We start from the raw sequence: 115,343 nt of genomic DNA, 5'->3' as shown, positions 1-115,343 counted from the left end.
GCAAAACCACACGCACCATGGCCAGTCCTGTCACCATACGCCGGATCATTTCGGCATCCGCCGCCAGTTGCCGCACCGCGCGGTAGCTCTCTTGCGTGGCTCGGTCCGCCTCACGCCGGTACCGATCCCGCAACTCGGCAATCACCGCCACCTCACTGGTCTCGCCGTCGCGCGCACACCCCTTCTCTTCCACACTGAAGAACTGGAACATTTCCGCCATAAGATCGGCCACGACAATCAGAAACACAGACCGCGCCTCGTCAGTCACATCCCAAGTGCCGCGATCCTCGCGCAGCGTGTAGACCACGCGCGGATGACTGCGGATTTCGCGCATCATCAACTCGTAGTTCTTGGCAATCTCATTGATCGGCCCACTGTCCGACCGCAGCTTGCAGGCTTGGATCTTCATATTCGTGGTGATCAACTCAGCCTCTTTGAGATTGAGGCAAAGCGCCCGCAGTTCCGTGTCGATCTGCCGTTTGACGTCCAGAAGATGCCCGGAGGCCAGCAAATCAGCGGCACAGACCGCGTGCTTTTGCGCCTCCCGCGCACCATGCTCGGCCCGTAACGCGTCAATCTGGAACGCCCCGTAATTGGCAAACCCCGCCGCAACGATCTCGGCCTCGATAGACAGCGCGCTCTGCTCGGGCGTCAACCGCTCCAGCCGCTCCCGCTCCAACGCGCGCGCATAGACCTCTTTTACAGTGGCAAAGAGCGGGCTTGTCGGCTTCAAGCGCACCGACAAATAGCCCCCCGCAACAGGGGACACCACGGCGAAGACCCAATAGAACCGGCCATCCTTGGCCCGGTTCTTGACATAGGCCCCGACAGAATGCCCACGCTTCAACCCGTCCCACATCAACCAGAACACACCCTTGGGCATGTCCGGATGCCGAATCACCTTGTGCGGGGCATGGGTCAACTGCGCCGCGCTATATCCTGCGACCCGAAGGAAGACAGGATTGAACGCCTGAATCACCCCGCGCGTATCGGTGCGCGAAAAAAATAATTCATCAATCCCAAAGGGAACGTCTTGATCAATCACAATTGCATCGGCCCGTGGGCCGGAATTGGGGACGCTTGCGTGCATTTCCACCTCGTGCAGCATCGTTTCATGGACCAAAAGCTCAGCGAAAACAGCCTGCGCTCTCGTATCAACGGCCATGCTCCTTACAACGTTAGGGTCACCTCGGCGCGCGCGGAACTCCACGCGCATCGCCACGGCCCAGTCGTCCCAAGTGACATGCTTCGACACTGCATTTATCGCGCCAACTCTGCGCGCGGCCCGTGGGACCGCGCGCAGCTATCAGATATCAGACGGTCTCAAGCGCCGGGTAGTCAATATACCCCGTAGCCCCGCCACCATAATAGGTCGCCTGATCACCGTCATTGAGCGGCGCATCCTGCTCCAACCGCTCGGCCAGATCGGGATTGGCGATATAGGGCCGGCCAAAGGCCACGAGATCGACCTTGCCCCCCCCGACGCGGGTCAGCGCCAGATCGCGATCATAGCCATTGTTGGCCATGTAGACGCCGGTCCACTTGGCGCGCAGCGCGTCAAACGCCCCCTCGCGCGCCCCGCCGGTGCTGCCCTCGATCAGGTGCAGATAGGCCAGACCGCGCCGATTGAGTTGCTCCACCACCCAGCCAAAGCTGGTATCGGGATCGCTGTCCGTCGCATCGTTGAACCCCGACCACGGCGACAGGCGAATGCCGATCCGCCCCGGTGCCCAGACCGTTTCCAGCCCGTCCAACACCTGGAACAGCAACCGCGCGCGGTTTCCGACCGATCCGCCATAGGCATCCTCGCGCGTATTCGGCCCATCCTTCAGGAACTGATCCAGCAAATAGCCATTGGCAGCGTGCAATTCGATCCCATCAAACCCAGCCTCCTTGGCCGCTTTGGCCGCGTGGACATAATCCGCAGTGACGCGCGACATCTCATCAGCACGCAGCGCGCGCGGCGTCGATGTGTCCTCGAACCCGGCGGTCGTAAAGGTCTGCGTCTTGGCCGCGACTGCCACGGGGGCAACCGGAGCCTGCCCATCCGGCTGCAAGGACGTGTGGCTGATCCGCCCCACATGCCAAAGCTGAATGACGATCTTGCCGCCCTTGGCATGCACCGCATCCGTCACCTTCTTCCACGCCGCCACCTGTTCGGGGCTGTGGATTCCCGGCGTGCCGACATAGCCTTTGCCCTCAGGGCTGATCTGCGCGGCCTCGGTGATGATCAACCCGGCCCCGGCGCGCTGCGCATAGTATTTGACGTGCAGATCACCAACCTCGCCTGTGTCATTATTCGCGCGGTTGCGCGTGAGTGGCGCCATGACGACGCGATTGGCCAGATCGAGATCACCGGCCTTGGTGGCGGAAAAGAGTTTGTGGCTCATGGGATATGCTCCTTGTGCATATGGATTGCGCTTGAGCTTAACCTATGCTCGCACAACCCACGCACAAGGCCGCCGCCTGCACCCTATCCCACAGCCGCCCCCGCACCACCGCACAGTCGCGGACCATTGACAGATCCACGCTCAGAGCGGCTCAATATCGCCCTCGGCCCGCCCCGCATGAAAATCCACCTCCCAGGCGGCAAACCGCGCTTGCGAAATCGCCGCGCGCATCCCGCCCATGATCTCTTGGAAATAATGCAGGTTATGCCAGGTCAGCAGCATGGAGCTGATGATTTCCTGCGACCGGAAGACGTGATGCAGATAGGCGCGGGAATAATTCCGACAGGCCGGACAGGTGCAAGCCTCATCCAGCGGGCGCGGATCGTCCTGATGCCGCGCGTTCTTGATATTGACCACGCCATGCCGGGTAAACACCTGCCCCGTGCGCCCCGAGCGACTGGGCAGCACGCAATCCATCATGTCGATGCCGCGCTTGACCGCACCCACGATATCGTCGGGCTTGCCCACCCCCATCAGGTAGCGCGGGCGATCCTCGGGCAAGAACCCTGTGGCGTAATCCAAAACGCCAAACATCGCCTCCTGCCCTTCCCCCACGGCCAGACCGCCCACGGCATAGCCGTCAAACCCGATCTCCCTCAGCGCCTCGGCGCTCTCTTCGCGCAATTCGGGCGTCACCCCACCCTGCATGATCCCAAAGAGCGCATGACCGGGCCGGTCGCCAAACGCGTCCTTGGACCGCGCCGCCCACCGCATGCTCAGCCGCATGCTCTCGGCCACGGCCTTGTCACTCGCGGGCAAGGCGGGGCACTCGTCAAAACACATCACGATGTCCGACCCAAGCAGCCGCTGGATTTCCATCGACCGCTCCGGCGTCAGCTCATGCTTGGACCCGTCGATATGGCTCTTGAAGGTCACACCCTGCTCCGTCAGCTTGCGCAACCCGGCAAGGCTCATCACCTGAAACCCGCCCGAATCCGTCAAAATCGGCCGTTCCCAGTTCATGAACCGGTGCAGACCGCCCAGCCGGTCAATCCGCTCGGCCCCCGGTCGCAGCATCAGATGATAGGTATTGCCCAAGAGGATATCCGCCCCCGTGGCGCGCACGCTTTCGGGCATCATCGCCTTGACGGTCGCCGCTGTGCCCACCGGCATGAAGGCGGGCGTGCGGATCTCGCCACGCGGCGTTGAAATCACACCCGCCCGAGCCGCCCCATCCTGTGCCAGTTTCTCGAACCCGAACCGCATGCCCTTGCTTCCCATCGCTTTAGCCCTTTTGCCCCCCTTTAAAGCGGTTTACCCTGCCTTGTAAAATGCCGTCTTGGCCGCCCCATTACCGCCCCAGTGTGAGACTTCCCATGACCGAAGACATGATCCTGACCCTGATTTCCGCAAATATCGTCTGGCTCCTGATCACAGTCCTCGTGATCATCGTTATCTTTCGCGGCGTCAAGATCGTGCCCCAGTCCGAGCAGTATGTCGTCGAACGCTTCGGCAAGCTGCACAAGGTACTTGGCCCCGGCATCAACCTGATCGTGCCCTTTCTCGATGTGGTCCGGCACAAGATTTCAATTCTTGAACGCCAGTTGCCCAACGCGAGCCAGGATGCCATCACCCGGGACAACGTGCTCCTGCAGGTCGAAACCTCGGTGTTCTACCGCATCCTTTATCCCGAAAAGACCGTCTACCGCATCCGCGAGGTGGACGGTGCCATCGCCACCACCGTGGCCGGCATCGTGCGCGCCGAAATCGGCAAGATGGACCTCGACGAGGTGCAATCCAACCGCACGCAACTGATCACCACGATCAAATCCCTTGTTGAAAACGCCGTCGATGACTGGGGCATCGAAGTGACCCGTGCCGAAATTCTCGACGTCAATCTCGATCAGGCCACCCGCGCCGCCATGCTGCAACAGCTCAACGCCGAACGTGCCCGCCGCGCACAGGTGACAGAGGCCGAAGGCCACAAGCGCGCCGTCGAACTTCAGGCCGACGCCGAGCTTTACGCCGCCGAACAGGCTGCCAAGGCCCGCCGGATCGAGGCCGACGCCGAGGCCTATGCCACCGGCGTCGTTGCCGCCGCCATCGCTGCCAACGGCTTGGAGGCCGCGCAGTATCAGGTTGCGCTGAAACAGGTCGAGGCGCTGAACGCCCTTGGCAACAGCCCCTCCTCCAACACCATCCTCGTGCCGGCCCATGCGCTTGAGGCTTTTGGCAATGCCTTCAACATGCTCAAAGGGCGCGGCTGATGGCGGGCGTGGCGATTTGGGGTCTCTGGTGGGTGTGGCTGGCCGCCGCCCTCTGCCTTGCCATCCTTGAAGTGCTCGTGCCCGGCTTCATTTTTCTCGGCTTCGCCATCGGGGCCGCCGTGACCGCGCTTCTGGTCCTCCTACCACTCCAGGTGGGGCTAACCGCTCTGCTCGCGGTTTTTGCGGGTCTGTCGCTGGTCGCTTGGGTGATCCTGCGCAAGCTCTTCAAACCCACTGACGATCAGACCCGCGTGATCCACGACGACATCAACAAGTAGACCGGCACCAAGCCAGATAGCTACTCCGGCACGTGGCATTCCGCCCGTGTGCTTGAGATTCAGGTTGAATAATGCTGTCATAGTCCCCCCATACCGTCCGACACGACACCCACCGACCCACCGCGCCCAAGACAAGGAGCCCGCCTCGATGACCGACGACCACCCCAAAATGCCCCAGCCCCTGCAATTCGGCTGGGAGGAATGGGTGGCTCTGCCCGATCTCGGCGTGCCTGCGATCAAGGCCAAAGTGGATACCGGTGCGCGCACCTCTGCCCTGCATGCCTTTGACATCGAAACCTTCGGTCCCTCGGCCCGCCCCAAGGTCCGCTTTACCGTCCACCCGATCCCCGGTCGCGACGATCTCATCATCCCCTGCTCTGCCCCGATCATCGACCGTCGCGATGTCACCTCGTCCAATGGCGAGCGCGAATTGCGCTATGTCATCGCCTCCAAACTTTCGGTGAATGGCGACAGCTGGCCGATTGAGATCACCCTGACCAATCGCTCTACCATGGCCAGCCGCATGCTCTTGGGCCGTCAGGCGCTCAAGGATCACATCTCGATCGTCGCCACCGACCGCTTTCTGCAACCCGAACTCAGCTATGACGTCTACCACACCTCGAAAATGCGCACGGCACAGCCCAAGCGTGCGCTGCGTATCGCCGTGCTCAGCCGCGAGGATAATTATTCCACGCGTCGCATTGTCGAAGAAGGCGAGGCGCGCGGCCACACCGTCGAGGTGATCGACACCACCCGCTGTTACATGGCGATCAACGCCCTCGCCCCCGAGGTACATTACGACGGCAAACGCCTGCCCCGCTATGACGCGGTGATCCCGCGCATCGGCGCATCCGTCACCGCCTACGGTGCCGCCGTGATCCGCCAGTTCGAAACCATAGGCACATTCTGCGTCAACACCTCTGCCGGCATCATCGCCAGCCGTGACAAGCTCTATGCCCACCAACTGATGGCACGCGCGCAGGTCGGCATGCCCAACACCGCCTTCGCCGCCTCGCCCAAGGACACCGCCAACCTGATGGGCCTCGTTGGCACAGCACCGTTGATCGTGAAACTGCTCGAATCGACCCAAGGCAAAGGCGTGGTTCTGGCCGAAACCAAAAAGGCCGCCGAATCGGTGATCGACGCCTTTCGCGGTCTCAAGGCCAATTTCCTCGTGCAGGATTTCGTCAAGGAAGCCGCAGGTGAGGATATCCGTTGCCTTGTGATCGGCGGCAAGGTCGTGGCGTCCATGAAACGTACCGGTGCCGAGGGCGACTTTCGCTCAAACCTGCACCGGGGCGGCACAGCCAAAACCATCCGCATCACCAAGGATGAACGCGACACCGCCATTCGCGCGGCCCGTGTCTTTGATCTCAACATGGCCGGTGTGGACCTGCTGCGGTCCGACAATGGCCCCAAGGTGCTCGAGGTCAATTCCTCCCCCGGCTTTGAGGGCATCGAAGGGTCGACCGGCAAGAACATCACCGGCGCGCTCTACGAGATGATCGAAACCCGCGTCCGCCCGGTTCCAGTCCGACGGCGCAAATCCAACACCTCCAGCGACTGAGCAGATATTCACCGCATGACCCTACGGTATACCCGCACATCCCGATGCCCGGCCCCCCGCTCCCCTCTGGACGCGGGCCATTATAAATCCTATATGTTTGGTCAGGATAACCGGCAGGAAACGAGATGATGAACAGTTCAGAGCCGTTTGAGGGGGCCCCCCTGATCGCCCCCTCAAGCACCGATCACCCGCTCTACGATCAGATCGTCGAGGCGTGCCGAACGGTCTATGACCCCGAGATTCCGGTTAACATCTACGACCTCGGACTGATCTATACCATTGATATTGATACCGAAAACACGGTATCTATCACCATGACCCTGACCGCTCCCGGATGTCCCGTCGCCGGCGAGATGCCCGGTTGGGTGGCCGAGGCGATTGAACCCCTGGCCGGGATCAAGCAGGTCGATGTCGCCCTCGTCTGGGAGCCGCCATGGGGCATGGACATGATGAGCGACGAAGCCAAGCTCGAACTTGGTTTCATGTAACCAAATCAACCGATTGAAAGGCAAACTTCATGTTTGGCATTCCCGGAAAACAAGCCGTCACCATGACACCCGCTGCCGCGGAACAGATCATGCGCCTGATGCAACGCGACGCCCATCAGGGGCTGCGGATTGGTATCAAGAAAGGTGGTTGCGCGGGCATGGAATACACGATGGAGTATGTCAAGAACATCGACCCCCATGATGAAGTGGTCGAACAGGAGGGCGCGCGTGTGATGATTGCGCCCATGGCCCAGATGTTCCTCTTCGGCACCGAGATTGATTACAAGACTTCCTTGCTCGAATCCGGCTTTGTCTTCAACAACCCCAACGTGACCGAGGCCTGCGGGTGTGGTGAGTCGATCAAGTTTGCGGACACGTGAGCTTTGCCTCACTAGAACCTCATATTACTGGATAATACACGCATGAGACGCAAGCTTGCCGCTGGCAATTGGAAGATGAACGGGACCAACGCCAGCCTGACAGAGCTTCAAACTCTCATCACCGCTCATCCCGCCCCACAGATCGACATCCTGATCTGCCCCCCCGCGACCTTGATTGTGCAGGCTGCCGGCCTCTCTGCCGACAGCCCCCTCCAGATTGGCGCGCAGGACTGCCATAGCGCCGCCTCGGGTGCCCATACCGGAGATCTCTCTGCCCCAATGCTCGCCGATGCAGGGGCCACCGCCGTCCTATTGGGGCATTCTGAGCGTCGTCAGGATCACAACGAATCCAATGGCTTGGTTGCCGCTAAAGTGTCGGCCGCGCATGCCGCCCGCCTCATCGCCATCTTGTGTCTTGGTGAATCCTTGGCTCAACGCGAGGCAGCGCAAACCCTTGATGTGATCGCGGATCAACTCCGCCAGTCGCTGCCCGACAGCGCCACCACCGCCAACACCGTCATCGCCTATGAGCCGATTTGGGCCATCGGAACCGGCCTCACGCCCAGCACCGCTCAGATCGCCGAAGTGCACGCCTTCCTGCGCGCGCACCTTGGCGACCGTTTCGGCCGCGATGCCGCCATGGGATTTCGCCTGCTCTATGGCGGATCGGTCAAACCCGGCAATGCGGCCGACATCTTTGCCATTCCCAATGTCGACGGTGCGCTCGTCGGCGGCGCAAGCCTGACCGCCCACGACTTCTCGCCAATCATCACAGCGCTTGAGAACGCCGCGTAACCCTTTCACTTATATCACTAAATGTCGGCCATGCGCTCCACAAAAAATAGACGGTTGCCGTCCCACAACGCCACGCTCAGAGCGGCAGCATCGTCGTCGACTTGATCTCTTCCATGGACAGGAGCGCGGTGACGTTATGCACCTTCACCTCTGAAATCAGGGCCTGATAGAACACGTCATAGGCCCGCGCATTGGCCACCCGCACCTTGAGGATATAGTCGATATCCCCTGCCAACCGATGCGCCTCTTGCACCTCGGGTCGCTCCTTGAGTGCCTTCAGAAACGCCGCCTGCCAGCCTGCATCATGCTCTGATGTGCGGATCAGCACGAAGAAGCAGGCCTCAAACCCAAGCGCTTCGGGATCGAGCAGATAGGTCTGCTGTCGGATCACCCCCGCCTCACGCATCTTTCGAATCCGGTTCCACACGGGCGTCTTGGAACTTCCCACATTCTTGGCGATGTCGTCCAGCGACTGCCCTCCATCCTCCTGCAACTGAATGAGGATCTTCCGATCCAGATCATCAAGGCGAACAGCCATTCTCATTTCTTCCTTATGTCGAAACATTCCATCCAACTTTGATACAGAATGGAACGCATGTCCTTATTGACGCCAGCATATGGCGCTCAGGTGGGAATATTTCCTATATTACAGGTGAAGTCAAACCGATCTCGGGACCCGTCAGATGAAACATTTTCCGATCTTTCTCGCCGTAGAAGGCCGCCGCATCGTGCTGTCGGGTGGCGGCGAGGCGGCGTTGGCCAAACTGCGCCTCCTGCTCAAGACCGAGGCGCATCTGACCGTTCTCACGCCAAATCCTGCTCCCGAGATCGAGCAATGGGCATCCGAGGGGCGTCTGCACCTGATCCGGCGCGCCATGCAGCCCGGCGATACCCTCTGCACCGTTCTGTTTTACGCCGCAGATGAGGATGCCGTCGAGGATGCCCGCACCTCCGCCCTCGCCCGCGCAGATGGTGCCTTGGTGAATATCGTTGATAATCTGATGGATAGCCAGTTCATCACCCCCGCCATTGTCGACCGCGATCCGGTCACGATCGCCATTGGGACCGAAGGCGCGGCGCCGGTGCTCGCCCGCGCGATAAAATCCGATCTCGAGGCGCGCCTGCCCGCCACCCTCGGCCCCCTCGCGCGGTTGGGCAAGGCCTTCCGCAAGGCCGCCGATGTGCTGCCCATGGGCCGCCGCCGCCGCGAGTTCTGGGCCGATTACTATTTCAACGCAGGCCCCCGCGCGATGGATCAGGGTGGTGAGGATCACGTCAAGATCGCACTTCAAGCCATTCTTGAAAAACACAAAAATGAGCAAGAGCGCGAAGGACATGTAGCCTTTGTCGGTGCCGGTCCCGGTGATCCGGAACTCTTGACCCTCAAGGCCCGCAAGGCGCTCGACACCGCCGATGTGGTGATCCACGACCGGCTCGTGACGCCCGAAATTCTCGAACTCGCCCGCCGCGAGGCGATCCTGATCGACGCCGGGAAAGAAGGCTTCGGCGCGTCCATGTCGCAAGAGGCCATCAACGCCCTTATCGTAGAACATGCCGCCACCGGCGCGCAGGTCGTGCGCCTCAAGGGGGGCGATCCCACGGTCTTTGGCCGCTTGGACGAAGAAATCGAGGCTGTGACCGCCGCCGGTATATCGTGGCATGTGGTCCCCGGCATCACCGCTGCATCCGCCTCGGTCGCCAGCATCGGTCAGAGCCTCACACAACGTGGCCGCAACGCCTCGGTGCGCTTTCTCACCGGCCATGACATGAAGGGCTTTGCCGATCACGACTGGCACGCGCTGGCCCGTCCGGGCGAAGTGGCGGCGATCTACATGGGCAAGAAATCCGCCCGCTTCATCCAAGGTCGCCTGATCATGCACGGGGCTGACCGCGCCACACCCGTGACCGTGATCGAAAACGCCAGCCGCCCCGATCAACGCATCCTGGCCACGACGCTGGACCGCCTGCCCGCCGATCTGGCCCAGGCCGCGATCACCGGCCCGGCACTCACCTTCCTCGGTCTCGCGCCCCGCGCGGCAGAGGCCCAGATTGACCAATCGAAACAGGAGCTTGCCTGATATGGCCCGCGAATTTACCCCCAAGGTCGTCACTGCCAATGCCCTGATCGAGGGCGATGTTGTCTATCTCACTGCCGCCGACACGTGGGCGCGCGATCTGGCTGAGGCCGAGGTGCTGACCGACGAGGCCGATGCCGATTATCGCCTCCTGCAGGCACAGGCCCGCGTGGGCGAAATCGTCGGGGCCTATCTGGCCGAGGTCAATCCCGGCCAGAACGGGCCTGAGCCCACCCATTTCCGCGAGGATTTTCGCCGCAAGGGCCCTTCGAACCTTTTCCACGGCAAACAAGCTGATGGCCTGAACCACGCCTGACCCACGCGACACGCGCAGGAGACTAAAATGTATCAATACAACGACTTCGACGCCGCCTTTATCGCGGAACGCAACCGCCAGTTCCGCGCGCAGGTCGAGCGCCGCATCGCGGGCAACCTGACCGAAGACGAATTCAGGCCCCTTCGCCTGATGAACGGGCTCTATCTGCAACTGCACGCCTATATGCTGCGCGTGGCGATCCCCTACGGCTCGCTTGATCCCGCAAAGCTGCGCCAACTGGCCTATCTGGCCGAGCGGTGGGACAAGGGCTATGGCCATTTCACCACCCGCACCAATATCCAATACAACTGGCCGCAGCTGCGCGACGTGCCCGACATGCTCGATGCGCTGGCGGAGGTGGGGATGCACGCCATCCAGACCTCCGGCAACACAATCCGCAACGTGACCTCGGACCATTTCGCAGGCGCTGCGGCGGATGAGATCGAAGACCCGCGCCCGGTGGCCGAACTGGTCCGGCAATGGTCCACGGATCACCCCGAATTCCAGTTCCTGCCGCGTAAATTCAAGATCGCCGTCATCGCCTCGGACAGCGATCGCGCGGTGATGAAGAGCCATGACATCGGCCTCAAGATCGTCGAGCGCGACGGCGTGCGCGGCTTTGAGGTCTGGGTTGGCGGCGGCATGGGCCGCACGCCGATGGTGGCCAAACTGCTGCGCGATTTCCTGCCGCGCGCAGATCTGCTGCCCTATCTCGAATCCGTGCTCGCAACGTATAATCGGATCGGACGGCGCGACAACAAATACAAGGCGCGCATCAAGATCACCGTTCATGAGAACGGCCTCGATGAAATCCGCGCATTGGTCGAGGATGAATTCCCCCGCCGCCGCGCGGCCTTTACCGGCGTCGATCAGGACTGGCTCGCCCGCATCAATGCGGCCTTCATCACGCCCAAGCTCTCCGAGCGTAACGCGGCGCCCTATTATGCCGCCCGCGATGCCGATCCGGTGTTCCGCGCCTGGGCCGATACCAATGTCACGCCCCATAAACACGCCGACCACGGCATCGTCACCATCAGCCTCAAGGCGCATGGGGCCACACCGGGCGACGCCTCCGCCGATCAGATGCGCCTCGTGGCCGATCTGGCAGAGCGCTATGGCCGTAACGATATTCGCGCCACCCACGCGCAGAACCTCGTGCTGCCGCATGTGGCCTTGGCTGATATCCCGGCGGTGCATTCCGCTCTGAAAACGATGGGCCTTGCTACCGGCAACATTGGCCTCGCCTCGGATATCATCGCCTGCCCCGGCATGGATTACTGTGCGCTGGCCACCGCCCGCTCGATCCCCGTGGCCCAAGGTATCGCCACCCGTCTCGAAGAGCTCAAGATCGAGCATGAGGTCGGCCATCTTCAGATCAAGATTTCGGGCTGCATCAACGCCTGTGGGCATCACCATGTCGGTCATATCGGCATCCTTGGCCTCGACCGCGCCGGGGTGGAAAACTACCAGGTCACCCTTGGTGGCGATCCGTCCGAGACCACAGCCATCGGCACCCGCACCGGGCCGGGCTTTGCCTATGACGAGATTGTGCCGGCGGTAGAGCGTCTGATCTTCGCCTATCTCGACCTGCGCGAAGGGCCAGAGGAGACCTTCCTTGAGTCCTATAATCGCCTCGGGCTGGCCCCGTTCAAATCCGCACTCTACGACCAAGAGGCCCGCGCCCATGCCGCAGAGTGACCTGAACGCACGGGTTCACGCGCTCAATGACCGATACCGCCATCACTCGGCGGTGTCGGTACTTGAACATGCGTTGCGCGATCCACTGGCGGGCAAGCTGGCGCTTGTCTCGAGCTTTGGCGCGGAATCCGTGGTGCTCTTGCACATGGTCTCTGTCACCCGCCGCGACACGCCGGTGATCTTCATCGACACCCAAATGCTCTTTGCCGAAACGCTGGTCTACCAACAGGAACTGGCAGAACGGCTCAACCTGAGCGACCTGCGGATCATCCGCGCGGATACGGGCGATCTCAGGGCCCAAGACCCGGACGCCACCCTGCATCAGCGCGATACTGATGCCTGCTGCGCCCTGCGGAAATCCGCGCCGCTGCAACGCGCGCTCACGGGCTTTGACGGCTGGATCACGGGGCGCAAACGCTATCAGGCGGGCACACGCGCCGCGCTCGATTTCTTCGAGGTCGAGGACGATACTGGCCGTATCAAGGTCAATCCGTTGGCGCATTGGACGCCCGAGGATATCCGCACCTATATGGACGAAAACCGCCTGCCCCGGCATCCGCTGGTGGCGCGTGGCTATCCGTCCATCGGCTGCATGCCCTGCACCACGCCCGTCAAACCGGGCGAAGACCCCCGATCGGGCCGCTGGCGCGATCAGGACAAAACCGAATGTGGCATCCATTTTGTCAACGGCAAGATGGTGCGAAGAGGAGTTTCCGCATGACCGTAATCGTCACCGACCGGGGCTTTGGCCCCGACGATTGGACCGCCCCCATCACCCCCTTGGCCGAGGCGGGCCCCGAGGCGACAGCCCTTGATCTGCCCAATGACACCAACCCCGCCACGCTGGCCGGGCGGCTCGACGCACTTGAGATGATCCGCGTCGATTTCCCCACTGCCGCTGATGGGCGCGGCTTTTCCATCGCACGGCAATTGCGCCTGATGGGCTTTACGGGACGGCTGCGCGCGCGCGGCCATGTCATCGCTGATCAATATGCGATGGCCCGGCGTTCGGGCTTTGATGAGGTGGAAATCTCTGACGCCCTCGCCACCCGTCAGCCCGAGGCGGATTGGCTCTTTCGGGCCGATTGGCAGGCGCATGATTATCAGGCGCGACTGCGCGGCTGATTATTACCTTCACCTGACCTGAATCAAAGATTAGAAGAGGATGTCGGTTTAACCAACCGGCAGATGACCCCATGAACGAGATGACCGCCGTGACCCAAGCGACCGCGAAAGCACCAAAAACCCTTGCGATTCCAGATGCGCAGATCGTGACGCAGGTCACGCATTGGACCGACCGGCTGTTTTCGTTCCGCGTGACCCGGCCTGCAAGCCTGCGCTTTCGCTCCGGTGAATTCGTGATGATCGGCCTCATGCAGGCCGACGAGAAAACCGGCAAGGAAAAACCGCTCCTGCGCGCCTATTCCATCGCCTCACCCTCTTGGGATGACGAGTTGGAATTCTACTCGATCAAGGTTCAGGACGGCCCGCTCACCAGCCGCCTGCAACATATCAAACCCGGCGACGAAATCATCCTGCGTCCCAAACCCGTGGGCACGCTGGTGCATGACGCGCTCTTGCCCGGCAAGCGGATCTGGTTCTTTGCCACCGGCACCGGCTTTGCGCCGTTCGCCTCGCTCCTGCGCGATCCGCAGACCTATAGCGATTATGACGAGGTGATCATCACCCACACCTGCCGCGAAGTGGGCGAATTGCAATATGGTGCCGAGTTGATCGAGAGCATCCGCAAAGACGAGATGCTGGCCGAACTCATCGGCGAAGGCTTTGCCGACAAGCTGCGCTATTACCCGACGACCACCCGCGAGCAGAGCCCCAAGATGGGCCGCATCACCGATCTCATGCGATCGGGCGAGGTCTTTGCCGATCTTGGCGTGGCCCCCCTCAGCCCCGAAACCGACCGCGCCATGGTCTGCGGCAATCTCGCCTTCAACCTTGAAATCAAGGACATGCTCGAAGGTTACGGCCTGCGCGAAGGGGCCAATTCCGACCCCAAAGAATATGTCGTTGAAAAGGCGTTTTTGGACTGAGACATCTGAACATCTGAATTAAGTAAACCCGCGCAAAGCCAAAGCATTGCGCGGGTTTCTTCATGTCAAGATATGGCTCAGTATCCAAGCGCCGCGCGGGCCGCTTCAAGCGCCGCCTGCAGCAACTCGGGATTGTCCTGCGCCACTCGGACGCCTTCGACCAGCATCGTCTTTTGCAACGCCCCAAGATCGGACTCTTCAATCATGGTCTCGACTTCGCTCATGTCGAACCCCTCAACCGTCAATGCCTCGGGCGCCGCTTCAGTTGTCGTTGCCGGTTGATCCGCCGTTGCGGCCACAGCATCCGTCGCGGTCTCTGTAGCCGTGTCCGTCGCCGCCGCTGCCGCATCCTGCGCAGCGTCCGCTGCCTCTGTCGCGGTCTCTGTAGCCGTGTCCGTCGCCGCCGCTGCCGCATCCTGTGCAGCGTCCGCCGCCTCCTCCGTCGCGGTCTCAGTGGCCGTGTCCGTCGCCTCTGTCGCCGTATCCGTGGCTGCGTCAACAGCCCCTGTCACGGTGTCGCTGACGGCCTTAGCCGCCTCGGTTGCGGTCTCGGTAACTGCTGCTGCGGCATCGCTCGCCGTCTCGGCAGCGGCCTCAGCGGCCTCACCAACCGCTGCTGCGGCATCTTCCAATGCCGCCGGCGCCTCGACCTCTTGCGTGCTCTCGCTCACGCTGTCCACGACCTCTGTCACCGAATTGCCGCTGAACAGCAAATATCCGCCACCCAGAACAACGGCCGCGACCAAAATCCAAATCAGGTTTTTCATAACCGTCTCTCCTAAACTGTCGGACACGCACGCTCACCGCACGGCCCATCGTGTGAACTTCCCTTCAAATGTAGGTCTATAGCAAAAGGCGCAAGGGGAAATTGACCAGCTTTCGGCTCAGATTGACCGATTTGCAGCTTGAAAGCCCGCGTTCCCGCGTTTACCTTGCAGCGTCGAATTCACCCTTACCCACAAACGATCGAAGGAACAAAGCCATAGCCCGCAGACCCCACAACGCGCCTCCCACGCGCGAAACCGGCCCCCGTATCAATGACCGCATTCGCTGTGATGAAATTCGCCTGATCGGCGCAGATGGCGAAAACGTCGGGGTTGTGACCCCGCAGCGTGCGCTCGAAATGGCCGAAGAGGCGGGGCTTGATCTGGTCGAAATCTCACCGAGCGCCACACCGCCGGTCTGCAAGATCATGGATTTCGGCAAGTATAAATACGAACAGCAGAAACGCGAAGCCGAAGCGCGCAAAAAGCAGAAGGTTATCGAGGTCAAGGAAATCAAATTCCGCCCCGGCACCGACACGCATGACTATGAGGTCAAGATGCGCAGCGTCGTGAAATTCCTGCAAGGCGGCGACAAGGTCAAGATCACCCTGCGTTTCCGTGGCCGAGAGATGGCGCATCAGGATCTGGGCCGCCAGCTTCTTGAACGCATCGCCGAGGACATCAAAGAAGTCGGTCGGATCGAGAATATGCCCAAGATGGAAGGGCGTCAGATGATCATGGTGATCGGACCGGGCCCCAAATAACCTGCGCCTAACACCACGGACACCAGGAAACCCCGGATCAATGGTCCGGGGTTTCGTCTTTCGCTTGCACCCCCGGCCCAGTCGCGTAGGATATGGCGCCTGCCCCAGACCGGAGCCGTTCATGCCCCTTTACGAATACAAGGTCCTGCCCGCCCCCACACGAGGTCGCAAGGCCCCCGGCGTCAAGACCCCCGAGGCGCGCTTTGCCTTGGGTGTCGAGGATCTGCTCAATGACATGGCCCGCGCAGGGTGGGAGTATCTACGCACCGACATCCTGCCCAGCGAAGAACGTCAGGGGCTCACATCAACCCATACTGTCTATCGCTCGGTCTCGGTCTTTCGCCGCGAGGTGCTGCTGCCCGAGGGTTCACCCCCGCCCGCGCAACTCCGCGCGACCATGCCGACCGAGGATCAGGACGCTGATCTCGCCGAGACCTCTTAACCCGACGTCACAGTCAGAGGATCAACCACCCCAAGGACAACGGCCAGTTTCAAGGACCGATCCTGCCCGCCTGACCCGGAATATTTTTCCGCCCGCCCCTTCAATTTGCCGCGTTTTGGCATACACTCTCGTCTCCGACTCGCAAAGGTTTGCCCCATGTCCAAATCAGATCCCTTCGGTTTCGATATGTCCGTGTCCTCGGCCAAGAAGAAAAATCCGCGTGGTCGGCGCGGGATGTCCGGTGCATCCGAAACCTCGACCCGGCTCTGCGACCATGACGGTTGCCAAGAAGCGGGCAAATACCGCGCGCCCAAAGCCCCGGATGTGCTCGACGACTACTTCTGGTTCTGCCAGCAACATGTGCGCGAGTATAACCTAAAGTGGAATTTCTTTGACGGCACCACCGAGGCCGAACTCAATGCGCAAATGTCCAAGGACAAGGTGTGGGAGCGTGAAACCCGCCGCATCACCGATCCCGAGGCCCGCGCCTGGGCCCGCTTGGGCATCGAAGACCCGCACCAGGTGCTTGGCGTCAATGCCACTCAGAACCCCGGCAAGAAAAAGGGTGGCACGCGGAAATTGCCCCCGACCGAGCGTCGCGCTATCGAAATCCTCGAGGCCGAAGATACCTGGACCAAGGCGGAACTGCGCAAGGCCTACAAATCGCTGATCAAGGTGCTGCATCCCGACATCAACGGCGGCGACCGCAGCCAGGAAGAGCAACTGCAACAGGTCGTTTGGGCCTGGGAGCAGATAAAGGAAAGCCGCAACTTCAAATAACGGCTGCCTCTGTGACCAGATCACAGACCACGCGACTGAAGGCAGGGCATAATCACCGCATGATCACGGGCTATTCCGCCCATTCATGTCAAAGGTGTTCCCATGCTCAAGAAAAACGTCGGCTCCATCGACCGCGCCCTGCGCATCGTTCTCGGCCTCGGCCTGTTGATTGCCTTCTTTCTCAACCGCGACAGTGCCTATAGCTGGCTCTACCTAATCGGTTTCATCCCGCTGGTGACAGGCTTGATGTCCAGTTGCCCGCTCTATTCGCTCCTTGGCCTATCGACCTGCCCGCTCAAGAAGTAGCGGCGGCGTTTCGCGCATCTGTCACGTCCGCCCTTGGCATCGGGCGTGACAAGGGCCATGCTTTACGCTCAGACGAAAGGACAGGCCATGAAACAATCTCTGATCCTGTTGATCTTGGGTATCACCTTGGGCGGTGCTCCCGCCTTTGCGGATCACGGCCATTGCCCGCCGGGCCTTGCCAAGAAACACAATGGCTGCCAGCCCCCGGGTCAGGCGAAAAAGCAAGGCTACTACCGCATTGGGGACCGGATCGGAGAGGATTATATCATCCTGCGCAATCCCGGTCGCCACGGTCTTGACCCGAACCAGACCTATTACCGCGTCGGCGATCAGATTTACCGCGTCAACCGCGAAACCCGCGAGGTTCTGGACCTCATCGGAGCGGCAGCTGCGGTGCTGAACTAAAACTTCAGAAAAAAGAGCTACGCCATGTCACCATGTGAGGCACTGCGTAGGCTTAGTCCTGCCACCCCTCGCGCAGCATTCGTGAATATTCAACGCCACTCAGCCCGGTGACTGGACGGCGAGGAACGGCAGCGCGTTCTTTCAGAACGTCCAGCGGCTCGGTGCCTGCACCAGGCAAGACACCCAAGTCATACAAATAGCCCGGCAGACGGCCCGATAGAATGATACGTGGATCAAACACCACCTGATCTGACACCCGCCGCACAAGCCGGTAGGGCATCGTTGTGCAATTGGTCCAAAGCGTGTGATACCAACGCGGCTCTTGCGCCAGAGCGTTGCCATAATCCAGAAACGCCAGAAACAACGCGCTCCGCTGCTCTGCCGGCATCTCGATAGGATAGAGTGAAACTGTCTCGCCCCGCGCATCCGTTCGCAAATGCACGATGTCACGCTCGTCAGCGGCAATCAGCACCAGTTCATACTTCTTAAAGAACCCACCGAGCGCCGAAAACTCCTCGCCCACCTCTTTGCGAATCTCTCCAGAAAACACGATGTGCCGCCCGTCAGCAAAACCGAAACTGACCAGCGTATGGGCAATCTCCGGACTATCCCAAATCGACATGATCATATCCACTGACTGGATTGCCGTAGGATCAAGGTCTAGATCGTACCAGCCTTCAACCGCCTCAGTCGGACTCGACCACCGAAAACTTCGGATGTTGCGGACACGGACCAGATCACTGACGCCCTGTTCAGACGTGACACCGCGCGCGACCTCCGCCATCCAGTCGCGATCCTGACGCGGCTCGATCGTCACCCACCACAGCCCCCAAACCGCCAGCACAGAAATGCACAGCCCCCAGACCCGGCCCCACTCCCCGCGCGCCATGAACCGAGCCGTCACAAGACAGCAGAGCGCCAAGGCGAAATACAGCAAATAGACAAGCGGGGCGGCGATCTGAAAATGCAGACTCAGGCCAATCCAGAGTACGAGGAACAAAAGGAACACGAGACGTACGATCCGCCCGCACAACCGTACGATCCGCCCCACCACCCTACTCCGCTGCAACTCGGCGCGCGGCGAGAATCTCCTTGAGATAATGCCCGGTGTGACTGCGCGGTTCGTCTGCCACCTGTTCCGGCGTCCCAACGGCCACAATCTCACCCCCGCCATCGCCTCCTTCGGGGCCAATGTCGATGACATGATCGGCGGTCTTGATCACGTCGAGATTATGCTCGATCACCACGACAGAATTGCCCTGATCGACCAATTCATGCAATACTTCCAAGAGCTTCTTCACATCCTCAAAGTGCAATCCCGTGGTCGGCTCATCCAGAATATAGAGTGTGCGCCCCGTGGAGCGCTTGGCCAATTCCTTCGACAGTTTGACCCGCTGCGCCTCACCGCCCGACAGAGTCGTCGCTTGCTGGCCGACCTTGATATAGCCAAGGCCAACCCGCATCAGCGCATCCATCTTCTCGCGGATCGATGGGACCGCCTTGAAAAACTCCTGAGCCTCTTCAACCGTCATATCAAGAACGTCGGCTATGCTCTTGCCTTTAAAGCGAATTTCCAACGTTTCACGGTTATAGCGCGCGCCTTTGCATGTCTCACATTCCACATAGACATCCGGCAGGAAATGCATCTCGATCTTGATGAGACCGTCCCCTTGGCAGGCCTCACATCGGCCCCCTTTGACGTTAAAGCTGAACCGCCCGGGCTTGTACCCGCGTGCCTTGGCCTCGGGCAGCCCGGCAAACCAATCCCGGATTGGCGTAAAGGCCCCCGTGTAAGTGGCTGGATTCGAACGAGGAGTCCGCCCGATGGGCCGTTGGTCGATGTCGATCACCTTGTCGAGATGCTCCAACCCCTTGATCGTCTCGCAGGGCGCAGGCGTCTGCCGCGCGCCGTTCAGACGCATCGAGGCGGTTTTGAACAGGGTCTCAATGGTCAGAGTGGATTTCCCCCCACCTGAAACCCCTGAAACACAAACGAATTTTCCAAGCGGAAACTCTGCCGTCATCTCTTTGAGGTTGTTTCCGGTCGCCTTGACCACCGTCAGTTTCTTCTTGTTGCCCTTGCGCCGCACCTCGGGCACCGCGATTTCACGCGTCCCCGACAGATATTGCCCAGTGATCGAAGCGGGATCATTGGCCACGGCTTCAGGTGTGCCATGGCTGACCACCCGCCCGCCATGCACGCCCGCACCGGGACCAATGTCAAAGACGTAATCAGCCGTGCGAATGGCCTCTTCGTCATGCTCAACCACGATCACCGTATTGCCCTGATCGCGCAGATTGCGCAGCGTTTGCAAAAGCCGCCCATTGTCCCGCTGATGCAACCCGATAGACGGCTCATCGAGCACATAGAGTACGCCCGTCAGGCCGCTGCCGATCTGGCTGGCGAGTCTGATGCGTTGACTCTCGCCGCCCGACAGCGTGCCCGCATTGCGGCTAAGTGTCAGGTAATCAAGGCCAACATTGTTGAGAAACCCAAGCCGCTCGCGGATTTCCTTGAGGATGGCACGGGCGATTTCATTCTTCTGCTTGCCCAGATGATCCGGCACAGTCCCACACCAGTCCAGCGCCTCACGGATCGACATTTGCACCACTTGCCCCACATGAAGGCCCGCAATACGCACCGCCAACGCCTCGGCCCGTAGGCGATATCCACCGCAGGCACCGCAGGGGCGGTTGTTCTGATAGCGCTCGAATTCCTCACGCACCCAGTTCGAATCCGTCTCGCGATAGCGCCGCTCCATATTGGGAATGACGCCCTCGAACACCCGGCTCACCTGATAGACGCGCCCACCCTCATCATACCGGAACGGGATTTCATCCTCGCCAGAGCCATGCAAAAAAACTTGCTTCACATGTGCAGGCAGGTCTTTCCACAAGCTATTCTTGTCGAACTCGTAATGCTTGGCGATCGAGTTGATGGTCTGCGTGAAATACGGGCTTTTGCCCTTGCGCCACGGCGCAATCGCGCCATCCGCCAATTTCAGCGCCTCATCAGGGACAACCAGCCGTTCGTCAAAGAACAGCTCAGCCCCGAGCCCGTCACAGTCGGGACACGCGCCAAAAGGTGCATTGAAGGAAAACAGGCGCGGCTCGATCTCTGGAATGGTGAACCCACTGACCGGACAGGCAAATTTCTCACTGAAGGTGATCCGTTCCGGTTCACCGTCCTTGGGTGCGGTTTCCAGCACGGCAATCCCGTCGGCCAGATCGAGCGCGGTGCGGAAACTGTCCGCCAGCCGCGTCTCCAACCCCTCTTTCACGACGAGGCGGTCCACCACGACATCGATGTCATGGCGGAATTTCTTGTCGAGCGTGGGCGGTTCGTCCAACTCGTAGAATTCGCCATTCACCTTTACCCGCTGAAAGCCAGATTTCCGGAGCTCCAGAAACTCCTTGCGGTACTCGCCCTTGCGGTCACGCACGATCGGGGCGAGCAGATAGGCGCGTGTGCCCTCCTCCATCGTCATCACCCGGTCCACCATATCCTGCACCTGCTGCGCCTCGATCGGCAGGCCGGTGGCGGGCGAATAGGGTGTGCCGACGCGCGCAAAGAGCAGCCGCATATAGTCGTAAATCTCGGTCACGGTGCCAACGGTCGAGCGCGGATTCTTCGAGGTCGTCTTTTGCTCAATGGAAATTGCAGGGGATAGCCCGCTGATGTGATCCACATCCGGCTTTTCCATCATGTCAAGAAATTGCCGCGCATAGGCGCTGAGGCTCTCGACATAGCGCCGCTGACCCTCGGCATAGATCGTGTCAAACGCAAGCGACGACTTGCCCGACCCCGAAAGCCCGGTGATCACAACCAACTGATCGCGTGGAATGTCCACGTCGATGTTCTTGAGGTTGTGCTCGCGTGCGCCGCGCACCTCGATATACTTCAGATCGGCCATTCTGACCCCCGGGATTTGTGTCCCTCACACATAGGCGAGACGCGCGCAGCTTCCAAGCCAATTTTGCGAACAGAGCGCGAACATGTAATAATCCACTGAACCAGCCCGCCGCGTGGCCTTGGCCACCAATAGGTCCGCTTACAAGTGCGGCACATCTTGTGCGGAAAATTTAATTTGACCTGCGCGGGTTGCGTGCCCAGCTATGTGAAGAGTGAGAAAGGAGCCACCCATGACCATGACACGCCGCTTTATCACAGTCGCCCTGCCTGCCCTTTTGATGGCGTGGCCCGCAGATGCCCATCATGGATGGCGCTGGACCGATGATGGTAGGTTCGAATTGACCGGCGTAATCACCGAGGCGCGGCTTGGCAATCCGCATGGGGTATTGACCATCGACGCCGAAGGCGAAATCTGGAAGGCGGAGGTTGGTCAGCCTTGGCGCAATGAACGCGCAGGTCTAAGCGACGCGATGGTCGCGCCCGGCACCGAGGTCAAGATCATCGGCAAACGCGCAGCCGATCCGAACGAGCTTTTGGTCAAGGCAGAGGCCGTCGGGATTGCGGGAAAACTCTATGAACTTTATCCTGAACGCCTCTGATGGAGTGGGCCGCCGCGCTTGAGGCACAGCCATTTGCCCAGGCCTTGCGCGCGTCGCGTTGGACCTACCCATTGGTGAATACAGGCCACATCCTAGGCCTTGCGATGCTGATTGGCGCGATCATTCCAATGAATCTGAGGCTCTTGCGGGGCGATGTGCGCGCAGTGCAGCTTTTGCGAAGCTATGCGATTATCGGCCTCTCCATTGCGGCGGTTTGCGGGGGTCTGCTGTTTTCTGTGCAAGCGACGGAATACGTAGCGAACAGCTGGTTTCGCGCAAAGATAGCGCTTTTGGCGCTCGCTCTGCTGAACGCGGCTCTGCATTTGCAGATCACCGATCGACCCCGGCCACGGCAACGTAGAGGGGCCGTTGTTTCGCTTGGGCTATGGACCGCAGTCTTGCTCTGCGGTCGCATGATAGCCTATTCCTGAGACGCTCCGGTCATAGCGCCGCGCCGCTCCGTGACGGCCACGCCACGTCGTCCTGCGAGATCCGTAAAATACTGCCACGCCACGCGACCCGAGCGCGCACCGCGCGTCGCTTGCCATTCAATCGCCTCAGCGCGCAACGTTTCATCGTCAATCTCGACGCCGTAGGCATCGCAATACCCCCGGATCATCGCAAGGTATTGGTCCTGATCACACGGATGGAAACCCAGCCAGAGACCAAACCGATCCGAAAGCGATACCTTCTCCTCGACCGCCTCAGATGGGCTGATCGAAGACGACCGCTCATTCTCGATCATGTCACGCGGCATCAGGTGGCGACGGTTCGAGGTGGCATAGAACACAACATTGTCGGGACGTCCCTCAATACCTCCATCGAGAACCGCTTTCAGCGACTTATAATGCTGATCATCATGGCTAAAGCTGAGGTCGTCACAGAACAGCAGGAACCGCGCCTTGCTGCCCCGAAGCAGATTGAGCAACCGGCTGACCGAAGGCAGATCCTCGCGCTGCAATTCCACGATCTTGAGCGGTAGGCCCTCTGCCCGCACGGCGGCATGCACCGCTTTGACGAGGCTCGACTTTCCCATGCCCCGCGCGCCCCAGAGCAGCGCATTGTTCGCAGGCAAACCGCGGGCGAATTGCAACGTGTTCTGCAAGAGCGTATCGCGAGACCGGTCCACCCCGACCAATAGACCCATATCAACCCGACTGACCTGCGCGACAGGTTCTAGCCGGTCCGGTGCAACATGCCAGACAAAGGCATCCGCCACCTCAAAATCAGGAGCCGTAAGCGGCGCCGGGGCTACCCGCTCGAGCGCGGCGGCGATGCGGTCCAACGGGTCAATAGTCATTCAGCTTTTGCCTTTGTCCTCGGACGCGTCGGTCAGCGGGTCATCGACATCGGCATCCGCCTCGTCTTCGTTGTCAAACCACAGCCCTTCGGCCCGCAACTCCGCCTCGCGCTTCTTCTCCACCCACGAAACAAGCTGGATGGAGATTTCGTAGAGGCCATAGACCACGACGAAGAGGATCAATTGCGTCATCACATCAGGCGGCGTCACAAGCGCCGCAAGGATCAGGATACCGACCACCGCATACTTACGCACCGATTTCAGCCCGCCAGAACTGACCAGCCCCGCCTTGCCCATGAGCGTGAGCAACACCGGCAATTGAAAGCACAGGCCAAAGGCGATGATGAATTTCAGCGTGATATCTAGGCTCTCATTGACCTTGCCAAAGAAGGTGATGCGAATGCCCTCACTCGTGTCCGGCGCGGTCGCGACGGCACCCGGCAGATTCTCTGAACTGACCAGTCCAGTCATCAGATCGGCGATGATCGAGGGCACATCGGCAAATCCCAGAAAAAACGCCATCGCCAGCGGCGTCACCACGAAATGCGCAAAGGATGCCCCCAACAGGAACATCAGTGGCGACGCGATCATGAACGGTAAAAACGCGTTCTTTTCCTGCCGGTAGAGACCGGGCGCAACAAAGCGCCACATCTGAAAGCCGATCACAGGAAAGGCCAGAGCAAAGCCGAACACCATCGAGATACGGAACAGAGTAAAGAGGTATTCCTGCGGGCTTGTATATTGCATCGTCGGGGACGGATCGCCCAACTCACGCAGGCTGGCCTCGATCGGTTCGAGCAGGATCTGCAAGATCGGCTCAGCCACGATAAAGGCCAGCACGATCCCGATGATAAAGGCGATGACCGACCGGATCAGCCGCGTGCGTAACTCGGCCAAATGCTCGATCAGGGGCGCGCTGCTGTCGTCGATCTCGTCGCGCGGGCTCATGCCTGATCCTCTGCCTTGGTCTTTTTCTTCGGCTTCGGCTTCGGCTTGGGTTTCACGCCAGCAGGAGCTGCGGCAGGCGCAACTTCGGCCTTGGCGGCATTACGCGTCTCGGCCATTTCGGCGGTCTTCTCGCGCGCTTTTTCGGCCGCGGCCTTTTGCTCTTGAGTGAGCGGCGGCTTGGCCGCGTCTTTGAGATCGCGGCTGACGCTGTCGGTCGTCTTGCGCACCTCGTCCATCGCTGTCTTCATTGGGTTCGACGCCGACTTGAAGGTCTTTTGAATGTCGCTCATCCCGGATTGTTCGGCGGCATCATTCATAGCGCGACTGAATTCGCGCGCCATACCCTTGGCCTTGCCGACAAACTTTCCGACTGCCAGAAACATTCCGGGCAAGTCCTTGGGCCCCACCACGATCAAGGCCACGATGCCGATGAGCAATAGCTCCGTCCAGCCTAGATCGAACATTTAGGGGTCAGACCTTGTCTTTGTTTTCGGCCGGGGTCACGTCACGCGCGCCTTCGGCGGACTCCTTGTTGGAGTCATCCAATTCTTTGGTGCCCTCGGAGACACCCTTTTTGAAAGAGGTGATACCTTTGCCCACCTCACCCATCAGCGACGAGATCTTGCCGCGCCCAAACAGCACGAGCACGACGACCGCGATCAGAAGAAGCCCCGGAAGGCCAATATTGTTCAGCATTTCAATCTCTCCCTTTCTCGGGGGGTCGGTTGGTGCGCCCCCGGGAATTTCATTTGCATTATCTAGTCGCTCACATCGCCAGTTGGAAGCAGCAAAGCAGCACGGCTCCCCGGATTTCGCCGCATTTTTTCCGACTATACCCTAAGCAGGACGACCATGCCGGGTCAATCACCCCCCTGAGCCTCGGCGCGGCTCTTACCGCTGACATTCATCGCCAGAGTGGCGGCCATGAATTCATCAAGATCCCCATCGAGCACCCCTTTGGTATCCGAAGTCTCGACCCCCGTCCGCAGATCCTTGACCATCTGATAGGGCTGCAACACGTAAGACCGGATCTGGTTGCCCCAGCCTGCGTCCCCCTTGGCGTCATGCGCTTCGTTGATGGCGGCGTTTCGACGGTCCAGTTCCTGCTGATAAAGCCGCGATTTCAAGGCTTTCATCGCGATGTCACGGTTCTGATGCTGTGATTTCTGCGAGGAGGTGACCACGATCCCAGTTGGAATATGCGTGATCCTCACCGCCGAGTCGGTGGTATTCACGTGCTGCCCACCCGCACCGGAACTGCGGTAGGTGTCAATACGGATGTCCGACGGGTTCACTTCGATTTCGATATTGTCGTCCACAACCGGATAGACCCAGACCGAGCTGAACGACGTGTGCCGCTTGGCGGCAGAGTCAAACGGCGAAATGCGGACCAAGCGATGCACGCCCGATTCGGATTTCAGCCAGCCATAGGCATTGTGGCCGCTGATTTTGTAGGCAGCAGATTTGATCCCCGCCTCCTCGCCCGCCGATTCCGACTGCAATTCGACGGTGTAGCCGCGCTTTTCGGCCCAGCGGACATACATGCGCGCCAACATGGACGCCCAATCACAGCTTTCGGTGCCGCCCGCACCTGCATTAATCTCAAGGAAGGTGTCATTGGAATCTGCTTCGCCGTCCAACAGCGCTTCCAGTTCCTTGGCGGAGGCCACTTTGGCCAGAGCCTTGATCGCGGCCTCCGCCTCAGACACGACTTCCGTATCATTCTCCATTTCGCCCAACTCGATCAGGCCAAGATTGTCGTCCAGCTCTTGCTTGAGACTGTCATGGGTGTCGAGCGCATCCACCAGTGCCTGACGCTCGCGCATCAACGACTGCGCGCGGGCGGGATCATCCCAAAGCGTAGGATCTTCGACGCGGGCATTGAATTCCTCAAGGCGGTGCCGGGCGGTCTCCCACCCCAGCCGCTGGCGCAACAGCTCCAACGACTTTTCGATCTCGGCGACGAGGTTCTGGGTTTCTGCGCGCATCGGGGTGTCCTTGTCTGGTCAGGTGCGGGTGATAGCGCAGCGCGCCGGGCCGGGCAAGAGAGCCCTAGTACAAGCCACCCGAACTCATCGAGCCAAAGCTGGCTTTGCCCCCGACCTGTGCCTTTTCTCCGGTCGAGGTGGTCACCTCTTGCACGCGCTCACGCTCGCCGGCACTGAACAGCTCCAGATCGTTGCCCATGGCAAAGCCGCCATCAAACGCCAAGCCAAATACCGGCTCCTCCCCATCACGGAAATACTCGGCCACCACGTTTTCACCTTCGGCATCATCCGACAGGCGCGCCCCGGTGAAGCGGTCGATCTTGATGAAGTGGCCACCCGGAGGGACATCAAACGGCCCGCCCCCGTATTTCTTGACAGCCTCGGTCATGAACTCCTGAAATACAGGGCCGCAGAGCGACGACCCATAGGCTGATTTTCCCAAGCCGCGCGGCTGATCATGACCGATGTAACACCCTGCGGCAATGTTGCTGGTAAAGCCCACAAACCACACATCACGTGCATCGTTGGTTGTCCCGGTTTTGCCCGCGACAGGCACCGGCAGATTGATCGCCCCCGAGGCCGTGCCACGGTCCACAACACCTTTGAGCATCGAGGTGAGCTGATAGGCTGTGACGGCATTCATCACGCGCTCACGGTCTGAAACGATGCGCGGGCCACGGTTTTCCGGAATACCGGGATCGTCGCAATTCACGCACTCGCGTTCATCATGTCGGTAGATCGTCTTGCCGTAACGGTCCTGCACCCGGTCCACCAATGTCGGACGCACGCGCTCGCCGCCATTGGCGAACATCGCATAGGCGGCGACCATGTTATAAAGCGTGGTCTCTTCCGAGCCGAGCGAATTGGCCAGAAACTGGCCCATGTTGTCATAGACGCCGAACCGTTCCGCATAATCGGCGATCACATCCATGCCCACCTCCTGCGCGAGACGGATGGTCATCAGGTTCCGTGATTGCTCGATTCCGGTGCGCAGAGGGGTGGGGCCATAGAACTTGTTCGATGAATTGCGCGGCCGCCACAGACCTTGCGGCGTGTTGATCTCGATCGGAGCATCAATCACGATCGTTGCCGGGGAATACCCGCTGTCGAGCGCCGCAGCATAGACGAACGGCTTAAAGCTTGATCCCGGCTGGCGCAGCGCCTGTGTGGCGCGATTAAAGACCGAGGCCTGATAGGAAAAACCGCCCTGCATGGCAATTACCCGGCCGGTGTTCACGTCCATCGCCACAAAGCCGCCCTGCACCTCGGGCACCTGCCGCAGGGACCAGTTGACAAAGGCCCCGTCTTGCCCGGTCACGCGGCGCACATGCACCACGTCCCCAACCTCGAAGGTGGAATTGAAATCACCGGCCAACCATTTGATATCGCTGCGCGGAACCTCTTGGATACCCTCGACCCCTTCGACGCCAACACGCATGACTTGCTCGCCGGTTTCAAGCACGACAGCGGGATACCAAGGACCATCCAGATCAATGTCCCGCGCGACACTCACCTTCCCAAGCGCTTCACGCCAATTTGCTTCTGTACCAAGCACCTCCTGCGGAAGCGTTTGGCCAGTCCCCCGCCAACGCCCTTGTCCCCGGTCGTAGAGTTCAAGCTGACGCCGCAACGCATGCGCGGCCTGCACCTGCATTTCGGGGTCGATTGTGGCGCGGACAGACAGACCACCGGTGAAAAATTCGCCTTCGCCAAAGTTCTCACTCAACTGGCGGCGAATTTCATCCGTGAAATAGTCACGCGGCGGAAGTTCCGCACTGAACGGTTCAAAGTCACCGTTCTGCACACTGCGCAACGGGGTTGCGCGCTCTTCGTTATACGCGGCCTCGGTCAGATACCCGTTTTCCCACATTTCCTTGAGCACGAAGTTACGGCGCTCCAACAACCGTTCCTTTTCGCGCACCGGATGGTAATCACTCGGCGCTTTCGGCATCGAGGCGATCGTCGCGGCCTCATGTGGGGCCAGTTCCCTCAGGGTCTTGTTGAAATAGGTCTGGGCGGCGGCGGCCACCCCGTAGCTGTTCTGACCCAGAAAAATCTCGTTGAGATAAAGTTCTAGAATTTTATCTTTGCTCAGCGTCTCTTCGATCCGCGTGGCAAGGATGATTTCCTTGATCTTGCGTTCCATCTGACGATCACCCGAGAGCAGGAAATTCTTCATCACCTGCTGCGTGATGGTCGAGGCGCCGCGCACGTTCCGCCCCCGCGATTTCACGGCATCCACCACCGCCGAGGCAATGCCGACGGCATCATAGCCACCATGCGTGTAGAAATTCTTGTCCTCGGCGCTGATAAAGGCCTGCTTCACCAGATCGGGAATATCCCCCGCGGGCGTAAAAAGGCGGCGCTCACGCGCGAATTCATCAATGATACGCCCTTCGCCCGAATAGATACGGCTGATGGTCGGAGGCGTGTAATTGGCCAGCGACTCGTGGCTCGGCAAATCCTTGCCATAAATATGCAACACGGCACCAATGCTGAGGCCAACAACCACCACAATCAGGGTGATCAGGCTAAAGACAGTGCCCAAAAGGCTTAGAATCGGACGTAACACCACGGCCCCCGCATGCTTGGTGTGCCCGATATAGGCATCGAAGGCGTCCGGGTCAAAAGGGAAAGGGCGCAGGTCAACGCCACGTCCCACCAGGCAAAGCGTTCACGGTGGATCATTGCCGTACCAACCCGGCACGCGCTGCATCGGCATCGCGCCATGCCGTAAGTGCCGCGCGCAGGGCCGTCGCAATCCGCGCTCGTCCCTCCGCATTCCGCAGCCGAGCCAAATCTCGGGGACTGGAGAGAAAGCCAAGCTCGATCAGCGCAGAGGGAATATCAGGTGCCTTGAGTACCGAAAACCCGGCGTGACGCAGAGGACGCGAGAGCAGCGGCAGCTCATGTGCGGCAAAGCTCTCGATCAAGGCCGTGGCCAACTGTTCCGTCCGCGGGCGCGTCTCGATTCGGGCAAGATCCATAAGAACATCAGCTACGATATCATCCTTGCCGCTCAGATCGACGCCCGCCAACATATCGGCGCGGTTGTGCCGCTCTGCCAAGGCTGCGCTGGCCTCGTCCGAGGCACTCTCGGACAGGGTATAGACTGAAAGACCCCGCGCCTGCGCTCCTGTGAGGGCATCGGCATGCAGGGACAAAAACACATCTGCCCCTGCCCAATGGGCCAATGCGACACGCCGCTCGAGGCTGACAAATTCATCACTGTCCCGCGTGAGGATCACATCGAAACCGCCCGCGCGCAGCAACTCCTCGCGCAGCTCTTGGGCGAATTGCAGCATCAACGTCTTTTCGGCCAATTCTCCCTCCTGCGCACCGGGATCAATACCCCCGTGCCCCGGATCAAGCACCACCATCAACGGACCCTCGCCCGGCACCCGACCCGGTGCCGCAGCAAGCCCGCTCTGCGGATCGGGCATATCCCAACCGGGCAGGTCGGGCGTGCCAGCCGTTGCAGCAAATCGCGGCGCATCCGCAGCCCCCAGGCTAACGCGCAAGTCGGCGGCACCGCTTGCGCTGTCGATGTCTAGCCCGGCGCGTGCGAGCGGATAGGGAGCATCGAGATCTGCCACCATGCGTGACCATCCCGGCCTAATCTGTCCAAGACGTAGCCCTTTGACACGCTCGCTGCGGATCAGATCGGCAGCCCCGACCCCTTGCCAATCGACCTCCTTGAAGTCGAGCACAAGGCGGGCGGGATCGGACAACGTATAGACCCGGTAGGGCACACCTTGGCTCAGGCGCAGGTGGACATCGATGCCCTGCCCCGTATCGGTGATCGCACTGGCGGCAACATCCAGCCGCGCAACACCACTGAACGTCGCGTCTTGCGCCCGCGCGCCTGTCATTCCGGCAAAGGCCAGAGCCATCGCCAGCACTATTCCAAGGGTCCTGCTCATTCACCGTTTCCCGGTCTGTTCTATGGCTCAAGATACACGACGGCGCTCAGACGCAACAGCCCCATTCCCCTGACCTTCTTCTTTACCGATTGTGATCAAAACCAACGCGGCGCACAAAACAGAAGTCAGGGCTTGATCCCACCATGTAATCAATCATGGTTTTTAATCCTAAAGTTACAGTCTATAGAATCGCCATGACCGAACAGACTTCACTATCCCAACCGACCATCACGCCTGACGGCGCAACAACCGTGTTCGAGATTTTCGTTCAGCGCAAGTTCTGCGATCTTGAACTCGCTTCTGTGGTTCACACCTTGCAGACAGCGAATATGGTTCACGGCAGCCCACGCTTTGTCTGGCGGATCGTTTCGGACAATCCTGGCTTTGTTCAGGGCAACGGGGCCTGCATCGTGCGGGCAGAGCCGGTCATTCCGGATCACTGCCTTGCTGATTATCTGATCGTGATCGCCTCGAAGACGGCAGACACATCAACCTGGATGGCGCGAATCCGCAGCATGCGGCGCCTTGGCAATGCTGTCATCCTGCTCGCGGATGCCGCAACGCGCTTCATCGCCCGAACCCAAATCAGCACCGGGGCCGTCACGACCCATTGGGCCGATGCCGTCGTCCTGCGCGAGACCCAAGACCTCCCGCGACTGACTGAGAGCCTGTCAGAGCTGTCCAATGGGATCATTACTGCTGCGGGCCGTGCCGCCACGGCCGAACTGGTCATTGGTCTCTTGGCCAAGGATCTCCCGGTTTCCGAGATCACCGAAATTGGCCGACATCTCCTGCTACCGAGCATACGGACGAGCTCCAGCACACAGCCCTTCGCGCCAGCCGCCTTTCACAAATTCTATGACAAGGCGGTGTCTGATGCGCTGGCGATCATGGAGGACAACTTGTCGGAGCCTCTGTCGATCACCGAGATCGCGGACCAGGTCGACACCTCACAGCGCTGTCTTGAGCGGCGGTTTCGCGCGGTGTTTGAAACCTCACCGGGCCATTATTACAAACAGCTGCGCGTCCGGCGTGCACACCATCTGATTCAGGACACCAAGCTGCCCTTGATTGATATTGCCACCGCCACCGGCTTTGGCTCGACCGGCACGTTGTCAACCGCGTTCAAAAAGTTCTACGGCCTGACACCCTCGGATTTCCGCGGCAAGCACAGAGAGCGTGTGCTTGACTATTCAGCCGAGGTTTGAGGGTCCAAAGAGGACACCCTCAACCACGCGGGCTGCTGCATTCCAATCCCCGAGATGAGAGGCAGCGCGCCGCGCCTCCGAGGCGCAGCCCGCTTGAAAGCCCGCATCCTCCAGCAATCTGCGCAACGCTGATGCAACTGCCGTAGGGTCTTCAGGCGGCACCAGAACCCCTGCCCCCGGCGCGACCGTATCCGGCACCGCCCCGACATCGGTGCTGACAATGGGCAAGCCGTGTCCCATTGCCTCGTCAAAGACGATTCCATATCCCTCGTAGCGCGTCGCGAGCGCAAAAAGTGTCGCACGCGCGTAAAGCCCATCAAGCGCCGATTGTGAAATCTCGCCCGCAATCTCGACCCGCGTGCTCAGACCCAAATCGGTACGCAGCATGTGCAGAGCGCGAACAGTATCAGGCTCGTGCGCACGACCGACAATCACCGCCCTCCACTCCAGATCGACAATCTGCGCCAAGGCTTGCAGCAGAACGTCATGCCCCTTGCGCTGAGCCAGTATCCCCACCGAGAGAATGAGGGGCGGGCTATCGCGCTCATGCACGGCGGCAAGCGGGCGCATGAAACCCGGTCGCGCGACGTGGACACGGTGAGGAGGCATCCCATAGGCATCGCGCAACAAGCCCGCGATATGCCCGCTCGTGACCACAATTTGTCGCGCCACGTCAAGGTTGGCAGTCTCACGTGCGGCCATGTCACGCGCCTGCACTGCGCCCAACCCCGGCTCTAGCGCCAATGGATGATGAACCAGAGCCACCAGCGGCGCGCGCAGGTCGCACAAGGCCGAGGTTTCAAGCGCTCCATAAGCCAAACCGTCAACGAGCGCCGGGCAATCTGACGGCAATGCCTGCAACTGCTTGACGGCGTCCTGCATGTCAATCGGCGTCGGCTGCGGAAAGCTTTCGCCGAACCTCAGATGCCGCACCTCGATGCCGCGCGCCTCAAGAGCTTGAGCCAGTCGGCGGTCATAGAGATAGCCGCCCGTAGTCGTGTTGAGATCCCCCGGCACGGCGAACGCCATGCGCCGCAAAGGGCGTTCAGGCTTAGTCGCCATACCGGACCCGGTGACACAGCGTACCCGGCGCATCAAGGATGGCGGCATAGTCGCGCGGCAGATCCTCGAACCGGCTCTCACCCGAAATGAGAGCATCGAGTGCGGGATCGGTCAACAACCCAAGCGCGGTCTCCAATCGCCTGCGATAGGTCCATCTGGCAGCGTGAGTGGCCGGAATACGTCCAACCTGAGAGGCCACCAACCGCAACCGCCGCTGATGAAACGCACCGCCAAGGCCGATTGTGGTTTGACCTGTGCCATACCAACTTGCTTCGACAACCACAGATTCACAGCCAGCCAAGGCCAAGGCACTTGCCAGACCGGAATCGGTTGCAGAGCTGTGGATGACCACATCCGCCTCACCGCCTAATGTCTCTTGGGCCTGGTGCGACAGCGCAAACCGGCAGCCCAGACTTTCCGCCAAGCCAGCGCGGGCCGGATCAATGTCCACCAGACAGACTTGTGTGCCGGGGATACGCGCCGCCAGATACCCGGTCAAAGCTCCGACCGTCCCTGACCCGACGACCGCAACCCGATCACCGGGCATCACGCCGGCATCCCATATGATATTGAGCGCCGTTTCCATATTCGCCGCCAGAACGGCCCGACCGGGTGGCACGGCATGCGGCACGGGTACCGCAGCGGCGAGAGGACAGACAAACCGCTCCTGATGGGGATAAAGGCAAAAGACCACCTGACCGGCCTGCGCCCCCGAAATCACCCGACCGACAGAGCTGTAGCCATATTTCACAGGAAAGGTGAACGCGCCGTCCTGAAACGGCGCGCGCATGGTTTCATGCTCACGTCGGGGCACGCGACCCTGAAAGACCAGACGCTCTGTCCCACGGCTTATGCCAGAGAACAGTGTCTCGACCACGCAATGATCCGGAAGATCCTCGAAGGACGCGGATAGGATCTCAGCCCGACCCGCCTTGGTGATCCAGAGCGCGCGGCTGTGCTGCACCATGTCTTTCACCCGTGCCGTAAGGCGGTAGCCTGTTTGGCGTGGGGCCAGACCTGCGCCTGCGCGCGTGTCCCCATCAGACAGTCAAACACCACATCCGAGCCCAGACCATAGACCTGCGTTTCGGGTCGCCGCGCCTGCGCCAGCTTGGCAATGGGTTGGGTCGTCAATCCCTGCGGTCCGGCGCCAATCAGCAAAGGCGCAACGGCCACATGGAGCCGCGCCAGGAGATCCGCTTCGATAAATCGGGCGATGGTGATGGCGCCCCCTTCGACCAAGAGGTGATTAAGGCCGAGTTTGCGCAGGGCGGCGACGATAGCGGCAGGGGAAATCCATTGGCTGCGCGGCAGTGTGATCACTTCAACTCCTGCCGGACGAGACTTCTCCACGGTTTGAATGACCACACGTCGCGCCCCATCATCGGCGAAGAGTCGCGCATCATTGGGCAAACGTCCCGAAGGGTCGATCACAACTCGCGCCGGATTCTGGCCTGCCACGAGGCGCACGGTGAGGCGCGGATCATCCTGCAACGCAGTCTTGACCCCCACAATCACGGCATCCACCAAGGCTCGCATGCGGTGCAGATGCGCCAACCCGTCCGGCCCTGAAACATCCGCGGCATCCCCGCTGACGGTCGCCACCCGGCCATCCAGCGATTGCCCGATCTGTGCCACCACATGAGGTGATCCGGGGGCCGCAATCATCGAACCATAGAGCGTCATCGCCGCGCGCTCCCCTATTTCCCAATCGCCGCAACACAAGCACGACCTGCCCGCGCGGGCAGCGAGAATCCGATCCCAAACTTTGGGCGTTACTTGGGCGGTCTGCATCCGGGTCTCCGTTCAAGGACAGGCTGTGGCCATGGAGGCGATCCATTCGACTGTTCCGTCAAGGCCATGGCAAAGATAGGGGCATTCTCAAAAATGTCACCTATGGGACATCAAGACGGAGGCAGAGCCAAGAGGTCCATATGACCAATCTCCGCCCAACCCTCAGACAGATGCGCCTTTCGCCGCCCAATCCATTGCTCGGCAGCGGCGTGGCCCATCTCTTGTGCGGCCTTTGCAATACCCTCCAAAAGAGTTCGCTGCATCTCTGCCATATTCTCTCCCAACCGCCATGGACTCGGAGCGAGACTAACGCTGTATCCCCTCGCACCGAGTATTTGCGCGACGATTTCAGCCGAATCCGGGCCGAGCGCGGGTCCAAACCCCTTGTCTCCGCGTTGATGCGCGTTGAACCGGTCTGTTATGATCGCATCTTCCGGATCAAGCGGACTCCAGTTCATGGCCCCATCATAACTTAGCGTGGCATAGAGGGCGACGCTGTCGCTGGCGAGACGCGTGGCAAAACGCTCCATCCAATCGCGGGACACCAGATCAAGCAGCGCCGAGGCGGTCACAAGACGAATCCCGGCAAGGGGCAATTCGTCGATATCAGCCAAATCACCTTGGATGATTTCGGCCTGAGGATGGCGCGCAGCGGCGCGTTGCAAAAGCTCAGGATCGTTGTCGAAGAAACGCCACCGGATATCTTGCGCACCCGCGCTCTCAAATACCCGCGCGGTCGCGCCGGTTCCGCATCCCAGATCGAGGAGTGTAGCCCCCGATCCTGCATAGGTCATAGCCCGCGCCAATAGATCGGCGTCTCGCGCCACCACATCCGACGCCTCGCGCAGCGCCAACCACTCCGCGTCAAATCCCATATCAGATGTCAGCCTCGTACCACCCGCGAGCGACATGGCTCTCATGCAGCGTCACGCGGATCTTGCGCAGCCGCCCATGATCTCCCAGGCCTTCCGCCTTGGCAATGTCGCGCAGCCCGCTCCAGATATGATGAGATAGAAACTCGGTCGTGGTGAATTTGCCCGCAAACTCGGGCTTGTCGTCCAGATTTCCGTACCGCAACGGGGCCAGAACCCGTGCCAGAGCCTCTGACGCCAGACCAATATCCACCACAAGCCCATGCGCATCTATGTCCTGCGTGAAAAAGGCAGCGTTCACGACAAAGGTCGCGCCGTGAACACCCTGAGCCGGTCCAAACACCGGGTCAGGAAGAGAATGTGCGATCATGATGTGATCACGGACTTCGACGGCGAACATATTGGATTCCTTTTTCAATCTCGCGAGAGAGTTAACACGCGACCTCAGGGCGTCAAGGCGCAGCAAACTTTCGGCAACTTCCCGCATAGTCAAAAAATTTCAGTGGACGGGTATTCATTGGACAATATCTGTATGCCTGCATTATGGCGCTGAGCGCGACTGCGGCAGAGATTATCGCAAGGAGATACCGTGAATACGTCCGAGAACACGTCACGATCTGATCGCGCAAAGCCAACAGATGGGGCGATCCGCCTGCCACGCGCGCGACGTGGAATGCCCCTGCCCGTCCGTCGCCGCTGTGTGCTCGCGCTCAACACCGCCACGGTCATCGGACTGTTCTGGGCAATGTATACGCTTTTTGCGCCAACGGGCATCACCTTTGGAGAAGGTGCAATGCTGGGCGCATTTCTACTTACCCTGCCTTGGCTGTCCATTGGCCTGTGGAATAGTATTCTGGGTCTTTTACTCGATCTGCGCCACGGGGCCGGTGCCGCGGCGCGGGTAACACCCGCCATCACACGGGTCAGAGGCGACGAACCAATCACGGCCCGGATTGCTGTCGTAATGCCGCTTCGCAACGAAGATCCCGACGCCTCGATTGCCCGGTTGCGCAGATTGGAGGAAGAGCTAGCGCTCAGCCCTTGGGCCGGGCGCTTTTCTTTCCACGTTCTCAGCGATACCGATGACGCCGGCATCGCCCTCAAGGAAGAAGCTCGGGTCGCGCAATGGCGCTCGTCCCGGCCTCTCGCCACGATTCACTATCGCCGCCGCACCGACAATGCCGGCTACAAGGCTGGCAATATTGCCGAGTTCCTGCACAGCCCCGAAGGCCAAAGCGACTTTTTCCTGCCGTTGGACGCCGATAGCGAGATGGGTGCCGAAACGGTTCTGCACCTGATCCGCGTGATGCAAGCCAGCCCCGAGATCGGAATGCTGCAAAGTCTCGTCACGGGACTGCCCTCACGTAACTTTTTCACGCGCGCCTTCCAGTTCGGCATGCGTCACGGCATGCGGTCCTACACACTTGGCTCGGCTTGGTGGCAGGGGGATTGCGGCCCGAACTGGGGTCATAACCTTGTGATCCGCACCACCCCGTTTCGCGAGCACTGTATGCTACCGCTGCTGCCGGGGCGCGGCCCCCTGTCCGGTGCGATCCTCAGCCATGACCAAGTCGAGGCGGTGCTCATGCGCCGCGCGGGCTACGAAGTGCGCGTGCTGGCCGAGGAATCAGACAGCCACGAGGAAAACCCGCCCAGCCTTGTGGATTTCATTCGCCGCGAATTGCGTTGGATGAACGGTAACTTGCAATACGTCCACCTGCTTGGCCTATCGGACCTAAAACCCGTTAGCCGCATCCAGCTTGTGCTTGCCATCCTGATGTATATCAGCGCGCCGGCATGGATCGTCTTCATCCTGATCGGTGCCTCTCTTGCGGGAACCGTGGATCAAATGAGCGCCGTGCCTTTGGGGCCGGGGCTTACGCTCTTTGCCGTTCTCATGACACTCAGCCTCAGCCCCAAACTCATGGGGCTGGCGCAGGTGCTTTTCTCACAGAGCCGCAGCCAGGACTATGGCGGACGGGTGCGGGTCGTGTCGGGCGGTTTGGCCGAGATCCTTTTCTCCATGCTCACATCTCCGATCGTCGCGGTCGCACTCACCCAATTCGCCCTAGGCCTCGTCTTTGGTCAGCGGATCGGCTGGAACGCGCAACAGCGCAGCCGTAACCGGTTGGGCTGGGATGAAGCGGCGCGTGTGCTCTGGCCGCAAACCCTCTTGGGCTTGGCTCTCTGTTTCTGGCTGGGGACCAACGCGCCATGGGCCTTGATTTTCGGCGCGCCCGTCTTACTCGCCTTGGTCTTTTCGATCCCGATCGCCGTGGTCTCGACCCTGCCTCGGCTCAGCCGGTGGTCCATGGACACGGGCCTCTTTGATATTCCAGAAGATCGTGCCCCCAGAACGACTGACACCCCTGCAATCCACGCCAACACCGCGTGACATAGGAGAAACAGCATGACCGGACTAAGACTGACCGCACTCGGCACCACGCTTGCCTTCGGGCTCGCTCACCCCGTGCAGGCAGAACCCGCTACATGGCAGATTGACCCGGAACATGCCGTTGTGGCCTTTACGATCATGCACGCGGGATATGCCAAGGTTCTCGGGCGATTTTCCCAGATCGAGGGCAGTTTTACCTATGATCCCGAAACGCAGGACTTGGGCAAAGTGACCGCAACTATTGGCACGCAGAGTGTCGATACCGACCACGAGAAGCGTGACACCCACGTGCGCTCGCCTGACTTTCTAGATGCAGAGGCGCATCCGATGATCACGTTCACCGCCGAGGGCGGAACCCCGATTTCGGACACCGCAGGCACCGTGTCGGGCGATCTGACCATCCGGGGCGTCACGCAGCCAGTCACTCTCAACGTGACGCTCAACAAGCGCGCCGACTACCCCTGCTGCCATGGCAAGGAAACGCTGGGCATCTCCGCTACTGCCGAAATCCTGCGCAGCGACTTCGGAAGCACCTACGCCCTGCCCGACTTTGTTGGCGACTCGGTCAACATCATTCTCGAATTCGAGGCGATCCGCGCCGATTAGGGCTGCGCGCGCCGTGAATTTGAAGCAGAGTCCGATTTGCGACCTGCTTTGTCCGAATTCGATATTACATAGCGGCTCTTTTTCCCTGAAATTGGGGAAAAGGAGTCGGATTCCATGCGCTATTCAGGTTTCAAGGTCATCAAAGAGGCCCTCACCGGACACCGGGGTTGGGGCCCTGCATGGCGCGATGCGGCGCCAAAGGCGTCTTATGACTATGTGATCATCGGCGGCGGCGGGCATGGCCTTGCCACGGCCTATTATCTGGCCAAGGAATTCAAACAGGCGCGCATCGCCGTTCTGGAAAAGGGCTGGATCGGCGGCGGCAACGTTGGGCGCAATACCACCATCATCCGCTCCAACTACCTGCTTGATGGCAATGAGCCGTTCTACGAATTCTCGCTCAAACTCTGGGAAGGGCTGGAACAGGACCTGAACTACAACGCTATGGTCAGCCAGCGCGGCATTCTCAACCTGATCCACACCGACGCACAGCGCGACGCCTTCATCCGACGTGGCAATGCGATGATGCTGAACGGAGCCGATGCCGACCTGCTGACCACCGCGCAGATTGTGGCGCGCTACCCGTTCCTCAACGTCAATGACGCCCGTTTCCCGATCAAGGGCGGTCTCGCCCAGCATCGCGGTGGCACCGTGCGCCATGACGCGGTCGCGTGGGGCTATGCCCGCGCCGCCGATCAGCGCGGCGTGGATATCATCCAGAATTGTGAAGTCACCGGCTTTCGCATTGAGAACGGCAAATGTCTGGGGGTCGAGACATCGCGCGGCTTCATCGGCGCGAACAAGGTCGGCGCTTGCGTTGCTGGCTCCTCCTCGCGCCTCATGTCCCACGCCGACATGCGCCTGCCGATCGAAAGCCATGTCTTGCAGGCCTTTGTCTCCGAGGGCCTCAAACCCGTCCTGCCCGGCGTCATCACCTTTGGCGCGGGCCATTTCTATTGCAGCCAATCCGACAAGGGCGGGCTTGTATTCGGCGGCGATATCGACGGCTATAATTCCTACGCCCAACGCGGCAACCTGCCCGTGGTCGAGGATGTTTGCGAAGGCGGCATGGCAATCTTTCCGATGCTGGGCCGCGCGCGTCTCTTGCGGATGTGGGGCGGCATCATGGACATGAGCATGGACGGCTCGCCGATCATCGACCGCACCCATATCGCCGGGCTCTATTTCAACGGCGGCTGGTGCTATGGCGGGTTCAAGGCAACGCCTGCTTCGGGCTTTGCTTATGCCCATCTCCTCGCCACCGACACCCCCCATCCGACTGCCACCGCCTATCGCTTCGATCGCTTCGCCAAGGGGTTGATGATCGACGAAAAAGGCATGGGCAACCAGCCCAACCTGCATTGAGGGACCCCGCGCCATGCTGATAAACCACCCAACCCTCGGCCCCCGCGACGCCAGCGAATTCGTCTACAAGGGCGACGCCGCCCTGATCAACCGCCCCGACCCGGACGCGCCCGACGCGCTGGAGCGCTTCATCGACTACGGCTATCTGCGCGACAACCCCGCAGGCGCGCATCGTGAACTCTGGTTCCACGAACAGGGCGACCGAAGCTGGCTTGTCGTCACCCGCAATACGCTCACCCATGAAATTACCGCTGTGGAGCTGGCCCGCGACGTGGCCCGCCGCGAGGGACGCTCGAAATGACCCAAGTGAATCGTCTGCAAGGCGGCCTGATCGACCGCAGCCGCACCATTTCCTTCCGCTTTGACGACAAATGGATGAAGGGGCATCCCGGCGATACGCTCGCCTCGGCGCTGCTGGCCAATGGCGTGCGCCTGATGGGCCGCTCGTTCAAATACCACCGCCCGCGTGGTCCGCTTTCGGCAGGCTCCGAAGAGCCCAACGCCATTGTCGAATTGCGCGACGGCGCCCAGCGCGAGCCCAACACGCGCGCCACTACCGCCGAATTGTTCGACGGCCTCACCGCGCAATCGCAAAACCGCTGGCCCTCGCTCGCCTTTGATGCGCTCTCGATCAATGACCGCCTCTCCAGCTTCTTTGCCGCCGGGTTCTACTACAAGACCTTCATGTGGCCCGCCGCCTTCTGGGAAAAACTCTACGAGCCCATGATCCGTCGCGCCGCCGGTCTGGGCTCTCTCAGCCTGCAAGCCGACCCTGACAGCTATGACAAGGGCTATCTGCATTGTGATCTGCTCATCATTGGCGCTGGCCCCGCAGGCCTCGCGGCGGCCCTGACCGCCGCCGACTCCGGCCTCAATGTGATCCTCGCGGATGAAGATTCCCTGCCCGGTGGCCGCCTCAACACCGAAACCTTTGGCCTTGGCCAACAGACCGGTGCAGACTGGGCAGCAGAGGCCGCAGAGCGGCTTGCTGCCTTGCCCAACGTCCGCCTGATGACCCGCACCACCATCCTCGGGGCCTTCGATCACGGCATCTATGGCGCACTTGAACGTGTGAGCGATCACCTGCCCGTCCCCCCCGAGGGCAAGCCGCGCCAGATCCTCTGGCGCATTTATTCCCGCCGCGCCATTCTCGCCGCCGGGGCCACCGAACGCCCCATCGTGTTCGAGAACAACGACCGCCCCGGCATCATGCTGGCAGGCTCCTTGCGCGCCTATGCCAACCGCTGGGCCGCGACCCTGGCTCAAGACATCGCCGTTTTCACCAATAATGACGACGGCCACCGCACCGCGAAGGATTTGCTGGCCAAGGGCGTGACGGTCACCGCCGTGATCGACACCCGCCCCGATGCCCCCAAAGGCAACGGCTACGAGGTCATCGCTGGCGGCACTATTACCAACACGTCAGGCCGCCTTGGGCTGAGCAAAATCGAGGTGACGGACGCGCTCGGCACTTGCCGAAGCCTAAACTGCGGCGCGCTTGGCGTCACGGGCGGCTGGAACCCGAACGTAAGCCTCACCTGCCATCAGCGCGGCCGTCCAACATGGAACGCCGATATCCATGCTTTTGTTCCCGGTGGCACCCTGCCTCAGGGCATGACCGTGGTCGGCGCGGCCAACGGTCTCTTCTCGACCCATGCCGCCCTGACCTCGGGTGCCGACCTCGCTGCAAGCATCGTCGCCGACCTTGGCCGCACCGCCACCCGCCCCGACCTGCCTCAGGCCGAGGATACGCCCCTCGCCCTCACCCCCTTCTGGCATGTCCAAGGCGCCAAGCGCGCGTGGGTGGATCAACAGAATGACGTCACCGCCAAGGATATCAAACTGGCGCATCAGGAAAACTTCACCTCCGTCGAACATCTCAAGCGCTACACGACGCTTGGCATGGCCACTGATCAGGGCAAAACCTCGAACACTGCTGGCATGGCGATCATGGCCGAGGTGGCGGGCAAATCCATCCCCGAGGTCGGCACAACCATGTTCCGCCCGCCCTACACCCCCACCGCCATCGGGGCCTTTGCGGGTCGCTCACGCGGTGCGGATTTCCGCCCCACCCGCAAGACCCCCAGCCATTTCTGGGCCGAAGAACAGGGCGCGGTGTTTGTCGAGGTCGGCATGTGGCTGCGCGCGCAATGGTTCCCGCGTCCGGGCGAAACCCACTGGCGTCAAAGCGTGGACCGCGAGGTGCTGCAAACCCGCCGCTCGGTGGGCATTTGCGATGTGACGACCTTGGGCAAGATCGACGTGCAGGGCACCGATGCCGCCGCCTTCCTCAACAAGATCTATTGCAACGCCTTCGCCAAGCTGCCCGTCGGGCGCACCCGCTACGGCCTCATGCTGCGCGAGGATGGCATCGCCATGGACGACGGCACCGCCGCGCGTCTGGCTGAGGATCATTTCGTGGTCACAACCACCACCGCCAATGCGGTCACGGTCTATCGCCACATGGAATTCGTGCGCCAATGCCTCTGCCCTGACATGGATGTGCAACTCATCTCCACGACCGAGGCTTGGGCGCAGTTTTCCGTCGCAGGCCCCAACGCCCGCAACCTCCTGCAAAAGGTGGTGGACCCTGAATTCGACCTCTCGAACGAGGGATTTCCCTTCATGGCCTGCGGCGAGATCACCGTTTGCGGTGGCCTGCCCGCGCGTCTCTTCCGGATCTCCTTCTCGGGCGAATTGGCCTATGAAATCGCCGTGCCCACACGCTACGGCGATGCCATGATCCGCCGTTTGATGGAGGCGGGGCGCGAGTTTGACGTGGTGGCCTACGGCACCGAGGCGCTCGGCGTCATGCGGATCGAAAAGGGCCACGCCGCAGGCAACGAGCTGAACGGAACCACCACCGCCCTCAATCTCGGGATGGGCAAAATGGTCTCGACCAACAAGGACTCGATCGGCGCTGTGCTCTCGCGCCGCGAGGGTCTCAATGCGCCGGACGCGCTGCGCCTTGTCGGCCTGAGCCCGGTGGACCGCTCCAAACCGGTGCCCGCCGGCGCGCATCTGATGACAAAGGGCAGCCCGGTCGATGCCGCCCATGATCAGGGCTATGTGACCTCCGCCTGCTACTCGCCCAATCTCGGGCATGCCATCGCGCTGGCCTTCCTCAAATCCGGCGATACCCGCATGGGCGAAACCCTGCGCCTCGTCTCGCCCCTGACCGGCGTCGATCACGAGGTCGAAGTCGTCAGCGCCCATTTTGTCGATCCAGAAGGAGAGCGCCTCCGTGCCTGATCTCATCGCCATCACCCCGCTCGGGGCGACCCGTCCCCGTATCGACAGCCACGGCCCCGTGACCCTGACCGAAGTCACCGACCGCGCGCTCGCCTCCGTCGCGGCCCGCTTGGGACACGAAGCACAGGCCACAGCACTCGTGACCGTCCTCATCGGTGCCCCGGCCCCCGGCCCCGCCCGCATGGGCGGCACTGACCTCCGCGCCTTCTGGATGGGACCGGATCAATGGATGCTCGACGCCCCCATCGAGACCCACGAGGATCTGGCACATCAGATCGTGGCGCAGACCAAGGGTGCCGCCAGCGTGACCGACCAGACTGGCGCATGGTGCCGCTTTGACCTCAGCGGTGACGGCTTGGCCGATGTTCTGGAACGCCTCACCAACGCCAACACCCGCGCCTTCACCGGCGGCGAAGCGCAGCGCACGGCGGTCGAGCATATGGGCTGCTTCCTCTTGTGCCACAACCCGCGCCACATCTCGGTGATCGGCCCCCGCTCTTCGGCGGATTCGCTCCATCACGCGATTCTGACAGCGATACGCTCAGCGCATTAAAAAATGGTGCCCGTGACTCCGGTGACCACCAATAGGGCACCCCATTGGCGGCTCAGTTGAGGACCTGAAAAGGGCCGCGCTCACACCGAGGGCACCGGCAGATTGCCCTTCACCCGCGTGAGATTGATCCTTTGACGATCCTCACGCGGCGAGATGCCAAACGCCTCGCGGTAATGCCGCACCAGCACCTTGGAACTGGCATAACCCACCGCTTCGGCAATCTGCGCCATGGTGTCGTTGGAATACATCACGATTTGCCGCGCTGCCTTCATCCGCATGGCGCGGTAATAATTGGTCGGATTCTGCCCCGTCGCCCGCTTGAAACTACGCTCCAGATGGCGCGGCGTGATCGCCAGATTCTCCGCCACCTCTGCCATGGAAATGGGCACCGCCATATGCCGCGCCATGAGGTCGATCGCCCGCGCAACGATGGGGTGAAGATCCTCCTGTTTGCTACCTTCTCCAAGGACCGGCACCATCTGCTGAACCCCGGCCTTGCGCATCATTGGATGTTGAAACCAACACGCCACCTCGGTGGCGATCCCCGCGCCAAGCTCGGTCTCAACCATATGCAACGCCAGATCAAACGCAGCCGCCGCGCCCGAGGCCGTGACACAGCGCGGCGTAATCTCGATCACCTGATCCGACGCAGGCACGCCCGGAAACTCTGCCAGGAACGCCGCCTCGTAGCACCAATGCACCGACAAAGCCGCATCTCCCACGGCACCACTCCGCAAAAGTGGAAACACCCCGCCGCTGATTGCGCCGAGAATGGTCCCGTGCCGCGCCGCGCGCCGCAAATGAGCAGGTGAACGGCGCTCCGCAAACACGCTGGTGGGCGCGGACAAGAGCAGCAGATAATCGCAATTCGCCGTATCTGCGAGGCTGTGACTGGGCTCAAACGCAATCCCGGCACTTGAGATCACCCGCTCGGTTCCTTCGGCTATCAGGTCCCAGGCAAAGGTATGCCGCCCCGAAATTTCATTGGCCGCACGCAGCGGCTCGATCACCGAGGTCAGACAAGACATCGGAAATCCCGGAAATATCAGGAACCCCACCCGGATCACACGCTCTGTCATCGTCAGTTGCCTCTTGTCAGACCTTGCTTTGTCTCTACGTAACATTTTCCACTTGGGAAAAAATTATGCAATATGGTGAAGTACATCGAGAAACTTACGAACAATCTGGCAATTCGAAACGCCCCGAATTACAACCCGAGAGGAAAGCAATGAGCATCATGGAACCCGCAAAATTGGTCAAACTGACTCAGGATCCTCACAAACTGCGCGACGAACGCGAGAAAGTGCTCGAAGTTGCCATCGGCCGCGAGGTGCGCGCCTATCGCAAGAAACAGAACATCACCGTGGCCGAACTTTCGAACATGACCGAACTCTCCATCGGCATGCTCTCCAAGATCGAGAACGGCAATACCTCGCCCTCGCTGACCACGCTGCAAACGCTGGCGCGCGCCCTCTCAGTGCCCTTGACCGCGTTTTTCAAGGAATACGAAGAGCGCCGTGAGGCAGTCCATACCAAGGCCGGCCAAGGCGTCGAGATCGAGCGCGCAGGCACCCGTGCAGGCCATCAATACAGTCTCCTTGGCCACATCGGATCGAACAGCAGCGGTGTCATGGTCGAGCCCTATCTCATCGTGCTCAATTCCGAATCCGACACGTTCAAGACCTTTCAGCATGAGGGGATCGAGATGATCTACATGCTCGAAGGCGAGGTCGGTTATCGCCATGGCAACGAAACCTACCATCTCACGCCCGGCGACACGCTCTTTTTCGACGCCGACTCCCCGCATGGGCCGGATCAGTTGATCCGTTTTCCGATACGGTATCTGTCCATCATCAGCTACCCGCAGAAAAGTTGACGCCGGCACGCCGGACGCTCGCCCCCTGCCCTCCCAAGAAGATTTAAAGCTCCTTGTCCGGAATTTTCTCAGAGTTCCGGTCGCCAAATGCGCCTTATTTCTGCAACGGTGGCTCCGTCTCCAGATCCGGCCAGATACCGGGGCTGGTGGGCAGGCCATCGTCAAACCGGCTCAGATACTCGATCATCAACGGACGATTGGCGATGAACCCTTTGTAGGTCGCCAGCTCCTCGGGCAGATCGCGCACCACCCGGTGCAAACGTCGGCCCCATTTCGGCACGCTCACCACATCCTGAAACGCGATCAGATAGCACCGGATCGGAAACAGCAGCGCATTGGAGCGCGGCAGCCGGAAAAACGTCTGCAATTCCACCCGCAAATGCTGTTTCGCGCCGATATTCTCGGGCGTCAGAGTGGTCTTTTGCACACCCCATTTGTGATAATTCTCGGGGCTGGTATCGAGCAGCGGATTGACCGTCATCGTCCAGTTGAGCCGCCGCGCGGGCGCGCCTTGCTGCACATTGAGCAGGAATTTCAACGCGCGCTGGAAAATCCCCATCTCATGCGCCAAGGGCACCGGCGCATGCCATTCAAAGAAATTCATGCCGATGTCGAAATCGAGCGACCAGTCGGCCTGCGTGGTAATCATCCCCGCATCCATCCAAAGCATCTCGTCGCGCTGATCCAACACCGCGAAATCGCCTTGGGTCTGGCGCGTAATATACTCCAACGGTCCCTGCGGCAGCGTGGTCTCGTCCAGAAAGGTAAAGCTGTGGTCGATTCCCATCGGCTTGTTGATCCACCGCCACCTGTTACCGTCGCGATGCAACTCAAAAAGGTCGGGATAATCCTCGGACTTGCAGGTCATGATGAGCTCGAGCACGTCCCATCCCGCCAGCGTCATATGCGGCAGGGACTGACAGCGCAGCGGATCATCGGCCAGCACCAGCGCCCGGTCGGCCATTTCCGACAGGTAATGCTCGTCCACATCGAACCGCTTTTCATAGACCGATCCGGCAGGCCCGCCGCGATGCTGCTCCATATTCACCGAATACATATAGCTGTCTTCGTGGAACGGGAACGGGAACCGCTTGATCGCCCACGCCGAATTGCGGAATGAATAATCGTCGCGGAAGGTCTCGTTGTTGAACTGAATGGTCATCTCGCGTGGCTCCTTACCGGTCCAGAACCAGCGTCTTGCCGATGAAACGGCTGACGCAGGGCATGATTTTCTTGCCGCTGGCGTGCTCTGCATCGTCCAGCCAGTGATCGCGGTGGACGATCTCGCCGTCCAACTCGACCACATCGGTCTCGCACTGACCACAGGCCCCGCCGCGACAGAGGAAGGGCGCATCGACCCCGGCCCGCTCGATCGCCTCCAGCAGGCTCTCGTGCTCGCCCACCTGAATGACCAGATCGGATTTGCAGAGCCGTACCTCAAACGGCACGCCGGGTTGCGGTGCCAGAAACTCTTCGGAATGCACCGCCTCGTCCGGCCAGCCAAGCGTGGCCGCGCGGGTCATGACCCAAGAAATCATCCCCTTGGGACCGCAGACATAGATATGCGTGCCCAGAGGCTGCCCGCTCAAGAGATCATCCAGCGGAATCGCCTGCTCCTGATCGTCGTAATAGATATGCGCCTTGTTGGAGTATTTACCCCGCAACTCATCCGCATAGGAACCAAGGGCTGCATTCCGGCAGGCATAGTGCAATTCCCAATTGCCGTTGGATTGCTCCAACTGCGCGATCATCGCCATAAACGGCGTGATTCCGATGCCCCCGGCAAAGAACACATGCTTGCGCGCCCGCAGATCGAGCGGAAAGAGATTGACTGGATAGGTGATCGTCATTGCGTCACCCGGCTTCACATGGCGGTGCATATAGAGCGACCCACCGCGCCCCTCATCATCGCGCCGCACGGAAATGGCATAGAGCGACCGATCACCGGGGTCCGACATCAACGAATAGGGGTTCAGCCGTGTGCGCCCCTCGTCGTGCATTTCCACGACCGTATGCGCGCCCGCTGAAAAGGGTGGAAACTCCGCCCCATCCGGACGGCGTAATTCAAAGCGCGTCACCAAGTCATTCACCGGCACCACGGCAGCCACAACCACCTCGATCTTTTCAGCCCCGGCGCGGGCCTTCTGGGGGGCGGCGCTCATGAATATATCTCCTTCGCAGGGGGGACATTGCCGGGGTCTTCCGCGTCGATGCACACCCCCTGAAACGCGGCCAGCCTGCGCGAATAGTGATCGCGCACAAAGAGGTTCAGACCGCAATGCGAACAGACAAAGGGATCGGTGGTCACATCCTCGGTGATGCCCTTGCAATGCACGCATTGCATCCGCCGCGCGGTCGAACCGCGATGCTCGGTCTGAATGGCGCTATGCGGAATGCCCGCCGTTACCGCCTCGTTCATCGCCTGCCCCATCAGCCCCTCGGTGCCCGCAAGATAGACCTGCAGCCCCATATGCGCATCCGACAGCACCCGTCGCAGACGCTGCACCGAGGCCGGATAGCTAGGACCGACGTAGAACTGTGCAGGCTTGAGGGCGCGCAGTTTCTCCACATAAGTCTCGCCAGTCCCCTTGGGGATATAGATGATATGCGTCTTGGCCATCAGGCCGCCTTCCTGCGCGGCCAAGTCCAGAATCGCCTCGGCGCCCTCGGCATCGGCAATCATCAAATGCGCCTTGCCCGGTCGCGGGGCCAGCGTGCCATAGACCGGGCGGCTGGTGATACTCTCCGGAAACTGGAATTTCGACATCTTAGCGTCTGCTCCCTTTCGCGTCTTTTGGCCCAAAGGCCCGAGGGCCAAGGGGTTAACCCTTGGCCGCGCGGATCACCTTGTCCTTGTCGTAGAACGGCATTTCCTCGGCCACACAGGCAACCTCGGTGCCATCCGCATACCGCACGCTCATCTTGGTGCCGGGTACGGCGCAATCGACCGGCATGCGGGCGATGCCGACATTATGCCCATTGAGATTGGAATTCATCCCAAATGTGACCACGCCCACAGCCTCTCCATCCTTGAGCAAAGGCGCGCCCATATCGGCCGGCTTCTTGCCGTCCAAACGCACGCCATAGATCTTGAACCGCTCGCGACCCTCGAGCGCATAGTGGTTCTCTGATCCCCGGAATCCGGTCTTGCCGGGCGATACGGTGAAATCCAAACCCAATTCCCACAGGCTATCGCCACACATGTCATCTTTGAACGGATAGGTCTCGGAATTGTCACCCGGATAGAACAACAGATAGCTCTCGGTGCGCAACAGATCGAGCGTCGAGAATTGCACCGGCACGATGCCCATCTCCTTGCCATGCTCCAGAATCTGATCCCAGATTTGCGGGGCATGCCGCGCCTGACAGAATATCTCGTACCCACGCTCACCCGTATAACCCGTGCGCGAGATCATCACCGGCAGACCGAAAATCTTGGTCTGCAGAATGCCGAAATAGGCCAGATCGCGAATCCCCGGCACATGCTTTTCGAGGAAATCCACCGCAACCGGCCCTTGCAGCGACATGTCGTGCAGATCGTCGTCAAAGATCATCGCGACGTTCTTGCCATAGGCGGCCATCGCCAGCGATTCGTGGCCGGTGCCGGTGCCATGCACCACCATCCAGTGATTGACCGACAGCCGGTAGATCACGCAATCGTCGAGGAATTTTCCGGCATCGTTGAGCATGCAGGCATAGACCGCGCGTCCCGGCATGATCTTGTCGACATTGCGCGTTGTGGCACGGTCAATCACGGCGGCGGCATGTGGCCCCACCAGATGTATTTTCTTGAGTCCCGACACATCCATCAGACCTGCCTTGGTGCGCACCGCGAGATAATCCGCCTCGGCGCGTTCGTCCGTGTGGTCATAGAACCATGCGGTTCCCATCCCGTTCCAGTCAGTCAGCTCGCCCCCGATTTCGGTATGACGCGGTGCAAGCGCGGAAGTTCTATAGATGATTGCCATGGCCGGCTCCCTATCGGTGTTATGTTTGACGATATTCAGACCTAGATCGCAGCAAAAATCAATACTTTCATGCAGATTATTTTCCTGACGGGAATATCCCTGCCATCCATGCCTGAATTTCGAGCGACCAGAGAATTGATCACCGATCCACGTCAAACTTGTTGACAGGGACCGAAATCTTTGCCTCCCTTCGAAGAAAAAGTTTTCACCACCAATAAAACAACAAACAGCACAACAGGGAGAGTGCGATGAACGGCAACCTTGATGCGTTGACGACCATCTTCACCGAATTCTACTATTGGGTGACGGTCGTCTTCATGTTCTTAATCCATGTCGGCTTTTGCATGTACGAGGTGGGCGCCAGCCGCCGCCGCAACCACATGCACACGCTGATGAAAAACGTGATGGTGATTCCATTGGTCACCGTGACCTTCTTCTTCTTCGGATGGTGGATCTATTGGGCCTTCCCGATGTTCCCCTTCTTCGGCGGACTTGACCATGAGATGGCCAGCGCCAATCTGCCGTGGTCGCCGACCATGGCCACCAATCTTGATGACCATATTACCGGCGTGTTCTGGGCGGCGTTCCTGCTCTTCTCTTGGACGGCAGCCTCAATCGTTTCCGGCTCTGTGATCGAGCGGATTCGCTCCTCGGCGCTCTGGGTGCATGCGGTGCTGATCGGCTCTGTCTGGTGGATCATCGACGCGGCCTGGGGCTGGCACTATGGCGGCTGGATGGTCAAATATCTGGGCTATCACGATGCCTATGCCTCTGGCGTGATCCATGCCATCGCGGGCGGCTATGCTCTGGGCGTGATCATGGTTCTGGGACCGCGGATTGGCAAATTCGCCGCCGACGGCACCCCGCGCGACATCCCGCCGCATAACCCCTGGATGCTCACCATCGGGATCTTCCTGATCTATACCGGCTTCTGGGGCTTCTATGCCGCGTGCAACGTACCGCTCATCTCGCCCGAAGTCATCGGCGGCCAGATCACCGGCACCACTTGGACGGCCACCAATATCTACCTCGCACCAACCTCGTTGTCGGCCATCACCTTCAACTTCCTGATGTCGCTTTCGGGCGGTCTGATGGCGGCCTATGTGGTGTCCAAGGGCGATGCCTTCTGGACCTTCTCGGGCGGTCTCGCCGGGATCATCACCGCGTCTGCGGGCAATGACCTTTACCACCCGATTCAGGCCATGCTGGTAGGCGCAACCGGTGTCGTGATCGTCTACAAACTCCACCACTGGGTCGAACGCCGCTTCAAGCTCGACGATGCGGTCGGCGCAGTCGCGGTCCACGGATATGCCGGCGTTGTCGGTCTGATTCTCGCGGGCTTCATTCTCTGGGGCGCTCCGTCCTCGCCGTTCGAGGGCTATGCCACGATCAATCCGCTGGGAAATACTCTTGGCGCGGTGATCATGTTCTTTGTCTTGGGCTTTGTACCCGCCTTTGTGGTGTCCAAGATGCAGGCCGCCGCTGGCGTGCTGCGCATCCCGGTCGAGGTCGAATTGCAGGGTCTCGATTACGCAGAGCACCATGCCTATGAGGACGCAATCGTTCAGGTCATCGAGGCCGACAAGGCCTATCTCTCGACCAAAGCAACCCCCGCAGAATAAGGAAAAGGCACATGTCTACAATCGGATACGAATCATGGGCCGTTGATCTGGCCGATGTCGGGGCTATCTACCCCTTCCAAGGCTGGGAAATCCCGATGACCGTGGTCGGCGTGATCTTCTGGCTCGCATGGCACCGAATCCAGTTCGTCCGCGAGGGCGAGCACCTGGAGCAGGCACGCAAGATGGGCGATCCCGAGAAGGTCCGCAAACATCTCGACCGCTACTGAGTGTTCAGGAGTTGCGCGGGCCATCTCGGCTCGCGCAAATTACCCTTAGGAAACTTTTATTCATTTCAGTTGCAGCATCCCGAGCCCGATGTTAGCCTCGGACCTAGGCACGCCCTGACGGGCAGAATCACCAAAGTGGAGCAAACGCGAATGTGCGGGATTGTCGGACTTTTCCTGAAAGACAAAGCACTTGAACCTCAGCTTGGCAGCATGCTGACGGATATGTTGATCACCATGACCGACCGTGGTCCCGACAGTGCCGGGATCGCCATCTACGGCGCGGCGCAATCGGGTCACAGCAAGCTGACCGTCCAATCGGATGCGGCAGCCAAGGATTTCGACGGGTTGGCAGACCGCCTCTCGTCCGAGATCGGCGCGCCGGTCACGCTTACTCGCAAAGATACTCATGCCGTGCTGGATTTCCCCGTCGACAAGGCCGCCGAGACGCGTGCGGCACTTGAAAGCATCGCCCCCGGCGTGCGTGTCATGTCCGCAGGCGAGAGCATCGAGATTTACAAGGAAGTCGGCCTGCCCAAGGACGTCGCCGCCCGCTTCGACATCTCCTCGATGAGCGGCAGCCACGGCATCGGTCACACGCGCATGGCCACCGAATCAGCCGTCACCACCATGGGCGCGCACCCGTTCAACACCGGGGCTGATCAGTGCCTCGTGCATAACGGCTCGCTCTCCAATCACAACTCCCTGCGCCGCAAACTGCTGCGCGAAGGCGTGCGCATCGAAACCCAGAACGACACCGAAGTGGCCGCCGCCTATCTCACCTGGAAAATGCGCGAAGGCGCGACCTTGGGTGAGGCACTGGAAAGCTCGCTGGTGGATCTCGACGGGTTCTTCACCTTCGTCGTCGGCACTGAGGACGGCTTTGGCGTGGTCCGCGATCCCATCGCCTGCAAACCCGCCGTCATGGCCGAAACCGATCAATATGTGGCTTTTGGCAGCGAATATCGCGCCCTCGTCAACCTGCCCGGCATCGAAGACGCCCGCGTCTGGGAACCCGAGCCCGCAACCGTCTATTTCTGGAAGCACTGAACATGCAGACATTTGACCTAGCAGCCGAAGGGCTGCGCAGCCTCAACGCGACCCTGCAGGCGCAGGCCGCCGAAACCAACCAAACCAGCTGGGATGTCGTCAACCCGCGCGGCAGCCATGCCATCGCCGTCGGTCTTGATGCCCCCATCGAGGTGCATGTCAAAGGCTCGACCGGCTATTACTGCGCCGGCATGAACAAACAGGCCACCGTGCATGTGCATGGTTCTGCCGGTCCGGGTGTGGCCGAGAACATGATGAGCGGCACCGTAATCGTCGAAGGCGACGCCAGCCAATACGCCGGTGCCACCGGCAATGGTGGCACGCTGATCATCAAGGGCAATGCCTCGTCGCGCTGCGGCATCTCAATGAAGGGCATCGACATCATCGTCCATGGCAACATCGGCCATATGTCCGCCTTCATGGCGCAATCGGGCAATCTCGTGGTCTGTGGCAACGCCGGTGACGCCCTGGGCGACAGCCTCTACGAGGCGCGGCTCTTCGTGCGCGGTTCCGTGAAATCCCTCGGTGCCGATTGCATCGAAAAGGAAATGCGCCCCGAACATCTGGAAATTCTAGCCGACTTGCTGGAACGTGGCGGCTGCGATGCCAAACCCGAAGAGTTCAAGCGCTACGGCTCTGCCCGCCAGCTTTATAACTTCAAACCTGACAACGCATACTGAGGGCTCAGACCATGAAAGACGAGACCCACGGCGCTCCGCGCACCCAGCCGATCCAATCGGCGACCTTCACGCAGTCGATCAACGCGGAAATCCGCCGCGCGGCAGCCACCGGCATCTATGACATTCGCGGTGGCGGAGCCAAACGCAAGCTGCCGCATTTCGACGACCTGCTGTTTCTGGGCGCGTCGATTTCGCGCTACCCGCTCGAAGGCTACCGCGAGCGCTGCGACACCTCGGTGACGCTCGGCACCCGCTATGCCAAGAACCCCATTCATCTCGACATCCCGATCACCATCGCGGGCATGAGCTTTGGCGCGCTCTCCGGCCCCGCCAAAGAGGCTCTGGGGCGCGGTGCAACGCTGGCTGGCACCTCGACCACCACCGGGGACGGTGGCATGACGCCCGAAGAACGCGGCCATTCCAAGAAACTGGTCTATCAATACCTGCCCTCACGCTATGGCATGAACCCCGACGACCTGCGCCGCGCTGACGCCATCGAAGTGGTGGTGGGCCAAGGCGCCAAACCCGGCGGCGGCGGCATGCTTCTGGGCCAGAAAATCTCAGACCGCGTGGCCAAGATGCGCAACCTTCCCAAGGGCATCGACCAACGCTCGGCCTGCCGTCACCCGGATTGGACCGGGCCGGACGATCTGGAAATCAAACTGCTGGAACTGCGCGAGATCACCGCATGGAAAGTGCCGATCTATATCAAGATCGGTGGGGCACGCCCCTATTTCGACACCACGCTTGCGGTCAAGGCGGGGGCAGATGTTGTCGTGCTCGACGGCATGCAGGGCGGTACAGCTGCGACACAGGACGTATTTATCGAACACGTGGGCCAGCCCATTCTGGCCTGTATCCGTGAGGCGGTTCGCGCGCTTCAGGATCTGGGCATGCACCGCGAAGTGCAGCTCATTGTTTCCGGCGGCATCCGCACGGGGGCCGATGTGGCCAAATGCATGGCGCTTGGCGCGGATGCGGTGGCCATCGGCACGGCAGCGCTGATCGCCCTTGGCGACAACGACCCCAAGTGGGAGGCCGAGTATAACAAGCTGGGCACCACCGCAGGCGCCTATGACGACTGGCACGAAGGCAAGGACCCGGCAGGCATCACCACCCAGGACCCCGAGTTGATGAAGCGGTTTGACCCGATCGAAGGGGGCCGCCGCCTCAACAACTACCTCAAGGTGATGACGCTCGAGGCCCAGACCATCGCGCGCGCCTGCGGCAAGAGCCATCTGCACAATCTCGAGCCAGAGGATCTCTGCGCCGTGACGATGGAGGCCGCCGCCATGGCAAAGGTGCCACTTGCCGGAACCGATTGGTGGCCCGGCAAACCCGGCACCAGCTTCTGATCCCCGATCCGGCGTGGCCTAACCGGCCACGCCCCTCGATATCCGACAACACATGACAACAGGGACTGAAAAAATGACCAGTGATCTGGCGAAATTTGCCAAGGACAAGGGCGTAAAATACTTCATGATTTCCTACACCGACCTGTTCGGTGGACAGCGCGCCAAGCTGGTGCCGGCAGAGGCGATTGCCGACATGCAAGAGGACGGTGCCGGTTTCGCGGGCTTTGCCACTTGGCTTGATCTCACGCCTGCGCATCCCGACATGCTGGCCGTGCCGGACCCTGCCTCGGTGATCCAACTGCCTTGGCAACGCGATGTGGCCTGGGTTGCCGCCAATTGCGTGATGGACGGCAAGGACCTGCCCCAAGCCCCCCGCAACGTGCTGCGCCGTCTGATCGCAGAGGCCGCCACCGAGGGGCTGCATGTCAAAACCGGCATCGAGGCTGAATTTTTCCTTCTGACCCCCGAGGGCGATCAGATCAGCGATCCTTTCGATACCAGCGGCAAGCCCTGCTATGACCAGCAGGCGGTGATGCGGCGCTATGACGTGGTGCGCGAGATTTGCGACTACATGCTCGAACTGGGCTGGGAACCCTATCAGAACGACCACGAGGACGCGAACGGCCAGTTCGAGATGAACTGGAAATATGACGACGCGCTGGACACTGCCGATAAACATTCTTTCTTTAAATTCATGACCAAATCCGTCGCCGAAAAACACGGCTTCCGCGCCACCTTCATGCCCAAACCCATCGAAGGCATGACCGGCAATGGCTGTCACGCGCATATCTCGGTCTGGGATGGCCCCGGCAAAAAGGCCAAAACCAACGTCTTTGCAGGCAAGGGCGAAGGCCAGACCGGCGAAGTGGGCCTGTCGGAACGCGGCAAGCATTTCCTCGGCGGCATCATGAAACACGCCAGCGCCTTGGCCGCCATCACCAACCCGACCGTGAACAGCTACAAACGCATCAATGCGCCGCGCACCATCTCGGGTGCCACATGGGCCCCCAATTCGGTCACATGGACCGGCAACAACCGCACCCATATGGTGCGCGTCCCCGGCCCGGGCCGGTTCGAATTGCGCCTGCCCGATGGCGCGGTCAACCCCTACCTCCTGCAGGCGGTCATCATCGCGGCGGGTCTCTCGGGCATCCGCTCCAAGGCCGATCCGGGCAAGCGTCACGATATTGATATGTATGCCGACGGCCACAAGGTGCGCGGCGCGCCCAAGCTGCCGCTCAACATGCTCGACGCCCTGCGCGAATACGACAAGGACAAGGAACTGAAGGCCACCATGGGCGAGGATTTCTCCGCCGCCTATCTCAAGCTGAAACGGCAGGAATGGAATTCCTTTGTCAGCCATTTCACCAAATGGGAGCGCGACAACACGCTCGACATCTGAGCGCGCAGCGCACCAAACAACAGGCCCGCGCGAGAAATTGCGCGGGCTTTATTGTTCGAGCGTGAAAGAATGCGCGGAATCAAGGTGCCGCAGGCACCGCCGCGCAGCGCTCGTCCGCCCCCTCGGGCGGGCGCTTTTGCAACGTTTCATGTCATGGAAACCGCAAAAGACTTGGCAGGCATAAAATGCCAATAACTTCTGTAGCTGCGCCCCCCCGGCGGACAAGCCCTGCGCGGCTCACCTCTTGGATGCAGCCCCCTCACGCCCCCGACACCGGGCACCCCTGCCCCGTCCGATCCGCCTCGACGCGCCAATCCGGCACCTCGTTGATCAGCATATGCGCCGCCCGGTTTAGCACCGCGCGAAACCGCTCGACCACCGGACCCTCCATCCCCTCATCGCGCAAGGCCGCGTCGAATGTCTCGAGCCACATGGTCACATCCGCCTGCCGGATCGGCACATGCGCATGAATCTCGCGCAAGTCCATATGCCCGAACCGTTCGCGGTAATAGGCGCGCCCGCCCAGAAACCCGGACAGGAATTCAAACTGCGTCTGGCGCGTATGCTCCAGCCCATGACCGCGAAAATGCAGCCGGTGCAGCGGATAGACGGCAGGGTCCCCTTCCATCCGGTCGTAGAACGTCCGAACCAGGTCCCGCAGCCGTTCTTCGCCGCCCATATCTTCGAGTGCCGTGCTCATACCTGCCAGTTTCTCAGCCGGACACAGCCCTCGCCTTGACGCAAGTCAAGAGCGCGGCTTGGTCTTTTGCGGATCGTAATGGGCAAAGGGCACGATCTGCGCGGGCAACCGCTTTTGCTGCCCGTCGAGCTTGCCGATCTCCACGGCTGTGCCCACCGCATGATGCGCCACATCTACCCGCGCCAGCGCGATATTCTTGCCCAAAAGCGGCGAGCGCATCGAGGATGTCACCTCACCGATCTGCGCCCGGCCGATATGGACACAATCGCCATGGCCCACCGCCACGTTGCTGTCGATATCGAGGCCCACCAGCACCCGCGCCGGATGCTCCTTGCGCCGAATGAGCGCCTCACGCCCGATGAAATCATCCGGCTTCGACTTCAAGGGCACGGTAAACCCTATGCCTGCCTCAAAAGGATCGGTCTGGTCGCTGAAATCATAGCCCGCAAAGATCAGCCCCGCCTCGATCCGCACCATGTCGAGCGCCTGGAGTCCCATGGGTGTCAGCCCATGATCCTTGCCCGCCGCCCAGACCGCATCGAAGACCTCGACCGCATGCTTGGGGTGACAAAAAATCTCATAGCCCAACTCGCCCGTATAGCCGGTGCGCGAGACCACCACAGGGATGCCGTCGTGATCGCCAATGCGCGCAGGCGCAAAGCGGAACCATCCCAGCTCTTCAAACTTGGGCTGGTGCGGCGCGGTCCAGATCACCTTTTTCAAGAGATCCCGGCTCTCCGGCCCCTGCACGGCGATGTTGTGCTGCATGTCGGTCGAGGACCGCACCAGCACCTTCAGCCCCAGTTCCTGCGCCTTCTCGCGGAGCCATTCGCCGCCATAATCACTCCCGCCAATCCAGCGGAAATTGTCCTGACCCAGCCGGAACACGGTGCCATCGTCGATCATGCCGCCATGCGGATAGCACATCGCGGTATAGACCACACCGCCCACCGGCAGTTTCTTGATGTCGCGGGTAAAGACATATTGGCAGAGCGCCTCGCTATCCGGCCCGGTGATCTCGAACTTGCGCAGCGCGCTCAGGTCAAGCACCACCGCCTTTTGGCGACACGCGTGATATTCGGCAATCGGTCCGGCGCTCGACATGGCACTGGCCAGCCAATACCCGTTGTATTCGATGAAATTCTCGGTGAACCGCGCGAAACACGGGTGGAATCCTGTCTGTTTGGTCATCTTTGGCTCCGCGTCGGGGGTGGGCCGATAGGCCACCGATCTTTGAAAGGTTTCCTTGCCGCTGTAGGTGCGGACGTGAATGTCGGTCGGATTCCAGCCATTTGCGGCGGTGGTGTCATCGGGACAGGCCGAACTCACACAGACCAGATCCGTCAGCGCGCGCAAGAGCACATAATCGCCGGGCCGCGTCCAGGGCTCGTCGGTATACATCACCCCATGCGCATCAATGCCGGTGTTGAAGAAGAAATTGATCGCCATCCAGCCCGCACGCCCCGTCACCCCATGCGGGGCAAGGGCCGCGTTGAAATTGTCGGAACAATTCACATGCCCCGGATAGCCGATATCGTCGTAGTATTTCGCGGCACAGGCCAGCGCAAAGGCATCATGCCGCCCGACCGTGTCCTGCACCACCTCGACCAGCGGCAACATCTCTTGATCATAATATTTCGCATGCAGGCCGGGCATCGGATAGGCATGGCCCATCAGCGTCCGCGTCGTGGTCACATCGAGCGCATGCTCAATCCCCTTGTCGAGCTTGCGCGCGGCGAAACACTGGAAATCCGTGCATTGCCGCCCGTCCACATCAAGGATCTGGATATAATCCCCCGCCTTCACGAAATAGGCCTCTGCCGTGGCCGAATGCACCCGCAAATCCGTCACCGGATCAGCCAGAGGATCGGGCAATTCAAAGCGTGCCGCGGATTTGAGCGTGGCGCGCGTCACCCAGACCGTGAGCGGCGTCGCGGTATCCTGCGCCGCGAAATCCATGATCCCACCGGGGGCGGCAATCACCACCACCCCGTCGCGCCGCACGGTGAATTCCGCCTCGGTTCCTGCCGGGCTGCTCCCCTCGAAGAGATCCACCGAGCGCGCCCGCGCCAGATCAATCCCCCGCGCCCCGAGCCCCATGCGCAACCCACGCAAGGATGTCTCGGACCCAGACAAAAGCGCCTTCAACCCAGCCGCTACGCCTGTGCCCGCCTCGCCCAAGATACCGGGATCAATCGCCCCATCCGGCCCCGCCGTCACAATCTCGCAGCGCTGCCCGCCTTCGGTATTCACCACCCGCAAGCGGTCGCCCGCCTCGACGCGAATCAGGATTGCACCGGCCCCCTCGACCACATAGCGTTCGGTTCCGGGCGGCAGGGAAAACACCCGCGGCTCGACAATCACACTGGGTCGGGGCGGCCCGGCCTTGACCTCGGGATAGCGCATTTCCAACACTGCGGTCCTCCTCTTTCCCTGCAAGATATTTGCATAAGCGGAATATTTATTTAACAATAAGAATATCGCAACGTGAGCCTGCCAGCAACATCAAACCCGAACCAACCCCGGAATTCTCAGCCATGACCCAAGGACCAAATCCCGCATGACCGCTCTGATCCTTGGCCTTGTCGCGGCGCTCGCCTGGGGCACCCATGATGTCTGCGTCCGCTACGTCAGCCAGAATAACGGGATTTTCGCGCCGCTGGTGTGGGTTCTGGCCTTTGGTCTCATGATCGTGACCCCCATCAGCGCCTATACGGGGCTTCAAACGCCAAACGGCGGCGACATCTGGCTTGCCGTGCTCGCAGGCGTCTTCTTTGGCATCGGCGGCACAGCGCTCTACCGCGCCTTTGCCATCGGCCCGGTGCGGCTGGTGGCCCCGGTGATCGGCGCCTATCCGATTCTTTCCGTGGGTTGGGCCAGCCTCAATGGCGCGCCCACCACGGCGCTCGAGTGGATCATGGTCGGCCTCATCATCTGCGGCGTGGCCTATATCGCCCAGAGCGATGCAGGCCATGATCCTGCCGAGGCCCCCGCCAGCCCCCTGCCCGCTATCGCCTGGTCGCTGCTGGCGGCCTTGGGCTTTGCCCTCACCTTCGCCATCGGGCATAAGGCCACCGCCACGGGGGGCGAATTGCTGCTCTTGGCCCCCACCCGCGCGGCGGCTCTTGTGGTGGTGCTGGGCTTTGCGTTGGCCCTGCGCGCGCCCCTTGCGCTCAGCCACCGTCACGCGCCGCTTCTTCTGTTGATGGGCACGCTCGACGCGCTGGCCATTGGCTGCGTGATCGGCGCAGGCCAGACCGCGCGGCCCGAATTCGCGGCCATCGGGGCCTCGACCTTTGGCGTGATCACCGTGCTCTTTGCGGCCATCTTCCTGCGCGAACGCCTGCGCGGCTCGCAATGGCTGGCGGTGCTGGGCGTCTTTACCGCCATCGGCATCTTGGGCGGCGGGCACTAACCCCCGCCGTTCATCGTTCTTCAAATACTCAAAAAATCTCAGCCCTCGGCAATCAAGAGCGCCGCCGCCAGAAACTTGCGCCCGTCATCGAACACGGGCGGCTTTTCCCCCCGCCAGCGCGCACAGATCGGCCGCTCACGCCGCGCGCCTGCCAGCAATCGCCGCAACGCCTGATCGCTCTCGGCGGCAATGGCGCGATAGCGCTTGCGCATGTTGTCGTGGAACGTGTCGCGGTGCAGCGCCTCCATCCGCAGATGAAAGAGCGACGACCGACTGCGTGGCTTGAACACGATCCCACCTACCGCCTCAGGTGCGCGCCGCCAGAGGTTCAGCGCCTGCTTTTGCAAGGCTTCCGCCCGCGCGCCCTGTCCGGCATCCCGCGCCAGAACCGCCAGATTGGCAAGGCTCGTGGCCCGCCGCATATCCTGCGCGCTGAAGAACAGCCGTGCCACCCATCCCGCGCGCCGCAGCAGTCGCGCGGCCCCCGCCCGGTCGCCCGCCATATAGGCCGCACAGCCCGCTTCGGTCAGCCGCTCCCAGACCAGATCGGCCCGCGACCAGCCCGCTTCGCGCGCCACCCGCATTTCGGTGTCGCCGCGCTCAAAGCCCCAGATACGCGGCGCGAACATGTTCATTTCCACGTAGCTCATGGGCAGGGCCCTCCATTGCGGTGTTTCCGGTTTCCAACACATAGGCGTGATGCGCCAGTTCCAGCGCCAGTTCGGCATTCTGCTCCACCAGCACGACCGACAGGCCCTGCGCGTTGATCTCCTCGATGATCCGCGCGATTTCCTCGACGATCACCGGCGCAAGCCCCATCGACGGCTCGTCCATCAGCAAGAGGCGCGGCTTTGACATCAGCGCCCGACCAATCGCCAACATCTGCTGCTCGCCGCCCGACATGGTCTGCGCCCGCTGCCCCCGCCGCTCGCGCAGACGCGGAAAGCGGTCATAGACCTGATCCAGATCGCGCTCGATCTCGGGCTTGTCGCGCCGCAGAAACGCGCCGGTGCGCAGGTTCTCCTCGACCGTCATGTCCTTGAAAATCCGCCGCCCCTCGGGCACATGCGCAATGCCATGCGCCACCACCTTATGCGCGGGCAAATGGTCAATCCGCGTGCCCTCGAACAGGATTTCGCCCGCCACAATCGGCACCATTCCCGACATCGCGCGCAGCGTCGTGGTCTTACCCGCGCCATTGCCGCCGATGATCGTCACGATCTTGCCCTCGGGCACGGCAATGGAAATGTCGCGTATCGCGTTGATCTTGCCATAGTTGACGGCGATCTTGCGCATCTCAAGCAACATGGCGTGCGCCTCCCAGATAGGCCTCGATCACCGCCGGATGGTGGCGTATTTCCGCAGGTCCCCCTTCGGCCAGAAACTTGCCGAAGCTCATGCAGGTGATGGTATCGCAGAGCCCCATGATCGCCTGCATGTCATGCTCGACCAAGAGGATCGTGATCCCATCCGCCTTGAGACGGCGCATCAACTCCATCATCTGCCGGGTTTCCTCGGGGTTCATGCCGGTAAAGGGCTCATCGAGCAGCATCACATCGGGATGGCTCGCATAGGCCACCGCCAGCCCGAGCGCACGCTGATGCCCGTGCGAGAGATCCCCAGCACGTTCTTCAACCAGATCGCTCAGACCAAAGAACTCAAGCGCCTCTCGCGCCCGCGCCTCTGCCCCACGACGATCTTCGCGATCCCAACCGATGATGGCAGCAAAGATATTGGGTCGGAACGGCATATGCGTGCCCACCAGCGCATTCTCCAGTACCGTCAGTTCGGCAAACAACGTCGAATGCTGGAACGTCCGCACCACGCCACGCCGCGCGACCTCATGCATTGCAAGGCCGGATATATCCTCGCCCCGCAAGAGGATCTGACCAGACGTCGGCGTATAGAACCCCGACATCATGTTGAACGTGGTCGTCTTGCCCGCGCCATTAGGACCAATCAAACCGTGAATCGTGCCATGGTTCACCTTGAACGACAGCCCATCCACCGCCATCAACCCGCCAAAGCGCATGGTCAGCCCGCGCATTTCCAGAAAATCGGTCATATCGCGGCCTTTCTGTCGGATTTAGCTGTGGACCTACGTGGCAGGAACTTTTGAACAATGCTCTCCAACCCATTGGGAAGAAAGAGAATAGACAGGATCATGATCGCCCCGTAAATCAGCGGCCGCGCCTGCTCGAACCCCATTCCGCGCAGCACGATCTCATTGATCACAGTCAGCAGAACACAGCCCAGAATGGGGCCGTAAAAGGTCGTCGTCCCTCCCACGATGGCCCATGTCAGCACAAACACCATCACCTCGATGTCAAAGGAGTTGGGGTTCACCGTACCCACGTAATGTGCCTGCAATGCACCGGCGATGCCGGCAAAGCCCGAGGCGATGGCAAAGGCCAACGTCCGATACGCCCGCAGGTTGACCCCCGACGCCTGCGCCAGCTTGTCCTGCCAATGCACCGCGTGAAAGGTCAGACCCACGGGTGATTTCTCGATCCGCCACAGCACCCAGAGACAGGCCAAGACAATAACCCCGGCAAAATAATAGTAGGATACCGGCTCGAAGAAATCGAAGCTGTAAAACCCAAGCGAGAAATCCGGCATCGGATCAATCCCCGAAATCCCCCGTACGCCGCCGAATGGCTCGCGGAACCGCTTCCAGATCAGTCGGATGATCTCACCCGCGGCAAACGATCCGATGAGAAAGTAGAACCCCTTCATCCGAAAGAGCGGAAACGACAGCAGCACCGCCAAAAGCGCCGATGTGATCCCGCCAAGGAACATCGCCACCGGCACGGCCACACCTAATTCCTTGGTCAGCAGCGCCGAGGCATAAGCCCCCACCCCCATGATCACCACATGCCCAAGTGACCATTCGCCGGTCAGCGTCAGCAGCCGATACGAGGTGACCAAGAGGATATTGATCACCAGAAAGACCAGAATTTCCTGCTGGGAAAAGCTCAACCCATGCGGCAAGGCAATCAGCGCCACCGCGCCGAAGAGAAACATCAACGGCTTAAGCACGATCCGCACTCCCGAACAATCCGGTGGGTTTGACGATCAGCACCACCAGCATGAGCGACAAGCCCACGATATCGGCCAGCACCCCATCCGAAAAGGTTGTCACGAAGGTGTGGACAAAGGCATAGACCACCGAGGCGACGATCGCCCCTTCCAGTGATCCGACGCCGCCCACGATGATGACGATAAAGGCCGTGACAATCACCGAATGCCCCATATGCGGGTTGACCGACACCAGCGGCGCCGTCAGCGCGCCCGCAACCCCAGCCAGTGCCGCACCGATAAACATCGCAATCCGCGCCGTTTGCGTGATCGAAATCCCCTGCAACGCCGCCGCCTCCGGGTCTTGCGCCGAGGCGCGCAGCGCCCAGCCAAACCGCGTCCGCTTGAGGAAATACCACAGCGCACTCAACAGCACGACAGCCGCCACAATCACATAGAGCCGCGCCACCGGCACACCCACCTTGTCAGTGATCCGCCACACCTCTTGCGTCACCGGCGGGATATGCTCCATCCGCACGCCAAACCCCATCACCGCCAGGGATTGCAGGATCATCAGGAACCCGATCGAGGCCACCAGCCCGCCCAAGGGATTATCCTTGAGCGGTCGAAACAGCCCCCATTCCATCAGCAGGCCCAACATGCCGACGAACACCATGCCAATCGGCACCGCGACAAAGAACGGCAGATGCATGTCGGCATAGAGCGCCACCACCGCATAGGCACCGGCCATGAACAACTCGCCATGTGCGAAATTGACCACACCCATCACCCCAAAGATCAGCACGAGGCCGACCGCGACCAAAGAAATATAGCTTGCTGCATAGACGGCGTTCAGGCCGGTCTGCGCCAGGAGTTCCATCATCGGAATGCTCGAATTTTAGAGAGAAGAAGAAACAGCGCCCGCGTCCCGGGCGCTGTTCGTGTGCCGGTCTTAGGTCCGCTGATCCCACATCTGGCCATAGGCCTGCATATGTTTGATCAAGAGATCGCCATGCCGGCTGTACCAATCGGGAATGGACCGGAATTCCTTGATCACAGCCTTGCCGTTCTCAATCGCCACCACCGGCCAATCACCGACCAGCGCGTTGTTGATGCCAAAGAGTTCCTCGCCCCACCATTCCGCATCACCAAAGGCGTGCTTGCCGGGCCCGTCCTGCATCGCTGTGATCACCGCTTCGGGATCGGCAGAGCCTGCCTTTTCCGCCGCAGCTTTCCACAGATCCATGATCGAGGCGTATTCCCAGCTCACCGCGCCCCACTGACCGGGATGCCGCTTGTTGTACTCGGCATAGAACCCGTTGGGGTCTTCGAAATTCACGGTTTCCGCATTCAGCGCCGGATCATCGAAATCCGGGAACTGGAAAATGAACCCTTCCATGAATTCCTTCGAGGTCTTGGCGATCATCTGGTCATAGAAATCCGCCGTGCAACTGATGATCTGCCCGCCAAAGTTCTGCTGGAACAACTGCTCTGCGATGGGGTGCACATAATCCGAATAGCAGGTGTCGAGACAGATGATATCGGGGTTCTTGGCCAAGAGCCGCGTCACCACCGGCGCGAAATCCGTCGTCGCAGGATCAAACAGCAGCGGCTCGTCCAGCATCTCGATCCCCGCAGCCTCGAATGCCGCGAGATAGGTCGCCACCGACGGCAGGCCAAGCGCATCGTCCTGCGCGCACATCACGGCCGTTTTCAACTCGGGCTTGTTCTGCGCCAGCCACTCGACCCCGGTCACGTTGTAGATCGGGTGCACCTCAGCAGGTGCCAAGAGCGTCTTGCTGTCCGGCGAAAGATCCGACGGCAGCAGCGTCGAAAAGAGCATGCCCGTACGTTCCGCCACCGGCTGCACACCGGGCCAGGTATCGCCACCCAGCATCATGATGAAACTCACGCCATCCTCGCGGATCAGCTTGGTCGCCCCGGTGCGGGCCTTGGCCGGATCATATTCATTGTCATAGGACACGAATTCCACCGGATGCGTCCCATCCGCCAGCGTGATGCCACCCGCAGCATTGACCCGCTCGGCCCAGATTTCACAGCCATCAAGACCGGGCTTGCCCCAGGCCGCCACAGCACCCGTCAAAGGCGCCAGAAACCCGATCTTGATCGGTTCTCCCGCCGCCAGCGCCATTTTCGGCAGGCCAAGCGCAGCGGTTGCCGCCGCCGATGTCTTTAGAAAGGTCCGTCGCGTGAACCCCGAAGCGATAAATTTGGAAAGCATGCGTTCCTCCAACTGTTGGCGCCACGCGCCATCCGCGCAGCAGAGAGTAGCCAAGAGCGACCTGTTTTTGGTTCATTTCCAACCTCAGTTACTATACCAGTTTCCGAAATTGGTTTGGCCCACGAGGGAAGGCTAGCAAAGCGATGTGCAACTCACAAGAAAATTTGTTTCTTAGAGTTATAATTAAACCGGATTCCTGAGCCAAATCTTTCAATTCGCACAGAATTTTAGCAAGATCAGTTTGCGGGCAATTGGCACATAACGGCTTTCACCCCGCAAAACTGGTCCTCTAAGGGGTTAAAATTGGTCCTATGACCCCGCCGTCCGACTTGTGAAGGCGATGCATTCCGCCTAGATTTCCACCAAACGGCCTTCGCGCCAGACGAGGGAGCAGACGAAGGACATCACATCATGGCCAGTCAGACCACGAATACCACGGCGCAACTCGTCACCACACATTCGGTTGGGGCGACCGTGCAGGTGGTGATCGACAGCCTCTTTGCCCGAATCAAATCCGAGGAGTATCCCGAGGGTGCGCGACTGCCATCAGAGCGCACACTGTCGTCAGAACTCGGCGTCGCCCGTAACACCGTGCGCGATGCGCTCGATGTGCTCGAATCGCGACAGATCATCCGCCGCCGCGCAGGCTCTGGGAGCTTTGTAACCTATAAGAGCGAACTCAGCCGCACCGGCAACCGCAGCGCCTTGGCCGAAAACACCAGCCCGCTCGACCACCTCGTCGTGCGCGGCATTCTGGAGCCGGAAATGATCCGCCTCGCGGTCATCAACATGACCCCCCGCGACATCATGGAACTCGACGACATTCTCACCCGGATGGAGGCAATCAGCACCAATGCCGCCGAATTCGTGAGCTGCGAAGAAGAATTCTATCGCAAGATTGCCGCGGGCACCGGCAATCCGCTGCTCGCCTCCTGCTATGATCTGGCGATCGAGGCTTGCTTGCAGACCCACCGCTCCACCATGATGCGGCGGCATCTCACGCCCAAACGCATCGAGGATTACCAGAAACGCTATAATGCGCTCTTCAACGCGATTTCCTCCCGCGACGTCGAAACTGCGGTGGAATACATCAAGCTGCACCTGATCGAGGAACAAAAGACCCTGCTGCAAGAGGACTGAGCACAAGGAGGCCGAGCAGAGTCAGCTCACCACCAGCCGCGTCTCCAAACAGGCCTTGCCCGCCCCCTGCCCGTGCCGCTGATGCCAGAGTTGGCCAAGTGCGGCCATTTCCGCCCACAACAGCGCCTCGTGCCGCGCCAGCCACTCAGGGATTGACCCGAAATCGACAATCCGCGCCTTACCGCCTTGGATTTGCACCACCGGCCAATCACCGATCAGCGTATGATCGAGGCCAAACATATCCTGCCCCCACCATTGCGCCGGGCCAAAGGCATGGTTGACCTCGCCCAACTGCCGCATCGCCGCCAGAACCGACACCGAATTGACCGTCCCCGCCCGCTCGACCGCTGATTGCCAGATATCGAGGATGGCGGCATATTCCCAACTCACCGCCGTCCAGCTGCCCGGAAACCTTCTGTTGTATTCCTCATAGAACACCTGCGGCTGGTTAAAGAAGAACGCCTTTTCCGCAAGCGCCGGATCGTCGAAATCGGGAAACTGGAACAGGAACCCTTCCATGAATTCGGGCGAGGTGAGCGCGATCAACTGCTCATAGCAATCCGCCGTGCAGCTCAGGATCTGGCCCCCATACCCCTGAAGATAGGCATATTCCGTCATCGCATGCACCATCGGCGTATAGCTCGTGCACCAGCACAGCATATCCGGCGACGCGGCCAACATCGGCGCTACAACGTCGGGGGCCGAAGCTGTGCCGGGATCATAGCGGATTTCCTCGACGATCTCGATCCCCACCGCCTTGAACGCCGCGCGGTACGCGGCGAGCGCGGGCAGGCCAAGCGCATCGGTCTGCGCACAGAGCGCCACGGTCCGTATCTCCGGCCGGTGCTTGGCGATCCATTCCACCGCCGTCACCGTGTAAATCGGCAGCGATTCGCCCGGCGCGATCAGATACGGCGTGTCCGGCGACAGATCACTCGTCAGCAAGGATGAGGTCAGCACCTTCTGCCCCATCAGATAATCGCGCACCTCTGTGAACGAATCGCCCCCCAGCATCATCACCAGCGCCGCATCATGGGTCTGCACCAGTTGCCGCGCGCCCGCCAGCGCATCCGCCCCGTCATAGCCGCAATCATAAGCCTCGAGCCGCACCGGGAATCGCCGCCCCCCCATCAGCACGCCCCCCGCCCGGTTGAGCCAATCCACCCAAATCTGACAGCCGTTCAGCCCCGGCAGCCCCCATGATTCGACCGGCCCGCTCAAGGGGGCAAGAAATCCGATGGTCAACGTCTTGCGCATCCCGACCGAAAACCGGGGCAGAGCGCTTCTGATGGCCAGGCGTTGTGCGAAACTGGAATTGGACATGCTTGATTTCTAGCAGGTTCGCGGCCCTGCGCCACCCGGTTCATGGGAAAAATTTATTCTTCGCGAGAAAATTTATTGACAACAGGTCCGGCACAACCTCAGTCTGGCATGGACCAAAGGCACCAATACTAGAATATTGGTCCATACCAGCTTGGAGGGCTACATGACCAAAAAACGAATTGCGATCATCGGCGCGGGACCGTCGGGCCTGGCCCAATTGCGGGCCTTCCAATCCGCAGCGACCAAGGGTGCCGAAATCCCCGAAATCGTCTGTTTCGAAAAGCAGGACAACTGGGGCGGGCTCTGGAACTACACATGGCGCACCGGCCTTGATCAGTATGGCGAGCCAGTGCATGGCTCCATGTATCGCTATCTGTGGTCGAACGGCCCCAAGGAAGGCCTGGAATTCGCCGACTATTCCTTTGAGGAACATTTCGGCAAGCAAATCGCCTCTTACCCGCCCCGCGCCGTGCTTTTCGACTATATCGAAGGCCGCGTGCTCAAGGCCGGCGTGCGCAATCTGATCCGCTTCTCCACCGCCGTCCGCTGGGTCGAAAAAGCCGGTGATAAATTTAACGTCACCGTATGCCACCTCCCCGAAGACCGCACCTACACCGAGGAATTTGATCACGTCATCGTCTGTTCGGGCCATTTCAGCACGCCCAACGTCCCCTATTTCCCCGGCTTCGAGAATTTCAAAGGTCGCGTTCTGCACGCCCATGACTTCCGCGACGCGCTGGAATTCAAGGACAAGGACATTCTCATCGTCGGCACCAGCTATTCCGCCGAAGACATCGGCTCGCAATGCTGGAAATACGGCTGCAAATCCGTGACCGTCAGCCATCGCACAGCCCCCATGGGCTTCAACTGGCCGGACAACTGGCAAGAGGTGCCACTCCTGCAAAAGGTCGAGGGCAACACCGCCTATTTCAAGGATGGCACCACCAAGGACGTGGACGCGGTGATCCTGTGCACCGGCTACAAGCACCATTTCCCCTTCCTGCCCGACGATCTGCGACTCAAGACCGCCAATCGCCTCGCCACCGCCGACCTCTACAAAGGTGTCGCCTTCGTGCGCGAACCGGCCCTCTTCTACCTCGGCATGCAGGATCAGTGGTTCACCTTCAACATGTTCGACGCGCAGGCGTGGTGGGTGCGCGACGCAATCATGGGCCGCATCGCCCTACCGGATCAGGCCACGATGGAGGCGGATGTGATCGACCGCGTGGCCCGCGAGGACGCCGGCGAGGATGATTACGCGGCGATCTGGTATCAGGGCGATTACGTCAAGGAACTGATCGACGAGACCGACTATCCCAGCTTTGATGTCGAAGGTGCCTGCAAAGCCTTCAAGGAGTGGAAAGGCCACAAGAAGAAGGACATCATGGGCTTCCGCAATAACGCCTATAAATCCGTCATCACCGGCACCATGGCGCCCATGCACCACACGCCCTGGAAAGACGCGCTTGATGACAGTCTCGAAGTTTACCTCCAGAACTAACCTTCCCTGACTGAGGTGGGCGGCCCCGCGCTGCCCACTTTTTTCACATCCCGCGACGCCACACAGGTGCGACAGGACTTGATCTTGGGTGTCGCGCAGCGCATGCACAGGGCCATGTCACACCATTGCCCTCATCCCGATTTTCCCTGATGCCGATTGCCCTCGATAGTCTCGCGGCACTGGCCGCCCTGCCCTTTGACGAGGTCATCGACGTGCGCTCCCCCGCCGAATTCGCCGAGGATCACATTCCCGGAGCCATCAACCTGCCTGCACTCTCGAATGAGGAACGCGCCCGCGTGGGCACAATCTACGTGCAACAGGACCGATTTCTCGCCCGCAAGATTGGCGCGGCACTGGTGGCCCGAAACGCTGCTGCCCATCTTGAAGGCCCGCTTGCGGATCGTCACGGCGGCTGGCGTCCGCTCGTCTATTGCTGGCGCGGTGGCCAGCGCTCAGGCTCTTTCACCGTGATTTTGCAACAGATCGGCTGGAAGGCTGAGACCATTCAGGGCGGCTATCAGAGCTATCGCCGTCTGGTCGCCGGCGCCCTTTATGAAGAGGCTTTTCCCGCTCCTATCACGCTGATTGACGGCGGCACCGGCACCGGCAAGACCCATCTGCTCTCCCATCTCGCGGACCAAGGCGCGCAAGTGATCGATCTTGAACACCTGGCCGCCCATCGCGGCTCGGTCTTTGGCCCCGTCGCGGGCGGGCAACCCTCGCAAAAATCATTCGAGAGCGCGCTGGCCGCCCAAATGGCCCGGCTCGATCCCACGCGCCCGGTCTATATCGAGGCCGAGAGCACCCGCATCGGGCGGATCAACCTGCCACCCATGCTGACCAGCGCCATGCGTGTCGCACCTGTGATCCGGCTCGAGGTGCCCCTTGCCGCCCGCGTGTCCAACCTCTGCGCCGATTACACCGACCTCATCGCCGATCCCGACCGGCTCGACGCGATCCTCAGCCGGCTGGTGCAGTATCACGGCCACGCCCAAGTGGACCAGTGGCGCGCCCTCGCCGCCACAGGCGATTTTCCCACCCTCGTGGCGCAGTTGATCGAGACCCATTACGACCCGCGCTACATCCGCAAACCCCGCCCCGAAGGGATCACCCCCTTGGACTTGCCCGATTTGTCAGAGGCCACGCTGCAAGCGGCAGCACAGGATTTGATTCAGAGCGCGTAGGCTTGGGGTATTGCAAACATCGGCCCCAGTTCCCCGCGCGGAATCAAGGCGCGGCACGCTTTAAAGCACGTTGCTTCTGATCGGGTTCACATCGCCCCGGCCCCCGAGCCGGGGCCTCGACGCTGTTTTGGCGAGGTTCCGGGTCAAGCCCGGGTCGGGTGTGGTTTCGATTGAGCGCAACACGCCCTAACCTCGCCCTCACCCCCTCACCCTGATTCCCACCGGCCCTGCCACAACCCGCCCGATCACAGCCGCCACATGCCCCGCCGCGCGCAACCGCTCCACCAACTCGTCCGCCTCCTCGGCCCCAACCGCCGCCAGCATCCCCCCCGCCGTCTGCGGATCGTGCAACAACGCCACCCGTGCGCCCTGTCCGCCTTCAACCGGCGCCGCCGCCACATTCGCCGCCCAGATCGTCGAGCGCACCCCTGCCTCTGCAAGCGCCTCAGCGCCCGCGTAAACCGGCACCGCCGCCAGATCGACCTCCGCCCCAACACCCGACGCCCGGCACATGGCCATCAGATGCCCCGCCAGACCAAAGCCCGTTACATCCGTCATCGCATGGGCATCACCCAAAATCTCCGCCGCATCCCCCTGCGGCACCTGCAACGCCGCCAACAGCGCCGCAATATCGCGCCCATCGGCCTGTCCGCGCATCTCCGCCGCCAAGAGAACGCCCGACCCAATCGGCCGCGTCAGGATCAGCGCATCGCCAACCTGCGCCCCCGCCACCGTAATGGCCTCACGCTCCAAAATCCCGGTCACCGTAAAGCCGATGCTCGCCTCCGCGCCCATGGTGGAATGCCCGCCCACAATCTCGGCTCCGCCTGCACGCAGCGCCTCACCCGCCTGCGCCATGATCTCGGCCATGGTGCGCGCCTGCAACGCCTCGGCCATGCGCGGCAAGGTCACAGACACCAGCGCCACCTGCGGCTTGGCCCCCATCGCCCAGACATCGCCCAAGGCATGCAGCGCCGCAATCCGTGCCATCACCCCCAGATCCTCGGTAAATCCCCGCAGATGATCCGTGGTCAGCACCTGCTGCACACCGCCCACCCGGATCACCGCGGCATCATCCCCCGGTCCGGTCACTATATCCGCGCGCAGCGGCTGCCGCTCCTCGGCCAAAACCGCTGACAGCACCCCCGGCGCCACCTTGGCCCCGCACCCACCACAGAGCGGCTCTGGCCCCACACCGCCCAAGGCGCGCATACCCGGCATCTCCGCCGCCGCCATCGCAGGCAAATCGCCAAATTGAACCATGAACTTCCGGTCGATCCGATCCTTGAGCCGCCAGAGCAAGGGCCCGCCAAAAGCCATGCCCAGCTTCTCGGCCAAGGCCGACTTTTCGCCCAGCGAAATCAGCTTGAGATAATCGCGCTGCGGATGAAACGCCCGTGTCTTGCCCCCGCTCAACACTGCACGCAGATTGTCACGCAGCACAGGCGCGGCGCGCACCGCATAAACCCCGGCCTTTGGGCGCGGCGCATGGGTCAGATGCGCGCAATCCCCGGCGGCAAAAATCGCCTCTTGCCCCTCGACCCGCAAATCCGCCCCCACGCGCAAAAACCCGTCCTCCGTCACCGGCAATCCGGTCTCGGCCAGCCATCCATGCGCCCGCGCGCCCGCTGCCCCCGCGACAAACCCCGCCGCAATCTCGGTGCCATCCGCCAGAACCACACCCGCACCTTTGACTTGCGCCACCTCGACACCCGTCAGAATACGCACCCCCGCCGCCACACAGGCGCGGATCAGGCGCGGTCGGATCACCGGCGCGCACGGCGCAATCTCCCCTGCCCGCTCGATCAGCGTCACCTCCGCCTGCCCCGCAACGCCCCGCAGCCGATAGGCCATCGCCATCGCCAATTCGATCCCGGCAATCCCGCCGCCGATCACCGCCGCTTGCGGTGTGGCCCCTTGCGCCACCCGGTCGAGAAACGCTTCCCACGCCCCGGCAAAGGGGCCGAGCGGCTTGGCTGCAACGCCATGCTCAGAGAACCCCGGCACCCGTGGCATGCCCGAATGGATGCCCACATCGACCGAGGCCACATCATAACCAATTTCGCCCCGCCCCTCGACCGTCACCCGACCCGCGTCCGCATCAATCCCCGTGGCCGCGCCCACGATCAGCCGCGCGCCGGCAAACCGCGCCAGTCGCACCAGATCAATTTCCAATTCCTCGCGCCGGTAATGCCCCGCCACCAACCCCGGCAACATGCCCGTGTAGGGCGCCACCGGATTGGGGTCGATCACCGTCAACCGCGCCCCCGGCAGCGGGTCCATCCCCCACATCCGCAGCACCAGCGCATGCGCATGCCCGCCCCCGATCAGCACCAGATCACGGGTCAGGGGAACAGAGGCAGGCATCATCGGAAAACTCCTATTTCTGCGCTTGGGATAGGCCAAGCCGCCGCATAGGAAAAGCGGCGAATGCGCGCGGCTCAGCCGCCCTTGAGCCGCTTGAGCAGCACGACTTCGCTATCGGGGCGAATGGGCGTGAACCAACTGTCATTATAGACGCGCCCGTCAATCGACACCGACACGCCGCGCTCCAACTCCGCGCGCAGGCCGGGGAATTTCTCCCCCAGCCCATCAAGCAACGCGCGCAAGGTGTCGGCCTCGACCGCCACCTCGCGTTGGCCTTCCGCGCTCTCGGCCAGAGACCCCCAGAGCACGACCTTGACCATCAGCCCTTTGCCGCCTGAATCGCTGCCAACACACGCGGCGGCGACATCGGCAGGCGCGTCATCCGCACGCCCGCCGCCGCCGACACCGCATTGGCCACCGCCGCCAAGGGCGGCACAATCGGCGTTTCCCCGACCCCGCGCACCCCATAAGGATGCCCCGGATTGGGGATTTCCAAAATCACAGTATCGATCATCGGCAGGTCAGAGGCCACGGGAATCCGGTAATCAAGGAAGCCTGCGTTTTGCAGAATCCCATCCTCGCCATAGATGTATTCCTCGTTGAGCGCCCAGCCGATACCCTGCACCGCTCCGCCCTGAAACTGCCCTTCGACATAGGCCGGATGCACCGCGCGCCCCGCGTCCTGAAACACCGTGTAGCGCAGGATCTTGGTGGCCCCGGTATCGGGATCAACCTCGACATCCACCATATGCGTGCCAAAGCTGACACCTGCCCCTTCGGCGTTGACCTCATGGTGGCCCGCAATCGGCCCGCCCGTGTTGCTGGCAATCGCGGCGATTTCCTTGAGGGTCATCGGCGGGAACTTTCCCGCGTTGGGGCCAGCGGGGCGCGCGGCCCCGTCTTCCCATTCGACCGCCTCTTCGTCGATGCCCCAGATCATCGCGGCACGTTTGCACATCTCGCGCTTGGCGGCGCGCGCCGCCTCGATCGTGGCCAGACCCACCGCGAATGTCACGCGGCTGCCGTCTGTCACCTCGTTCTGGCCCAGCGAACCGGTGTCGGCAATAACCGTGCGCACCTGCTCATAGGGAATGCCCAGCTCTTCGGCGGCCATCATCGTCATCGACGCGCGCGAGCCGCCAATGTCGGGATTGCCCTCCGACACTGTCACCGTCCCGTCCGGCGTCACATTGAGGCTGACGCAGGTATCGCCGCCAAAGTTGAACCAGAACCCGCAGGCCACACCGCGCCCTTGGTTATCGCCCAAGGGCGCGGTCCAATGCGGATGCGTATGCGCCGCCTCCAACGTCGCCATCAGGCCAATGGCCGGATAGGTCGGACCGTAAGAGGCTTTCGTGCCCTCCTTCGCCCCGTTCATCAACCGCACCGCCAGCGGATCAAGGCCAAATCCCTTGGCCAATTCGTCAATCGCGCTCTCCACCGCAAAGGCCGCCATCGGCGCGCCCGGTGCGCGGTAGGCCGCCGCCTTGGGCCGGTTGCTCACCACATCCCAGCCGACAGATTTGACGTTCTCGAGATCATAGGGCGCAAAGGCTGACATCGACCCCATATCAACCGGCGAGCCCGGATAGGCCCCGCCCTGATAGCGCAACTCGGCAAAGGCCGCCGTGATCCGGCCCTCCTTGGTCATCCCGATCCTGACATCAATCGAGGAAGACGCCGTGGGCCCGGTGGCGCGCAGCACCTCGGACCGGCTCATCACCATCTTGACCGGGCGGCCAGACTTTTTGGCCAGCATGAGCGCCACCGGCTCAAGGAATACCACCGTCTTGCCGCCGAACCCGCCGCCGATTTCGCTGGCCGTGACCCGCAATTGCCCCTGCTCCATCCCAAGGATCGCGGCACAGACATTGCGCACCATGTAATGCCCTTGGGTGCAGACCCAGAGATCCCCCTGACCATCCGCGCTCATCGTCGCCAGACAGGCATGCGGCTCGATATAGCCCTGATGCGTGGCCCCGGTGCGATAGGTCCGCTCGACCACGCGGTCGGCCTTGGCCAACCCCGCCTCGATATCGCCATGCCCGAACTCGACCCGCGAGATCACGTTGCCGGAATAGCCCTCGGGCACCGTTTCCTGTTGCCAGCCCTCATGCAACACCGGCGCGCCGGGCTTCATGGCCTCGTCCACATCCGTCACATGCGGCAGAACCTCATATTCCACCTCGATCAGCTTCAGCGCCTTGCGCGCCACCGCCGCCGAATTGGCGGCAATCGCCGCAACCGCATGCCCATCATAGAGCGCCTTGTCGCCCGCCATGCAATTGTCGATCACATTGGCCACATGGTCCGGCACATCGCCGAAATCGGCGCGCGTGACCACCGCCTTGACGCCGGGCAGCGCCTCGGCCTTGGAGGTGTCGATCCGCAGGATGCGCGCATGGGCATGGGGGCTGCGCAGAACGCGCCCCGTCAGCATCCCCGGTGCCGCCATATCCGCCCCAAAGCGCGCGCGCCCCGTGACCTTGTCGATCCCGTCAGGCCGGTTGGGCCGCGTGCCCACAACCTTGAAATCCTTGATTTTCTTGGTGTCATCCAAAGCCATCACGACGCCCTCCGCATGTCCGCTGCCGTTTCCATCACGGCGCGGATGATCTTGTCATAGCCGGTGCAACGGCACAGATTGCCCGCCAGCCAATAGCGCACTTCTTCCTCAGACGGGTCCAGGTTGCGCTCGAGCAGCGATTTTGCCGCCACCAGAATCCCCGGCGTGCAGATGCCACATTGCAGCGCGGCCATCTCGATGAACTTCTGCTGGAGCGGATGCAGCACCTCGCCCGCCGCCATGCCCTCGATCGTGGTGATCTCGCGGCCCTCGGCCTCAGCCCCCAGCATCAGGCACGAACACAGCAGCCGCCCATCCACCGTCACCGAACAGGCGCCGCAATCACCAGTGCCGCAGCCCTCCTTGGTGCCCGTCAGGCCCAGTTCGTCGCGCAGCACATCCAAGAGCGTCGCCTCAGCCTCACACAGAAACTCGGTCTCATCGCCGTTGATCGTCGTCGTCACATGTATCCGGCTCATGCCTTTTCTCCTTTCGCGCGCGCCTCTGCGATCACCGCCGCGCGGCGCGCCAGAACGCCCGCCACATGGCGACGGAAATCGACCGTACCGCGCTTGTCATCAATCGGGGTGGCCGCCGCTGAACAGGCCGCCGCCAGATCGGCTAGCGCCGCCTCATTGAGCACCCGACCGATGATGGCCTCTGCCGCCGCATCCACCAACATCACCTTGGGGCCAACCGCCCCCAGCGACACCCGCGCCGCCGCAACCTTGCCCGCCTCATCCAAACTCAGCGCAATGCCACAGCCCACCACCGCAATATCCATCTCGGTGCGCGGAATGAACCGCAGATAGGCATCGCCCGACCGCGCGCCGCGCGCAGGCAAATACACCGACGCGATGAACTCACCCGCGTCCAGCGAGGTCTTGCCCGGCGACTTGGGAATATCAATCACCGCAACGTCGCGCGTGCCTTTGGGGCCAACCACCCGCACGACCGCCTCCGCCGCCACCATCGCCGGTACCGAATCCGCCGCAGGCGAGGCGTTGCAGAGATTGCCCGCCAATGTGGCCCGCCCCTGCACCTGCGTCGAGCCAATGAGCCCCGCCGCCTCGACCACACCCGGCCATGCCGCGACAAGCCCCGCATGCTCGCCCATCTCGGCACCCGAGACTGCAGCCCCTATCCGCCAACCGCCGGCCTCCGGCGTCACCGCCTTCATGCCTGCGATCCGCTTGATATCGACGATCACGTCCGGCTCGATCATCTCCGAGCGGAGCTTGACCAACAGATCCGTGCCTCCCGCCAACACATACGCGCCCTGCTCTGCGGCCAGTATCCGCACAGCGGCCTCTACATCCTGAGGTGCCTCATACCGCATTCCGGCTTTCCTTTCCTGTTGTTCGCCGATCAGATCCCAATCTGACTCAGTCCCATTTTCGCTGACTATCCCGCAACTCGGGCCAAGACGCAAACCGCTTGCCGACATTCAGCCGCTCTTGCGCGCCATTCCTGTGCGCCCCCTGTACCTGATGCCATAGGTTCGGACAGTTAATGTGCCAAAATCGCCGTAATCCTTTGACAAGCTCTTTGCTGCATACCTGGTCCACCGCCACTCAAAGGTCATAGATGTCCGACCCCGATCCGCGCCCCCGCCCCAAACTCGACAAAGCGCGTCACGCGCTCTTGTTCGAGCTGTTCCGTCAGCGCAGCATGGCGCAATACGTGGCGCAGAAAAGAACCGCATTGCCCGAAACTCAATCGGTCGACCTGCGCCTCTTTGCACAATCCGCCAGCCGCTCCATCGCGCCCGACGGTCCATCCCAGCCGCTGCTCTGAGCCACTAACCGCGAAATCCCGTGGCAATCACGAATTTTTCCGAACTGTCCGCGCGTGACGCGGGCGGCTTTACATTGGCCACCTTGTCAAACCGCTTTTTCAGCAGCGTCTGCAACTCGCCCTCGGCCCCACCTGCCAGAACCTTGGACACAAAGGTGCCGCCGACCTCCAGCACGTCAAACGCCAGATAGGCCGCCGCCTCGCAAAGCGCGATGATGCGCAAATGGTCTGTTTGCTTGTGACCAGAGCTTGAGGCCGCCATATCCGACATCACCACATCAGCCTTGCCACCCAGCCAGTCCTTGATCTGCTGGTCTGCATCGTCGGCCATGAAATCAAGCTGATGAATCTCGCACCCGATGATTGGCTCCACCTCTTGCAGATCGACTCCCACGATCCGGCCAATCGCCTTGCCTTTCTTCTCGCCGAGGGCGTTGACACGCGGCACCGCCACCTGACACCAGCCCCCCGGCGCACAGCCCAGATCAAGCACCCGCGCGCCGGGCACAAGAAACCGGAACTTGTCATCCAATTCCATGATCTTGAACGCCGCACGGCCGCGATATCCCTCGATCTGCGCCCGCTTGACATAGGGATCGTTCAACTGCCGCTGCAACCAACGCGTCGAGGACGACGTGCGCCCGCGCGCCGTCTTGACCTTGACCGTCAGATCGCGTTGCCCGCGCCCCGAGGTGTTTTTGCCATCCGGTGTCTTGGCCATCTATTCCGTCTCACACGTTTTCAATTGTAAGTCCTTCATGGACGATCTCAATCGATTCAATCGCCGCCTCATTGCCCTCGGCCTTCAGATCGGTGCCCGTTACCTTCACCGGAAAGGCGTTCTTGACCCGCCAGATCATTGTCGGCGCGCCGCTTTCGTCCAGCAAGGCGATCGTCAGATCTTTGCGCGTGATCACGTTCATCTTGATCTCGGCAAACCACTCAAAGATTGCGTTTTCCTTGGCACATACCCCCTTTTTCAGGGTGATATTGCTCGATTTCAGCAGTCCCGGCAGTTTCACCCGCGAAAACTCGGGGGAATTGCCCGCGCGATATTCCATCAGTTGGGCTTCCACATCCAGCCCCGAAACCTCTTGAAACAACATGTCCGCGTTGTCCCATGTCACGCTGAAATAGAACTTCGGCAGGGGCCAGATATTTTGCGATTGCGCCGGTCCTTTATCCGCCATCATGCCTCTCCGTCCGTCAATACGCCATCCGCCGCCATCTGCGCATAGAGCATGCCTTCGCGCAGGCCCCGGTCCGCCACGCTCAGCCGATCCGTCGGCCAGCACCTGAGCAACGCCTGCAAGATCGCCGCCCCCGACATGATCAGCGCCTGCCGGTCCTGACCTATGCGCGGATCACGTCTGCGCCCCGCCGGGCCAAGCGTCAGATACGACCGGATCACCCGATCAATCTCGTCACTTGTCATGGTCAGCCCGTCCACCTTGTTGCGATCATAGCGCCGCAGGTTCAAATGGCTGGCCGCCACCGTTGTCACCGTCCCCGAGGTGCCCACGATCTGAAACCCCTCGCGCGACTGTTCATCCTTGTAGGGCGCGAATTCGGCAAGGTTCTCCTCAAAGAACCAGCTCATCAACGCAAACCGCGCCGCGTCATCCTCGACATCACGGAACTGATCGCGCAGCGTCGCCACACCCAAGGGCACGCTGATCCAATCCACCACCTTGGCCGCAGGCAGACCGACCGGGCTGGAATGAAACCCCATATGCATCCGCATGATGGCACGCCGCCGCTCGGAATGCGGCACGGCCGTCAGATCAATCCACACCAACTCCGTGGACCCGCCGCCGATATCCACCACCAAGAGCTGATCCGTGCGCAGACTGACCAGCGGCGCACAAGACACCACAGCCAATTGTGCCTCTTCCTGAGGCGCGATTATATCGAGCTTGAGGCCGGTCTCGCGCTCGACCCGCGCCATGAAGTCCGCGCCATTGCTTGCGCGCCGACAGGCTTCGGTCGCGACCAGCCGCATGCGCGTCACCCGGTGTCGCTTGAGCTTCTGCTTGCAGACGCGCAGGGCCTGAATAGTCCGATAAATCGAGGCCCGCGACAAACGGCCAGAGCTTTCCAAACCGGCACCCAGCTGCACTGATTTCGAGAAACTGTCCACGACTTTAAACTGATGGCCCTCGGGTTGGGCAATCAGCATCCGGCAACTGTTTGTTCCCAGATCAAGCGCCGCATAGAGCGGCCCCTGATCCAGATGGGTCAGTGCGGGGCTCTCAACCGGTATCGGGACCGCGCCCGCACTTTCGGGACGCTTGGGCGTCATAGCAACACGCCCTCCATTTCAAGTTACCTCCAAACTAGTCCGAAGCGGGCGCGCACGCAAGCGTTGCGACGGGTCATAACGATGATGAGTATTTTTCGCATCCCGCCTAATGGCTCGCCGCGCCGCGCGCCGCTAAGGTGACCACGTCGCATGACGCTCCCGTTCTGTCGAAATCGGACCCTGCGCATCGCCCGGCCTGCATTAGGTAGGGACCACGAAGGAAAAAGGAATCAACCATGGTCGACGTCACCATCGTCTACTGGCGGGACATCCCCGCTCAGGTCATCGTCGGCAAGGGCCGCCGCGGCAGCAAGGTTCAGCTGCCTGAGCGCTTCGAGCAGGCCATCGACCGCGCGGCGATGAAATGCGGCGCCGCTGGCACCGACGCCTACCTCGCGGAATGGCGCAAGGCTGATTCCTATCCTGTGGAAGGCGAACCCGACGCCGTCGCCCAATCCGAGGCGGCCCGGATCGACGCAGAGTTTGATCAGGAGCGCATCAAGGCCCTGATCGCGAATGATGGCTGGGCGTGAATGCGCTCTGGATCTCTATGGGAGGCCGCGATGGCACTTTTCAACTTCAAGAAGCGTGAGAAATTCACCCCCGCCAATGGCCAACTCGAGGCCTTCTTGCAGGGCTATTCGATCGAGGTGATGCCCCGCACCGCCGAAAAGATCGAGAATTTCCGTGACCTGCTGCCCACCGGAACCCGCGTCTACATCGCCCATATCGAGGGCACCCCGATCGAGGATATGGTCGCCACCGCCGCGCGTCTGTCCCGTGACGGCTATCCCGTGATGCCCCACTTCCCGGCCCGCATCATCAAGGACCGCGCCACCCTGGCCGACTGGATCGCCCGCTACCAAGGCGAGGCTGGCGTCGATCAGGCCCTTCTCCTCGCCGGTGGCGTCACCACCCCGCATGGCGATTTCGACAGCTCCATCCAACTGATGCAATCCGGTGAATTCGACCGCGCCGGCTTCAAACGCCTGCATGTCGCAGGCCACCCCGAAGGCAACCGTGACATCGACCCCGATGGCAGCATGAAAAACGTCGAGGACGCGCTGCGCTGGAAACAGAAATTCTCTGAAACCACCGATGCGAAAATGGCCCTCGCCACCCAATTCGCCTTCGAGGCCAAGCCGATCATCCAATGGGCCGACACTCTCAAGGCAGCAGGCATCGACCTGCCGATCCACATCGGTATCGCCGGCCCCGCCAAGCTCCAGACCCTGATCAAATTCGCCATCGCCTGCGGTGTCGGCCCTTCGCTCAAGGTTCTGCAGAAACGCGCCATGGATGTCTCGAAACTCCTGCTGCCCTATGAGCCGAACGAGGTTCTGACCGAACTGGCCGCCCACAAGGCCGCCAACCCCGAATTCAACATCGAGCATGTGCATTTCTTCCCGCTCGGCGGGATCAAGAGCAATGCCGAATGGGCCATCGCCAATGGCGGTGCCGCCGCCACCCCTGCCAACGCATCCTAAAGGACCAACCATGACCCGCACCATCGTCGAGAGCAAAACCAAAACCGCCGTCATCGGCTTTGACGAGCCGTTCTGCGTCATTGGCGAACGCATCAACCCCACAGGCCGCAAAAAGCTCGCAGCCGAGCTTGAGGCGGGCGATTTCTCGACCGTGGAATCCGATGCGCTGGCACAGGCCGCCGCTGGTGCCACCGTGCTCGATATCAACGCGGGCGTGGTCTACAACTCCAACCCCAATCCGAACGAGACCGAACCGCCCCTGATGACCAAGATGATCCAGTTGGTTCAGGGCCTCGTCGACCTGCCGCTCTGCATCGACAGCTCGGTGCCCGCCGCGCTTGAGGCCGGCCTCAGGGCCGCTGAAGGCCGCCCGCTGCTCAACTCGGTGACGGGTGAGGAAGACCGCCTCGAATACGTCCTGCCGCTGGTCAAGAAATACAACGTGCCGGTCGTGGCCATCTCCAACGACGACACCGGCATTTCCGAAGACCCAGACGTGCGCTTTGCCGTCGCCAAGAAAATCGTCGAGCGTGCCGCCGATTTCGGCATCCCCGCGCATGACATCGTGGTCGATCCGCTCGTCATGCCGGTGGGCGCGATGGGCACTGCCGGTCGTCAGGTCTTCACCCTCGTGCGCCGCCTGCGCGAAGAGCTGGGCGTTAACACCACTTGCGGTGCGTCCAACATCTCCTTTGGCCTGCCCAACCGCCACGGCATCAACAATGCCTTTCTGCCCATGGCGATGCAGGCGGGCATGACCTCCGCCATCATGAACCCGATCGCGCTGCCGGTGAAACAGGCCGAGATCGAGGCGAAAAGGGCCGAAGTCGCCGCCTCCGGCCTCATCCTGCCTGACGATATGGACGACGAGACCTTCTGCCAACTCTTTGGCCTAGGCTCGATGAAGGCCCGTCCGGGCAAGGAAATGGAAGCGATCATGGCCGCCAACTTCCTGATGAACGCCGACCCGCATGGCGGCAACTGGATCAAGTTCAACAAAGCTCCGCCCAAACCCGGCGACGAGGTCCGCACCGGCGGCCGCGCAGGCTCCCGCAGCCGCCGCCGGGGGTAACCTCCCGCCCCCTTTCGCGCGGACTCAAGGGCGAAGCCCGCCGCGCAGCGGTCATGCCAAAGGCATGCCTCCGGCATGACCCGCCCCGTCGCACCATAGGTGCGCCGCTTCTAGTCGGCACGCCTCTGGCGTGACGGGCGGGCCCAGAGCGGGTATTGACAGCAAGCTATGGTGCCGCGTTGCAGCTTTCGCATTTCTGCCTTTCGTTAACGTTGCAGCATTTCCGATCAGGTATTGCCTGCGAGTTGAAAGAAAGATTTTCCAAAGATGGTCAGCCTGTTTATGCGCGCAGGGTTACTGGGTCTTTGCCATTTCTTTCAAACGATAGCCGACCCCCGGTTCGTTCTGTATCATGGTCGGGCTTGCTGGATCGTCTTCGAGTTTCTTGCGCAGGGATCGCACGGTCACACGCAGGTATTCAACATGTTCCGTATGCGCGGGACCCCAGACTTCTCGCAGCAGATGGGTGTGGGTCAGCACCTTCCCCGCATGGCTGGCAAGGGCGGCGAGCAGCGTGAATTCTTTTGGGGTCAGTTTTACCTCAGTCTCGTGTTTCCAGACCTCATGTGCATCAAAGTCAATCCTGATAGCTCCAGCGGTTAGTTGGCGTTGAACGCCACGCTGCTGGTCAGCGCGTCGCAGGCAGGACCGGATGCGCGCCATCAGTTCCTCGCTGTCGAAGGGTTTGGTGACGTAATCGTCCGCGCCAAGGTCGAGGGCGGCGACCTTTTCGCTTGATGCCTCGCGCGCGGTCAGCACGATGATCGGCACGGCCTTTTCCCGAAATGCACCGATCAGCTCCAGCCCGTCACGGTCTGGCAGACCGAGATCCAGCAGCACAAGCTGGGGGGGTGATGCTTTCAGCACAGCCAAAGCCGCCGCCGCGCTCTCTGCCTCGATGGTGCCAAAGCCACTGCGCTGGATTGCCACCGACAGCAGCCGACGGATGGGCATTTCATCATCGACGATCAGAATCTGGGCCATCACGTAATATCCTCCAACGCCAGATGCACGACAGCCTCGTGCGGCATGCGGATCGTGAAGCGTGACCCGCCTTTCTGGCGGCGGGCGGCTTCGACGGTAAAGCCCATGGCCTCGGCGAAACCCTTGACGATGGCAAGGCCCAACCCCGAACCGCCGGTCCGGTCCGATGTTTCCCCACGCGCGAAACGGTCAAAGATGCGCTGTTCGCTGCCCGCTGGAATGCCCGGCCCACTGTCCAGCACGTCGATCACCGGACCACGGCGGCCGAGCCGGGCGATGATTTCGATCGGCTGATCTGGGGACGAGTATTTTGCCGCGTTATCGACGAGGTTCAGCAATGCATGGTTAAGCAGAACGGCATCCGCCCGCACCAATGGCAGGTCCGGATCAATCGTTGTTTTCACTTCGCGATCAGCCAATGTCCTCGAGAGATCGCTTGTGACCGATGCGATGACATCGGTCAGGTCGATGGGGCCGATATCCGGTGTGACAGCGCCTTCCTCGATGCGGGTGAGGTCCAACAGGTCCGACAGGAACCGGTTCAGTCGTCGTGCTTCGCTGCGGACGGTTTCGACAAGCTCGGCCTCGGCCCCTGTCGCGGAAATCGCTTCAGCAGCAGCAGTCACGGCGGTCAGCGGCGTGCGCAGATCATGGCTGAGCGAAGCAAGGAGCGCCGCGCGCAGACTGTCACGCTGGCGCACCACCTCCATGTCGCGCATGTCGGATTCGAGTTTGAGCCTCTCGTGCGCCAGCGCGGATTGGTCGATCAGGCTTTCGGCCAATGCAGCGCGTTCGGAGGGGATCGGGTCGCGCCCCGAAGGCCCGCGAAACCCCAGCACCGCCAAGGTGCCAAGCGATGTTTTCAGCGGCCGGAATTGCCAGGCACTTGCGGTCAACGTGTCGGTGCCAAAGCCCGCTGCCTCGCCGTTCTGCATCACCCATTCGGCGGCAGCGATGTCGGTTGGTGTCAGGTCGGGTTTGGTGGCACCGAAGGCTGTGACCGCCACGTTGTCGCCCGCACCGTGCAGCACAATGGTCTGAACCGCGAGCAAGGACCGCAATTCATCGCGGATCAACTGGGCGGTCTCCTCGGTATTGTTCGCGGCACCAAGACGCGTTGCAAACCGGGCGAGGGCTGCATTCTCGCGGGCGCTGCGCATGGCGAGGGCCGCAGCCGATCGCGCCCGCGCCGCAAGTTGGCCGGTGATGATTGCCACGACCACCAGCGATATAGCTGTGATGATATTGGCAGGACCATAGATGATGAAGGTGTAGAACGGTGGCAGAAAAAAGAAGTTATAGGCGATCCCCGCGGTGATCGCCGCCACCAGCCCGGCCCGAAAACCGTAAAGACTGGCGCTGAAGATCACCGGAAGCAAGTAGAGCAGATCAATCGGTCCGCGTCCTATCCAGCCTTGTGCGAAAAACAGGATCAGCGTCATTGCAGCGACAGACCCGAAACCGACAGTGTCGCCCCTTAAGGTACCGCGTGGCAACCAGCGCCGCAAGTCGCGAGGCCGGGGGGATTCGTCGAACGGGATGACATGGATTGCGACACCCGTCGTCTTGTCGAGGATGTCCTGCACAACCCTGTCGCGCCCGCTCCACCAACCGCCGCGCCCCCGCGATTTCCCCAACACAAGCTGCGTGGCGCGCAGTTCCTTGCATTGCGCCAACATTGCTTCTTGCACAGACGTTGCGGGCAACGATTGCAACGTGCCCCCGAGTGATGCTGCCAGCGACAGATTACGCGCAAGCTGGGTTTTCTCGGCGTCACTGAAGCGTTCCGCTGCGGGCGTTTCGACGTAGAGCGCGACCATCGGGGCTTTCAGCGCATCGGCGAGCCTTTTCCCGGCGCGCACAACCTGTTCACCGCCCGCCGCCTCGGAAATGGCGACCAGAATACGCTGACCGCCGGTATAGCCCACATCCTTGCCGGTGACACTTTGGTGTTCCTGAATGCGGGCATCGACATAGTGCGCGGCATGGCGCAAAGCCAGTTCGCGCAGAGCCAACAGATTGCCTTTGGAAAAGAAGTGATCCAGCGCATGGCGCGCCTGATCGGGGACATAAGTCTTGCCCGCTTCGAGCCGGTTGATCAGGTCCTCGGGCGGCAGGTCGATCAGTTCGATCTCGGCGTTCTCGAACACCTTGTCCGGCACGGTTTCGCGCACGCGGACATGGGTGAAACTGCCCACGACATCATTCAGGCTTTCGACATGCTGAATGTTCACAGTGGTCATCACGTCGATGCCGGCAGCCAGCAATTCCTCGATATCCTGCCAGCGTTTGGGGTGGCGGCTGCCGGGGGCGTTGGTATGGGCCAATTCATCCACCAACACGATCTGGGGATCTCGTTCCAGCACGGCATCGAGATCCATCTCGGTCAGTAACTGACCTCGATAAGAAATCTCCTTTCGTGGGATGATCGACAGGGGGGCGACCAATGCCTCGGTTTCCTTGCGACCATGCGTTTCAACGACGCCGATCACAACATCGGCGCCGCCTTCCAGTTTTTCGGCACCCTCGAGTAGCATTTCATAGGTTTTCCCGACGCCGGGGGCGGCGCCGAGAAAGATCTTGAGCATGCCACGCCCTTCACGAGCCGCTTCGCGCAGCAAGGCATCGGGTGAAGGGCGGGCATCTTCGGTCATGGCGAAACGCTACTCCGTTTCCGCAATGCGGGGCAATTCCGCATCGAGCGCGAGGTTCAGTTCCAGCACGTTGACGATCAAATCCGTCGTGAGCACCCCACCGGGGGACGCGGCCATCCGGTTGACGACGGCGCGCACGGCTTGTGGTTCGATACCACGCGCCGTCGCCACACGCTCGGCCTGAAACAACGCCCCAGCGCGCGAGATATGCGGATCAAGCCCCGCGCCAGAGGCGGTCACCAGATCTGCGGGGATCGGATTTGTCTCACTGACTCCGCCATGCGCGGCGATCAGGTTGGCCGCACGGTCCGCCAACACCGGGTTGGCGGGCGACAGGTTCGACCCGCCTGCAGCAGCGGCGTCATAATCCACCGCCGAGGGGCGAGGCCAGATATATTCCGGCGCGGTGAACCCCTGCGCGATAAGGCGACTGCCGATGATTGTGCCGTCGCTGTCGGTAATCAGCGACCCGTTGGCGGTCGTCGGGGTGATTGCCTGCGCAAAGCCGAGGATGACCGCGGTATAGCCAGCGACACAGATCGCCATCGTGGCGACGGTGACCCGCAGGCCAGAAAGAATGTTGGACATTTGGATATCTCCTTTCAGTGCCGGTCAAGGCAACGAGAAATGTTCGGCCAGCGGCCCGAGGGCGGCAGCAGGCAGGAAGGTCAGCGCGCCAAATATGACGATGGTCAAGCCCAGCATGGTGCCGAAGGTTGCATCCTCGACCCCGAGCGTGCCCGCACTTTCCGCGGCACGGCGCTTGGTCATCAGGCTGCCAACGATCGCAAGCGGCAGGATGATCGGCAGGAAGCGACCCAACAGCATCACGACGCCTGTGGCGATGTTCCAGGCCCAGGTGCCGTCGCCCAACCCCTCGAACCCCGAGCCGTTATTGGCCGCCGCCGAGGTGAACTCGTAGAGGATCTCCGAGAAACCATGCGCGCCCATATCCTGAACCGTGGATTGGCCTAGCGAGGTTGCGGCAAAGAGTGCCGTGCCGCCTAGGATCAGGAAGGTATGGAAAAACAGCGCCAGAACCGCAAGCCGCACCTCCTTGGCCTCAATCCTGTGACCCAGATATTCCGGCGTACGCCCCACCATCATCCCCGCGACAAAGACCGCGACGATGATATAGAGAAACATGTTGATCATCCCCACGCCGACGCCGCCAAAGGTCGCGTTGAGCCACATGCCCGCCATCGGCATCAGGCCGGTCAGCGGGTTGAGGCTGTCATGCATCGCCCCCACCGACCCATTCGAGGTGGACGTGGTCAGCACTGCCCAAAGCGGCCCGCCAGTGGCCCCAAAACGCAGTTCCTTGCCTTCGAGATTGCCGGTATCCGAGGCGACGGGCAGTTCGGCAAAGGCCGGAGTCGGCGCGGACTCGAAAGCGACCGAACCAGTGATCTTGACCAGAATGAACAGCGCCATCACCGCAAAGATGACAACCGCGTGTTTCATCCGGCCAAGGATACCGCCAAACATCCACACACAGGCCATCGGGATCAGCATGATCGCAATCATCGCCAACCCATTGGTCCAGAAGGTCGGGTTTTCCAGTGGATGCGTGGCGTTGGGGCCAAAGAAGCCGCCGCCATTGGTGCCAAGCTGCTTGATGGTCAGAAAGGCCGCGACCGGCCCGCGCGCGATGGTCTGCGTGACACCTTCCACCGTGGTGGCCACCGCCGAGCCTTGCAGCGTCATCGGCATCCCGCCCAGCACCATCAGCATGGCGACGATCAGCGCCACGGGCAGCAGCACAAGAAAGCTCGCGCGTTGCACATCAACCAGAAAGTTGCCAAGCATCGCGCGGCCCGCAATGCCACGAGCCAGTGCCGCCAACGCCGCAATCCCCGTCGCAGCCGAGACGAATTGCAGCCACATCAGACCCGCCAGCTGGCTGAGATAGCTCATCGAGGCTTCGCCCGAATAATGCTGCAGGTTGGTGTTTGTCGTAAACGACGCGGCGGTATTGAACACCAACGTCGGATCGTGCGGCCCCATCCCGTCAGGGTTCAGCGGCAGGTGCTGCTGCAACGCAAGGATCACGAAGGTGACGGTGAACATGATGGCGTTGAAGACCAGCATGGTCACAAGGTAGCTTTTCCATCCCTGTTCCTCTGCTGTGCCACCGATGCGGGTGAACAGGCGGCTCGCGCCGCTCATCTGCCCTGCATCAGGGTCCATCGCTCGTTTCATGTAAATCCCAAGCGGCAGCGACAATAGTGCCGTGCCCCCAATGACAAGAGCTATGATCAACACATGGTCCATGGTGTCAGTCCTTGAAAATCCGGGTCACGACGCCGATCAAAGCGGCAAAGATCGCGATCCCGAGTGCATAGGTGAGAAAGATCATCAGGAGTTTCCTTTACGCAAGGCCAAGGCCGGAGACCGCCACGTCGATCAGCTTGATGCCGACGAAAGGAACGATCAGACCGCCGAGGCCGTAGATGGCAAGATTGCGGACAAGCTGGCGTGACGCGCTTTGCGGGCGGTAGGTGACACCGCGCAAGGCCAATGGCACCAGCAAGGGGATGATCAGCGCGTTGAAGATGATCGCTGAGAGGATGGCGCTTTGCGGGCTGGACAACCCCATGACGTTCAGCGCCTCCAACCCTGGGTAGAGCGCCACAAAGATCGCCGGAAGGATGGCGAAATACTTGGCCACATCGTTCGAGATCGAGAACGTGGTCAGCGCACCGCGCGTCATCAGCAATTGCTTGCCGATGCCCACGACCTCGATCAGCTTGGTCGGGTTGTTGTCGAGATCGACCATGTTGCCCGCCTCACGCGCCGCCTGAGTGCCGGTATTCATCGCTACACCGACATCCGCCTGTGCGAGGGCTGGCGCGTCGTTGGTGCCGTCGCCGCACATGGCGACCAGCTTGCCCTCGCTCTGTTCCTTGCGGATCAGGGCCAGCTTGTCCTCGGGCGTGGCCTCGGCGAGGAAGTCATCCACACCTGACTCCGCTGCGATCGCCGCGGCCGTCAGAGGGTTGTCCCCGGTGATCATCACGGTGCGGATGCCCATCCGGCGCAATTCGGCAAAGCGTTCCTTGATGCCTGCCTTGACGATGTCCGACAGGTTGATCGCCCCCAAAAGACGGGTGCCATCCGCCACGGCCAGAGGCGTGCCGCCCGCCCGTGCGATCCGTTCGGTCAGGCTGCGCATCTGCCGGACGGCGCCTTGGTCGAAATCATGCAGCTTGAGGATTGCGTCGACAGCACCCTTTCGGATTTGGCGCTCACCGATGTCGATGCCGCTCACGCGCGTCTGCGCGGTGAACGACACGATCTCTGCTTCTTTCGGAGCGGCGTCGCCTTTGCCTGCCAGTTCGATGATGGACCGACCCTCGGGCGTTTCATCCCCCAGCGACGACAGCCGCGCCGCCTCGACCAGTTCGCGCTCCGGCACGCCGGACAGCGGCAGAAACTCCGTTGCCTGCCGGTCGCCCAGCGTGATGGTGCCGGTCTTGTCCAGCAACAGCGTGTCGATGTCTCCAGCCGCCTCGACCGCGCGGCCCGACTTGGCCAGAACGTTAAAGCGGATCAACCGGTCCATGCCCGCGATACCGATGGCGGACAGCAGAGCCGAGATGGTTGTCGGGATCAGCGCTACGAAAAGGGCTACGAGGATCGGCACCGGAATGGCCCCTCCCGCATAGGCGGCAAAGGCGGGCAAGGTGCCGACCGCGATGAGAAAAATGAGCGTGAGACCCGTCAGCAGCACGGTCAAAGCTATTTCGTTCGGGGTCTTGGCGCGGCTTGCGCCTTCGACAAGGCTGATCATGCGGTCAAGGAAACCTTCGCCCGGCTCGACAGTGATGCGCACCTTGATCCAGTCGGAAATCACCCGTGTGCCCGCCGTGACCGCGGACCTGTCGCCGCCCGCTTCGCGGATGACAGGCGCAGACTCCCCGGTGATCGCCGCCTCGTTGACCGAGGCCACGCCTTCGATCACCTCACCGTCCGCCGGGATCTGATCGCCGGTCTCGACCAGCACGATGTCACCCGCGCGCAGCTCGCTGGCGGATACGAGCTTGTGGCTGTCGCCCTTGAGACGCTTACCTTTCAGTTCCGCCTTGGTCGACCGCAACGAGGCCGCCTGCGCCTTGCCGCGCCCCTCTGCCAATGCTTCGGCAAAGTTGCCGAACAGCACGGTCAGCCAAAGCCAGAACACGATCTGCGCCTCAAAGACGATATCACCTCCGACTACGATGTTGCGGATCAGCAGAACCGTCGCCAAAAGCGCCACGGTCGCAGTGGTGAACATGACCGGATTGCGCACAAGCTGGCGCGGATCCAACTTGACAAAGCTTTCACGCATCGCAGGCACGACAAGGCCCGCAGAAAAGATCGACGTATTTTGTTGATGTGCCATTTTGCGCGCCTTCAATACTTTTCAGGCCGCAAAAGCACGGCCAGCAAATAGACAAGAAGCGCCACAGCAGTGATGCCGCCCAGCACGAGATCGAAGCCCATGTATCAGTCCTCCAGATACCATCAGAGACCTGATAGATGCGACAGATGGTCATAAGATCGCCATGTGAAGTTGGATGGGCGCGCGTAAGAAAGTAATAAAAATACAATTTTTACAGTTATTTAGGAGGTGGTTTTGATGCCTGTAATGCTTTTAGATCGAATATGACGACGTGACCAAGAACCCCTGAGCTATGAACCATTTGGATCTGCGATAGCTGACAACGTTGGAATAACGTAACCCCTCATTCGCCGTGGTAGTCTGGGTGATGCGCCGCAGAAACAGTATAATGTCGGTCATGAAGCGACTGGCCTACGCAAAACTGGTCAAACTGTCGTTTTCAGCTACGGCAGCTTTCATAAATATAAAGGATTTTGATCGGCGACGCAGCGAAGGTCAGCAATCCACCAGTAATGATGAATGATTGGAGCCATTTTCATTGGCTCCAAGCAAGGAGGCGTAGGTCCGAACGCTCTTACGTTTCATAGTCATGCCTATGTACTCCTTGAGTGACTAAAAACAGTCGTAGATGTGGTATCTATGTCAATACCATCATAGCCCCTACCATAGTGTATCCCGAGACGAAGCTTTGACCCCTATGCCGTTTTGATCTTTGGGACATGTCCAAACCTGAATTTATAGGCTTGCCCCAAAACCCTTTCAGCCATTGTCTTGTTAGATTGCCGGACGATCAAGCTGTCATGGATGGGCAGAGACGTGATGTCGTACAATTCATGAAGCTCCAGCATGGCTGAAAGAAAGCACTCAGACTCCTCGAATTGAAGATTTGCCCAATCGAGCTTGTCTTTCTTTAGTTTCTTTAGGATTGGGTGCTTCCTCAATACTGCCGCAACCACATCTTTGAGCTTGTAGTCGTAATTTGGCAGGTGCCCATGCTGCTCCTTGTATGTGGCGTTGAAATGCGTTGGCCATCTTTCCGGCACCTTGCCTGCACCGATCATCGACACAACGACTTGCTTGATCCCCTCACGGGGATAGTCAGCTATCCGACGACGAAAATAGAACAGATCACTGCCCTTTTTCCGAGAAACGTATTTTGCCATGAGCACAAATGCTCCGACTTATAGGACGCCTACAGGCATCTGAGATACCTTCTGTGTCACCTTGAGGCAACCAGAAATACCATAAGTAATTGATATTCAATGAAACTTTTCAGATTTATGGTGCCCCCACACGGACTCGAACCGCGGACCTACTGATTACAAATCAGTTTGCATACGATCTTCAAGCCTCAGAATTAACAACGGTTTACAAATTGAAAGAGTTTAAAAACTTGATTTAAAATGCTATTTATCTCAGGTAAACTGACAGTGAGCGACAGTTGCTGACACTCGGTACCGTTTCAATCAGTGACAAATTAGATGACAAATTGCGACGTAAGCATCAAGGGGATATGACCGTGATTAAATTGACAGATGGTAAGAGCGGCACGATTGCCAAGGCTGAGGCACCCGCAAAAAGGCAGCGTTTTATCTGGGATGATCACCGGACCGCACCGCGCGGCTTTGCTTTGCGGATCACGGCAGCAGGGGGCAAGGCGTTCGTGCTACATTACGCGACGGACGGAAAGCAGCGCCGCAAGACAATAGGCGACTGGCCAACATGGAGCCTTGAAGCCGCGAGGACCGAGGCCCGCGACCTGGTGCAGCGGATCGACCGGGGCGACGATCCGCTAGAGACCAAGAGACGCCGAAAGGTCGAGCCGACAATGACAGAACTTGCCAGGGAATGGCTCGAAAGGCAGACCGGCCTAAAAAGCATCGGCACAATTCGCGGGCTGGTGAATAACGATATCGTGCCGACGCTTGGCGATCTGAAGGTTACGGACGTCCGCCGTCGCGACGTGATCGACATGGTCGAGGCCAAGGCTGAGAAGGCACCGCGTAGCGCGGCGCAACTTTTGGTCTACACGCGCAAGATATTGTCCTATGCCGCAGATCGCGAAATTATCCCCGCGAGCCCGGTGGCTGATCTGAAACCTACTTCGATAAACGTAAAGGGGCAGCGCAACCCGTTGAAAGCCAAGCCGCGCGCCCGCGTGCTGGATCACGACGAAATCCGCACATTCTGGAACAATGCCGAGACAAGCGATCTGCACCGGCTTACCGCGCTTTGCCTCAAGCTGGTGCTGGTCACGGGGCAGAGACCGGGCGAGGTCGCCGGGATGCGCGAGGATGAAATATCAGGCCGTTGGTGGACTATACCGGCAAGCCGAAGGGGCAAGACGGAGACGGAGCAAGCCGTTTACCTCACCGACACCGCCTTGCAGATCGTCGCGGACGCCAAGGCCGAACTGGATCGCTTGCATAAGCGCAGAAAAGAGCCTCAGAGTGGCTTTATATTCGAGGTAAAGCAGGGTGCACCAGTAACCACTTCAGCACTATCGCGGGCGGTCTCACGGGAAGGTAAATCCCTGGGCGACAGGGGCGATAAGGACGGGCGCGGGCGGTGGCGTCCACATGACTTGCGACGCACCATGCGCACGGAATTGAGCGCCTGCAAGGTGAGGCCGGATATAGCCGAGATCGTCACCGGGCATGTGATTCCGGGCATTAGGGGAGTTTATGATAGGCACGACTTCAAGGATGAGCGACAAGCCGCGCTAGAAGCATGGGACGTTCGCCTGTCTCGGATCGTCGCGGGAAATAGTCCCGACGCGGCGCAGGCCAACAACGTGCTGAGGCTCGAGGTGGCAACGTGACATGTCGCAAAATTAGGACTATCCTCGGTGGTCGATTTGTCTTGTCAACCGATCTGCAACAAGAACCCTTGACGAGCGATAACCATCTTTTCCGGTTGAGCGAACTAAGATGTATATCGAACATCAGGCGTGACGCACAGCAAGCATCCTGCGCGGGCCGCGGTCAATCGATCGGAGAACTCGCACCTGCCATTTCGACGAAAGGAACGCGCGATGCCGCGTTTTTGGCATATTCGAAGGTTGCACAGATTCACCCCCATGTATGTCTTATTATACAACACATTCAATTGAGAAAGATGTGTCACAGGACAATCCGATTTTAAGCTCTACTAGGCCGCCGCTCTGGCCGAGTGGCGAGGTCTTTGTGTGGTTTAAAGTAAAGCGTTACTGCCATTGTAAAGACTGGTACAAATTGGTCTGACAACATGATCTGTTGGGGTCTTTTGTGCTCTCGGCCACAAGACGAACAAGTCACGTCTTTCCGCCAGCTTCGCGTATTCGTATTGGCGAGGAGTATGCTTCACTCATATTATCAATCAGATAATGAATTAGAGCCTCTCGAACTTGAACAGTTTTACTGCCATATTTGTCGAGGCCGAAATCAAGACAAACGCCAATTCGAGCGTTTTCTTCACTAGTCATATGTTTTTCTTCGATTACCAGTTTTTTGAAGTTGACCCACGAAACATCTTGATCTGAGCCTACGTAAGTGAATTCACCCATAACGGTTTCCACCTCAGTTACGCGGGAAAGAACAAAATCTCGGTGTTCATTGTTCGAGTGATCAAATGCACGCATGTGCATGCGTTCGGCAACAAGAATGATTGCATGCGGGGAAACCACTCTTTCGCTTTGCCCGTTTCTTGAGTGATAGTTAATACGAATTGGGATTTTGGACCGAATTGATCGAATCAATGGACGCATAACCCAAGGATCAGGATCACGACGTTTAATACACTCCTCGAAGTATGCATTACCGCCTAGATTCTGTTGTAGCCATTGAGACAGCTTTGGCATTCTTTGGAAAACCGGTTCTCTGGGTAGTTGTGCGTCTCCACGCAAGATAAGCCGCCCTCCACGCACTCTGCGCTTTTCGTCGCGTTCAAACATCTCTCCGCATCTCTTTTCAAATAGAGTCGCGAACTCTGCCTGGTGGCGCGAGGCGGTCGGCTCCGAGAGACCAAAGGTTTCTCCGTACATGAATTTTTCCGCAGCGCCGAACTCCCCTCCGTATCGGAGGCAGGCCTCTATCCATCCAAATAGGATTCCCTTTCTGTTCGCCATTTACTTGATTCTTTCATTTTGGAAGTTTTTTTGTCTTGCCGTGAGGATGCCATCGGACCATTCTCATGGCAACTTAAAAGCGAGTTTTCCTATGCCCGATATTCCAGACCACCCCGTTAGGGGCGAGCCAGCCGAACCCAAAAGCGAAGACCTTCTTTCCTTCAAGCACACTGGTCGTCCCATCCCTCTTGGTGAGGTTTTTTCCGAATTTCGCCTTATGCGAGATTGCCTCAAAAACCCCCTGACCGCAGAGGTTGCAGCCCGAATTTGTGGAAAAAGCGGGAGCCACCTTATCAAGCTGGTCAGCCCTCGGGTTGATGGGGATCATGCGGTGCTTCGTTTTGATGATCCTGAAGCGAACCGGAAATCCTCCATCCTACCCTCCGTTAATGCACCGGACATCCCCTTTTGCAAAGTGATCTATCGGCCCCTTGAGGTGATCGGCCATTCGTCCCTGTCCGTGGTAGATCATATCCTCAATCCGGTGGATCATTCCGGCCCAGTCCTCAATGCCTTCGCGGAGGTTTTCGGGGATGATGTCCTAAAGGTGCTAAGAGAAATTCTTCTCTCTACCCCCAAAACTCCGCTGAAGCTCGGAGCTGGCGAGTTCCCAATCATCTTTATCCCGCGCCCAGGTGGCGGGGATTTGCAGATCACTCCGGTGTCGCCCGCACTCACTTTCACGGGGATGAGAGAGCTAGGGAAGCGGCGGTACCAAAAGAAGGATCCGGAGGGTCCGAAAATCAATCGGGGGCGATGGATTGACCTCGCGGTCAGTTCGAAACCCCAGAACATCTCCGGAGCCATCGGTGGCCCTCGGGTTCGATTTCTTGCCACCATGCCGCCCACGATGCACCAGGGCGAGGCCGAGCTTTATCGGTATGTCCATGGTGGCGGTTTTCCACGCTGGCGGGACGACGAGGTATCGATCTGGGTGCTGCGTTACGCGGACATGCTCGAGGCGGATGCCACCTACAACAACGAAAATACCCGCGCCGCTCTCGATCGCACCGCGGATCGCCTGATCCGGGATGCGTCGGAGTTCATCCTTGATACGTTGGGGGATGCTAGAAACCTCGCTAAACGCCACGGGATCAACGAGGAAAACATCCCGGAACCTCCGAGCGTGGCGCAGATCCTGATCCGACGCTCCCGGGGCAAGGTCCAGAATTATGATCGCGCCCGCAAGGCCCTGACCAGCCCGCATTTCGAGGATCGTCTTCGCAAGAGCCGGATTGTCGAGGAGGCCCGAACATGACCCATATTCGTGACCTTTATGTTCTGAGGGATATACGGGCCAGCCGGGTTAACCTCATCATGAATGACTATGCGGCCGGTCTTCCCAGCCCCCTGTCATTCCTCGGTCTGGGAGACCTTCTGGCCCGGAACATGGGGCTTTCCCCCTGGAGCGCCCGGGTGATCCCGATACTGCACCGGGTTGATACCTCGGAAGGCCGCACCAAGCCAGAGATGGAAAGCAAGTCGGGGGTGTTCGAGCCCATCGAGACGATGGAGGATCTGACCGGAATGGTCGAGATTTCCCTCCTGCTTCATCTTCCGGGCTGCGAGAGCGAGAGCGCTCTCAGGTCGCAGATGGAAGGGCGCCGTATCGCCGGTGGGCTGATCCAGAACGATAAGGTTGATGTCCATTCCGCTACTCCGGACGGCTCTGCCTTCAGGGGTCTGCGCCGGGGTTATGCGATGATCCGGCCCGAGACGGCGGAGCGACGATTCATCACTTCAGGGGATCTGACCCCGGAGCAACCCGGCCTTGCACGGATCGCCGAGACACTTTTTCCGGCGGATCGTCCTCCAGGCTTCGGCTGGATCGTGCCCTCAGCGGTCGGCTATCGCCTGCTTGAAGATCCAGAAACGGTTCCGCAGCGGATCCGCACCCGAAGCAAGGATATCCCGCATGTTTTTGCCGAGCCGGTTCTGGGGATCGCCGAACTGGTATCGGTACGTAACAAACGCCTGACAGAACTGTCCATGGACGGCCTGGATGCCCTGTTCTGGTCTTGGGACGCACGCGGGAATCTCATCCTCGGTCACCCGGATTATCACCCAGAACTTACCAATTCTGAACAACCCAAGGAGGTTATCACCCATGGCTAAGTCCCCTACCGCCCTGTCGCTCGAAACGGGCATGCTCGCCTTCGCTCGTTCCGTCCAGATCACAGAGGGGCTGTTCTTTGCCACCTCCGGAGGCAAGCCTGGGGTTCTGACCCCTGTCGAGATCCTTGAAAAAGGGGTTCGCGGTCAGTCCTCCGAGGACAAAGCGAAGAACCCCGGCCTGAGTAACCCGCAATCCGTGGAATACGCAGTCGTCCCGCAGGGTCATGACGGGGTCCGTCTGTCTTTCTCGATCCGCTTCATGCCTTTTTCACTGCGGCCATATGCCTGCAACAACACGGATGTCGGTGCGGCCTATGAGCGTCTGGCGACCGCGTATCGCACTGCCGGAGGGTTCCGGACCCTCGCACTGCTCTACATCTGGAACATCGCAAATGCCCGATTTGCCTGGCGCAACCGGTTCCAGTCGGATGCGATGGCGGTCCGGGTCGAAACCGGTGACGGCACGGTCTTGGTTTTCAATCCCTTCCTTCTGAAGTTGGACACCCCCGCCACCCGTGATGATCTGGTCGCGGCCATGGTCGAAGGTGACCAAGAGGAAATTGACGAGTTGATCGATGGGGTCGCGCACGGCCTGTCGAACGAGGACCAAGAGGCCTTCGTTGTGAAGGTCGAGTGGAACGCGGCCATGGAGCCCGGACAGGAGGTCTTCCCTTCGCAGGAATATGTTCGTGAGGAGAAGGCGGACAAACAGCTGAGCCGGGTGTTCGCGAAGCTCCCGGCCTTCCACGGGGGACGTGAGCTGATGCAGGCCTCGATGCACTCCCAGAAGATCGGTGCCGCGCTTCGCCATATCGATATCTGGCATGGTAGCGAGGAACATGAGGCCCCGATTTCGGTCAATCCCTATGGCGGCGTTCAGGAGACAAGTGCCGTGTTGCGTGACCCGAAATCGAAGCGCAGTTTCTATGACCTTCGCGCGAAAGCGGAGACCCTCATTACCGGGATCGAGGCCGCTAACAGCCCCGAGGAAATCTCCGGGGATGCTCATTTCGTCATGGCCAACCTGATCCGTGGTGGGGTTTTCGGGGCCAGTGGTAAAAAAGCGGAGGCCAACGGATGAGCGGTTTGAACGCGGGACAGGGGCGGTGTCTGGGCACCGCCCGCCTTTTGATCCGCCCGGTTCGGGCGGTGATCGAACTGGGCGCGGCCGGGGATGTATTGACCGCCGCACTACGCACGGTCCATCACACCAACCGCCACGGCTCAGTGGAGGATTTTATCGCTATCGCCTTCCCGACCATGAAAATGGGCAGGGAGACCATGCTTCCGGGCAATGATCTGGAACTGATCGGTTCTGAGACTTCCCTGAATGCGTTCTTGTGGATGAATGGGGTCATTACCCTCAAACGTCGCGGCATGATCGAGGAGGCGGAGATCGGCGAGGTCTTCACGGATCCGGGAATGGTTGGTGCGGCCTATATCCGGGACAGGGTCTGCGAGAAGCACACCCCGGGCTGGATCCGGCGTAGCCAGGCCCGTGCGGCACGGCGCGACAAACCCCTCGGGAATCCGGTCAAAATGCGAGGGCATGACCGCAAAGCTCTGGTCGTAAACCACGGGAATACTGTCCTTCATGTCCGTGAGGTGGTGGGTGAGTTTACGGCTGCACCCCTGATGGTGTCCACCTATGGTCTCTCCGGCGCCTTGGCACCCGCGATCCTGCCGGTGTTTCCGGAATCAGCCCGCGAGGCGGATGATGCAGCATAAAGGCGGGCCTCGCCTCCTTGTGACGGATCGGGAGGGCGCGCTTTATCTCGAGCGCGCTCGCATCCATGTTGAGGGTGACCGGGTCGTCTACCATATCACGGATGACGAGCACCGTCGGGAATACAACATCCCCCATGTGAACCTTGCGGTTCTATTTATCGGCCAGGGCACATCGATTTCCCAAGATGCGATGCGGCTTCTGGGTGAGGAGGGTGTTCATCTGGCGGTGACCGGGACCGGGGGAACCCCGCTGCACATGGGCAGTTTGACCACCTACAGTTCAACACGTCATTTCAGAGAGATGCTTCCGATTTATCTTGATGCCTCAAAATCCCTGCTTGCCGCAAAGGCAGTGATGCGGGACCGGACCGCGCGCATGCGTCGGATTGGAGGAATCGGGGTACAAAAATGGCTTCGGGTGCGTGAATCCAGCGCACTGAATAAGACCTGCGCCCGCTTTGACGCCAGCCTTGATGCCTGCGGGGACATTACCCAACTTCTCGGGTTTGAGGGGAACTTCTCCAAGGCCTGTTATGCAGAATTCTCCGTAATGTCCGGTCTTTCCAAGGGTAATTCTTTCCGACGTGAGGCAGGGGCAGGTGAGGTGACGCGCGGCGAAGCCGACCCAGTCCGGCTGGTAAATCGTCTGATAGATCACGGGAATTATCTTTGCTACGGCATGGCCGGAGCCGCACTTTGGGCGCTGGGGATACCCCCCCATATGTCTGTTTTGCATGGAAAAACCCGTGCAGGGGGGCTGGTTTTCGACCTTGCCGACAGCTTCAAGGATGCCATAGTCTTGCCAATTGCCTTTTCCTTAACGAAGGAAAAGGACGCAAAGGAGGCCGAAAGGACTTTCCGGGCGCGGCTGATCAACGCCTTTGATGATCGGGAAATCCTCAAGGAGGCGATCGGGACCGTGGAGAGGATGATTGCCGCCGCATCCCCGCAGAAGAGTGCGCCTAATGCGTGAGATCATCGCGGTATGCCGCTCTGAAAATCAATCACGCGATCGGGTTGCCAAGGTTCTAGATCGCTACTTCTGGCGAATCGGTGACCGGACCTGGCGTGGCAAGGCGACCAATGCCTGTCTGGACCGGGTCGCAAGGGAGCTGCGCAAACGCGCGACGCGGAACACTGCGGTCGTTCTGCATGAGATCCGCAGCAGTTCGGAGAGCCGCAAGCCGATCATCAGGATCGGTTCGCGGCACGCGTTCTCACAGGAGGGTGTGGTGCCGATCTCCTCACATCCATCGGATTTTCGGCGAGGTGCCGCCTTGCAGGATGCGGCGCGCTCCGGTGCCGCTGTGGTCAGCATCGCTGCGCTCTTTCATGATCTCGGAAAGGCCACGAACCTGTTTCAGGCCAAGTTGCGCCGCGCCATAAATGGCGGAAAACCGGAGGCGGATGCCGTCCGCCATGAACTCCTTTCCGCAGCGGTCTGGGATGACCTCTTCGGGGACACCAAAGACGGCGACCTAGCCGGCGCATTGGGAGACCTTACATCTGACGGGATCGACGAGTCCTGTCGGAAGGTCCGGTCGTTTCTCAAGCGTATTCACATGAAACCGGAATATCCTTTACAATTCAGGTTCATCCAGAAGGAAGGGAGTTTGTTCCATCTCATCGGGATGCTGATCCTGACCCATCACCGTCTGCCCGAAGGAGAGGCCGATCACCTAACTCTTCTCGGTGCACGCCATGTGCGCGGTAAAAGTCCTCTGAACCGCGACACTGATCTGGCCATCGCTCCAGGAATGCCCTTTTGGCACGAGGGGTGGTGGCTTGAGGCACTGCGCACCGAAGCCGGACACCTGAAATCCGATGTGGTCCCTGTCAGCGGCGACATCGCGTTACGTGCTTCGCTCATGTTTGCCGATCATCTGGGGTCTGCCAAAAAGGCTCCAAACGAAACAACACCAGATCATCTTGCGAACACGACAACCGTGAAAGGTAAGAACTTGTTTGTTCCGGGCGATAGCCTGTCGCGGCATGTCAAACGGGTCTACCGGTATTCTCGCTTTGCTCATGAGATGAACCATGCTCTTCGAGACCGTTATCCAGCGCTGGATGAACCCGCCCTCCCGACAGATATCGCCTTTCCGGAACCTTCCCCTACGCTTCGTTTCTCTTGGCAGGGGCACGCCGCAAGGGCCGCGCGTGCCATGTGCGAGACACGCGAAGGGGGGTTTTTCGCCGCGATCATGGCCGGGACCGGGACGGGCAAGACCCGTGGGGCGCCGACCATCCTGGCCGGTGCAGCGATGGGGGACAGTATCCCTGAACGTCGATATGTGCGGATGAGCCTCGGGCTCGGTCTGCGGGTCCTCGCGACCCAATCTGCAAAGGAGTATGTGGAGGATCTGGGTTTTGCGTCCGGGGACATCTCGGTTCTTGTGGGGGATCCTCCCCTGGACTTCCGCGATCCGAACGACGAGGAAGCGCCAACAGAATCAAGCGAAGGCTCGGAGAGTCTTGTCAGCCTACCGGAATGGCTTCGGGTCGAAGACCCGGAGGGGCGTGTGCCTGTTGAGGGTGACGAACGGGAGGAGCGCTGGCTTCAGGGTTTATCCCTTGACACGGACCGCGGGCTACCGGCCTTTCTCGACCAGGTCCTTGAGAAGGCCGGAAAACACTCCGGGGCCGGTCGCCGCCTCCTTCAGGCCCCGATCATGGTGGGCACGATTGATCACTTGATGGGTGTTGCCGCGCCGGTCAATTCCCGCTTCCTGCTACAGTCCCTGCGGTTGATGACCTCGGACCTGATCCTCGACGAGATCGACCAGTATAACGGGGAGGATTTGGCCGCCATTGGCCGACTGATCTTCCAAGCCGGTGCCGCAGGCCGGCGGGTCATCATCATGTCCGCCACCCTGACCCCAGATATCGCTGAGGCGTTGCATCTGGCCTATAGCCGGGGCTGGGCGGATCATGCAAAGGCCAGCGGAACCTCAGCCCATGTGAACCTGCTTCTTTGCGGTAATGCTCCTGATGCCGTTTTCACCAATCTGAAAAATGAGAGCCTATCCTCCCTTCTCGATCAATGTCGGTCTTCGATTCTCGCAGGGATTGGCACGGCACCAATCCTGCGCCGCGGTGAGGTCCTCCAAGCCTGTGATGGCTGGGCGGAGCTGGTTGACCAGATCGATCAGGGCTGCTCACGGCTTCACGATCTCAACGCAGTCGAAATCGAAGAGTTCCGGGTCTCGGTCGGGCTGGTTCGCATGACTAGGATTGCCCATACTGCGGCCCTGGCGGTCAAAATGCGCTCCGGGAATATCGAGGGGCGGCTTCGGGTTCTGGTCTGCCTACATTCGCAGTTGCCCCGTCTTCATCGCGGCTATATCGAAACCCGCCTGAAACGCGCCCTGACCCGCAAGGGGACCAACCCAGAGGCAGGGGTGCGTGCGCTGTGCCAGGACGAAGGGGTGTTTGAGAAAGCCCGCGAGATCGGCACTCACGAGATCGAGATCGTCGTCGTCACCACCCCTGTCATCGAGACCGGGAATGACGTGGATTTCGATTGGGCGCTCCTCGATCCAATCTCGACCCGCTCGATCATCCAGTCCGCCGGGCGTGTACGGCGCCACCGTCCGGCGAGCGGAGACCACCCGAATGTCCTGATCTTGGGACGCAGTCCAATCGCCATGGAGGGCGGCAAGCTCGCCATGCCTGGGGTGGAAACCAAACTCGCTGATGAAACTAAAGTGGCGAAGGTCGAACACCTTCTAAAATATGAAGGCCGCCATTTCGTCGACCTAGCGGGTGAGGCGGATTTCCGGGTGATCTCCGCTGCGCCACTCCTGTCGAAGGACACCCCGTTCCCTCTACGGGATGCAGAGGCGCATGTGCGAAAGCAGATGCTCTCGACCAATGAGCGGGATCCTTTAGGCCGGTATATCCTACATCAGAACGCCCGCTGGAACCTGACGATGACTCGGACCCGGAAATTTCGCCGCTCAGAGAAACGTGAGATTTTGTTTTGTCGGATCGGGGAGCGTCCTGAGAATGCGGTCTGGCACCTCGATCTCGCTCCCGGGACCTGGCAAAGCAAGCTCCGTGAGGCGGTTCGGCTTCACACCGACGATCCATATGAGGTTAATTGCCTGTTCGAGGATATGACAGCCCGAGGCTGGTTCGAGCTTTCGGGTGGAGTTTCGGAAATGACGAGCGCGGACATATCTGAACTTCTCCGGGTCAGCGTCCCGACCTACGGGGATGACCCAGAAAAAGAGATGACCTATACTGAGTTTACGGGGTTCACCCGCGGAAAACCTGAGGATCTCTTTGAGGCCTTCGGAAAGTCCAAGTAGATACAATAGCTTGGGCACGCTCTTTGAAAAGATGGTTAATTTGAGAATTGACGCCCAAGGCGTTGATAACACTTTTCTTTCATCGGAAAAGTGAGGCCTCCCCGCCGGATAGGCGGCTGAGAGAAAGAAGCCCATAAGTGCCAGCCAGTAGAACAGCCTCCCCGCCGGATAGGCGGCTGAGAGACACGGGGCCGCCCGTGCCACCTGCCACGCTGACCCTCCCCGCCGGATAGGCGGCTGAGAGACAAGCCATCACCGCCGAAGCAAAGGCGGATATCCTCCCCGCCGGATAGGCGGCTGAGAGACCGGCATCGGTCAGGCGGCGCGACAGACCGAACCTCCCCGCCGGATAGGCGGCTGAGAGACTCGACGCTATCCAGCCGCCCGGTGACGCTGGCCTCCCCGCCGGATAGGCGGCTGAGAGACATTCCCGACCGAGATAGTTCCCGTAGAATATCCTCCCCGCCGGATAGGCGGCTGAGAGAAGCACACGCCGGTCGCGCTCTGCATTGACGCCCCTCCCCGCCGGATAGGCGGCTGAGAGACTTCCAACACCGGCCCGCCGTTGTCCCCATAACCTCCCCGCCGGATAGGCGGCTGAGAGACTTGGCCTTGCGAAAGCTGCGCAGCACGTTTCCCTCCCCGCCGGATAGGCGGCTGAGAGAAAGATTGCGGCGGTTCAAACGTCGCCCAGATCCCTCCCCGCCGGATAGGCGGCTGAGAGAATCAGTATCGGGACAAGGCGTCAGGTCCGTTCCCTCCCCGCCGGATAGGCGGCTGAGAGATCATGCGCGGCCATCAACAGAGCGCCTTTTTCCCTCCCCGCCGGATAGGCGGCTGAGAGAAAGAACGGGACCGCGCGCGACGTGCCTATGACCCTCCCCGCCGGATAGGCGGCTGAGAGACAAAACCGCGCGAACCGCCTCTTGATCTGCATCCTCCCCGCCGGATAGGCGGCTGAGAGACGCAAGGTCCAAGCGGCCCGCCTCGAACGTGTTCCTCCCCGCCGGATAGGCGGCTGAGAGATACAAGCGTGGTGATCGGGTCAAGATCACGCACCTCCCCGCCGGATAGGCGGCTGAGAGAACCATGGGCGCGGATGCGGGCGAGGATGGACACCTCCCCGCCGGATAGGCGGCTGAGAGATCGACATATGGGGGAGAGCAATCCGCGAAACCCCTCCCCGCCGGATAGGCGGCTGAGAGATACGAAAACGAGCGGTTCTTGCCGCCGGATTACCTCCCCGCCGGATAGGCGGCTGAGAGAATCTGAATACAATGCTGATGAGCAATTCATGTCCTCCCCGCCGGATAGGCGGCTGAGAGACATGACAAAGACCGGCGCGCATGTCCGCAATCCCTCCCCGCCGGATAGGCGGCTGAGAGAAAAGCTATTCGTCGCGGTGCTGTCCCCTACGACCTCCCCGCCGGATAGGCGGCTGAGAGATAACGGTCTGGTTATGGTCAGGGCGGTTTGGTCCTCCCCGCCGGATAGGCGGCTGAGAGAACATGGCGAGCAAGACCTACAGCAAGGGCGCACCTCCCCGCCGGATAGGCGGCTGAGAGATGATCAATTGGCTGGACCGCGCCGCCCGTGATCCTCCCCGCCGGATAGGCGGCTGAGAGATGCATAGAGCGCCGCGCCGCCGATCAGGCCATCCTCCCCGCCGGATAGGCGGCTGAGAGAACATGGCGAGCAAGAGCAGACGACGCACCAAGCCTCCCCGCCGGATAGGCGGCTGAGAGAATAACCGTAGTGCCGTTTTGCGCCGCGCCAATCCTCCCCGCCGGATAGGCGGCTGAGAGATTTGAACGGGCGCAGCCAATCGTGACCAAGCCCCTCCCCGCCGGATAGGCGGCTGAGAGACCCGATGGGCTGGTCGGAACGGATGGCTTGATCCTCCCCGCCGGATAGGCGGCTGAGAGACTCATCCCCCCCCGCGACCGGAGCAGCCACGCGCCTCCCCGCCGGATAGGCGGCTGAGAGATTCATGCCCTGACTGATATAGCTGGCGTCAAACCTCCCCGCCGGATAGGCGGCTGAGAGAACAACTGGCGCTACGGGCCGCATTCGCGCGCGCCTCCCCGCCGGATAGGCGGCTGAGAGACCATGCGTAACGGAGGACCAGCCCATATTGCCCCTCCCCGCCGGATAGGCGGCTGAGAGATGTGTCCACTGCGGAATCCGGGGCCGGTGGAACCTCCCCGCCGGATAGGCGGCTGAGAGACCCACCGGGGCAGAAGCCAAGCAGCGCAATCACCTCCCCGCCGGATAGGCGGCTGAGAGATTTATGGTATGGGATGCCTTCAATTGCCATGCCCTCCCCGCCGGATAGGCGGCTGAGAGATGAGACGAACGTGAAGAGGACGAGAGTTTGATCCTCCCCGCCGGATAGGCGGCTGAGAGATCCCGATCCGCGCGAAACCGCAGCGGCTCAGACCTCCCCGCCGGATAGGCGGCTGAGAGATTGATCCTGTCCGCCGCGATGATCACGCTGCCCCTCCCCGCCGGATAGGCGGCTGAGAGAAAAACGCGGAACTGTATCGGCAGGTTGAGGTCCCTCCCCGCCGGATAGGCGGCTGAGAGAACTGACATGGATCGTCGCTGGGGCATCGACCACCTCCCCGCCGGATAGGCGGCTGAGAGAGCGAGCGGCTCATGTATCAGCTTCACGGATCGCCTCCCCGCCGGATAGGCGGCTGAGAGATGTAGCTCTTGTGCTTCGGCTTCGACAACGGGCCTCCCCGCCGGATAGGCGGCTGAGAGACATTCCGCCTTGGCGTCAGGCGAGAACCGCGACCTCCCCGCCGGATAGGCGGCTGAGAGAAAGGTCATCAGCGGCATTGCCTTGACGGCTGCCCTCCCCGCCGGATAGGCGGCTGAGAGATTGATAGGCGCATGGGACAGAGTCCTGTTTGCCCTCCCCGCCGGATAGGCGGCTGAGAGAAACAAGGCGACATCGCTGGATAACCTGATCCTCCTCCCCGCCGGATAGGCGGCTGAGAGATGACTGTGACGGCAACCCTTTTGAAAATTGGGCCTCCCCGCCGGATAGGCGGCTGAGAGACCATAGCCTTCAACAATCGGCGGATTTTCTTGTCCTCCCCGCCGGATAGGCGGCTGAGAGAAGACGCAGAACAGATGTAGGCTTGCACATCATCCTCCCCGCCGGATAGGCGGCTGAGAGAACTGTCGAATCCCTCAATCCGTGTTATGGGGTCCTCCCCGCCGGATAGGCGGCTGAGAGACCGCGCCGATCTGGTGGCACAGCTTGCCGACCCCTCCCCGCCGGATAGGCGGCTGAGAGACAAGCGTCGTCTGCAAGGATTAGAATGCACTCCCTCCCCGCCGGATAGGCGGCTGAGAGATTTTTACCCGAGCGTAGTGCTTCGAACAAAAACCTCCCCGCCGGATAGGCGGCTGAGAGACCAGAACCGTGCATCGTCGCGGACGCCTGCGAACCTCCCCGCCGGATAGGCGGCTGAGAGATCGATAGGTTGCTGGACGCCCAAGCGTCGTCTCCTCCCCGCCGGATAGGCGGCTGAGAGATTTTTCTTCGGTGTCAAACAAAGCGCTGGCGACCTCCCCGCCGGATAGGCGGCTGAGAGAAAGAGCATCAAGACACACCCTTGCCGCCTGTGCCTCCCCGCCGGATAGGCGGCTGAGAGATATCGCACATGGCACTTGCACCGGGATTACGACCTCCCCGCCGGATAGGCGGCTGAGAGAACATTGAGTGCTCGCGTCGCTAGATTGATTGACCTCCCCGCCGGATAGGCGGCTGAGAGATGTGAGGGCCAAGCCATTGGACGCCTGCGCCACCTCCCCGCCGGATAGGCGGCTGAGAGACCGGCATGCACGCGGCGGGCGATGCAATCGAGCCTCCCCGCCGGATAGGCGGCTGAGAGAATTTGACCATCAACCCCAAGATCATATCAGGGCCTCCCCGCCGGATAGGCGGCTGAGAGATATGTAGGTGATTCTTCGGGCGGAAAACCACTTCTAACCGCCGGATAGGGGACTGTGAGAAAAGAGGTAAAGCCGAACGTGTTCGGTGCATTTTGGTTCTCTTGTAATCTAAAAATTAGCAAGCGTGCATCCGCCAAGTTACCAAGTTGAAACGACTAAGATACGGTTGAAAATTGGGGGTAGGGTCATCCTGATATCCGCGAAACGCGCAAATTTTAAAATGTTTTCAGTGTTCCCGGTTTTGGGTAACGCGTCGAACGCGCTGCCGAACGGCACGCGCCTGATCGGTGCAGCCTGGATGAAGGGGGCTCGTCTTCGATCTAGACCCGCAACAGAGCCTTCGTGTTTGGTGGGAGGGCCGCGAAAGTGATACTCCGATGATCCCACGCCGCATGCGCTCCAAGACACGCCAGCCTCCGCTCAGTGGCAATTCGATCTCGTCGCGATCGACACCCCACCCGCCGCGCCGTCATGGCTTACAGAGACGCTCAGGGCCGCCGGTTTAGCTTTGATTGCCGAGATAGTGGAACACGCGATAGCTGCCCATGCTAAGAATGCAGCGAGAATACACAATGTTTGACAAAATACTAGGGGCTGTTGACGTTCATCTGAGTTGAATGATTGATGCGGCCAGTGAAATGAAGGCCTTGAAGCTCTGGTCGGTCTTGCACGAGCGCATGGCGATGCCTCTGTTTTCCTTGAGCTTTCCGAAATGGTTTTCGATCAGATGCCGCCATTTGTAGGTTTCCTTGTCGAACTCGGCAGGAAAGCGGCGGTTGGATTTCGGCGGGATGACTGGTGTAATGCTCCGTTCGGACAGCGCGGTTCGGAGCCAATCGGCATCGAAGGCGCGATCCGCTAGCAGGTGATCTGCGGCGAGCGTGTCGATCAGCTCCGGCACGCCGCGCAGGTCATGCGCTTGCCCCGGCAACAGGCGGAAGTCGACAAGGTTGCCAAGCGCGTCGGTCAGGGCAACGATCTTAGTCGTCATGCCGCCGCGCGAGGCCCCTATGGCCTGGCTCTGAGTCCCCCTTTTGCGCCCTGGCCGGAGCGGTGGACCTTGACGATGGAGCCGTCGATCATCGCGTATTCGAAGTCGGCGTCCGCAGCCAAGGTTCTGAACATGTTGTAGAAAGCATCAGCTTTCACCCACCGCCGGAACCGCTTGAAGACAGAATTCCACTTCCCGAATTCGACGGGCAGTTCCCGCCATTGCGCACCGGTTCGCACAATCCACAACACAGCCTCCATGAACAGACGTGGATCGCGTCCGGTTTGGCCGGGATCTGTGGTCTTGCCAAGGCAGAAAGGTTCGATGACCGCCCATTGGGCGTCGGTCAAGACATGACGGGTCAAGGCTGCTCTCCTCTGTTTGCAACCTTGAATCAGAACTCACAACAAATAGGAACCCGGAACGTCAACAACCCCTAGATCCGTGAAGCTGAAATTTTGAAATCTTTTTTGGGAGATCCCCTATGTCCCTAGACGTTCAACTCGATAGGGCCGTGGCCTCAGGTAATTTGAATTGGATTGCCTATGTGACCAAGCGGATGGCCGAGGTTCAGGCCCAGGAGTGCCCTAAGGGGGCCCCGCGCCCGCGCCTGGACCTTGCCGAGGCCCGTCGTTACATCGCCCAGCTCCCGGCCCCGGAACCGGAACCGGAGGTCGTCCGGAGGCTCATTCTTGTGAAGCCAACGCACCGTTCACCAAAGGAGGATCGTGCGCCAAAGCATGTGACCGAGCGCCCCTATCTGGAGCGAAACAAGCGATATTCGCCCTTTTCCCTGCGATAGGGAAATTCGAGAACTTATGGTTGAGTAGCACTATCTTTATACGGTAGTTATAATCTTGCTCAAACGCCCGCTCCCGGGACACTTCCTTTCGTGGAGGGTGTCAAGCCTTTTCTGACCTCGGAGCGGGCGTTTGGGCCAGTAGGGCTTCAGGGGGCGCGGGCGCGATTCGTAACCCTTTGATCTTAAACACGAAAAGAGGGTCCTTCACTGTAGTAATAGTATATTTTTTCTTTTTTGAACTCTCTTTCTAAAGAAAAGAAGAATAGACTAAAGAGAACTATTAGTTTTACTACGAGATTTAGTTTCACTGTAATTATTTTTATTTAGAGAAATGAATTTAGAAGTATGCCTATGCCTCTTTTCTAAATCCAGTCTTTCCCTCTACTTGATCGTTGCACTGCAATCACCCCTACCGCCAGGCCCTCGGACGTAGTCCAGCAGAACGTCAAGCACATCGCGTTCAGCTAGGACTTACACTGCAACCAGACTCCCCAAGACCGCGAACCTTTGTAATTTTGAATCATCGACCAGCATCCGAAAGAGGATGCTCATGGTAACACTACTCTGTCTGGCCATTTACATCTATTTTGAGGCTAGAGGTGAGCACCCCGACGCGCCGATCACCCTGTAAGGCCGTGGCTAAGCCACACCAGCCCCTCCGGTGCAAATCTGCAAATCCTCACTGCTGGCTCTCCAGGTGGCCTCCTCGGCTCTCTCAGGGCCCACCGAACGTATATCTCAGCAACTCCAATTGCTTTGCCTGTAGTCACGAGCAAAGTGACGCCTTCATTCCTGCCACAGCAGCGAGAGCGTCACACCTTTGCGGCGTGGTTCAAAGGAGATATCTTCCTGCGCAAAATCCGAACCCTGCTTGAGATAGCAGGCAGCACACCCGGGGCCACCGGGAGAAGGAAGTCCCAAATTTGCGACTAACAAATGTCCAGCGCTTTATTGCGCTGATTGCACTGCAACCCCAGGTGGCAAAACCCAAGTTGGTGCCTCATATACCTTACAAGGAAACACCTTAGGAGGAACGCCTGTGATCATGCAACCGAGTCAAGATTTCATTATGACGCCAGCAGACGCGGCTAATTTTATTGGCATCGCGCCTCGCACACTTGCGAGGTGGCATCAGCAACGACTTGGTCCGCCGAGGATCAAGGTTGGCCGTCGTGTCCTATATCGCCGTGAGTGCGTTCTGGAGTGGCTGATAGCAAATGAACAGATGCCCGTGCGGTCGTCATACAACGACAGGATGAGATAAGTCTGGCGTGGATGCTTTGATCAAAGATCGGACTACTTGCAATTTTACTTCAGCATCGAGTGGTAAGCCGTATTGTCAATGTCGCAATTACACTACTCCCGAGATTGTTGTCCCTTGCATGTCCAGCAGCCGAAACCCATTGCCATCACCGAGCCTGTCTATGAAGCCGAGGACCTCACCTATGAGCAGGCCCTCGACGAAATTGACAAGCTCGAGCTCCGCTATCCTGACGCGGTAATCGACATACAACTGGAAGATCTCCTTAGATGAAATTTGAAATTCTAGCCCGAAGGATTGCCGAAAAGTCCGGGTTCCCCGGGCTGGAACAAGCTCTGATCCGTGGGGAGGCTCACACCCTTCCCACGGATCAGTGCATGGTCTGGACGGGAACAAAAACCACTGAGGGCCTCTCCAAAAAGCTCAGACGAGACGCTGAAATGAGACCCTACTACACGATCAATTTTCAGTTCTCGTTTCCTAAGATCAGGGTCAATAAAAAAGAGGTCTATGTCCACCGACTGGTCTTCGAGAAAACCATTGGCCTCCCTGAGAATGGGCGCCTCTCGAACAGGTGTGGGGAAACTCTCTGCGTAAATCCCCGCCACTGGTCCTGTTACGTTCCACATAGAGCCCCCCCATCCACTGAGGCCGAGATCCCCCCCTGTCCGGAAGTCATGAACGAATGGCCGCTCGAGGACGTCGTCTTCATGGTTGAGCAATATCTCGACCACGGCTTTTCCAAAATTGATCCGGAGCATTCGCTCCTGATCGATATCCCCCTGCCTCTTCTGAAAGAGGCCATCTCCGATATGAACAAGGAGCACATGCTATTAAATTTCTGATCTTCCACTTCTCTTAACCGTTGATGACATTGGGGTCAGCAGCTGTAAAACTGAGACCGAGTCCGTCGTCATAAAAAATGGCACATCAGAGTGGTTTGAGCATTGGAGACTGAGGTTCGCTTGTGTGATTGATTGTGCAGCTTGTTTCTGATGTTGCAAGCGGCGTTGGCGGATTGTCTGCTACTTGATCCTCTCCCTTTCACGCATGATGGCTTTTTCGCGGCCACAAGCGATCCCACCCGACCCACCCTCTGCAGTCAGGTTTTGCATCTCTGGAGACCATTATGCCGACCACCACCTATGCCCTTTCCGCGACGTACCTGAAAGCACTTGACGCTGGCCCAGCTTCTCGCCCGCAGAGATCGCGTCACGCGGAGAGGACGCAATCAGGATCAATGCGCAAGCCATGGACAATCGCTGCGCAACCGTCTCGGCAAGCCGTTGATCGTGCGCTCGGCCTATCGCAGCCCCGCGGATACCTGGAGACGCGCCGCAGAGGCAGATGTTGCCACTGCGCTTCGCATCAAGGTCAGCTTTGCAGAAGTCGCTCTGCGGTGCCCAAACGGAAACGAAGCGCGTCAATGGGCTGGCTCCGGTCATCGGCTACACCTGACGCGAAGGGCGTCCTCGCCGAGATTTCGCCAGAATCGTTCGCCTGCCGATCATTTCCTTTCCACTGCGTCGGGATCAGGAGTCAAGATTGGCCAAGGGCGCCCCGACGCAAGATAGGGATGACGTGGTTCCGTTTCTGGCGCACCGTAGTCGTCCCGGAGCTCGTCTATGACTTTGAGACAGCGCACGGCGGGGTTATCCTTACCGCCGCTGCCCGTCATCGCCAGCAGCTTCCGGCGTAGATCGATTGCCGGAACGGGCACGACATTGTAAGCAACTTCCCAGCCCTCTGCCGGGACGTCCTCCGTGACTGCGCTTTGGATAGACTGCCACGTCATGAATGAACGTCCGGTTCTCATCTCAAAATCGATCAGCATCAATACCCCGTCTGTGTCAGGGGCTTCAGCGACTGCGCTAGCTAGCAAGTCAAGCTGCTTCGGTGTCGGTCCATCCTTCAAGAGGTCGTAGACATAGGTTCGGACTTCGGAGAACTCCGAAATCAAGCCCCCCAATTCGCGTTCCCAACGCCACCCGTCGTATGACTTTCCGTTGAGCGCGCCGCTGACGGTCAAGTCAACAAGGCGGCGCGCGGCGGATACGGTGCGGAACCTCAACGCGGTAGCGCGCCACTGATGGTTCTGGTAGAGACGCGGGTCTTCTTCTGCGAGCGTGAAAGTCACGCCTTCTGCGTCGTCCGAACACGAACTGTTGAGTCCGCCGACCATCTCTTCGAGCATTCGTGGGTCGCGCTGCGCGTCCGGCATGCCGCGCACGATGGCGGGCAGATCGGTGACAGGCGTGGCGAACGGCAAAAGGCGCAACCAAGCACGCAGCTGATACGCGTCGCTCTGAGTCAGAATCCAGGTATCCTTCTTGGCCGCCTCAAAGGTCTCAGCTATGCCGTCGGCCACGAGCTTGATGTCGATGTCCTCGCCAGAGAGGATCAGCGACAACAGCAAGGCGGCGCGCGCCTGCCTCGGCGCGAGAGAAATGAGCTTCTGGATCGTCACGTCACGCTGGCCGTGGGGGAGCCGCGATCCGACAACGCCGAGCGCAACCCCCAGCTTCATCTGCGCATCCGTCGAACCATCGACAATCAACGTGTCGATTGCGTCGAAGATCGCCTCCGCCTCGGTTGATGTTGCGGCGGGATCGACGGCGCGGGCTTCGCGGCGCTCTTCCACGCGCGAGAAATCCTCGCCGCTCCGGAATTTCTTGTCGTCCTTGGGTTCGTTGGCCTCGAACCACTGGAAGGCCAGCACACGCGCAGCCAACTCGCCAAAATGCTTATCCGTCAGGTATTCACGCATCAGCGTAGCGGTCTCCGGCGCATTGATCGCCAAGAACGCACGTTGGTACTCATGCATGTGTGGATGCTGCGCTTCGTGCACAGCGTCGCGATCCTTCCAGCCGCTCGCGGTAGCTTTCTCGCGGAAAGCCCGATAGCGACGTAAATTGTCGTCAAGCATTCTCTTCAAGAGTGGAAGATGCGCGACGGACGGTGCGTGGCTCATCATCGTTGCAATGGTAGCCACTCGCCAACGCTTCTCATCCCCAGCGGCGAGCATGCGCTCTGCCCATTCGCGCGCCAGCACTCCGATTGCGGCCAAGCCTTCCACATTGAAGGGTCGCGCCCGCTCTTCGTCGCCGTAGGTCTCACGGGAAAACAGCTCGGCCAGTTGGACGATTTCCTCATTGTCAGCGCTTACCGCCCGCGCCTGAACGGCGGCCACCAAACTTGCGCCCGGCGTGTGGCCGATACGGGCGCGCAGATCGTGATAGCGATCACCTGCCGCCTGGTTGTACTTCCCGCTGGCGTCGCGCAGGACTTTCCCAGCTGCAAGATACGCGTCGATCAGCCGGCCAGCGGCGTTTGGTCCCAGTACTGAAGCGGCGGCCCCGGCGCGGTCGTCGTGCCGGCTTGTTTCTTCGAGGGCGATCCCGAGCAGTGCGTCGTCCTCATGGACAAACCCGGCGGCCGCAAGAATTTCGTCCGAGCCGTAGAAGAGTTCGCGGTGCTCGCGCACGCGGCGCAGTAGCCCCTCAGCGATAGCCTCCGGATATCGCTTTCGCGCTTCATACAACAAGTGCATTTCGCGATCGCGTTTCCGGTCGATCTCCATTTCGGCAACAATCTCAGTAATCTCGGTATCGTGGTGATCTTCGAGCGGCGCGTGAACGAGCGTGCGCAGGCGCTGAAAGTGCGAAATTCCAGCAACCTTGCGCCGTTCGCGCGCTCGCCGGAGTTCCTGCTGGACGGCATCGACTGCAATGTCGTCGAGGTGACCCTTTTCGGCGAGGATATCGTAAGTCGCGTCGCCCGCGTCAGCGAGCAAGTTAGCGACGTGGCGATCCGCCCGTCGAAATGAGAGCGCATCAACCACTGTCGCCTTTACGTCCGGATCGCTGTCAGTTTTCGCGATTGCGGTCGCAAGGTCGAGGCCGTCGATCCCGCCATGCGATGCGATTTCATGCAGTACGTTCTTGCGGATTTCCGGTGGCAGCGCTGCAATGCGCGCCGGCGCGTCGTTCCCAAGCACGGATGAGCGAAATCGCTTCGCCGCCCGAAGGGCGGGCAGGTGCACTTGGGTGTTTGCGTGCGAAATAAGCGGCCAAAGAAAATCGGCGAATTCCGGCCTGCCGGACGTGATCATGAAACGCACCGCGCGATCCACCTTGCCTGGCGCGTGCCACTGCTCGGCGAGGCTCCGCATTTCGGTGCCGATCGGTGCCCATACCTCGTCGGTGGCACGGAAGATCATCTCGCCCGCGAGGACAGGATCGACTTCAAAAGCTGCGCGGATGGAGGCGCTGCATGCGGTCTTATATATGGCGTCTCCGCGTGCGCTCCGTTCGACTGCGAACAGAACTGCTTCTTCCCACGGGCGCTGATCGAGCACGTCGACCTTCAGTTTCTCGCGTGCTGCCGGATCGCTGACGGCCTGTAGAATCAGTCGTTCGACGTAGTGCGAGGCGTACCATTCCTGTAATTGCTGGTGCTGGAACGAGTAGCCCGGCGTGTCGCCGGAGCGCGTCAGAACATGATTGCTGACAAGTGTGTCGAGCAGCGTGTCGGGCTGTGTGGTGATGATCATCTGCCCATCGGCCATCAGGACCCTCGCGGTCTCGGCAATCGATTTGCGGGCATTGCTGTCCGTGATCGCCGTGTTGGCCGTTGTCGTGGCGAACACCGCGAGATTGTCCAAATAGTCCTGCTGAAAGCCGAGGGCCACGGCATGAAGCGCCGCCGCACGGCGAGCTTCCTGCTCGTGCGCTGCAACGAAGCAACTTAGCACTTCTTCCTTTGTGGTCGGGAAAGGCGCGCCCTCTGGCAGCGACAACAGTGCCGTGAGGTAGAGAGGAATGGTAACGAGTTCGCGGACGCCCGCTGTCCGCAAGGCCTGATCGACGAGCTGTGCGCCGGCTTCGCCGCGCATGCCGCGCGCAATCTCTATTTGCTGCTCATCGTCAAGCGGCAGCAAATCGACCCGCGTCCCACCGAAAGGAATGTCGAGGGCCTGCCTGCGGGTGGAAATGACAAGACCCAGCTCTGGCAATTCAGCCTTGAGGGCCGTGATTTGCACGCGCGCGCGTTCGCGTGCGGCGGCATCCAGTTCGTTCCAGCCGTCAAGAAACAGCACGACACCGGGGTTCGCCGCAACAGCGCGGAAATCCTGCTCGGTAATTCCATTGAACGCGGGGCGTTTCAGGATGGACACGAGCAACCCGTCGCCTTCGGTGGCCCAATCTCCCAGTGGCACGACAAACGGCGTGCCATTGCCGATCTCCGACAAACCTTCGGCGACCTGAAAGAGTGTCGTCGTCTTTCCCATTCCGGGTGCCGCGACAAGGATGAGATCATCCAGCTTGGTCACGGCGTTGGCAAGCGCGCGCGTGCTCAGCGCTTCGTCCACGTGCTTCACCTTTAACCTCAGCGTGAGCGCCACGTTTGTGCCTGGCCATTTGGGTGTGCGGCGGAACACGGCTAGGTCATCAGCAGCAGCCCGTTGCAGGCGAGCACTCATTTCCGCAACGGTTGGCGGCATAGTCGGGCCGAAGGCTACTTTTTCTATGACGCTACGCCACATGTCCTCCGAATGCTTCTTTTTCCAGCCATGCAAGAACGCCTCCGTGAAAATAGGATCAGGTGAATCGATTGCCTTCGCGCAATCTTGGCAAAGCCAAATTCCGTTTGCTTCCGAACTTCGCTGCTGGGACGTCATATCGGCGCGATATCGGCGCGCGCCAGCGCCTGGCGCCGCGGCGCAAATATGTGCGGCGACCCCAATGTTCACTTCCTTTGCGTCGTCGCTCGTCGGCGCAGATGTCAGCTTCCTGCAACTGGGGTTGCTGCATTTATACCGGGCATGCTTCGCAAGGCGGTTCTTGGTCGCCTGAGAAAAGTCGTCTCTGTTGTTACTCTTGGCCATCGACGGCTTGCTCGGTTTGGTTCGTTTGAACACGTTTTTGAAAGTTAGCCCCTCGACGGACGTGTCCCGTATTTCGGCTTACATTAGAAGAATAGACGAATGCTAAGTTGCCTCAATATGATTTCACATGCCGCTGCTCAGCTCGGGAAGAACTGCATCGGTCCTCGCTGGATCAGCCGCAACGCCGAAAACGGCAAAGAGGTCATGCCCGCTGCGCTGACATTAGGCAGCCGACTCATAAAACTCGATCCACAGGCGCACTGAGGCCAGTTTGATCATTGCCAGAAAGTTGCGTGACGTTTTCTCATACCGCGTGGC

The 115,343-nt window shown here is 60.5% G+C and carries 102 protein-coding genes and 1 CRISPR repeat array (1 of these 103 running past the window's edge); of the genes, 50 read left to right on the top strand and 52 right to left on the bottom strand.

All coding sequences use genetic code 11. From position 1 onward, the window contains the following. The 3 genes from ACSSVY_RS10345 to tgt all read right to left on the bottom strand — a co-directional run. On the bottom strand, positions 1–1,165 hold the 5' portion of the coding sequence (locus tag ACSSVY_RS10345) for a PAS domain-containing protein (RefSeq protein ID WP_454269475.1). 152 nt of this gene lie to the left of the window's left edge; only the first 1,165 of its 1,317 coding nucleotides appear in the window; the start codon lies at positions 1,163–1,165; its stop codon lies off the left edge, out of view. 148 nt (positions 1,166–1,313) lie between these two features. Further along, positions 1,314–2,390, bottom strand: a complete 1,077-nt coding sequence (locus ACSSVY_RS10340) for an alkene reductase (RefSeq protein WP_454269474.1) — start codon at positions 2,388–2,390, stop codon at positions 1,314–1,316. 141 nt (positions 2,391–2,531) lie between these two features. After that, positions 2,532–3,656 carry a tRNA guanosine(34) transglycosylase Tgt gene (gene tgt, locus ACSSVY_RS10335; protein ID WP_454269644.1) on the bottom strand — a complete coding sequence of 375 codons (1,125 nt, stop codon included), beginning with the start codon at positions 3,654–3,656 and terminating at the stop codon, positions 2,532–2,534. 110 nt (positions 3,657–3,766) lie between these two features. Here tgt and ACSSVY_RS10330 point away from each other — a divergent pair, with 110 nt between their 5' ends. From ACSSVY_RS10330 to tpiA, 6 genes are all read left to right on the top strand, one after another. Next, positions 3,767–4,657, top strand: a complete 891-nt coding sequence (locus ACSSVY_RS10330) for an SPFH domain-containing protein (protein ID WP_454269473.1) — start codon at positions 3,767–3,769, stop codon at positions 4,655–4,657. Then, complete coding sequence (locus ACSSVY_RS10325; protein ID WP_454269472.1) at positions 4,657–4,935, top strand: NfeD family protein; 279 nt, start codon at positions 4,657–4,659, stop codon at positions 4,933–4,935. Before ACSSVY_RS10330 ends, ACSSVY_RS10325 begins: the two co-directional genes overlap by 1 nt. A 148-nt stretch (positions 4,936–5,083) precedes the next feature. After that, complete coding sequence (gene rimK / locus ACSSVY_RS10320) at positions 5,084–6,502, top strand: 30S ribosomal protein S6--L-glutamate ligase (protein WP_454269470.1); 1,419 nt, start codon at positions 5,084–5,086, stop codon at positions 6,500–6,502. A 125-nt stretch (positions 6,503–6,627) separates the two neighbouring features. Then, positions 6,628–6,990, top strand: coding sequence for an SUF system Fe-S cluster assembly protein (locus ACSSVY_RS10315; protein WP_009818657.1), 363 nt, complete (start codon positions 6,628–6,630; stop codon positions 6,988–6,990). Between the two features lie 29 nt (positions 6,991–7,019). Then, on the top strand, positions 7,020–7,370 hold the full coding sequence (locus ACSSVY_RS10310) for a HesB/IscA family protein (protein WP_454269468.1): 351 nt from the start codon (positions 7,020–7,022) through the stop codon (positions 7,368–7,370). 42 nt (positions 7,371–7,412) lie between these two features. Beyond that, a complete protein-coding gene (gene tpiA, locus ACSSVY_RS10305) occupies positions 7,413–8,165 on the top strand; it encodes a triose-phosphate isomerase (RefSeq protein WP_454269467.1) in 753 nt (250 codons plus the stop codon). Positions 8,166–8,241: 76 nt separating this feature from the next. Here tpiA and ACSSVY_RS10300 read toward each other — a convergent pair whose 3' ends face one another. Beyond that, a complete protein-coding gene (locus ACSSVY_RS10300; RefSeq protein ID WP_009818654.1) occupies positions 8,242–8,703 on the bottom strand; it encodes an Lrp/AsnC family transcriptional regulator in 462 nt (153 codons plus the stop codon). 145 nt (positions 8,704–8,848) lie between these two features. On the opposite strand from ACSSVY_RS10300, the gene cysG reads away from it, so the two are divergent. The 6 genes from cysG (at position 8,849) to ACSSVY_RS10270 (ending at position 14,302) form a co-directional block, all read left to right on the top strand. Further along, entirely contained in the window at positions 8,849–10,243 is a 1,395-nt protein-coding gene (cysG, locus tag ACSSVY_RS10295; protein WP_454269466.1) for a siroheme synthase CysG, read from the top strand. Between the two features lies 1 nt (position 10,244). Then, positions 10,245–10,556: a DUF2849 domain-containing protein gene (locus ACSSVY_RS10290; protein ID WP_045680976.1), complete on the top strand. Its 312-nt coding sequence runs from the start codon at positions 10,245–10,247 to the stop codon at positions 10,554–10,556. Positions 10,557–10,583: 27 nt separating this feature from the next. Further along, a complete protein-coding gene (locus tag ACSSVY_RS10285; protein WP_454269465.1) occupies positions 10,584–12,254 on the top strand; it encodes a nitrite/sulfite reductase in 1,671 nt (556 codons plus the stop codon). Beyond that, positions 12,241–12,975 (top strand): phosphoadenylyl-sulfate reductase, encoded by a 735-nt coding sequence (locus ACSSVY_RS10280; protein ID WP_454269464.1) that lies wholly within the window; start codon positions 12,241–12,243, stop codon positions 12,973–12,975. Before ACSSVY_RS10285 ends, ACSSVY_RS10280 begins: the two co-directional genes overlap by 14 nt. Further along, positions 12,972–13,379, top strand: a complete 408-nt coding sequence (locus ACSSVY_RS10275) for a DUF934 domain-containing protein (protein ID WP_454269462.1) — start codon at positions 12,972–12,974, stop codon at positions 13,377–13,379. Before ACSSVY_RS10280 ends, ACSSVY_RS10275 begins: the two co-directional genes overlap by 4 nt. A gap of 71 nt (positions 13,380–13,450) precedes the next feature. Next, positions 13,451–14,302, top strand: coding sequence for a ferredoxin--NADP reductase (locus tag ACSSVY_RS10270; RefSeq protein ID WP_454269460.1), 852 nt, complete (start codon positions 13,451–13,453; stop codon positions 14,300–14,302). Between the two features lie 77 nt (positions 14,303–14,379). On the opposite strand, the gene ACSSVY_RS10265 is transcribed toward ACSSVY_RS10270, so the two are convergent. Next, positions 14,380–15,069, bottom strand: a complete 690-nt coding sequence (locus ACSSVY_RS10265; protein WP_454269459.1) for a translation initiation factor 3 — start codon at positions 15,067–15,069, stop codon at positions 14,380–14,382. 101 nt (positions 15,070–15,170) lie between these two features. Here ACSSVY_RS10265 and infC point away from each other — a divergent pair, with 101 nt between their 5' ends. From infC to ACSSVY_RS10240, 5 genes are all read left to right on the top strand, one after another. Beyond that, positions 15,171–15,830 (top strand): translation initiation factor IF-3, encoded by a 660-nt coding sequence (infC, locus tag ACSSVY_RS10260; RefSeq protein ID WP_454269458.1) that lies wholly within the window; start codon positions 15,171–15,173, stop codon positions 15,828–15,830. Between the two features lie 121 nt (positions 15,831–15,951). Beyond that, positions 15,952–16,272 (top strand): hypothetical protein, encoded by a 321-nt coding sequence (locus ACSSVY_RS10255; protein ID WP_454269457.1) that lies wholly within the window; start codon positions 15,952–15,954, stop codon positions 16,270–16,272. Positions 16,273–16,428: 156 nt separating this feature from the next. Beyond that, complete coding sequence (locus ACSSVY_RS10250; protein WP_454269456.1) at positions 16,429–17,052, top strand: DnaJ domain-containing protein; 624 nt, start codon at positions 16,429–16,431, stop codon at positions 17,050–17,052. Between the two features lie 102 nt (positions 17,053–17,154). Next, positions 17,155–17,358, top strand: a complete 204-nt coding sequence (locus ACSSVY_RS10245) for a YgaP family membrane protein (RefSeq protein ID WP_454269455.1) — start codon at positions 17,155–17,157, stop codon at positions 17,356–17,358. Positions 17,359–17,445: 87 nt separating this feature from the next. Next, positions 17,446–17,763, top strand: coding sequence for an excinuclease ABC subunit A (locus tag ACSSVY_RS10240; RefSeq protein ID WP_454269454.1), 318 nt, complete (start codon positions 17,446–17,448; stop codon positions 17,761–17,763). A 52-nt stretch (positions 17,764–17,815) separates the two neighbouring features. On the opposite strand, the gene ACSSVY_RS10235 is transcribed toward ACSSVY_RS10240, so the two are convergent. Next, entirely contained in the window at positions 17,816–18,814 is a 999-nt protein-coding gene (locus tag ACSSVY_RS10235; RefSeq protein ID WP_454269453.1) for an Lnb N-terminal periplasmic domain-containing protein, read from the bottom strand. A gap of 4 nt (positions 18,815–18,818) precedes the next feature. Then, complete coding sequence (gene uvrA, locus ACSSVY_RS10230) at positions 18,819–21,677, bottom strand: excinuclease ABC subunit UvrA (RefSeq protein ID WP_454269452.1); 2,859 nt, start codon at positions 21,675–21,677, stop codon at positions 18,819–18,821. A gap of 229 nt (positions 21,678–21,906) precedes the next feature. Between uvrA and ACSSVY_RS10225 the strand changes: the two genes are divergently transcribed. Both ACSSVY_RS10225 and ACSSVY_RS10220 read left to right on the top strand, forming a co-directional pair. Next, a complete protein-coding gene (locus ACSSVY_RS10225) occupies positions 21,907–22,275 on the top strand; it encodes a DUF6152 family protein (RefSeq protein ID WP_454269451.1) in 369 nt (122 codons plus the stop codon). Continuing rightward, positions 22,275–22,706: a hypothetical protein gene (locus tag ACSSVY_RS10220; RefSeq protein ID WP_454269450.1), complete on the top strand. Its 432-nt coding sequence runs from the start codon at positions 22,275–22,277 to the stop codon at positions 22,704–22,706. Before ACSSVY_RS10225 ends, ACSSVY_RS10220 begins: the two co-directional genes overlap by 1 nt. Here the strand turns inward: ACSSVY_RS10220 and ACSSVY_RS10215 are convergent. From ACSSVY_RS10215 to ACSSVY_RS10185, 7 genes are all read right to left on the bottom strand, one after another. Beyond that, positions 22,697–23,575 (bottom strand): ATP-binding protein, encoded by an 879-nt coding sequence (locus ACSSVY_RS10215; RefSeq protein WP_454269449.1) that lies wholly within the window; start codon positions 23,573–23,575, stop codon positions 22,697–22,699. The two genes, ACSSVY_RS10220 and ACSSVY_RS10215, sit on opposite strands and share 10 nt — an antisense overlap. Next, positions 23,576–24,523 carry a twin-arginine translocase subunit TatC gene (tatC, locus tag ACSSVY_RS10210; protein WP_454269448.1) on the bottom strand — a complete coding sequence of 316 codons (948 nt, stop codon included), beginning with the start codon at positions 24,521–24,523 and terminating at the stop codon, positions 23,576–23,578. Further along, positions 24,520–24,987, bottom strand: coding sequence for a Sec-independent protein translocase protein TatB (tatB, locus tag ACSSVY_RS10205; protein ID WP_454269447.1), 468 nt, complete (start codon positions 24,985–24,987; stop codon positions 24,520–24,522). Before tatB ends, tatC begins: the two co-directional genes overlap by 4 nt. A 7-nt stretch (positions 24,988–24,994) precedes the next feature. Next, a complete protein-coding gene (locus tag ACSSVY_RS10200) occupies positions 24,995–25,219 on the bottom strand; it encodes a twin-arginine translocase TatA/TatE family subunit (RefSeq protein ID WP_454269446.1) in 225 nt (74 codons plus the stop codon). A gap of 164 nt (positions 25,220–25,383) precedes the next feature. After that, complete coding sequence (prfB, locus tag ACSSVY_RS10195) at positions 25,384–26,511, bottom strand: peptide chain release factor 2 (RefSeq protein WP_454269445.1); 1,128 nt, start codon at positions 26,509–26,511, stop codon at positions 25,384–25,386. A gap of 64 nt (positions 26,512–26,575) precedes the next feature. Continuing rightward, positions 26,576–29,083: a penicillin-binding protein 1A gene (locus ACSSVY_RS10190; protein WP_454269643.1), complete on the bottom strand. Its 2,508-nt coding sequence runs from the start codon at positions 29,081–29,083 to the stop codon at positions 26,576–26,578. A gap of 112 nt (positions 29,084–29,195) precedes the next feature. Beyond that, on the bottom strand, positions 29,196–30,434 hold the full coding sequence (locus ACSSVY_RS10185) for an N-acetylmuramoyl-L-alanine amidase (RefSeq protein ID WP_454269444.1): 1,239 nt from the start codon (positions 30,432–30,434) through the stop codon (positions 29,196–29,198). 194 nt (positions 30,435–30,628) lie between these two features. Here ACSSVY_RS10185 and ACSSVY_RS10180 point away from each other — a divergent pair, with 194 nt between their 5' ends. Beyond that, entirely contained in the window at positions 30,629–31,642 is a 1,014-nt protein-coding gene (locus ACSSVY_RS10180; RefSeq protein WP_454269443.1) for a GlxA family transcriptional regulator, read from the top strand. Here the strand turns inward: ACSSVY_RS10180 and ACSSVY_RS10175 are convergent. From ACSSVY_RS10175 to ACSSVY_RS10155, 5 genes are all read right to left on the bottom strand, one after another. Beyond that, positions 31,628–32,671, bottom strand: a complete 1,044-nt coding sequence (locus ACSSVY_RS10175) for a glycosyltransferase family 4 protein (protein ID WP_454269442.1) — start codon at positions 32,669–32,671, stop codon at positions 31,628–31,630. The genes ACSSVY_RS10180 and ACSSVY_RS10175 overlap by 15 nt on opposite strands. A 22-nt stretch (positions 32,672–32,693) precedes the next feature. After that, entirely contained in the window at positions 32,694–33,671 is a 978-nt protein-coding gene (locus ACSSVY_RS10170; RefSeq protein WP_454269441.1) for a zinc-dependent alcohol dehydrogenase, read from the bottom strand. A gap of 5 nt (positions 33,672–33,676) precedes the next feature. Then, positions 33,677–34,390 carry a RibD family protein gene (locus ACSSVY_RS10165; protein WP_454269440.1) on the bottom strand — a complete coding sequence of 238 codons (714 nt, stop codon included), beginning with the start codon at positions 34,388–34,390 and terminating at the stop codon, positions 33,677–33,679. 218 nt (positions 34,391–34,608) lie between these two features. Continuing rightward, positions 34,609–35,409, bottom strand: a complete 801-nt coding sequence (locus ACSSVY_RS10160) for a class I SAM-dependent methyltransferase (RefSeq protein ID WP_454269439.1) — start codon at positions 35,407–35,409, stop codon at positions 34,609–34,611. After that, positions 35,375–35,770 carry a 6-pyruvoyl trahydropterin synthase family protein gene (locus ACSSVY_RS10155; RefSeq protein ID WP_454269438.1) on the bottom strand — a complete coding sequence of 132 codons (396 nt, stop codon included), beginning with the start codon at positions 35,768–35,770 and terminating at the stop codon, positions 35,375–35,377. The genes ACSSVY_RS10160 and ACSSVY_RS10155 overlap by 35 nt, the downstream gene beginning before the upstream one ends. A gap of 189 nt (positions 35,771–35,959) precedes the next feature. Here ACSSVY_RS10155 and mdoH point away from each other — a divergent pair, with 189 nt between their 5' ends. The 6 genes from mdoH (at position 35,960) to ACSSVY_RS10125 (ending at position 43,541) form a co-directional block, all read left to right on the top strand. Beyond that, positions 35,960–37,765, top strand: a complete 1,806-nt coding sequence (gene mdoH, locus ACSSVY_RS10150; protein WP_454269437.1) for a glucans biosynthesis glucosyltransferase MdoH — start codon at positions 35,960–35,962, stop codon at positions 37,763–37,765. A 15-nt stretch (positions 37,766–37,780) separates the two neighbouring features. Continuing rightward, entirely contained in the window at positions 37,781–38,371 is a 591-nt protein-coding gene (locus ACSSVY_RS10145; RefSeq protein ID WP_454269436.1) for a YceI family protein, read from the top strand. Between the two features lie 114 nt (positions 38,372–38,485). Then, complete coding sequence (locus ACSSVY_RS10140) at positions 38,486–39,736, top strand: sarcosine oxidase subunit beta family protein (protein WP_454269435.1); 1,251 nt, start codon at positions 38,486–38,488, stop codon at positions 39,734–39,736. Positions 39,737–39,749: 13 nt separating this feature from the next. Further along, positions 39,750–40,037, top strand: a complete 288-nt coding sequence (locus ACSSVY_RS10135) for a sarcosine oxidase subunit delta (RefSeq protein ID WP_454269434.1) — start codon at positions 39,750–39,752, stop codon at positions 40,035–40,037. Beyond that, positions 40,034–42,988, top strand: a complete 2,955-nt coding sequence (locus ACSSVY_RS10130) for a sarcosine oxidase subunit alpha family protein (protein ID WP_454269433.1) — start codon at positions 40,034–40,036, stop codon at positions 42,986–42,988. Before ACSSVY_RS10135 ends, ACSSVY_RS10130 begins: the two co-directional genes overlap by 4 nt. Continuing rightward, positions 42,981–43,541: a sarcosine oxidase subunit gamma gene (locus ACSSVY_RS10125; RefSeq protein ID WP_454269432.1), complete on the top strand. Its 561-nt coding sequence runs from the start codon at positions 42,981–42,983 to the stop codon at positions 43,539–43,541. Before ACSSVY_RS10130 ends, ACSSVY_RS10125 begins: the two co-directional genes overlap by 8 nt. A gap of 80 nt (positions 43,542–43,621) precedes the next feature. On the opposite strand, the gene ACSSVY_RS10120 is transcribed toward ACSSVY_RS10125, so the two are convergent. Next, complete coding sequence (locus ACSSVY_RS10120; RefSeq protein WP_454269431.1) at positions 43,622–44,620, bottom strand: GlxA family transcriptional regulator; 999 nt, start codon at positions 44,618–44,620, stop codon at positions 43,622–43,624. A 149-nt stretch (positions 44,621–44,769) separates the two neighbouring features. On the opposite strand from ACSSVY_RS10120, the gene ACSSVY_RS10115 reads away from it, so the two are divergent. Continuing rightward, positions 44,770–45,417 (top strand): helix-turn-helix domain-containing protein, encoded by a 648-nt coding sequence (locus ACSSVY_RS10115; RefSeq protein ID WP_454269430.1) that lies wholly within the window; start codon positions 44,770–44,772, stop codon positions 45,415–45,417. A gap of 94 nt (positions 45,418–45,511) precedes the next feature. Here the strand turns inward: ACSSVY_RS10115 and ACSSVY_RS10110 are convergent, their stop codons facing one another. Genes ACSSVY_RS10110 through ACSSVY_RS10095 form a run of 4 tightly spaced genes read right to left on the bottom strand, consistent with a single transcriptional unit; the run spans position 45,512 to position 49,385 of the window. Then, entirely contained in the window at positions 45,512–46,579 is a 1,068-nt protein-coding gene (locus tag ACSSVY_RS10110; RefSeq protein WP_454269429.1) for a heme-dependent oxidative N-demethylase family protein, read from the bottom strand. A gap of 13 nt (positions 46,580–46,592) precedes the next feature. Next, entirely contained in the window at positions 46,593–47,579 is a 987-nt protein-coding gene (locus tag ACSSVY_RS10105) for a PDR/VanB family oxidoreductase (protein WP_454269428.1), read from the bottom strand. Beyond that, positions 47,576–48,184 carry a dimethylamine monooxygenase subunit DmmA gene (gene dmmA / locus ACSSVY_RS10100; RefSeq protein ID WP_454269427.1) on the bottom strand — a complete coding sequence of 203 codons (609 nt, stop codon included), beginning with the start codon at positions 48,182–48,184 and terminating at the stop codon, positions 47,576–47,578. The genes ACSSVY_RS10105 and dmmA overlap by 4 nt, the downstream gene beginning before the upstream one ends. A gap of 55 nt (positions 48,185–48,239) precedes the next feature. Continuing rightward, positions 48,240–49,385, bottom strand: a complete 1,146-nt coding sequence (locus ACSSVY_RS10095) for an aminomethyltransferase family protein (protein WP_454269426.1) — start codon at positions 49,383–49,385, stop codon at positions 48,240–48,242. Positions 49,386–49,633: 248 nt separating this feature from the next. Here ACSSVY_RS10095 and ACSSVY_RS10090 point away from each other — a divergent pair, with 248 nt between their 5' ends. From ACSSVY_RS10090 to glnT, 6 genes are all read left to right on the top strand, one after another. Then, positions 49,634–51,007, top strand: a complete 1,374-nt coding sequence (locus ACSSVY_RS10090) for an ammonium transporter (RefSeq protein WP_454269425.1) — start codon at positions 49,634–49,636, stop codon at positions 51,005–51,007. Positions 51,008–51,018: 11 nt separating this feature from the next. Then, positions 51,019–51,234: a hypothetical protein gene (locus ACSSVY_RS10085; RefSeq protein WP_009818609.1), complete on the top strand. Its 216-nt coding sequence runs from the start codon at positions 51,019–51,021 to the stop codon at positions 51,232–51,234. A 150-nt stretch (positions 51,235–51,384) separates the two neighbouring features. Continuing rightward, positions 51,385–52,281 (top strand): class II glutamine amidotransferase, encoded by an 897-nt coding sequence (locus ACSSVY_RS10080; RefSeq protein WP_454269424.1) that lies wholly within the window; start codon positions 51,385–51,387, stop codon positions 52,279–52,281. Positions 52,282–52,283: 2 nt separating this feature from the next. Continuing rightward, entirely contained in the window at positions 52,284–52,961 is a 678-nt protein-coding gene (locus tag ACSSVY_RS10075) for a GltB/FmdC/FwdC-like GXGXG domain-containing protein (RefSeq protein ID WP_454269423.1), read from the top strand. Positions 52,962–52,972: 11 nt separating this feature from the next. After that, a complete protein-coding gene (locus tag ACSSVY_RS10070; protein ID WP_454269422.1) occupies positions 52,973–54,316 on the top strand; it encodes an FMN-binding glutamate synthase family protein in 1,344 nt (447 codons plus the stop codon). 73 nt (positions 54,317–54,389) lie between these two features. After that, on the top strand, positions 54,390–55,718 hold the full coding sequence (gene glnT, locus ACSSVY_RS10065) for a type III glutamate--ammonia ligase (RefSeq protein WP_454269421.1): 1,329 nt from the start codon (positions 54,390–54,392) through the stop codon (positions 55,716–55,718). Positions 55,719–55,977: 259 nt separating this feature from the next. Here the strand turns inward: glnT and ACSSVY_RS10060 are convergent, their stop codons facing one another. Together ACSSVY_RS10060 and tdm are read right to left on the bottom strand one after the other, a co-directional pair. Further along, positions 55,978–56,418 (bottom strand): globin domain-containing protein, encoded by a 441-nt coding sequence (locus ACSSVY_RS10060; protein WP_454269420.1) that lies wholly within the window; start codon positions 56,416–56,418, stop codon positions 55,978–55,980. A 45-nt stretch (positions 56,419–56,463) separates the two neighbouring features. Further along, positions 56,464–58,833 carry a trimethylamine-oxide aldolase Tdm gene (gene tdm / locus ACSSVY_RS10055; protein ID WP_454269419.1) on the bottom strand — a complete coding sequence of 790 codons (2,370 nt, stop codon included), beginning with the start codon at positions 58,831–58,833 and terminating at the stop codon, positions 56,464–56,466. 145 nt (positions 58,834–58,978) lie between these two features. Between tdm and ACSSVY_RS10050 the strand changes: the two genes are divergently transcribed. Next, complete coding sequence (locus ACSSVY_RS10050; protein WP_454269418.1) at positions 58,979–59,833, top strand: EamA family transporter; 855 nt, start codon at positions 58,979–58,981, stop codon at positions 59,831–59,833. 38 nt (positions 59,834–59,871) lie between these two features. Here the strand turns inward: ACSSVY_RS10050 and ACSSVY_RS10045 are convergent, their stop codons facing one another. From ACSSVY_RS10045 to ACSSVY_RS10020, 6 genes are all read right to left on the bottom strand, one after another. Next, positions 59,872–60,483, bottom strand: coding sequence for a tetratricopeptide repeat protein (locus tag ACSSVY_RS10045; protein ID WP_454269417.1), 612 nt, complete (start codon positions 60,481–60,483; stop codon positions 59,872–59,874). Further along, positions 60,434–61,141: an ABC transporter ATP-binding protein gene (locus ACSSVY_RS10040; RefSeq protein WP_454269416.1), complete on the bottom strand. Its 708-nt coding sequence runs from the start codon at positions 61,139–61,141 to the stop codon at positions 60,434–60,436. The genes ACSSVY_RS10045 and ACSSVY_RS10040 overlap by 50 nt, the downstream gene beginning before the upstream one ends. Continuing rightward, positions 61,131–61,898: an ABC transporter ATP-binding protein gene (locus ACSSVY_RS10035; RefSeq protein ID WP_454269415.1), complete on the bottom strand. Its 768-nt coding sequence runs from the start codon at positions 61,896–61,898 to the stop codon at positions 61,131–61,133. Before ACSSVY_RS10035 ends, ACSSVY_RS10040 begins: the two co-directional genes overlap by 11 nt. Continuing rightward, positions 61,895–62,872: a branched-chain amino acid ABC transporter permease gene (locus ACSSVY_RS10030; protein ID WP_454269414.1), complete on the bottom strand. Its 978-nt coding sequence runs from the start codon at positions 62,870–62,872 to the stop codon at positions 61,895–61,897. The genes ACSSVY_RS10035 and ACSSVY_RS10030 overlap by 4 nt, the downstream gene beginning before the upstream one ends. Continuing rightward, positions 62,865–63,734, bottom strand: coding sequence for a branched-chain amino acid ABC transporter permease (locus ACSSVY_RS10025; protein ID WP_454269413.1), 870 nt, complete (start codon positions 63,732–63,734; stop codon positions 62,865–62,867). Before ACSSVY_RS10025 ends, ACSSVY_RS10030 begins: the two co-directional genes overlap by 8 nt. A 69-nt stretch (positions 63,735–63,803) precedes the next feature. Beyond that, complete coding sequence (locus tag ACSSVY_RS10020) at positions 63,804–65,093, bottom strand: ABC transporter substrate-binding protein (protein WP_454269412.1); 1,290 nt, start codon at positions 65,091–65,093, stop codon at positions 63,804–63,806. Between the two features lie 411 nt (positions 65,094–65,504). On the opposite strand from ACSSVY_RS10020, the gene ACSSVY_RS10015 reads away from it, so the two are divergent. After that, positions 65,505–66,233 carry a FadR/GntR family transcriptional regulator gene (locus ACSSVY_RS10015; protein WP_454269411.1) on the top strand — a complete coding sequence of 243 codons (729 nt, stop codon included), beginning with the start codon at positions 65,505–65,507 and terminating at the stop codon, positions 66,231–66,233. A gap of 21 nt (positions 66,234–66,254) precedes the next feature. On the opposite strand, the gene ACSSVY_RS10010 is transcribed toward ACSSVY_RS10015, so the two are convergent. Continuing rightward, positions 66,255–67,556 (bottom strand): ABC transporter substrate-binding protein, encoded by a 1,302-nt coding sequence (locus tag ACSSVY_RS10010; protein WP_454269410.1) that lies wholly within the window; start codon positions 67,554–67,556, stop codon positions 66,255–66,257. Between the two features lie 163 nt (positions 67,557–67,719). Between ACSSVY_RS10010 and ACSSVY_RS10005 the strand changes: the two genes are divergently transcribed. Continuing rightward, complete coding sequence (locus ACSSVY_RS10005) at positions 67,720–69,057, top strand: NAD(P)-binding domain-containing protein (protein WP_454269409.1); 1,338 nt, start codon at positions 67,720–67,722, stop codon at positions 69,055–69,057. A 149-nt stretch (positions 69,058–69,206) separates the two neighbouring features. Continuing rightward, positions 69,207–70,241: a tRNA 2-selenouridine(34) synthase MnmH gene (gene mnmH, locus ACSSVY_RS10000; protein ID WP_454269408.1), complete on the top strand. Its 1,035-nt coding sequence runs from the start codon at positions 69,207–69,209 to the stop codon at positions 70,239–70,241. 198 nt (positions 70,242–70,439) lie between these two features. On the opposite strand, the gene selD is transcribed toward mnmH, so the two are convergent. The 5 genes from selD to ACSSVY_RS09975 all read right to left on the bottom strand — a co-directional run bounded on the left by selD (position 70,440) and on the right by ACSSVY_RS09975 (position 76,513). After that, complete coding sequence (selD, locus tag ACSSVY_RS09995) at positions 70,440–72,611, bottom strand: selenide, water dikinase SelD (protein WP_454269407.1); 2,172 nt, start codon at positions 72,609–72,611, stop codon at positions 70,440–70,442. 71 nt (positions 72,612–72,682) lie between these two features. Beyond that, entirely contained in the window at positions 72,683–72,928 is a 246-nt protein-coding gene (locus ACSSVY_RS09990; protein WP_296632676.1) for a MoaD/ThiS family protein, read from the bottom strand. Continuing rightward, positions 72,928–75,174, bottom strand: coding sequence for a xanthine dehydrogenase family protein molybdopterin-binding subunit (locus tag ACSSVY_RS09985; protein WP_454269406.1), 2,247 nt, complete (start codon positions 75,172–75,174; stop codon positions 72,928–72,930). Before ACSSVY_RS09985 ends, ACSSVY_RS09990 begins: the two co-directional genes overlap by 1 nt. Further along, positions 75,174–75,653: a (2Fe-2S)-binding protein gene (locus ACSSVY_RS09980; protein ID WP_454269405.1), complete on the bottom strand. Its 480-nt coding sequence runs from the start codon at positions 75,651–75,653 to the stop codon at positions 75,174–75,176. The genes ACSSVY_RS09985 and ACSSVY_RS09980 overlap by 1 nt, the downstream gene beginning before the upstream one ends. Continuing rightward, positions 75,650–76,513, bottom strand: a complete 864-nt coding sequence (locus ACSSVY_RS09975; RefSeq protein WP_454269404.1) for an FAD binding domain-containing protein — start codon at positions 76,511–76,513, stop codon at positions 75,650–75,652. The genes ACSSVY_RS09980 and ACSSVY_RS09975 overlap by 4 nt, the downstream gene beginning before the upstream one ends. 248 nt (positions 76,514–76,761) lie before the next feature. On the opposite strand from ACSSVY_RS09975, the gene ACSSVY_RS09970 reads away from it, so the two are divergent. Beyond that, the gene (locus ACSSVY_RS09970; protein WP_454269403.1) at positions 76,762–76,971 is read left to right on the top strand and encodes a hypothetical protein; all 210 of its coding nucleotides are present in this window, start codon (positions 76,762–76,764) and stop codon (positions 76,969–76,971) included. Positions 76,972–76,975: 4 nt separating this feature from the next. Here ACSSVY_RS09970 and ACSSVY_RS09965 read toward each other — a convergent pair whose 3' ends face one another. Genes ACSSVY_RS09965 through ACSSVY_RS09955 form a run of 3 tightly spaced genes read right to left on the bottom strand, consistent with a single transcriptional unit; the run spans position 76,976 to position 79,273 of the window. Continuing rightward, a complete protein-coding gene (locus ACSSVY_RS09965) occupies positions 76,976–77,692 on the bottom strand; it encodes an RlmE family RNA methyltransferase (RefSeq protein ID WP_454269402.1) in 717 nt (238 codons plus the stop codon). Positions 77,693–77,702: 10 nt separating this feature from the next. Continuing rightward, complete coding sequence (locus ACSSVY_RS09960; protein WP_454269401.1) at positions 77,703–78,161, bottom strand: phage tail protein; 459 nt, start codon at positions 78,159–78,161, stop codon at positions 77,703–77,705. Beyond that, entirely contained in the window at positions 78,161–79,273 is a 1,113-nt protein-coding gene (locus ACSSVY_RS09955; protein WP_009818583.1) for a Ppx/GppA phosphatase family protein, read from the bottom strand. The genes ACSSVY_RS09960 and ACSSVY_RS09955 overlap by 1 nt, the downstream gene beginning before the upstream one ends. 236 nt (positions 79,274–79,509) lie before the next feature. On the opposite strand from ACSSVY_RS09955, the gene ACSSVY_RS09950 reads away from it, so the two are divergent. The 3 genes from ACSSVY_RS09950 to ACSSVY_RS09940 are packed head-to-tail and all read left to right on the top strand — an operon-like array spanning position 79,510 to position 81,832. Next, positions 79,510–79,806: a virulence factor gene (locus ACSSVY_RS09950; protein WP_454269400.1), complete on the top strand. Its 297-nt coding sequence runs from the start codon at positions 79,510–79,512 to the stop codon at positions 79,804–79,806. Between the two features lie 30 nt (positions 79,807–79,836). Further along, positions 79,837–80,760 carry a methylenetetrahydrofolate reductase gene (locus ACSSVY_RS09945; RefSeq protein ID WP_454269399.1) on the top strand — a complete coding sequence of 308 codons (924 nt, stop codon included), beginning with the start codon at positions 79,837–79,839 and terminating at the stop codon, positions 80,758–80,760. A 10-nt stretch (positions 80,761–80,770) separates the two neighbouring features. After that, positions 80,771–81,832: a methyltetrahydrofolate cobalamin methyltransferase gene (locus tag ACSSVY_RS09940; RefSeq protein WP_454269398.1), complete on the top strand. Its 1,062-nt coding sequence runs from the start codon at positions 80,771–80,773 to the stop codon at positions 81,830–81,832. 294 nt (positions 81,833–82,126) lie between these two features. Here ACSSVY_RS09940 and ACSSVY_RS09935 read toward each other — a convergent pair whose 3' ends face one another. The 8 genes from ACSSVY_RS09935 to ACSSVY_RS09900 form a co-directional block, all read right to left on the bottom strand. Next, positions 82,127–82,816 carry a response regulator gene (locus tag ACSSVY_RS09935; protein ID WP_454269397.1) on the bottom strand — a complete coding sequence of 230 codons (690 nt, stop codon included), beginning with the start codon at positions 82,814–82,816 and terminating at the stop codon, positions 82,127–82,129. Then, on the bottom strand, positions 82,816–85,470 hold the full coding sequence (locus ACSSVY_RS09930; RefSeq protein WP_454269396.1) for an ATP-binding protein: 2,655 nt from the start codon (positions 85,468–85,470) through the stop codon (positions 82,816–82,818). Before ACSSVY_RS09930 ends, ACSSVY_RS09935 begins: the two co-directional genes overlap by 1 nt. Positions 85,471–85,479: 9 nt before the next feature. Continuing rightward, entirely contained in the window at positions 85,480–86,058 is a 579-nt protein-coding gene (locus tag ACSSVY_RS09925) for a potassium-transporting ATPase subunit C (protein WP_454269395.1), read from the bottom strand. Between the two features lie 24 nt (positions 86,059–86,082). Further along, positions 86,083–87,744 (bottom strand): potassium-transporting ATPase subunit KdpA, encoded by a 1,662-nt coding sequence (gene kdpA, locus ACSSVY_RS09920; protein ID WP_454269394.1) that lies wholly within the window; start codon positions 87,742–87,744, stop codon positions 86,083–86,085. Positions 87,745–87,841: 97 nt separating this feature from the next. Then, positions 87,842–89,854 carry a potassium-transporting ATPase subunit KdpB gene (gene kdpB / locus ACSSVY_RS09915; RefSeq protein ID WP_454269393.1) on the bottom strand — a complete coding sequence of 671 codons (2,013 nt, stop codon included), beginning with the start codon at positions 89,852–89,854 and terminating at the stop codon, positions 87,842–87,844. Between the two features lie 11 nt (positions 89,855–89,865). Beyond that, positions 89,866–89,955 carry a K(+)-transporting ATPase subunit F gene (kdpF, locus tag ACSSVY_RS09910; RefSeq protein WP_454269392.1) on the bottom strand — a complete coding sequence of 30 codons (90 nt, stop codon included), beginning with the start codon at positions 89,953–89,955 and terminating at the stop codon, positions 89,866–89,868. Between the two features lie 151 nt (positions 89,956–90,106). Continuing rightward, positions 90,107–90,253: a hypothetical protein gene (locus ACSSVY_RS09905; RefSeq protein ID WP_454269391.1), complete on the bottom strand. Its 147-nt coding sequence runs from the start codon at positions 90,251–90,253 to the stop codon at positions 90,107–90,109. Positions 90,254–90,549: 296 nt separating this feature from the next. After that, positions 90,550–91,017, bottom strand: coding sequence for a hypothetical protein (locus ACSSVY_RS09900; protein ID WP_454269390.1), 468 nt, complete (start codon positions 91,015–91,017; stop codon positions 90,550–90,552). Between the two features lie 356 nt (positions 91,018–91,373). Between ACSSVY_RS09900 and ACSSVY_RS09895 the strand changes: the two genes are divergently transcribed. After that, positions 91,374–92,675 (top strand): tyrosine-type recombinase/integrase, encoded by a 1,302-nt coding sequence (locus ACSSVY_RS09895; protein ID WP_454269389.1) that lies wholly within the window; start codon positions 91,374–91,376, stop codon positions 92,673–92,675. Between the two features lie 471 nt (positions 92,676–93,146). Here ACSSVY_RS09895 and ACSSVY_RS09890 read toward each other — a convergent pair whose 3' ends face one another. After that, entirely contained in the window at positions 93,147–93,875 is a 729-nt protein-coding gene (locus ACSSVY_RS09890) for a WYL domain-containing protein (RefSeq protein WP_454269388.1), read from the bottom strand. On the opposite strand from ACSSVY_RS09890, the gene ACSSVY_RS09885 reads away from it, so the two are divergent. From ACSSVY_RS09885 to ACSSVY_RS09860, 6 genes are read left to right on the top strand one after another with little or no spacing between them, the layout of a single operon-like run. Continuing rightward, positions 93,874–95,217, top strand: a complete 1,344-nt coding sequence (locus tag ACSSVY_RS09885; protein WP_454269387.1) for a hypothetical protein — start codon at positions 93,874–93,876, stop codon at positions 95,215–95,217. The genes ACSSVY_RS09890 and ACSSVY_RS09885 overlap by 2 nt on opposite strands. Then, positions 95,214–96,074: a type I-F CRISPR-associated protein Csy2 gene (locus tag ACSSVY_RS09880; protein ID WP_454269386.1), complete on the top strand. Its 861-nt coding sequence runs from the start codon at positions 95,214–95,216 to the stop codon at positions 96,072–96,074. Before ACSSVY_RS09885 ends, ACSSVY_RS09880 begins: the two co-directional genes overlap by 4 nt. 31 nt (positions 96,075–96,105) lie before the next feature. Further along, positions 96,106–97,155 carry a type I-F CRISPR-associated protein Csy3 gene (gene csy3, locus ACSSVY_RS09875; protein WP_454269385.1) on the top strand — a complete coding sequence of 350 codons (1,050 nt, stop codon included), beginning with the start codon at positions 96,106–96,108 and terminating at the stop codon, positions 97,153–97,155. Next, positions 97,152–97,802 (top strand): hypothetical protein, encoded by a 651-nt coding sequence (locus ACSSVY_RS09870; protein WP_454269384.1) that lies wholly within the window; start codon positions 97,152–97,154, stop codon positions 97,800–97,802. The genes csy3 and ACSSVY_RS09870 overlap by 4 nt, the downstream gene beginning before the upstream one ends. After that, positions 97,789–98,775, top strand: a complete 987-nt coding sequence (cas1f, locus tag ACSSVY_RS09865) for a type I-F CRISPR-associated endonuclease Cas1f (protein WP_454269383.1) — start codon at positions 97,789–97,791, stop codon at positions 98,773–98,775. Before ACSSVY_RS09870 ends, cas1f begins: the two co-directional genes overlap by 14 nt. Then, on the top strand, positions 98,768–102,115 hold the full coding sequence (locus tag ACSSVY_RS09860) for a CRISPR-associated endonuclease Cas3'' (RefSeq protein ID WP_454269382.1): 3,348 nt from the start codon (positions 98,768–98,770) through the stop codon (positions 102,113–102,115). The genes cas1f and ACSSVY_RS09860 overlap by 8 nt, the downstream gene beginning before the upstream one ends. Before the next feature lie 96 nt (positions 102,116–102,211). Next, positions 102,212–106,084: direct repeats of the CRISPR family, unit length 28 nt; unit sequence CCTCCCCGCCGGATAGGCGGCTGAGAGA. Between the two features lie 604 nt (positions 106,085–106,688). Here the strand turns inward: ACSSVY_RS09860 and ACSSVY_RS09855 are convergent. Further along, positions 106,689–107,440 (bottom strand): IS5 family transposase gene (locus ACSSVY_RS09855; protein WP_454269381.1). Its coding sequence is split into 2 segments (ribosomal slippage): positions 106,689–107,110 and positions 107,110–107,440, totalling 753 coding nucleotides; the frame shifts between segments, so codons are not numbered across the junction. 1,482 nt (positions 107,441–108,922) lie between these two features. Here ACSSVY_RS09855 and ACSSVY_RS09850 point away from each other — a divergent pair. Both ACSSVY_RS09850 and ACSSVY_RS09845 read left to right on the top strand, forming a co-directional pair. Next, on the top strand, positions 108,923–109,141 hold the full coding sequence (locus tag ACSSVY_RS09850; protein ID WP_454269642.1) for a helix-turn-helix transcriptional regulator: 219 nt from the start codon (positions 108,923–108,925) through the stop codon (positions 109,139–109,141). A gap of 266 nt (positions 109,142–109,407) precedes the next feature. Next, positions 109,408–109,983: a hypothetical protein gene (locus ACSSVY_RS09845; RefSeq protein ID WP_454269380.1), complete on the top strand. Its 576-nt coding sequence runs from the start codon at positions 109,408–109,410 to the stop codon at positions 109,981–109,983. A gap of 662 nt (positions 109,984–110,645) precedes the next feature. Here the strand turns inward: ACSSVY_RS09845 and ACSSVY_RS09840 are convergent. Next, a complete protein-coding gene (locus ACSSVY_RS09840) occupies positions 110,646–115,025 on the bottom strand; it encodes an NACHT domain-containing protein (RefSeq protein ID WP_454269379.1) in 4,380 nt (1,459 codons plus the stop codon). Between the last annotated feature and the right edge of the window lie 318 nt (positions 115,026–115,343).

It is taken from the genome of Roseovarius sp. MBR-51 (assembly GCF_053628575.1).
This window is presented reverse-complemented; position numbering and strand designations above follow the sequence as displayed.

Bases quoted from the DNA above. Each gene is read 5' to 3' on its own strand.
- ACSSVY_RS10340 (WP_454269474.1), bottom strand. From the start codon at position 2,390: ATGAGCCACAAACTCTTTTCCGCCACCAAGGCCGGTGATCTCGATCTG.
- tgt (WP_454269644.1), bottom strand. From the start codon at position 3,656: ATGCGGTTCGGGTTCGAGAAACTGGCACAGGATGGGGCGGCTCGGGCG.
- ACSSVY_RS10330 (WP_454269473.1), top strand. From the start codon at position 3,767: ATGACCGAAGACATGATCCTGACCCTGATTTCCGCAAATATCGTCTGG.
- ACSSVY_RS10325 (WP_454269472.1), top strand. From the start codon at position 4,657: ATGGCGGGCGTGGCGATTTGGGGTCTCTGGTGGGTGTGGCTGGCCGCC.
- rimK (WP_454269470.1), top strand. From the start codon at position 5,084: ATGACCGACGACCACCCCAAAATGCCCCAGCCCCTGCAATTCGGCTGG.
- ACSSVY_RS10315 (WP_009818657.1), top strand. From the start codon at position 6,628: ATGATGAACAGTTCAGAGCCGTTTGAGGGGGCCCCCCTGATCGCCCCC.
- ACSSVY_RS10310 (WP_454269468.1), top strand. From the start codon at position 7,020: ATGTTTGGCATTCCCGGAAAACAAGCCGTCACCATGACACCCGCTGCC.
- tpiA (WP_454269467.1), top strand. From the start codon at position 7,413: ATGAGACGCAAGCTTGCCGCTGGCAATTGGAAGATGAACGGGACCAAC.
- ACSSVY_RS10300 (WP_009818654.1), bottom strand. From the start codon at position 8,703: ATGGCTGTTCGCCTTGATGATCTGGATCGGAAGATCCTCATTCAGTTG.
- cysG (WP_454269466.1), top strand. From the start codon at position 8,849: ATGAAACATTTTCCGATCTTTCTCGCCGTAGAAGGCCGCCGCATCGTG.
- ACSSVY_RS10290 (WP_045680976.1), top strand. From the start codon at position 10,245: ATGGCCCGCGAATTTACCCCCAAGGTCGTCACTGCCAATGCCCTGATC.
- ACSSVY_RS10285 (WP_454269465.1), top strand. From the start codon at position 10,584: ATGTATCAATACAACGACTTCGACGCCGCCTTTATCGCGGAACGCAAC.
- ACSSVY_RS10280 (WP_454269464.1), top strand. From the start codon at position 12,241: ATGCCGCAGAGTGACCTGAACGCACGGGTTCACGCGCTCAATGACCGA.
- ACSSVY_RS10275 (WP_454269462.1), top strand. From the start codon at position 12,972: ATGACCGTAATCGTCACCGACCGGGGCTTTGGCCCCGACGATTGGACC.
- ACSSVY_RS10270 (WP_454269460.1), top strand. From the start codon at position 13,451: ATGAACGAGATGACCGCCGTGACCCAAGCGACCGCGAAAGCACCAAAA.
- ACSSVY_RS10265 (WP_454269459.1), bottom strand. From the start codon at position 15,069: ATGAAAAACCTGATTTGGATTTTGGTCGCGGCCGTTGTTCTGGGTGGC.
- ACSSVY_RS10255 (WP_454269457.1), top strand. From the start codon at position 15,952: ATGCCCCTTTACGAATACAAGGTCCTGCCCGCCCCCACACGAGGTCGC.
- ACSSVY_RS10250 (WP_454269456.1), top strand. From the start codon at position 16,429: ATGTCCAAATCAGATCCCTTCGGTTTCGATATGTCCGTGTCCTCGGCC.
- ACSSVY_RS10245 (WP_454269455.1), top strand. From the start codon at position 17,155: ATGCTCAAGAAAAACGTCGGCTCCATCGACCGCGCCCTGCGCATCGTT.
- ACSSVY_RS10240 (WP_454269454.1), top strand. From the start codon at position 17,446: ATGAAACAATCTCTGATCCTGTTGATCTTGGGTATCACCTTGGGCGGT.
- uvrA (WP_454269452.1), bottom strand. From the start codon at position 21,677: ATGGCCGATCTGAAGTATATCGAGGTGCGCGGCGCACGCGAGCACAAC.
- ACSSVY_RS10225 (WP_454269451.1), top strand. From the start codon at position 21,907: ATGACCATGACACGCCGCTTTATCACAGTCGCCCTGCCTGCCCTTTTG.
- ACSSVY_RS10220 (WP_454269450.1), top strand. From the start codon at position 22,275: ATGGAGTGGGCCGCCGCGCTTGAGGCACAGCCATTTGCCCAGGCCTTG.
- ACSSVY_RS10215 (WP_454269449.1), bottom strand. From the start codon at position 23,575: ATGACTATTGACCCGTTGGACCGCATCGCCGCCGCGCTCGAGCGGGTA.
- tatC (WP_454269448.1), bottom strand. From the start codon at position 24,523: ATGAGCCCGCGCGACGAGATCGACGACAGCAGCGCGCCCCTGATCGAG.
- tatB (WP_454269447.1), bottom strand. From the start codon at position 24,987: ATGTTCGATCTAGGCTGGACGGAGCTATTGCTCATCGGCATCGTGGCC.
- ACSSVY_RS10200 (WP_454269446.1), bottom strand. From the start codon at position 25,219: ATGCTGAACAATATTGGCCTTCCGGGGCTTCTTCTGATCGCGGTCGTC.
- prfB (WP_454269445.1), bottom strand. From the start codon at position 26,511: ATGCGCGCAGAAACCCAGAACCTCGTCGCCGAGATCGAAAAGTCGTTG.
- ACSSVY_RS10185 (WP_454269444.1), bottom strand. From the start codon at position 30,434: ATGAGCAGGACCCTTGGAATAGTGCTGGCGATGGCTCTGGCCTTTGCC.
- ACSSVY_RS10180 (WP_454269443.1), top strand. From the start codon at position 30,629: ATGACCGAACAGACTTCACTATCCCAACCGACCATCACGCCTGACGGC.
- ACSSVY_RS10175 (WP_454269442.1), bottom strand. From the start codon at position 32,671: ATGGCGTTCGCCGTGCCGGGGGATCTCAACACGACTACGGGCGGCTAT.
- ACSSVY_RS10170 (WP_454269441.1), bottom strand. From the start codon at position 33,671: ATGGTGCAGCACAGCCGCGCGCTCTGGATCACCAAGGCGGGTCGGGCT.
- ACSSVY_RS10165 (WP_454269440.1), bottom strand. From the start codon at position 34,390: ATGACGCTCTATGGTTCGATGATTGCGGCCCCCGGATCACCTCATGTG.
- ACSSVY_RS10160 (WP_454269439.1), bottom strand. From the start codon at position 35,409: ATGTCGCTCGCGGGTGGTACGAGGCTGACATCTGATATGGGATTTGAC.
- ACSSVY_RS10155 (WP_454269438.1), bottom strand. From the start codon at position 35,770: ATGTTCGCCGTCGAAGTCCGTGATCACATCATGATCGCACATTCTCTT.
- ACSSVY_RS10145 (WP_454269436.1), top strand. From the start codon at position 37,781: ATGACCGGACTAAGACTGACCGCACTCGGCACCACGCTTGCCTTCGGG.
- ACSSVY_RS10140 (WP_454269435.1), top strand. From the start codon at position 38,486: ATGCGCTATTCAGGTTTCAAGGTCATCAAAGAGGCCCTCACCGGACAC.
- ACSSVY_RS10135 (WP_454269434.1), top strand. From the start codon at position 39,750: ATGCTGATAAACCACCCAACCCTCGGCCCCCGCGACGCCAGCGAATTC.
- ACSSVY_RS10130 (WP_454269433.1), top strand. From the start codon at position 40,034: ATGACCCAAGTGAATCGTCTGCAAGGCGGCCTGATCGACCGCAGCCGC.
- ACSSVY_RS10120 (WP_454269431.1), bottom strand. From the start codon at position 44,620: ATGACAGAGCGTGTGATCCGGGTGGGGTTCCTGATATTTCCGGGATTT.
- ACSSVY_RS10115 (WP_454269430.1), top strand. From the start codon at position 44,770: ATGAGCATCATGGAACCCGCAAAATTGGTCAAACTGACTCAGGATCCT.
- ACSSVY_RS10110 (WP_454269429.1), bottom strand. From the start codon at position 46,579: ATGACCATTCAGTTCAACAACGAGACCTTCCGCGACGATTATTCATTC.
- ACSSVY_RS10105 (WP_454269428.1), bottom strand. From the start codon at position 47,579: ATGAGCGCCGCCCCCCAGAAGGCCCGCGCCGGGGCTGAAAAGATCGAG.
- dmmA (WP_454269427.1), bottom strand. From the start codon at position 48,184: ATGTCGAAATTCCAGTTTCCGGAGAGTATCACCAGCCGCCCGGTCTAT.
- ACSSVY_RS10095 (WP_454269426.1), bottom strand. From the start codon at position 49,385: ATGGCAATCATCTATAGAACTTCCGCGCTTGCACCGCGTCATACCGAA.
- ACSSVY_RS10090 (WP_454269425.1), top strand. From the start codon at position 49,634: ATGAACGGCAACCTTGATGCGTTGACGACCATCTTCACCGAATTCTAC.
- ACSSVY_RS10085 (WP_009818609.1), top strand. From the start codon at position 51,019: ATGTCTACAATCGGATACGAATCATGGGCCGTTGATCTGGCCGATGTC.
- ACSSVY_RS10080 (WP_454269424.1), top strand. From the start codon at position 51,385: ATGTGCGGGATTGTCGGACTTTTCCTGAAAGACAAAGCACTTGAACCT.
- ACSSVY_RS10075 (WP_454269423.1), top strand. From the start codon at position 52,284: ATGCAGACATTTGACCTAGCAGCCGAAGGGCTGCGCAGCCTCAACGCG.
- ACSSVY_RS10070 (WP_454269422.1), top strand. From the start codon at position 52,973: ATGAAAGACGAGACCCACGGCGCTCCGCGCACCCAGCCGATCCAATCG.
- glnT (WP_454269421.1), top strand. From the start codon at position 54,390: ATGACCAGTGATCTGGCGAAATTTGCCAAGGACAAGGGCGTAAAATAC.
- ACSSVY_RS10060 (WP_454269420.1), bottom strand. From the start codon at position 56,418: ATGAGCACGGCACTCGAAGATATGGGCGGCGAAGAACGGCTGCGGGAC.
- ACSSVY_RS10050 (WP_454269418.1), top strand. From the start codon at position 58,979: ATGACCGCTCTGATCCTTGGCCTTGTCGCGGCGCTCGCCTGGGGCACC.
- ACSSVY_RS10045 (WP_454269417.1), bottom strand. From the start codon at position 60,483: ATGAGCTACGTGGAAATGAACATGTTCGCGCCGCGTATCTGGGGCTTT.
- ACSSVY_RS10040 (WP_454269416.1), bottom strand. From the start codon at position 61,141: ATGTTGCTTGAGATGCGCAAGATCGCCGTCAACTATGGCAAGATCAAC.
- ACSSVY_RS10035 (WP_454269415.1), bottom strand. From the start codon at position 61,898: ATGACCGATTTTCTGGAAATGCGCGGGCTGACCATGCGCTTTGGCGGG.
- ACSSVY_RS10025 (WP_454269413.1), bottom strand. From the start codon at position 63,734: ATGATGGAACTCCTGGCGCAGACCGGCCTGAACGCCGTCTATGCAGCA.
- ACSSVY_RS10020 (WP_454269412.1), bottom strand. From the start codon at position 65,093: ATGCTTTCCAAATTTATCGCTTCGGGGTTCACGCGACGGACCTTTCTA.
- ACSSVY_RS10015 (WP_454269411.1), top strand. From the start codon at position 65,505: ATGGCCAGTCAGACCACGAATACCACGGCGCAACTCGTCACCACACAT.
- ACSSVY_RS10010 (WP_454269410.1), bottom strand. From the start codon at position 67,556: ATGTCCAATTCCAGTTTCGCACAACGCCTGGCCATCAGAAGCGCTCTG.
- ACSSVY_RS10005 (WP_454269409.1), top strand. From the start codon at position 67,720: ATGACCAAAAAACGAATTGCGATCATCGGCGCGGGACCGTCGGGCCTG.
- mnmH (WP_454269408.1), top strand. From the start codon at position 69,207: ATGCCGATTGCCCTCGATAGTCTCGCGGCACTGGCCGCCCTGCCCTTT.
- selD (WP_454269407.1), bottom strand. From the start codon at position 72,611: ATGATGCCTGCCTCTGTTCCCCTGACCCGTGATCTGGTGCTGATCGGG.
- ACSSVY_RS09990 (WP_296632676.1), bottom strand. From the start codon at position 72,928: ATGGTCAAGGTCGTGCTCTGGGGGTCTCTGGCCGAGAGCGCGGAAGGC.
- ACSSVY_RS09985 (WP_454269406.1), bottom strand. From the start codon at position 75,174: ATGGCTTTGGATGACACCAAGAAAATCAAGGATTTCAAGGTTGTGGGC.
- ACSSVY_RS09980 (WP_454269405.1), bottom strand. From the start codon at position 75,653: ATGAGCCGGATACATGTGACGACGACGATCAACGGCGATGAGACCGAG.
- ACSSVY_RS09975 (WP_454269404.1), bottom strand. From the start codon at position 76,513: ATGCGGTATGAGGCACCTCAGGATGTAGAGGCCGCTGTGCGGATACTG.
- ACSSVY_RS09970 (WP_454269403.1), top strand. From the start codon at position 76,762: ATGTCCGACCCCGATCCGCGCCCCCGCCCCAAACTCGACAAAGCGCGT.
- ACSSVY_RS09965 (WP_454269402.1), bottom strand. From the start codon at position 77,692: ATGGCCAAGACACCGGATGGCAAAAACACCTCGGGGCGCGGGCAACGC.
- ACSSVY_RS09960 (WP_454269401.1), bottom strand. From the start codon at position 78,161: ATGGCGGATAAAGGACCGGCGCAATCGCAAAATATCTGGCCCCTGCCG.
- ACSSVY_RS09955 (WP_009818583.1), bottom strand. From the start codon at position 79,273: ATGACGCCCAAGCGTCCCGAAAGTGCGGGCGCGGTCCCGATACCGGTT.
- ACSSVY_RS09950 (WP_454269400.1), top strand. From the start codon at position 79,510: ATGGTCGACGTCACCATCGTCTACTGGCGGGACATCCCCGCTCAGGTC.
- ACSSVY_RS09945 (WP_454269399.1), top strand. From the start codon at position 79,837: ATGGCACTTTTCAACTTCAAGAAGCGTGAGAAATTCACCCCCGCCAAT.
- ACSSVY_RS09940 (WP_454269398.1), top strand. From the start codon at position 80,771: ATGACCCGCACCATCGTCGAGAGCAAAACCAAAACCGCCGTCATCGGC.
- ACSSVY_RS09935 (WP_454269397.1), bottom strand. From the start codon at position 82,816: ATGGCCCAGATTCTGATCGTCGATGATGAAATGCCCATCCGTCGGCTG.
- ACSSVY_RS09930 (WP_454269396.1), bottom strand. From the start codon at position 85,470: ATGACCGAAGATGCCCGCCCTTCACCCGATGCCTTGCTGCGCGAAGCG.
- ACSSVY_RS09925 (WP_454269395.1), bottom strand. From the start codon at position 86,058: ATGTCCAACATTCTTTCTGGCCTGCGGGTCACCGTCGCCACGATGGCG.
- kdpA (WP_454269394.1), bottom strand. From the start codon at position 87,744: ATGGACCATGTGTTGATCATAGCTCTTGTCATTGGGGGCACGGCACTA.
- kdpB (WP_454269393.1), bottom strand. From the start codon at position 89,854: ATGGCACATCAACAAAATACGTCGATCTTTTCTGCGGGCCTTGTCGTG.
- kdpF (WP_454269392.1), bottom strand. From the start codon at position 89,955: ATGGGCTTCGATCTCGTGCTGGGCGGCATCACTGCTGTGGCGCTTCTT.
- ACSSVY_RS09905 (WP_454269391.1), bottom strand. From the start codon at position 90,253: ATGACCGACATTATACTGTTTCTGCGGCGCATCACCCAGACTACCACG.
- ACSSVY_RS09900 (WP_454269390.1), bottom strand. From the start codon at position 91,017: ATGGCAAAATACGTTTCTCGGAAAAAGGGCAGTGATCTGTTCTATTTT.
- ACSSVY_RS09885 (WP_454269387.1), top strand. From the start codon at position 93,874: ATGAATTTTTCCGCAGCGCCGAACTCCCCTCCGTATCGGAGGCAGGCC.
- ACSSVY_RS09890 (WP_454269388.1), bottom strand. From the start codon at position 93,875: ATGTACGGAGAAACCTTTGGTCTCTCGGAGCCGACCGCCTCGCGCCAC.
- ACSSVY_RS09880 (WP_454269386.1), top strand. From the start codon at position 95,214: ATGACCCATATTCGTGACCTTTATGTTCTGAGGGATATACGGGCCAGC.
- csy3 (WP_454269385.1), top strand. From the start codon at position 96,106: ATGCTCGCCTTCGCTCGTTCCGTCCAGATCACAGAGGGGCTGTTCTTT.
- ACSSVY_RS09870 (WP_454269384.1), top strand. From the start codon at position 97,152: ATGAGCGGTTTGAACGCGGGACAGGGGCGGTGTCTGGGCACCGCCCGC.
- cas1f (WP_454269383.1), top strand. From the start codon at position 97,789: ATGATGCAGCATAAAGGCGGGCCTCGCCTCCTTGTGACGGATCGGGAG.
- ACSSVY_RS09860 (WP_454269382.1), top strand. From the start codon at position 98,768: ATGCGTGAGATCATCGCGGTATGCCGCTCTGAAAATCAATCACGCGAT.
- ACSSVY_RS09850 (WP_454269642.1), top strand. From the start codon at position 108,923: ATGCAACCGAGTCAAGATTTCATTATGACGCCAGCAGACGCGGCTAAT.
- ACSSVY_RS09845 (WP_454269380.1), top strand. From the start codon at position 109,408: ATGAAATTTGAAATTCTAGCCCGAAGGATTGCCGAAAAGTCCGGGTTC.
- ACSSVY_RS09840 (WP_454269379.1), bottom strand. From the start codon at position 115,025: ATGGCCAAGAGTAACAACAGAGACGACTTTTCTCAGGCGACCAAGAAC.